This window comes from Microbacterium sp. MYb64 (genome assembly GCF_002979495.1).
Classification (GTDB): Bacteria; Actinomycetota; Actinomycetes; order Actinomycetales; family Microbacteriaceae; genus Microbacterium; species Microbacterium azadirachtae_A.
Genome location: NZ_PCOW01000014.1, coordinates 1 through 107088 on the forward strand (window position 1 = coordinate 1; position 107088 = coordinate 107088).

A 107088-nucleotide genomic window follows, 5' to 3' on the forward strand; every position below is an offset into this window, starting at 1 on the left:
CACCTCGTGCAGTACGCGGTGATCTTCGACCGCATCTTCCGCTTCTCGATCACCGGCAACCGCACCCGCAACTACGATGCGGTCGGCGGGCAACTGCTGTTCGCGTGGCTGCACCAGCGGGGCGTGCTGCACTGGACCGACACCGCCCTCGCGTTCGACTGGGACAACGTGCCCGACGCCGTCGTCGCCCTCGGAGACGCGATCGACGACCTGTACTGGCACTCGATCGACCGCCCCAAGATCGCGCACTGGCTCGCCGCGTACGAACTCGTCCGCGGCACCCTCACCCCGCACCCGGCCTCCCGGTGGGCCCGCGGCCTGTCCGACGACATCCTCGCCGGCGCCCCCAAGGGCTACACCGACGCCGTCCTCGACGACGAATTCCCCCTCTCCATGTTCTTCGAAACCCTCGACAAGAAGATGAAACCCATCATCGAATCGACCGTGGGGATCCGCGGCACCGACGACTGAGCTGTCCGCTGGGGGCGCTTCACACTGTTTTGGGGCGCGTCTCGCCACGGATTCGTGGTGAGACGCGCCCCAAAACGCATACTCACGCCCCAAACGAAGCCGGCGCTGCAACAATGGCGGCCAGATCGACCCGGCCAGATCCGATGACCGGACCCGAACAGGGTCGGAACCCGTGACCCGGCCAGATCCACCGGCCAGATCCACCGGCCCGAACCGATGACCATGGAGGAACCACGATGACCGTCAGCGGACGCACCGTACTTCTCGCGGGGGCCACGAGCCCCTCCGGCCTCACGATCGCGCGGGCCCTGATCGGCGCCGGCGCGCGCGTCGTCGCGGTCGGCAGGGACAAGGGCAAACTCGACGCACTCGCAGCCGCGGCGCACCCCGCCGTGGACGCCTCGGCGGAAACGGCGCACGGCTCGATCCGCGTGGAGAGCTGCTCCCTCACGAACGAGGCCGAGGTCGCGGCGCTCGCGACGCGCCTCGCCGAGGACGGCGAGCACATCGACGGCCTCGTGCCGCTGGTCGGCGGCTGGCGCGGCGGCGGCGGCCTCGCCGGGCAGACCGAGGAGGACTATCGCGCCCTTGAGCAGGCCTTCACCGCGGTGCGCGTGACGAGCCGCGCGTTCGACGCCGACCTGCGCGCATCCGAGGCCGGCCGGTTCGCGATCATCTCCTCGACCGCGGTCGCCCGCCCGCTCGCGGGAGGCGCGAACTACGCCGCCGTCAAGGCCGCGAGCGAATCCTGGACCCGTGCCGTCGCGCAGGGCTTCGCCAAGGCCGCTCGCGACGCGGAGCAGCCGCTGCGCGCGGCCGCCGTCGTGCTTCGCGTGCGCGGGCTCGACGACAGCATCGACAGGGTGGCGGCGCAGGTCGTGGAGCTGTGGGACGTCGACGCCGCCGAGCTCAACGATCGGGTGATCGACCTGGCCTGACGGGACGGATCCCCTCCCCCGCTTCGCGACGCGCCTTCGCCCGGCGACCGCCGCCCCTCCGTGCCAGGATCGCCTGCGCGGGTCCGGAGAGCAGCAGCAGGAACATCGCCGCGTAGCCGATGTCCGGCACCAGCACGGCGATGACGAGGGAGACCGCGAACAGGGTGCTCATGACGATCTCGGCGATGAGGCCGCCGCGCAGCGACGCCGGAGCGATGCGATGCAGCTGCGGATGTCCTCGCAAATACAGCCGGGTCCCGAGCATGAGCAGCGAAGAGGCGAGGAGCGCCCCGATGTAGAGCAGTTTCTGCACCGCGTCGTCGGGCAAGGAGCCGAGCATCGCGGTCGAGACCGGCAGCCAGACGATCGTGAACATCCAGCCCACCTGCAACCAGACGAGGGCGTTGGTCGCCTTCTCGACCCGGTCGAAAACACGATGGTGGTTCATCCAGAAGACCGCGATGATGAGGAAGCTCAGCGCGAAGCTGAACAGCTGCTTGTTCTCGCTCTGCACGTATTCCAGGGCGGTCTTGTGCTCCCGAGCGAACTCGGACACGTTCTCGAGCAGCGGCAGGATCAGCAGCGTCATCGCGATCGCGACGACCGCGTCCTCGAAGGCCTTCAGTCGCTCGGCGGAGAGCAGCGGACGGCTCGTCTCGACCGTCGCGCCCGGCGGATCCTCATCGGCTCGGCTCACTCCCGAATGCTCCCGTACCGGCCGGGATCCGGTCAAGGCGTCACGCTCGGAGTCGTCGGCGAAGCCCCCTCGACGGAGGTGCCCTCGGCGGGGGCGCCCTGCACAGGAGCGTCCTGCGCGTGGGTGCCCTGCACCGGGGCGTCCTGCACGGGAATGTCCTGCTCCGGCGCCTCTGCGTAGAGCAGGGTGAGCCTGCGGTACGAGCGGGTGAAGAACGCGAGGCCCCCGGCCAGGACCATGATGAGCCCCGCCCACAGGCAGATCAGGGCGATCCCCCGCGCCTCACCGTTCCCGAGCAACCATCCCCACTGCCGCTGTCCGGCATCGCCGTTCATGTACGGGATGATCAGGAACTCGGCCAGCGGGGCGATGAGGAACGCGGTGATCGGCGCGGCCGCCGCCTCCATCGCCGCCGCGACACCGAACACGCGCCCCTGCCGGGCGAACGGCACCACCTTCTGGATCACGGTCTGCTCCGCGGCTTCGACGGGTGGCACCAGCATCATGTAGAGCCACATTCCGACGACGTACAGCGGCCACCACTCCCGCAGCATGAAGATCGCACCGAGCAACCCCATCGCCATCACGAGCAGCAGCAGAGTGCGCATCGGCTTCGGCCCGAGGCCGAACTTTGCCACCAGCGCTCCGCCGATCAGGAACCCGGTGGAGGAGAAGGCGAGCGCGAACCCCCACGTCTGCGCGTCGAACAGCGTGAGGCCGTACGGATCCATGAGCGCCATGTAGACGCCCCCGATCAGGTTGTTGAAGGTGGAGAAGACGATCAGCGCGAACAGCCCCGGGGCCTGCCGGATCGCCCTCGCGCTGCCGCGGAAGTCGAGCGCACCGGGAGCATCGGGATCCCGCTGCGGGTGCCCCTCGGGAATACGCACGAACAGCAGGTGGACCAGAGTGAGGAGCATCGCCGCGATCGCGATCGCGAGGGTCCACCCCATGCCGAGGAAGCCGATCGCCAGGCCCGAGAACACGCTCGTGACGAGGAACGCGAGGCCCTGCACGGTGCCCACGAGGCCGTTCGCGTTCGCGTGCTTCTCGACGGGGACCAGCAGGGTCACGGTCGTGGAGAGGGCGATGCTGCGCAGCTGCTCGATCACTCCGCCGAACAGGATCACGCCCGAGAACAGCCAGAACCACGGACCGCTCAGATCCAGCAGCGACGCCTCGGGGCGCGCCAGGTAGAGGCCGCCCGCGACCAGGAAGGCCACGGCGGAGACGACGCTCGACAACACCATCACGGTGTGCTTGCGGTGACGGTCGACGATCGTGCCGAAGATCATCGAGAAGAACGCGATGAAGAGCATGTAGGCGCCGCCGATGACCCCGGTGGCGAGCACCGACCGGGTCTCGAGGTAGACCCAGAAGGTGAGCGCGAACCAGAGGAAGCTCGTCGTCACGTTGGCGATCAGCGTGTTGACGAGCACGCTCGCGAACGCCCGAGACGCGACGGTGCCCTTCATGGGTTCGAGCGTAGAACGGGCCTCGGACATGCGGAACCCCGGCGGCCGCAGGCGCGGCGGGCGGTCGGCGGGCGGGGCGCCGCGGAATAGACTCGTCGGGTGACCGTTCTGCACGACAAGGCCCTGCGCGGCTTCGCATCCGACAACTACTCCGGCATCCACCCCGAGGTGCTCGCGGCGATCGCGGAGGCCAATGACGGCCACCAGATCGCCTACGGAGAGGATCAGTACACCGAGCGGCTGCAGGAGGTCTTCCGGCAGCACTTCGGCGAGGGCGTCGAGGCCTTCCCCGTCTTCAACGGCACGGGCGCGAACGTCACCGGGCTGCAGGCGATGCTCCCCCGCTGGGGTGCGGTGATCGCGGCGACGACCGCGCACATCAACGTCGACGAGGGCGGGGCGCCGGAGCGCATCGGCGGCTTCAAGATCCTCTCCGTCCCCACCGAGGACGGCAAGCTCACGCCAGAGCTCGTCGACCGCGAAGCCTGGGGCTGGGGCGACGAGCACCGCGCCCAGCCGCTGGTCGTCTCGATCACGCAGTCCACCGAGGTCGGCACGCTCTACACCGCGGACGAGATCCGCACCCTGGCCGACCACGTGCACGCGCGCGGCATGAAGCTGCACCTCGACGGCGCCCGGCTCGCGAACGCCGCGGCCGCGCTGGACCTGCCGCTGCGCGCCTTCACCCGCGACGCCGGCGTCGACGTGCTGAGCTTCGGCGGCACCAAGAACGGCGCCATGCTGGGCGAGGCGATCGTCGTGCTCACCCCCGGCGCCGCCGACGGCCTGGTCTACTCCCGCAAGTTCAACATGCAGCTGGCCTCGAAGATGCGCTTCGTGTCCGCGCAGCTCATCGCGCTCCTCGAGGGCGACCTGTGGCTGCGCAACGCCCGCCGTTCCAACGCGATGGCGCAGCGGCTGCGCTCCTCGCTCGAGGCGGGCATCGCCGACGGATCCATCCAGGGCGTGGGCTTCACCCAGCAGACGCAGTCGAACGGGGTCTTCGCCACCCTGCCCGACGGTGTCGCCGACCGCCTGCGCGAGACCGTCCGGTTCTACGACTGGGATGCCGCGCGCAACGAGGTGCGCTGGATGTGCGGCTTCGACACGGCGGAGGCGGACATCGACGCGCTGGTCGCGCTCGTCGCGCAGGAGACCAGCCGCTAGGGGTACTGGCGTCCCCTCGAACCGCGTCCCGGGCTCAGCGCAGCAGGCCGAGGTGCGCGAGCGCCTGTCGGATGAGCGTGCCGCGGCCGCCCTCCATCTCGGCGGCGAGCGCATCGCTCGCGGCGTCCTCTGGGCTGAACCAGGTCACCTCGAGCGCGTCCTGACGCGGCTCGCAGGTGCCGGTCACCGGCACCACGAACGCGAGCGACACCGCGTGCTGCCGGTCGTCGTGATACGCGCTCACCCCGGGGATCGGGAAGTACTCGGCCACCGTGAACGGCGCGGGCGACGGCGGCAGCATCGGGAAGGCCATCGGCCCGAGGTCGTTCTCCAGGTGCCGGAACAGCGCGTCGCGGACGGTCTCGCCGTAGCGCACGCGTCCCGAGACGATCGTCCGCGTCATCTCGCCCAGGGGCGTCGCGCGCAGCAGGATCCCGATGTCGGTGACCACACCGGATCCGTCGGTGCGCACCGGCACGGCTTCGACGTAGAGCATCGGCAGGCGACGTCGCGCCTGGGCGAGTTCGAAGTCCGTCAACCACCCGGGGTTCGCCCCTCCTGAGGCCCCGAGGCCGTCGAGGCCGCCGGGCAGGCCGGACAGCGCGTCGGGGAGACCGTCGTCGGCCGGATCGGGGTCGGGTGTGCGTACCGCCATGGTCTCTTTCTACCAGCGTCTGCGATGTGCGCCGAGTGCGAGCCCCGATCCGGGGACGGGACGTCGCCGGCCTGGGGCAGGATGGAGCCATGGCCGAACCCGTGGAGATCGATCGCGCAGCGGTGCGCTGGGCGCGACAGGACGAGGCGCTGCCGCTGCTCGTCCTCCTGCACGGCTACGGATCCGATGAGCGGGACCTGTTCTCGCTCGTGCCGTTCCTGCCCGAGGGCGTGACCGTGGCGTCGCTGCCGGCGCCGCTGGGCGCCCCGTGGCCGATGCCAGGACGCTCCTGGTACCCGATCGACGAGCTGGAGCGGCGGGACCCCGCCTCGGTGACCGCCGCCGCGGAGGCCGTGCTCCGCTGGCTCGACACGGAGGCGGCTGACGCCCCGTCGATCGCGCTGCTCGGCTTCTCCCAGGGCGCCTCGGTGGCGCTCCAGACGGCCCGCGAGGATCCCGCGCGGATCGCCGCGGTCGTGAGCCTGAGCGGCTACGCGGCCCCCGGCGACCTCCCGGGCGACGCCGCGCTGCGCGAGCGCCGCACCCCGGTGTTCTGGGGCCGCGGTTCGAGGGACGACGTCATCCCTCCCGCCCTCATCGTGCACACCGCGCAGTGGCTCCCGGAGCACTCGGAGCTGACCGGGCGCGTGTATCCGGGCCTCACGCACAGCGTGTCGGAAGAGGAGCTGGGCGACGCCCGGCGCTTCCTCGACGGGTGGCTGGACAGCCTTCAGGCCCCGGCGCCAGAGGATCCGCTCGACGGCTGATCGGGCTGGTCTCCCGGGAGGTCGCGGCCAGAGGCGTCGGCATCGCGTGCGTCCACCGGCCCGGCGTCCGTCCCGCCTTCGGCCTCCGCCCTGCGCCGCTGCTCGTCCCGCTGCATGCGCGTGCCCGCTGCTGTGAACGCCACCATGACCGCGGCGCCGATCACGAGTCCGAGAGCGATCCCGGTGCCCATGTTGTTCAGACCGGCGCCGAGCGCCACACCGACGCCCATGCCGATCGCGAGACCGGCGCCGAGGCCCACGCGGCGCATCGTCTCGCCGGATCCCGGCCGCTGCTCTTCCATGCCTCCAGGCTAGATCGCCTCAGGAGTGCGGGCATCCGCCGCAGGACGGATCCTGATCCGGCCGGGTCCGTTGACACCGCAGATGCGACACGCCCGGGTTGCACGAATCCAGGGCGCCCGGTATCGTCGTCCGGGTCCTGTCCGCCGCGTAAGGAAGTCCCTTGATCTGAGTCGTCGCCTCCGCGTTCCATCCACGCGCTGATCCGACACTCCTTCCTGCCCGCTTGTTCCGGCACAGGCATCTCCGGTCCCTGAGATCCGTCCTCTTCGCGACGACTCCTCTCTCCGCACAAGACCGATCGGCCTCAGCGCACCCCGAACACCTTCTGGGAGCCGCCCATGTCATTCCTCACCCCCTCCTCCGCGGTCGTGCTCGACCGCGTCACCTTCACCTGGCCCGACGGGTCCACCGCGCTCGACAGCGTGTCCGGCGCCTTCGGCGCAGGCCGCACCGGCCTCGTCGGACGCAACGGATCCGGCAAGTCGACGCTGCTCCGCCTCATCGCGGGCGAGCTGACGCCGACGTCCGGGCACATCACCGCGACCGGCGAGGTGGCGTACCTGCCGCAGCGCCTCACGCTCGACACGCACGCCCGCGTGGCCGAGCTCCTCGGCGTGGCCGGCGCGCTCGACGCGGTCCGCGCGATCGCGGCGGGCGATGTCGACCCCGCCCGTTTCGACGAGGTCGGCGACGACTGGGACGTCGAGGCCCGCGCCGAGGCGGCGCTGGCCGAGGCGGGTCTGGATCCGTCGTTCCTCGACCGCACCGTCGGCGAGCTCTCGGGCGGGGAGGCGGTGCTCGTCGCGATCGCCGGGATCCGCGCGCATCGTGCGCCGATCACGCTGCTCGACGAGCCGACCAACAACCTCGACCGCGACGCGCGGGCGCGGCTCGGCGAGATGGTGCGCTCCTGGCGGGGCACCCTCGTTGTGGTCAGCCACGACGTCGCGCTGCTCGAGCTCATGGACGACACCGCCGAGCTGTATGGCCGCGAGCTCAGCGTCTTCGGCGGCCCCTATTCGGAGTGGCGCACGTGGCTGGATACCGAGCAGGAGTCCGCGAAGCAGGCCGAGAGGGATGCCAAGCAGGCCTTCAGGAAGGAGAAGCGACAGCGCATCGAAGCCGAGCTGAAGCTCGCGACCCGCTCGCAGATGGCGAAGAAGGCCTTCGAGGAGAAGCGCGTGCCGAAGATCGTCGCGAACGGCCGCAAGATGGCGGCGCAGGTCTCGGCCGGCCGGCTCCGCACCGAGGTCGCCGAGAAGGAGGGCACGGCGCGCGACGCCCTCGACGCGGCAGGGCATCGGATCCGCAACGACGCCACGATGAAGATCGAGCTGCCCGATCCCGGCGTCTCCCGGAGCCGACGCATCGCGACCCTCGGAGACGCCGAGAGGTTCTGGACGATCCAGGGCCCCGAGCGCGTCGCGCTGATCGGACGCAACGGAGTGGGCAAGACGACGCTGCTCCGGCGACTCGTCGACGGGGCCGGCTCCGCGGATCCGGGTGCGGATCCGGTCGCGGATCCTGCCCCGCCGGATCCTGCCTCCGTGCCCGAGATGTCCGCCCTCAGCGGCGTCCCGCACACGGACCGGATCGGGTACCTGCCGCAGCGGATCGACGGTCTCGACGAGACCGCGACCGTGGTCGAGAACGTCGCGGCGCGTGCTCCGGAGATCCCGGAGAAGGAGCTGCGCAACCGACTCGCCCGGTTCCTGATCCGCGGTTCCGCCATGGACCGGCAGGTGGGAGCGCTGTCCGGCGGGGAGCGCTTCCGGGTCGCGCTGGCGACCCTGCTGCTGGCCGACCCCGCGCCGCACCTCGTGGTGCTCGACGAGCCGACGAACAACCTGGACCTCGACACCGTGGATCAGGTCGTGCAGGCGCTCCGTGCCTACCGCGGGGCGGTGCTGGTCGTGAGCCACGACGACGCGTTCCTGCAGCGCCTGGACCTGGATCTGACGCTGGAGCTCGACTCGGACGGCGCCCTCTCCGAGGTCGCGCTGTCTCCCCACCCGTGAGGGCCTGATCCAGCGGCCGTCCAGGACGCGGGGGCAGGATGTGGGCATGAGCACCCTCGTCCGCCCCCGCAAGGGCCGCATCATCGCCGGCGTCTGTGCCGCGCTCGCCCACAGGTTCGGCTGGCCCGTCCTCCTCATGCGCCTGCTCGCCATCGTCCTGATGGTGTTCGCAGGGCTGCCGCTGTGGGTCTACATCGTGCTCTGGATCCTCATCCCCAAGGAGAAGTGAGCCCGCAGGGGTCTCGGTTTCAGGCGCGCCTCGCCCGCATCGCGCGGGTGTGGCCGAGCGTCGGATCCGCCGCGAGGAGCGCGTACTCCTCGGACTCGCGAGGCACCAGCGTGACCCGTCCTTCGGCGTCGCTGAGGACGCCCCAGCCGTAGCGCTTGCCGAGCGGCGAGGCTCGAAGGCAGGCCTGCCCCTTCGAGAAGAACTCGTCCCGTGCCTCACCATCCGCGGGGTCGATGCCTCGGCGCAGCGCCCAGGTGGAGAAGATGACGTCGTCGGAGGTCCGCTCGAAAGGGTGCTCCGCGATCATCCGGTAGTGCAGCGCCCCGATCGTCGGGACGGTCCCTGAGCTCGCCGAAGAGCCTGCGGGCGGTTCCTGCGCGTGGTCCGTCGGGCAGTCCTCGGCCACCTCGATGAACGTGCTCGTGTAGTTCGTGGTGTGCTCGGCCATGCATCCATGCTCGCACCGTGCCGGGACGGAGGGCTTGGAGATCCGCGACAGGATCCGAGCACGGGCTCACCGCCCGCCGGGTAGCGTCAAGGCATGGAGCCCGCAGACCCGTCCGCCCGTCCGCGGCTCAGCGCACGGGCGGCCTCCGCCCTGTCCACGACCGCATGGATCGTCGCCGCGCTCACGTGGGTCGTCGCCTCGGGCGCGACGCTGCGCTACCTGCACACCGAGGCGAGCATCGTCAGCATCGTCTGGATCCTCATCGCCGTCGTCTGCGCCGTGCTCGCCGTCGTCGTCGATGTCCTGACCCGTCGCGTGCGCGGCACCGGCCCGGGGGCCGTCACGCTGCGCGCACTCGGCAGCGCCGTCACCGGCCTGTCCCTCGGGTTCGCGATCGCAGACGCGGTGATGGTCAGCCGCGGCTATGCGGAGCCGAAGGGGTACCTGCTCGCGATGGCCGCCCTGGTGCCGACGCTGCTCGGCCTACTGATCTTCTTCGCCCCCGGGATGCGGGAGCGCTCCCGCCGAGCACGCCACGAACGCGGAGGTCAGCAGGAGCGCTGAGGGGGATGCGCCTTCGCCTCGAGTGTTCCGGGCCGTTGCGCCCAAGGCGGATCCGATCCCGAATGTCCGCGGCAGCCGCGAAGATGGACGGATGAGCGACGCTCCGACCGGCTCAGCGCATCGCGTGCTCGACCGCTTCACCCCCGCGACCCAGGACTGGTTCCGCGGGGCGTTCACCGCACCCACCCCGGCGCAGGCGGGGGCGTGGGAGGCGATCTCGGGCGGGAGGCATGCGCTCGTCGTCGCGCCGACCGGGTCGGGCAAGACGCTGTCGGCCTTCCTCTGGGCGATCGACCGGGTGTTCCGCGAGCGCACCGCCGAGGGTGCTGCGCCCGAAGCTCCTGCCGCTGACGAAGCCGCCCCCGCTCACCAGGCTCCCGCGCGTCCCGCGAAGAAGCGCCCTTCGGCGAAGAAGGACGCCGAGCGCCCCGGACGCACCCGGATCCTCTACATCTCGCCGCTCAAGGCCCTCGGCGTCGATGTGGAGCGCAACCTCCGCTCGCCGCTCATCGGCATCGGGCAGTCCGCCCGTCGGCTCGGGATCCCTGCACCCTCCGTGACGGTGGGCGTGCGCTCGGGCGACACGACCTCGTCGGACCGCCGCCGCCTGGTCGTGGATCCGCCGGACATCCTCATCACCACGCCCGAATCGCTGTACCTCATGCTCACGAGCCGGGCCGGCGACACCCTGCGCGACGTGCACACGGTCATCATCGACGAGGTGCACGCGGTCGCCGCGACCAAGCGCGGCGCCCATCTCGCGGTCAGCCTCGAACGGCTCGACCAGCTGCGCCGCGCAGCCGGGGCCGAGGCCCCCGTGCAGCGCATCGGCCTCAGCGCGACCGTGCGCCCGATCGACGAGGTGGCGCGGTTCCTCGGGGGCGCACAGCCCGTCGAGATCGTGGCGCCTCCCGCCTCGAAGACCTTCGATCTGCAGGTCGTGGTGCCGATCGAGGACATGCTCAACCCTCCCCCGCCGCCCGGCACCGACGAGACCCCCCGACCGGCCGGCGCCGAGCGCGCGGACGACTTCGGCGCGGACGCGTTCGGCGAGAACACCGAGATGACGGGATCCGTCTGGCCGCACGTCGAAGAGGCGATCGTCGACAAGATCCTGCAGAACCGCTCGACGATCGTGTTCGCCAATTCGCGCCGCCTCGCCGAGCGGCTCACCGGGCGGCTGAACGAGATCTACAGCGAACGGATCGGACTCGACCTGCCGGCGGCCACCCTTCGACAGGCTCAGGGACCACCCGCGGCCATGATGGCGCAGGCCGGTTCGACCGCCGGAGCGGATCCGGTGCTCGCCAAGGCGCACCACGGCTCGGTCTCCAAGGAGCAGCGGGCGATCGTCGAGGAGGAGCTCAAGTCGGGCGTGCTGCGCTGCGTCGTCGCGACGAGCAGCCTCGAGCTCGGCATCGACATGGGCGCTGTCGACCTCGTGATCCAGGTGGAGGCCCCGCCCTCCGCCGCATCCGGACTGCAGCGCGTGGGTCGCGCGGGACACCAGGTCGGCGAGATCAGCCGTGCCTCGCTGTTCCCCAAGCACCGCGGCGACGTGCTGCACACCGCGATCGTCACCGAGCGCATGCTCGCGGGACAGATCGAGGCGATCAGCGTGCCGCGGAATCCCCTCGACATCCTCGCGCAGCAGACCGTCGCCGCCTGCGCGCTGGACCCCCTCGACGTGGAGCAGTGGTTCGACACGGTGCGCCGGAGCGCGCCCTTCGCCGCGCTCCCCCGTTCGGCGTACGAGGCAACCCTGGATCTGCTCGCCGGGCGCTTCCCCTCCGACGAGTTCGCCGAGCTGCGCCCGCGCCTCGTCTGGGATCGCGATGCCGGCACGCTCACCGGACGCCCCGGCGCGCAGCGGATCGCGGTCACGAGCGGCGGCACGATCCCCGACCGCGGGCTCTTCGGCGTCTTCGTCGCCGGGGAGACGACCGGCGCGCGCGTCGGCGAACTCGACGAGGAGATGGTCTACGAGTCGCGGGTCGGCGACGTGTTCACTCTCGGCACCACGAGCTGGCGGATCGCCGAGATCACGCACGACCGGGTCAACGTGATCCCGGCCTACGGGCAACCGGGCAAGGTGCCGTTCTGGCACGGCGACGGCCTCGGTCGCCCGTTCGAGCTCGGCGAGGCCCTCGGCGTCTTCAACCGCGAGGTGCAGGGCGCGACGCCCGAGAAGGCGCGGGAGCGGCTCAGCGCCGCCGGGCTCGACGACCGCGCGCAGGCGAACCTGCTCGCGCACCTGAACGAGCAGAAGGAGTCGACGGGCACGCTGCCCACCGACCGCGCGCTGACCGTCGAGCGCAGCCGCGACGAGATCGGCGACTGGCGCGTGATCCTGCACTCGCCCTTCGGGCAGAAGGTCCATGCGCCGTGGGCCCTGGCCGTGAACGCCCGCATCCGCGAGCGCCTCGGGGTCGAGGGGTCGGCGGTCGCGAGCGACGACGGCATCATCGTCCGTGTGCCGGACGCCGACGCGGAGCCGCCCGGCGCCGAGCTGTTCGTCTTCGAGCCCGACGAGCTCGAGCGGATCGTGACCGACGAGGTGGGCGGATCCGCGCTGTTCGCCTCGCGCTTCCGCGAGTGCGCGGCGCGCGCCCTGCTCATGCCGCGGATGAACCCCAACCGGCGCACTCCGCTGTGGCAGCAGCGGCAGCGCTCGGCGCAGCTGCTCGAAGTCGCCCGCAAGCACCCGACGTTCCCGATCATCCTAGAGACGCTGCGCGAGGTGCTGCAGGACGTCTACGACCTGCCCTCGCTGCGGCGTCTCGCGACCGGCATCGCGGAGCGGCGCATCCGGCTCGTCGAGGTGCAGACCGCCCAGCCCTCGCCCTTCGCCCGCGACCTGCTGTTCGGCTACGTCGGCGCCTTCATGTACGAGGGCGACTCCCCGCTCGCGGAGCGCCGGGCCGCCGCGCTGTCGGTGGATCCGGCCCTGCTGGGCGAGCTGCTCGGCACGGTCGAGCTGCGCGAACTGCTGGACCCGGAAGTCATCGCCCAGTTCGAGCGCGAGGCGCAGAGGCTGGATCCGTCCCGCCGTGCGCGCGGCGTCGAGGGCGTCGCGGATCTGCTGCGCCTGCTCGGACCGCTCGACGCGGGCGAGGTCGCAGCGCGGCTCGAACCGGCCGATACACCCGACGCCCCTCGTCTCGCTTCGCTCGCTCAGGGACCGGAAGCCGACCGGTCCCTGAGCGAGGAGCGCAGCGACGAGACGAAGGGCGTGGCCGAGGCCGCCGCCCACCTCGACGCCCTGGTCGACGCCCGCCGCGCGATCGAGGTCACGATCGGCGGCGTCCGCAGGGTCGCCGCGATCGAGGACGCGGGCCGACTCCGCGACGCGCTGGGCGTGCCGCTTCCCGTCGGGATCCCCGTGGCGTTCCTGGAGCCGGTCGCGGATCCGCTCGGCGATCTCGTGGCCCGGCATGCGCGCACGCACGGCCCCTTCCTCGGATCCGCCGTCGCCGCCCGCTTCGGACTCGGATCGGCGATCGTGCGGCAGACGCTGCAACGGCTCGAGGCCGACGGGCGCGTCACGAGCGGATACTTCCTGCCGGATCCTCCGAGCGCCTCCGAGGCGGGGGCCCGCGCATCCGCGACGTCCGCAGGCCCGGATGAGACGGAGTGGTGCGACACCGAGGTGCTGCGGCGGCTGCGGATGCGCTCGCTGGCAGCCATCCGCGGCAGCGTCGAGCCCGTGTCGCCCGCCGCATTCGCGCGCTTCCTTCCGGAGTGGCAGCACCTCGCGCGGCCGCTCGAGGGCATCGACGGGGTCGCGACCGCGATCGAACAGCTCGCCGGCGTGCCGATCCCGGCGAGCGCCTGGGAGTCGCTGGTCCTGCCGCAGCGCGTGCGCGACTACACGCCCGCGATGCTCGACGAGCTGACCAGCTCCGGGGAGGTCGTCTGGGCCGGCCACGGAGCCCTCCCCGGTCGCGACGGCTGGGTCTCCCTGCACCCCGCGGATCTCGCGCCGTTCACAGTGCCGTTCGCCGAGGAGGCGCCGGAGCCGGGATCCCTCGAAGCCCAGCTGCTCGCCGCGCTCGCCTCGGGCGGCGCATGCTTCGCCGCGCAGCTGCGCGAAGCCATCGCGTCGCCCGATCAGCCGGCTCCGCCTGGAGGCGCCGAGAACGAGGCCTCCGTGGTCGAGGCGCTCTGGAACCTCGCGTGGTCGGGCCACGTCACGAACGACACCTTCGCCCCGATCCGCGCGCTCCTGAGCGGCGGCAACCAGGCGCACAAGGTCGCGCGCCGCGCCCCCCGCGCACGCACCTTCCGGGGCATGTCGCTCGCGCGGCCCACCTCCGCGCCGCGTCCGCTGAACGTCGGAGGGCGCTGGTCGCTGCTGCCGGAGGCGGAGACGGATCCGGCCCGGCGCGCCACGGTCTCGGCGGGCCTGCTGCTGGACCGCTACGGCGTCGTCACGCGCGGATCCGTGCAGTCGGAGGGCCTGCCGGGCGGCTTCGCCCAGGCCTACCGGGTGCTCGCGGGGTTCGAGGAGGCGGGGCACTGCCGGCGCGGCTACGTGATCGAGAGGCTCGGCGCAGCCCAGTTCGCGGCCTCGGCCACGATCGACCGGCTCCGCACCTTCTCCGGGCTCGCCGATCCCCCTCCGCGGATCGCGCGCACGCTCGCCGCGACCGACCCGGCCAACCCGTACGGGGCGGCGCTCGGCTGGCCGCGGCGGGACGGTGCCGGCACGGCCGCAGGCGCGGTCTCGCACCGGCCCGGCCGCAAGGCCGGCGCCCTGGTCGTGCTGGTCGACGGAGCTCTCGCGCTCTACCTCGAGCGCGGCGGCAAGACGGTGCTCGCCTTCACGGACGACGAGGAGGAGCTGCGCGCAGCCACCGCCGAGCTCGCGGCGACCGCGAAGGCGCGGCGGCTGGAGACGCTCACGGTCGAGAAGGTGAACGGAGACGGGATGTACGGCACGGCCGGTGGATCCCTGCTCGGCCGGCTGCTGCAGGGGGCCGGGTTCGTCGCCACTCCGCGCGGCTACACGCTGCGGAAGACCCTATGAGCCGAGCCGGATCCTCGACCACCGGGCAGGACGCATACCCTGGTGGCATGATCCGCGAGTTCGCTGCGGGATTCGGCACCCTGGTGCGCGGATTCGGCCTGTGGCGCACGCACCCGCGCCTGCTCGCGCTCGGACTCATCCCGGCCGCGATCAGCTTCCTCGTGCTCGCGGCGGCGCTGATCCCGCTGGGCTTCTCCCTCGGCGGGATCACGGCCTGGATGACGCCCTTCGCCGACGGCTGGATCGCCGGATGGCGAGACGCGTTGCGCATCGCGCTCGGCATCGTGGTCTTCATCGCGGCGGCGGTCCTGTCCGGACTGGTGTTCACCGCGCTCACGCTCACGATCGGCGACCCGTTCTACCAGCGCATCTGGCGCGAGGTGGAGCGATCGCTGGGAGGCGGGGAACCGACCGGCGAGACCGGCTTCTGGAGCACCGTCGGCGAGGGCCTGCGCCTGATCCTGCTCGGCGCGCTCGTCGCGCTGCTCACCCTGGTCCTGGGCTTCATCCCGCTCGTGGGTGGCGTGCTCGCGTCCGTGGTCGGGGTGCTGCTGTCGGGACGGCTGCTCGCGCGGGAGCTGACGGGACGGGCCTTCGACGCCCGCGGTCTCGACCACGACGCCCGGCTGCGACTGCTCGGCGCAGGGCGCGCGCGCGTTCTCGGCTTCGGCGTCGCCACCCAGCTCTGTTTCATGGTCCCGCTCGGCGCGGTCGTCACGATGCCCGCGGCCGTCGCCGGATCCACGATGCTGGCCCGTGCCCTGACCGATCGCGCCGTCGACGCTGGATCCGCAGACCCCAGAGGGGAGGCGACCGCGCATGCCTGAGGGCGACACCGTCTACCGCGTGGCGCACCGTCTCGACGACGCGCTGCGCGACGGCGTGGTCACCCGCTTCGACCTGCGGGTGCCGGAGCTTGCGACCGCCGACCTCACCGGGTCCGTCGTGCACGCCGTGGTGCCGCGCGGCAAGCACATCCTGATGAGGATCGGCGACTCGACGCTCCGCTCGCACCTGCGCATGGACGGCGCCTGGCACCTGTACCGGCCCGGCGAGCGCTGGCGGGCTCCCGGCTACACCGCCCGCGCGATCGTGAGCACCGCGGACGCGGAGGCGGTCGGCTTCGACGTCTCGATGCTGGCGCTCGTGCCCACCGCGCAGGAGGACGCGCTCGTCGCGCACCTCGGACCGGATCCGCTGGGCGCCGACTGGGACCTCGCCGAAGCGGCGCGCCGCCTCGGCGCCGACCGGCGCCCGATCCACGTCGCACTGCTCGACCAGCGCAACGTCGCGGGATTCGGCAACGAGTACGCCGCGGAGCTGCTGTTCCTGCGCGGAGTGCGCCCCACGACGCCCGCGACAGACGTCGACGTCACCGCCCTGCTGGAGCTCGGGGCGCGCACGATCCGCGCCAACCGCGATCGCCTCGACCGCACGTTCACCGGCGTCGCCCAGCGCGGTCGGACGACCTGGGTCTACGGACGGGCGCACCGCACCTGCCGGCGCTGCGGCGCGCTCATCGAGAGCGGCGAGCTCGGCGCGGATCCGACCGAGGAGCGCCGCACCTTCTGGTGCCCCCGCTGCCAGCGCTGACCCGCGTCACGGCGCGTGCACGACACGCGCGAAGTGTGTGCACGGGAATAGATCCGCCGCCGTCACGGTTGCAGATGTATCCGGGGAAAGTCCCGGGCACGGGAGGTTTTCGTGGGCAAGAACTACGTCGACATCGAGGACGGCCAGGGCGGCACGCTGCGCTATCGCAAGCACGCCAACGGCCGCGGCCTCATCGCGCACGGTGCCAAGGTGCACCCGCAGGCGGTCGTGGAAGCGGGCGCCTACGTCGAACCGCGCGCGAAGGTCGGGGCCGGAGCGCGCGTCGCGCGCGGAGCCTGGATCGAACCCGACGCGGTCGTGGGCGTGAACGCCCGGATCGAGGCCCATGCCCATATCGGGCAGGGGGCCGTGATCGGGGACGGCGCCAGCATCGGCGTCCGCACCGAGGTCGGCGCCGGAGCGCACATCGCGCGCGGCGCCCGCATCGGGGATGACGAGATCATCGCCGCCGGCATGACGCTGGATACCGATCGCAAGGGGCTCTGGCTCGCCGCCTGAGCCGCGCAGGCTCAGCCGCGCAGCTCGCGGAGGACCACGCCTCCGCACTCGCACGCACGGAGAAGGCGCGCGTCCCCTGGGCGCGCGCCTTCTCCGTCTGCCTTCAACGGGTGCGGTCGCTCTTGCGTCCTGCGGCCAGGCTGGACAGGGCGAGCGCGCCCACGAGCAGTCCGAAGTCGCGCAGCGCGATATCGAGGTACCCGCCGACGCTGACGAGGCTCACGATGATGCCGAGCAGCCATAGCGCGACGACGTAGCCGCCGATCCGCGGCAGGAACGCGACCAGGATCCCCGCGACGATCTCGACGGCACCGACGATGTACATGAAGGTGTGCGCGTCCATGCCGATCATGCCGTTCATCCAGGGAGCCAGGTACACCTCCCAGTCAGGCTTGAGAACCCGCACGAACTTGTCGAGTCCGAACAGGATCGGCGCGACGGTGAAGACGGTCCGCAGCAGCAGGAAGGCCTGCCGGTATCCGTCCTGCAACAGCGGAGGACGGGCCACGGTCTTGGTCTGGGTCGAGGTGGTCATGACAGCTCCCTTCTAAATGTGTATTTCCTTAAAATTAGAACTCTCACTCTCTAAAATCAAGAGAATCTTCAGTTAGAGTGTGGGCATGAGCATCTCGGAGCAGGCGGCGGGGATCGGCGCGCTGGCCGATCCCACTCGGCGGGCGCTGTACGAGCACGTGATCGCGCAGCCCGATGCCGTGACGCGGGAGAGCGCCGCCGACGCCGTCGAGGTTCCCGTGCATGTCGCGCGCTTCCAGCTCGACCGCCTCGTCGAACTGGGGCTCCTCGACGTCGAGTTCCGCCGGCTCACCGGTCGTTCCGGTCCGGGCGCGGGGCGTCCCGCCAAGCTCTACCGGCGCGCGGCGCAGACGATCGCGGTATCACTGCCGCCGCGGCACTTCGATCTCGCGGGGCATCTGCTCGCGCGCGCCATCGAGCGCTCCGCCGACGGCACCCCGATCGATGCCGCCCTGCGCGATGTCGCGCGCACCGAGGGCGACGCCTATGGCGCACGGATCCGCGCCGATCCCGCACCGGTTCCGGCGGACGACCGACCCGACGAGCATCTCGAGCTGGACCGGATGCGGCACGCCCTGGCGGGCCAGGGCTACGAACCGCGGTCGGTCGATGACGCCGTCGTGTTGGCGAACTGCCCGTTCCACGACCTCGCCCGCGCCCACACCGACCTCATCTGCGGCATGAACCACGCCTATGTCTCGGGTGTCGCGGAGGGCCTCGGCTGCCGCCACGTCGAAGCACGGCTGGATCCCGCCGCCGCGCGGTGCTGCGTCGTCATCAGCGCAGGGAATCCCGAGCACCCGGCCGGTACGCTGAACCCATGAGCAGGCGAGGCGCATCCGGACGCAAGCCCGCGGTGCGCTCCGCGAAGGGCGGCGCTCGCAGCACCGCCGGCGGTCCGGCCGCCAAGGGCAAGAACGGCGGGAAGCCCGCCGGGAAGTCCGCACCGCGCGGCAAGAAGGCGGAGAAGGTCGTCTTCGACGCCCCGACCACGGTCGATGAACCCCGCGCCCTGCGCCTCGGGGCGGTCCCCGGCGCGACCCCGGGACGCTGGATCGACACCTGGAAGGAGCGGATGCCGCTGGTCGCCCTCGAGCTCGTGCCGATCCCGTTCGCCGCACAGCGCACCGCCCTGACCGAGGGCACCGTCGACCTCGCGCTCGTACGCGGGCCGTTCGACAAGGACGGCATGCACGCCATCCCCCTCTACGAGGAGCTCCCCGTCGTGATCGCCGGGGCCGAGTCGCATCTGCTCGCCGCCGAGGAGCTCTCCCCCGCAGACCTGGAGGGCGAGACGCTGCTCACCACGCGCGAGGACGTGCTGGGCGACCTCGGCCTTCCGACCGTCCCGTCTCGGATCCCTCCGCTCGAGACCGTCGAGGCTGCCGTCGAGACCGTCGCCTCCGGCGTCGGAATACTCATCGCGCCGATGTCCCTCGCACGCCTGCATCACCGCAAGGACGTCGACTACCGGATCCTCCGCGACGCACCGGTCTCCCCGGTGCTGCTGGCCTGGCCGGCCGCGGCGACCACGCCCGACATCGAGGCGTTCGTCGGCGTCGTGCGAGGCCGCCGCGCCACCTCGTCCCGCTGAGTCGGCGGGAGAGACGAAACACGGCGCCCTTCGTCTCGCTGCGCTCGCTCAGGGACCGGAAGGTACCCGGTCCCTGAGCGAGGAGCGCAGCGACGAGACGAAGGGCGCTCGACGACCGGGTGAGGGTCAGGCCGCCTGTGCCATCTCCGCGGTCGCGGTGACGCGCAGCACGTCGCCGGACGCGTCCACGACCACACGACCGCCGTCGCCCAGCTCGCCGGAGACGAACAGGTCCGCGATGCGGTCGTCCACCTCGCGCTGGATCAGGCGGCGCAGTGGGCGCGCACCGAACTCCGGCTCGTAGCCGTGCTCGCCGAGCCAGGCCGCGGCGGCGTCGGTGACGTCGAGCGTCACCTCGCGCCCGGCCAGGCGCCGGGACGTGGCCTGGAGCAGGAGCCGCACGATGCGGCCCAGCTCCTCGCGGCTGAGCTTCTGGAACAGCACGATCTCGTCGATGCGGTTGAGGAACTCGGGCCGCATGGCCTCACGGAGCTTGCCCATCACCCGCGCCCGCAGGTCCTCCTGCGACGCGAATCCGTTGGCGGACCCGTCCTGCGAGGCCACGAAGCCGAGCGCACCCGAGCGCGATGCGAGGAACTCGGATCCGATGTTCGAGGTCATCACGATCACCGTGTTGCGGAAGTCGACCGTGCGGCCCTGACCGTCGGTCAGGCGGCCGTCGTCGAGCACCTGCAGCAGGAGGTTGAACACGTCGGGGTGCGCCTTCTCGATCTCGTCGAACAGCACGATCGCGTAGGGGTTGCGCCGCACGCGCTCGGTGAGCTGTCCCGCCTCGTCGTAGCCCACGTATCCCGGAGGGGCGCCGACGAGCCGCGACACCGTGTGCCGCTCGCCGAACTCGCTCATGTCGAAGCGGATCACACCGCTCCCGCTCGCTTGCCCTGAGCCTGTCGAAGGGAACAGGCGGTCGGCGAGGGCCTTGGCCAGCTCGGTCTTGCCGACCCCGGTGGGGCCGAGGAACAGGAAGGATCCGACCGGCCGGCGGGCATCGCCCATTCCGGTGCGGCTGCGGCGCACGGCCCGCGCCACGGCGGCGACCGCGTCGTCCTGCCCGATCACGCGGGCGTGCAGGTCGGACTCGAGGTCCGCCAGGCGCTCGCGCTCGGTCTCGGAGACACGGCTGACCGGGATCCCGGTCGCGCGCGCGATGACCGCGGCGATCTCCGCCTCCCCGACGATCGCGGACTCGGAGCCTGCGGAACCGGCGAGGGCGCCGGCGTCGTCGATCCTGGTCTGGACCGCGGCGATCTCGTCGCGGATCCGCGAGGCCTCCTCGTAGTGCTCGGCCCCGACCGCGGCGTTCTTGCGCGCCTCCAGGTCGGCGAGCTCGGCGAACAGCGCCGCGACGTCGGTCACGATGCCGAGGCGCAGGCGCAGGCGCGCACCGGCCTGGTCGATCAGGTCGATCGCCTTGTCCGGGAGCACCCGGTCCGGCAGGTACCGTGCGCTCAGTTCGACGGCGGCGCGGATCGCCTCGTCCGTGTACGCGACCGCATGGTGCTGCTCGTACGCGGGCTTGAGTCCCTCAAGGATGCGCACCGCGTCCTCGATCGAGGGTTCGGCGACCTTCACGGGCTGGAAGCGGCGCTCGAGGGCCGGATCCTTCTCGATCCGGCGGTACTCGGAGAGCGTGGTCGCACCGACCAGGTGCAGGTCGCCCCGGGCGAGGCGCGGCTTCAGGATGTTTCCGGCGTCCATGCCGCCGCCCTCCCCGGATCCGCCCGCACCCACGACCGTGTGCACCTCGTCGATGAAGACGATGATCTCGCCCTTGTGCGCGGCGATCTCGTCCATCGTCTTGGTCAGGCGCTCCTCGAAGTCGCCGCGGTAGCGGGTGCCCGCGAGCATCGCGGGCAGGTCGAGCGCCACGACACGGCGGTCCTTGAGCTGCGCGGGCACGGCGCCGTCGACGATCGCGCGGGCGAGGCCCTCGACGATCGCGGTCTTGCCGACGCCGGCCTCGCCGATCAGCACCGGGTTGTTCTTGGTACGGCGGCTGAGGATCTCGATGGTCTGCTCGATCTCGGAGGCGCGGCCGATCACGGGGTCGAGCTCGCCCTCGCGCGCACGCGCCGTGAGATCGAGGCCGAACTGGTCGAGCATCGGCGTCTCGGAGGCTCCCTGCGCGGCCGTCCCCTCCGGATCCGGCGTCGTGCCCGTGGGCATCGGCTCGCGCAGACCCTGGGTCAGGGCCTCGGCGGTGACCCCGGCGCGGGCGAGGATCTGGCCCGCGGGGGCGTCCTGCCCGAGCACGAGCGCGAAGAACACGTGCTCCGGCTCGATATAGGTCGCACCCGACGAGCGCGCCACCTGGTAGGCGTGGAACAGCGCGCGGCTGGCGCTCGGCGTGATGGTCGCGGCCTCGACGTCGGAGGGCTCGCCCGGAGCGGGCAGACGCGTGTCGACGGCGTCGACGATCGCCTGCGGGGTCACCCCGATGTTGCGGATCGCCTGGTCGACGGCGTCGTCCTCGACGATCGTGCGGAGGACGTGGAGCGCGTCGAGCTCGGTCTGGCCGCGCTCGAGGGCGAAGCGCCCTGCGCGCTGCAGGATGCGCTGAGTGCGCACGGTGAGGAACCGGCTGAGGTCGATCGACCGGGTCTGCCGGGCCTGCTCACCGGCGAGGTAGCGGGCGAGGAACTCGTCGAACGAGCCCGAGCCCGCGTCGGTGAAGTCGTTGGGCATTTCGCTTCCTCTCAAACTTGAGCGTTGTGCTATCAACTTCAACACGGTCCTGCCGCGGGTATTCCCGCTCGCTCCCCGCGGGTCCTCTCCCATGTGTTCCGGAGCGTTGCGGCGCGGCTCCGCCGACCACCGCCGCTCGCCTAGAATCCAGGGATGGCCTCGCTTCTGTATGTCGGCGTGCGCCCTGAGCTGGATGCGGCGACGGCGGAGCGCGCGTCCTTCCGTGTCGCCCTCGGCGTGGACGCCGACGCGCTCGACCGCATCGACCTCACCACCACGGCGCTGCCCGACGACGTCTTCGACCGCTATGCCGGATTCGTGATCGGCGGCTCCCCGTTCAACGTCACCGACGTCCGCAAGTCCGAGGCGCAGCGACGGGTCGAGACGGATCTGGAGCGGATCGCCGAACGCGCGATCGACGGCGCCACGACCGCGTTCTTCACGTGCTTCGGGATCGGCGTGGTCACGCGCCTCCTCGGCGGCGAGGTCGGCATGGAGACCCCGGAGGAGGCGACGGCGGCCGAGATCCGCTGCACGACGGACGCCGCGGCGGATCCGCTCTTCGGCCCCGCGGGACCCGTGTTCCACGCCTTCACGGCGCACAAGGAGGGATCGGCCGAGGTGCCGCCGGGCGCCGTGCTGCTCGCCGGCAACGACACGTGCCCGGTGCAGGCGTATCGTGTGGGCGCCGATCTGTACGCGACGCAGTTCCACCCCGAGCCGTCCCCGCGCGACTTCGCCGACCGCATGGTGTTCTACCGCACCACCGGATACTTCGACCCCGACGCGTTCCACACCGTGCAGGAGGCCGTGCTCGGATCCATCGTGACCGAGCCGGCCCGCATCCTGCACCGCTTCGGCGAGCGCGCCCTGGCCCGCTGACAGGCTGGCCCGCTGGGCCGCGCTGCCTCAGCGGGCCGCGCTGCCCCGGCAGAACCTACTGACCGCGAGACTCCAACTGGGCGACGAGACTGCATGAAATAGGCGCAGTCTCGTCGCGGAGATGGAGTCTCGCGGTCAGGGACGGGCGCGGATCAGGACGCGCGCGGATCGGATCCGCGGCGCACGCGGATCAGGGGCGGGCGTCGCGGAGAAGGGCGATCCGGTCTTCGAGGTAGGCGGAGAGGGGCATGAGGGCGCCGGACGCGGACCAGCGCACCGAAGGGACGCCGTCGACGAGGGCGAGCGGACCGGACGAGCCGCCCGCCGACACGGCGGCGACGTCGATCGGGGTCCATCCGACGTGCACGGTCTCGCCGTCGGCGAAGCCGCCGCGCGAGGCCTCGGCCCGGCGCTCGGCCCTCGCGCGCGCCGATTCCGCCGCGTAACCCCGGCGCACGGGTGCGGCGGCGCGCAGCACCTCAGCCGTGGCGAACACGGCGTCGTCCGCGATCAGGAACACGCCGACGTGCCACGCGGATCCGGCACGCACGATGCGCGGCGCCCTCCACCGCGAGGTCTTCTCGCGCCCGAGCGCCTCCTGCGGCAGGCCGGAGAGGGCGGCGCGCGCCCTGTCCAGGAGCACCGCGAGCGAAGCGTCCGGTTCGGAGGAAGTCACGGATCAAGGCTATGCCCGCACGACTCCCGCGACAGCACCTCGCACGCCACCCCGGATGTGATCGATATCATGCACGTGAGCCGGGACGACGCCCGCGCCACCCACGATCGGACCCCATGACGACCGCAGCGACGCCGGATCCCCGCCGCATCCCGGGAATGGCCGACGTCGCGCGCCTGGCCGGGGTCTCGGCGCAGACCGTCTCCCGCACGCTGAGCGGGAACCCGAGCGTCCAGCCCGAAACCAGGGCGAAGGTGCTCGCCGCGGTCGATCAACTCGGCTACCGGCGCAACAACGCCGCCCGCGCCCTGTCCTCCGGGCGGAGCAGGGCGATCGGGGTGGTCTCGCTCCGCACCGGCTTCTACTCGCGCAGCGCGGTCGCGGTCGGCATCGAGACCACCGCGTCCGAGGCCGGGTACATCGTGAACTCCGTCACGACGCCCTCGCTCGATGCGGGCGAGATCGAGCAGGCCATGTCGCGCCTCGCCGACCAGGGCGTCGAGGGCATCGTGCTCGCCGTGCCGCTGATCTCGACGACGCGCGCGATCGACGAACTGACCCGCACGCTGCCGACGATCACGATCGACGGCTCGCGCACGGCGTCGACCCAGGTGGTCGCGGTCGACCAGCGCGAGGTGGGGCGGATCGCGACCCGCCACCTGCTGGATCTCGGTCATGAGACCGTCTGGCACGTCGCGGGCCCGCAGCAGTGGCTCGACGCCTCGAGCCGCACCCAGGGCTGGCGCGAGGCGCTCGCCGACGCCGGCCGGGAGGCCCCGCCCGAGATCGTCGGGGACTGGTCCCCCGCCTCCGGCCACCGTGCAGGGCAGATCCTGGCCCGCATCCCCGAGGTCACCGCGGTGTTCGTCGCGAGCGACGAGATGGCGTTCGGCCTCGCCAGGGCGTTCGCCGAGCTCGGCCGCGCGATCCCCGAGGACGTGTCGATCGTGGGCGTCGACGACATCCCCCTCGCGGAGTTCTGCTCCCCCGCGCTCACCACGGTCGCGCAGCCGTTCATCGACGTGGGCCGCATCGCCGTCGAGCACCTCCTGCACGCGATCTCGCACCCGGGCGCCGTGCCGCCGGCCGAATCGATCGCGCCGCAGCTCGTCGTGCGCCGCTCCACGGCCGCGCCCCGCCACTGACCGCCGCGTCACCGACCGGCGCGTCGCCGACCGCCGCGTCGCCGACCGCCGCGCCGCTGACCAGCCAGCCGCTGCACGGCCGCACTCCGGACATCCCGCTCGTGTTTGCGATATCTCGCCCGCGAATCCAATTGCGGCAATTCGCGGAGACTTCTTGATGTTAGCGATAACTTGGGAGTACCGTGGCCCCTGTTCTCCCCGCCTCGATGACGCAGCAAGGAAGACCGATGCCTCCACAGATCCTGTCCCTCCCCCGTCGATCGCGGGGCGTCCTCGCCGCCGGCGCCGCGCTCGCGATCGCCGCGACGACGCTGACCCTCGGCGCGGTCGCCCCCGCCCACGCCGACCCCGCCCCTCCCGCGGGCGCGGCGATCCCCGACACGGGCTACACGCTCCTCGACGTCGACTCCGAGTCCGCGCCCTACCCCGCACCGCCCTCCCTCGACGGCACCGCGAAGGGGGCGTTCGACGGCGACTACTCGACCCAGTGGGCGTCGAACTACAACGGCGGCTCCCCGGATCCGATGCCGCACTACCTCACGTTCGACATCGGGGCCGAGCACGCCCTCACCGGGATCGGCTACTCCGTCAAGGTGCAGGGCAACGGCCCGGCCAAGGACGTGCAGGTGCTCACCACGAACGACCCGGCCGTCGCCAAGGACGGCAAGAGCAGCGGCTGGACGCCCGCGGGCACGGCGACGTTCTCGCAGCCGACGAGCAGCACGCAGATCCAGTACGTCACGTTCGCCCAGCCCGTCTCGGCGCGCTACGTCGAGTTCAAGATCCTCGATGCCGTGAACGGCTCGAACAACGCCTCGGCCTCGGAGATCGTCGCGTACACGACAGACGCCCTCGGCGGGATCCCCGCCGGGCACGCCATCACGAACGCCCAGTACGCCGTGGTCGGCGCGGATTCGCAGCAGACCGATTCCGGCGACGGATCCGCGTCTGCGGCCTTCGACCAGAACTCCGCCACGCAGTGGGCGAGCGAGTGGTCGCCGGCCTCGGCGCCGTATCCGCATCAGATCACCTTCGACGTCGGCGGATCCTTCACCCTCACCGGCCTCGGCTACTCCGTCAAGGTGCAGGGCAACGGACCGGTCAAGGACGTCTCGGTGTACACGACCGACGACGCGAACGTCGCGAAGGACCCGTCGGCGAGCGGCTGGAGCACGGCCGGCACCGCGAGCTTCTCGCAGCCGACCAGCGGCTCCCAGATCCAGTACGTCACGTTCTCCCCGCCGGTGAAGGCGCGCTACGTGCGCTTCCAGGCCGAGAACGCGGTGAACGGATCCGCCAACGCCTCCGCGTCGGAGATCGTGGTCTACTCCACGGACGCCGACACCACACCTGTGACCCCGCCCAAGCCCGCGGCCGCGACCGTGACCACCGACTCGGTCGACAACAGCACGTGGAACTACCCCGACGACACCCCGGCCAGCCCCTTCATCGACGCCGACGGCACGTTCCACTTCGGCGAGTCGCACGCGAACTACTACAACGAGCCCGACGGCAGCAACGGCGACATCCGCCAGTGGAACTGGTACACCGGCTCGAACTTCGACACCGCGAAGCCGGACGCCGCCCTCAACGCCGCAGGCACGAACCCCGACACCACCGACTTCTGCAACGCGAGCCCGACCGGCGTGGAGTCGACGAAGGCGCCGGCCGGATCCAGCTACACCCAGCCGAACTACTGCGACATCACGCAGATGTGGGTCGACCCGGATACGGGCGACTGGTACGGCCTGGTGCACAACGAGTTCACGCCCAAGCCCTTCGGCGACGGCCTGCACTACGACGCGATCGACTACGCGGTCTCGACCGACAAGGGCAGGACCTGGAGCATCCCCGGACACGCGATCACCTCGCCGTACAGCACGACCCGCGGCGACACCACCGCGTTCCCGCAGCAGACGTACTCCTACGGCGACGGCGACCCGCGCCTCTACGTCGACTACGCCTCCGGCTACTTCTACGCGTTCTACGGCTCCCGCGTCGTGAACAAGACCGGAGGCTGGGTGGCGTTCTACGAGCACGTCGCCCGCGCCCCGATCTCCGGGAAGATGGCGACCGGCACGTGGCAGAAGTGGTACGACGGCGCGTGGACCGAGCCCGGCATCTCCGGCAAGGAGAGCAACATGGTCCCCGTCGCGGATGACAGCGAGACGGGCTACACGCCGGTCGACAAGGAGTACGACCCGAACACCCCCGGCACGGCCCAGCAGCAGATCAAGAACGGGCAGATGCCCGCCACCTCGCCGCTGTTCGTGATGGACGTCACCTACGACGCCTACCTCGGGCTGTACATCGGCCAGCCGCAGAACCCCGACCAGTCGGGCAAGGCGCCGCAGGAGTTCTACGCCACGAAGAACCTCGCGACGCAGAAGTGGTTCCGTCTCGGCGACTCCGGATCCGCGTACACCACGGCGTCCTGGTACCGGTGGTTCGTGGACCCCGCCAACAAGACGAGCTCGGCGATCGTGGGCAAGTCGTTCCGGTCGTACTGCTCCTTCGGCTGCATGGGCGACGCCTACGCGCAGCTCGCCAACATCACGATCGACGCCGGTCCTTCCGTGTCGCCCGCGACCGCGATCGACACGACGAAGGCGTACACGATCGCGAACGGCGATGGGCGCAAGCTCTCGGCCTCCGGCAACGGCAAGAAGCTGACGACGGCGGGATCCGTGAACCGCAAGAACGGCGCCTGGACCTTCACCGCGACCGGAGACGGCGCCTACACGATCGCGACGCAGGCCGGAGCGCTGCTCGGCGTGGATGCCTCTTCGAACGCCGGGCGCGCATGGGGTGCGGGCCTCACGCTCACCGGCAAGGCGTCGGCCGGGGTCGGGCAGCAGTGGTTCATCGTGCCGAACACGGATCCCGCCAGCGGAGCGGCGACCGGATCCGTCCGGCTGGTGAACCGCTACTCGGGGCTGGTGCTGGGCATCGACACGTCCACCGCCGCGACCACGCCGGGCCGCACCTGGGACGCACCGTCGGCGCACGGAGCCTCCACCACCTCCCAGGCCGGCCACTTCACGCGACCGGGCGACCAGACGCTGAGCCTGGCCGAGTTCTCCGGGAACTGATCGCGAAGGGGTCTCCCTCGCGGGATCCTCGCCGGAAGGGATCCGGGCCTTGCGCCCGGATCCCTTCCGGCGTCTGCCGGGCGCGATCCCCGCGCCCGGCGCGCACGTTGCGGGCGCGATTCGCCTCGCGCGCCGGGGCGCGGCAGAATCGACGGACACCCCGCTTGCAAGGAGACCTGTCATGGCGCAGCCCGACACCGCACGACTGCTCATCGCCTGCGACGACCAGCCAGGGATCGTCGCGGCCGTGGCCGGAGTGCTCACCGCGCACGGGGCGAACATCATCTCGCTCGACCAGCACTCCACGGACGCGGCCGGCGGGCGCTTCTTCCAGCGCACGGTGATCCACCGCGACGGTCTCGCCGCCGCGCGTCCGGCGCTCGAAGCGGATCTGGCCGCGGTCGCCGAGCGCTTCGGCATGGAGTGGTCGCTGCACGACGCGTCCAAGCGCAAGCGCGTGGCGATCTTCGTGTCCAAGTACGACCACTGCCTCTTGGAGCTGCTCTGGCGCACGCAGCGGGGGCAGCTCGACATCGACGTCACCATGGTGGTCTCGAACCACCCGGATCTCGCGGAGTCGGTGCGCTCGTTCGGGGTGCCGTTCGTGCACATCCCGTCCGGGGACAAGGCCGAGATGGAGCAGCGCCAGCTCGAGCTGCTGCGGGGCAACGTGGACCTGGTCGTCCTCGCGCGCTACATGCAGATCCTCACCGACGAGTTCATCGAGAATCTCGGCGCTCCGGTGATCAACATCCACCACTCGTTCCTCCCGGCCTTCATCGGCGCGAACCCCTACGCACGGGCCAAGGACCGCGGCGTGAAGCTCATCGGCGCCACCGCGCACTACGCGACGGCGGACCTCGATGAGGGGCCGATCATCGAGCAGGACGTCACGCGCGTGACGCACGCCGAGTCGGCCTCGGAGCTGCAGAGCCGCGGCGCCGACGTGGAGCGCCTGGTGCTCGCGCGCGCCGTGCAGTGGCACGCCGACGACCGCGTCATCGTGCACGGCCGCTCGACCGTCATCCTCTGACGACGCCGCTTCCGCGCTGCGCGCGGGTGTGCGATCAGGCGGGCACTCCCGCGGCCAGCTCCGCGAACGCCGCCGCCGCGGTCTCGTAGCGGGCCAGCGGCGCCGACTGGCCGAGCCACAGCGACTGCAGCTCGCCCTTGTTCTGCTGCCCGGCCGGGGTGCGGAAGCGTCCGGTGATCCAGTTCTGCGCCGGGAACGGGGCGATGGATCCGGCCGCCTCGATCTCGGCGACCACGCGGTTGCGTGCGCCGCGCGCGAGCCGCCCGCTCATGGCCCTCGTGAGCACGGACCCTTCGGCGGGCGTCGCGCGGACCGCCGCCCTGTGGGCCTCGGTGGCCGCAGACTCCGCCGTGCCGAGGAAGGCCGTGCCGACCTGCACGCCCTGCGCGCCGAGCGCGAACGCGGCGGCGACCCCGCGGCGGTCCGAGATCCCTCCCGCCGCGATGACCGGCACATCGACCGCGTCGACGACCTGCGGCAGCAGCGAGAACAGGCCGACGACCGAGTCCTCGGCCGGTCGCAGGAACGACACCCGGTGGCCCGCGGCCTCGGCACCGGTCGCGACGATCGCATCGACCCCTCCCTCAGCGAGGGCGCGCGCCTCGGCGACCGTCGTCGCGGTGCCGATCACGCGGATCCCCCTGCCGTGCGCCTCGTCGACGAGCGACGCCGACGGCACCCCGAAGACGACGCTCAGCACCGCCGGCGCGGCCTCGAGGACCGCGGCGAGCTGCTCGTCGAGCGAGGGCAGATACGCCTCGGGGCGGGCGGGCACCTCTGCGCCCACCTCGGCGAAGAACGGGGCGAGGGCCGCCGCGTAGTCGTCGTGCTCGGTGCCCGGCTCGATCTCATCGCCCCGGGGGAGCCAGATGTTGAGCCCGAACGGCCGGCGCGTCGCGGCCCTGATCCCGGCGACGGTCGTGCGGATGCGCTCCGCGTCGTAGCCGTACAGCCCGTAGGACCCGAGCCCTCCGGCCGCGCTGACCGCGGCGACGAGCGGAATCGAGCTGAGCCCGCCGAAGGGCCCGAGGAGGACGGGGGTGCGGATGTCGAGGAGGTCGGTCAGCGAGCTCATGATCCCGAGGCTACGCCCCGACGGTCAGTCGGGGACGACGGGGATGGATCCGGTCAGCGGCGACGGCGGCTCCTCGTCGGGTCGGGCGCCGCGACGACGCCGCGCGCCCGCCGTGACGCCGATGCTCGCGATCACGACCAGCGCGATCGCGGCGAGTCGCACGGGCGACGCGTGCTGTCCGAGCACGAGCAGCCCCGCGATCGTCGCGAAGACGGGCTCGAGGCTGAGCAGGATCCCGAACACGCGCTGCGGCAGGCGGCGGAGCGCCGCGAGTTCGAGGATGTACGGGATGACGGAGGCGAGCAGGGCGGTGAGCGCGGCGAGTCCCAGCACGCGAGGGTCCGCCACCGCGGTGACCGCGGCGGGCACGCCGAACGGCAGCAGCAGCACGGCGGCCACGGCGAGCGCGACCGCCAGTCCCTCGGTTCCCGTGGTGAGCGCGCCGACGCGGGTGCTCATCCGGATGTACATGATCCAGAACCCGGCGGCGATGAGCGCGAACAGCACGCCCCAGGGATCCAGCGCCTCGGCGCCCGTGAGCCCGTCGACCCCCAGCAGCGCCATACCGAGCAGGGCGATCCCCACCCAGACGGCATCGGCGAGGCGCCGGGTGAGCAGCGCCGCCAGCACGAGCGGGCCGAGGAACTCGATCGCGACCGCGGGCCCGAGCGGGATCCGGTCGATCGCGGCGTAGTAGGTGCCGTTCATCGCGGCGATCGAGACGCCGAAGAGGATCGCGGCGATCCACTGCGCGCGGTTCCAGCGCTTCAGCCGAGGACGCGCGATGACGAGCACCACGATCGCGGCGATGAGCACGCGCAGTCCGGTGACGCCCCACGACCCGAGCTCCGGGAAGATCGTCGTCGCGACGGCCGCGCCGAAGGGCAGGGACAGGCAGGATCCGACGACCAGCAGCACGCCGAGAGCGGGCTGCTGCCGCGGTTCCTGGGAGTTCACCCCTCCAGCCTGGCACGGCCGGGGTTCGCCTGCGGCCACCGACCATGTCCCGATTTCGGCTGAGTCTGGAGCGGTTTCCCCGCCGAAAACGGTACATGGTGGGGCATGAAGCGGGACAGGGTTCTCCCGCACCCTCAGCGCGGAGTGAGTCCCACCCGCAGGGGCGCCCCGGGGGCGGCCGCCTGCACGAGGGCGGCGTCGACCGCGGCGAGCGGATGCACGGCCCCGACGGCGTCGGCGAAGGGGTGCGCGCGACCGCGGCCCGCCATGAACGCCGCCGCCGCATGCAGCTCGGCACCGGTGTAGTTGTGCACCCCTGCCACGGTCACGAGCCCCCGGACGATGCGCTCGGCGTCGAGCGGCACCGGATCCGCGGGGAACACGCTGCCCAGCAGCACCACGGCTCCGCCGACGTCGACCGCGTCCAGCGCCGCGCGCACCGCGTGCCCCGAGGCCTCGATCACCAGATCGAACCCCTCCTCCGCGACGTCGTCCGGGCTGATCGCGGTGAGCGCGAAGCGCTCGGCGAACGCGCGCCGGGCCGGGTCGGGATCCACGATCTGGACGCGCCCGCCCAGCTCCGCGGCGATCACCGCCGCGGTCAGCCCGACGAGTCCCGCGCCGAGCACCAGCACGCGCTCGCAGGCGAGCACCTCCGCGTCCTCCCCCGTGGACGGGGACGGATCCGGCACCCCGCGACCCCGCAGCGCGGCCCCGCGCGCGACGCCGGCCCAGGCGGTCGCCGTGGCGCACGAGACCGGCGCGAGCGCGGCGGCCGGCAGCACCTCCGGCACGCGCACGATCCCGGTGCCGGCGCGCAGGTGCACGTGCCCTGCGAAGCCGCCGGTGAGCTCCCAGCGCGGTTCAATGCGCGCATGCCCGTACTTCGCGAGCTGCCGGCACTTCTGCGTGCGCCCCACGAGGCAGCGGTCGCAGTGCCCGCACGAGACCGTCACCGACCAGACCACCCGGTCGCCGATGTGCAGCGCCGCGCCGTCGACCGCGCGTGCGCCCTCGTCGCCGATCGCGATGATCCGGCCCACGCTCTCGTGCCCGAGCACGAGAGGCGTCGGCGCGTGCCGGCGACCCTGCACGGTGTGGATGTCGGATCCGCAGATCGTAGACATCTCCACCGCGACCAGCACGTCGTGCGGGGCGAGGGCGACGCCGGGCACGGCGAGCACCTCGTGCGGGAGTCCGACGCCGAGCCAGGCCATCGCGACGGCGGCCGGCCGCAGCGGCACGTCGTGCCGGTGCACCTCTTCTGCGGGGCGGACCAGCGCCGCGCGCATGTCAGTCGGCCGCGATCGGCGCGAGAGCCGGGACGAGGCCGCGCTCGACGAGTACGCCGAGGAGGGCGGTGACATCGGGCAGCACCTCATCGGGGTCTGCGGTCTCGAGAGCGACGGCGTCGTGCGCGCCGCTCAGCACGCCCGCCACGAAACCGGCGCCGGCCCGACGGCCGGTCTGCACGTCGCTGACCGTGTCGCCGGCGACCGCGACCGCCTGCACCGACGAAGCGCCCGCGCGCAGCAGCGCGGTGAGCACGAGGTCGGGGGCGGGGCGTCCGCGGCCCGCGTCGACCGGCGAGAGCACGCCGTCGACGAGGTCGTGCCAGCCCAGCGCGTCCAGGAGCGCATCGCGGGTGACCGGGGCGAACCCGGTGGTCAGCCAGACCTTCAGGCCCGCGGCCCGCAGGGCGCGGATGGCGTCGGCCGCACCGGGGATCTCGGTCGCGCCCTGCTCGGCCACGATCTCCGCATAGGCGGCTTCGAACTGGGCGGTGGCGCGCTCTGCGGCCTCGACGTCGCCGTCGGCGAGGTGCGTGAAGACGTCGATCTTGGACTGCCCCATGGTGTCGCGCACGTACTGCAGCGCCTCGTCCCAGCCGATCCGCGCGGCCACGCCGGTGCGCTCCGCCGCCCGCTGGAACGCCTGCTCCACGATGCCGTCGTCGAGCACGGTGGTTCCAGCCATGTCGAGCACGACCAGTTCGATCGGGGTGTGCGGGTTCATGCGTTCTCCTCCTGTGCGATGCCGCCGACGGTGGCGGTCGTTCCTGCGCCGCCGACGATGGCGGTGGTCTGTGTCCCGTCCCCGGCTGAGGCGTCGGCATCCGGGGATCCGGATCCGCCCCAGCCGAAGACGCGGGCGGTCTCGATCTCGGCGAGGCCGAGCCCCGTGGTCATGCCGATGCCGGTGGTCGCGGCGAGCGCGAGCACGCGCGGGGCGACCTCCTCGATGAGGAACTCCTCGCCGGCGGCCGCGTACACGCCCTGCCAGCGCTCGAGCACGCGCATCCCGCCCACGTCGAAGAGCTCGCGCGCCTCGGCGAGGAACGCCTCGAACGCGGCCTCGGGCTGGAACGGATCCGGCTGCACGGCCTTGTGGTGCGAGTCGCCGAGCAGGAGCGTCCCGTCGGGCAGCTGCGTGTACATCTGGTTCAGATCGAGCGCGGCGAGTTCCGGGCGTTCGGCGTGCAGCCGTTCGCGCAGGGCCGTCGCGGTGCCGAGGCCCGCGAAGCGGCGATAGCGCACGAGCGACCAGCCGGTGAGCAGCGGCGCCTGCAGCGGCGAGCGCAGATCGGCCGAGACGCGCATCATGTCCAGCGCGCAGCGGATCACGCCCGCGCGCTCGGCGAGCGCCGGCAGCAGCTGATCGACGTCGTGGTTCACGGCCACGACCACGTCGCTCGCTGCGATGTCGCCGCGGGTCGTGCGCACGAGCCCCGTGCCGGCCTCGGTGACCGCGGTGCGGAAGCGGAACTCCACGCCGAGCGCGGCCAGATGCCGCACGATCGCCCCGGCGGCCTCCCGCGGGTTCACCTGCAGGTCGCCGGGAACGAGCGCGCCGCCGTGCACCACCTCAGGGCGCACCGGGGCGAGCTCGGTCACCTCGGCGGGCGAGAGCAGGCGGATCCCTCCGTCATCGCCGTCGGCCGCGGCGGCCTCCTCCAGGAGCGTCCGCTCGTCCTCCGCTCTGGCGACGACGAGCGTGCCGCTCTCGCGCGCCCAGAACCCGGCCTCCGCCGCGAGGCGGAGCCAGATCCCGCGGGACGCCTCGCCGTAGGCGCGCGCCGGTCCGTCCTGCGCGCCGATGCAGAGATGTCCGAAGTTGCGGATCGTGGCACCCACCGGCCGGTCGGTGCGGTCCACGACCACGACGCGCAGCCCTCGTCGCGCGGCCGCATACGCCGCACCGAGGCCGACGATGCCGGATCCGACGACCGCGACGTCGAACCGGTCGTGGGGGGAGAGCGTCATCGGAAGACCCTCCGCATCCACATCGCGAGCCCCTCGACCACGAGCACCGTGGCGAGGATCATCAGCACGATCGCCGTGACAACCTCGTAGCGCGAGCCCTGCCCGGCGTTCAACAGGTAGTAGCCCACTCCGCCGCCGCCGACGATGCCGAGGATCGTCGCCGCACGGATGTTCGTGTCGAGCATGTAGAAGCTGTGCCCGATGAGCGCGCGCGTGCCCTGCGGCACGGTCGCCGAGGCGTAGGTCTGGATCCGGGTGGCACCGACCGCGCGGAGTGCGCGCTCGGGGCCGCGGTCGACCTCCTCGAACGAGTCTGCGACGAGCTTGCCGAGCAGCCCGATGCCGCCGATCGCGAGGGCCACGATGCCCGCGGTCGGACCGAGGCCGGTGACCACGATGAGCACGATCGCGAGGATGAGCTCCGGGATGCCGCGGATCCCGACGAGCAGGAACCGGGCGATGCCGCGGACCGTGCCGTTCGGGGCGACGTTGCGGGCGGCGAAGGATCCCAGCAGCAGCGAGGGCAGCAGCGTCAGCACGGTCGCGGCGAGCGCGATCGCGATCGTGTCCCGCATGGCGCCGAGCATGACGGAGGTGTCGTAGTTGCCGAAGTCGGGCGGCCAGAACTTCACGGCGGTCTCGGGGATCTTCGCCCACACCGTGATCAGGTCGCTCCACTGGATCTGGCACACCACGAGGCTGCCGATCACGATCGCGACGGCCACCCAGCCGGCGATCGTGTTGCGACGGCGCTCGCGCGTCCACGGGCGGCGCACGGCCGCGGCGGGGGACGTCGCCCAGGCCGGCTTCGCGGCAGCGGCGGCAGTCGCGGCGCCGCTCCCCGCCTCGTCGCGGCGGCGGAGACGCGGATGCAGGATCCGGTCCATCCACGACCGCGTCTGCGCGGTCTCGCCGAGCATCGCGCCGCGCACGGCGCTCGAGACGATCTCCATCACGACGCAGAGCACGAAGATCACCAGGGCGATCCCGAGGCCGCGGCCGTAGTTGAGCGCCTTGAACGCGTAGGACATCTCCAGGCCGAGCCCCGCGACGCCGACATAACCGAGCACGACGCTGCCGCGCAGGTTGATGTCGTTGCGGTGCAGCACGGTCGCGACCCAGCTCGGCAGCACCTGCGGCAGCACGCCCGCGGTGAACTGCTGGAGCTTCGTGCCCCCGGCAGCCCGGATCGCGAGACGCGGGCCCTCGTCGATCTGCTCGATCGCGTCGGCGAACATCTTCGAGATCATGCCGATCGAGTGGATCCCGATCGCGAGGATGCCGGGCAGCGTGCCCAGCGAGAACATGAGCACGAACGCCATCGCCAGCACGACGTCGGGGATCGAGCGGGTGAGCACGCCGATGAACCGCGCGATCCCGCGCCAGACGGGTCCCGGCGTGGTGTTCGCGGCGGCGAGGTAGGCGATCGGCACCGAGAGCGCGGCGGCGACGAGCGTGCCGACCAGCACCAGCCCCACGGTGAGCGCGATCAGCCAGAGCAGGTCGAGCGGCGCGGGGAAGGTCAGCGCCCCCACGCGCGTCATGAAGCGCTGCGCGTTGCCCCAGCTCTGGAAGACGCCGGCGAGCGAGAAGCCGCTCTGCACGAGCGAGGCGATGCCGAGCACGACCAGCACGACCAGCGTGAGCGAGGCCGCGATGCGCTCCGGCGACACCCGGTGCTTCGGCGCGCGCGACAGGAGGCCGCCGACGTAGCCCTCGCGGCGGGGTGCGGCGACGACGGTCACGAGCGCGCCGCCGAGGTTTCGGCGATGTCGGCTCCGGCCGCCGCGCCGGCCCCTGTGCCCGTCGAAGCGGGAGGTTCGGCGGGCGTCGCGATCCCCTGCTCGATGAGCTCCGTGGTCACGGCGGTGAGGTCGGCGGTGGTGGTGGCGACCCGGCCGTAGATCTCCATGACCTCGGCCTTGCTGAGGCCGGTCGTGGAGGTGTTCAGCACGACCTCGCCGTGACGCAGGCCCACGATGCGGTCGGCCCAGCTGATCGCGAGATCGACCTGATGCAGGCTGCACACCACGGTGAGGCCCTGGTCGGCCGCGATCTCGCGGATGAGCGCCATGACCTGATCGCTCGACTCGGGGTCGAGCGAGGCGACGGGCTCGTCGGCGAGCAGGATCTCGGGGCGCTGCATGAGCGCGCGGGCGATGGCCACGCGCTGCTGCTGGCCGCCGGAGAGGGTGTCGCTGCGCTGGTAGGCGCGGTCGAGCAGCCCCACGCGCTCGAGGTGGCCGAGGGCGCGCAGCTTCGCGTCCTTCGAATAGCCCCAGAGGCCGAGGCGCGGGCCGCGCACGGACGAGAGCGATCCGGTCAGCACGTTCTCCAGCACGGTGAGCGACGGCACCAGCTCGAACTGCTGGAAGATGAAGCCGACCCGGCTGCGGAGGCTGCGGAGCGCCTTGCCCTTGAGCACCGGGACCGAGGATCCGAGCACCTCGACGCTGCCCGAGGTCGGCGTCTCCAGCCCATCGAGGTGCCGCAGCAGGGTCGACTTGCCGGATCCGGAGAGCCCGAGGAGCACGACGATCTCGCCGCGCGCGACCTCGAGGTCCGCGCCCCTGAGGGCGGTGGTCGCGCCGAACTGCTTCGTGACGCCGGCGAGGCGGATGACCGGCTCGGCCACGGCGGGGGTGGTGACGGTGCTCATGGTGTTTGCGCTCCTGGCTATGTGGTCGTTGAGCGAGGGCGCCGGAACGGCGATCATCCTTCGTCTCGCTGCGCTCGCTCAGGAACCGACGTGTGTGCCGGTCCCTGAGCGAGGAGCGCAGCGACGAGACGAAGGGCGCTCGCTCAACGACCCCGTTCGGGGACGTGATCGGTCAGATCACTTCTTGCACTGATCGGCCTTGGTCTTGTCGCAGATGTCGCGGATGATGTCGTAGTACTTGTCGTCGACCGGCTTGGTCGCGTAGAAGGTCGCCTTGAACGCGTCGCTGTCCGCGTTCTTGACGCCGGCCTTCACGATGTCGTCGATCGTGATCTCCTTGAGCGCGGTCACGACCTTGTCGGCGGTCTCCTTCGGCAGGGCCGTGTTGTAGACCAGCGGGGCGCCGGGGACCATCGTCTTGTCGACGACGGTGACCTTGTCGCTCTTGGCGACCTCGCTGTCCTCGGCGAAGCCCGCCTCGCACTCCTTGCCCTCGCCGACCTTCTGCACGCTCACGTCGTGCTTGCCCGCGAAGACCGGGGAGACGCCCGTCTTCGGGTCGATGTCGTCCTTGAGCAGGTTGTAGCTCGGGAAGAGGTAGCCCGAGGTCGACGACGGGTCGACGAAGCAGACCTTCTTGCCCTTGAAGTCCTTGATCGAGGTGATCGAGGATCCCTTCGGCACGATCGCCTCGGAGTAGTAGCCCGGCTCCTGGCCCTGCTTGGTGACGATCGAGGAGATCGGGGTCAGCTTGGCGCCCGCGTTGGTCGCGGTGATGTAGGTGAAGCCGGAGAACGAGGCGACGTCGACCTTGCCGGCGACGGCAGCCTCGATGAGCGCGGCGTAGTCGGTCGACTCGTGGTACTCGACCTTCTTGCCGGTCTCCTTGGCGAGGTAGTCCATGAGCGGCTGGTAGTTGGTCTGGGTGTCGACCGAGTCGGGCACGACGCCGAAGACGAGGGTGTTCGCGTCGACGGCGTAGCCGCCGTTCGCGGCAGCGGGCGCGTCGGTGCCGGTGGCGGCACCGGCAGCGCCGGAACACGCGGCCAGGCCGAGGGCGAGCACGGCGGCGCCGGCTGCGACGGAGAGAGCGCGAAGCTTCATGAGGACCTTTCGGGTTTCAGGTGCGGAGGGAATCCTCGAAGACTCTCTCAACCCAGCACCCGAGATGTATACCTAACTCGGCACTGTTCCCCGACTGTTCACCCGCGATTATCCTGAATGAACACCGCAGGAACGAGGGTGCGCCCGACCGACGCGACGAAGTAGTATGCCTATGTGCCCGAGGTTGTCTACACCCAGATCGCCGACGATCTGCGCGCCAGGATCGCCGAGGGCCGGTTGCGTCCGGGAGACGCCGTGCCCACCGAGGCCGAGCTCGCGGAACGCTGGAGCACCTCGCGCGGACCGATCCGCAACGCCCTCGCGGCGCTCCGTGCCGAGGGCCTCATCGAGACCGCCCGCGGGCGGCCCGCGCGCGTCGTCGAGCGCAAGGCGACCCAGGCCGTCGACGTATCCGTGCCGTTCACCCGGTGGGCGCGCGAGCTCGGCGCCCGCCCCGGCGCACGCACCCAGGAGCTGAGCCTGCGCCGCGCCGGAGCCGAGAAGGCACAGGCGCTCGGCGTGGATCCCGGCGACACGATCGTGAGCGTCGTCCGACTGCGCTTCCTCGACGACCGCCCCACGATGCTCGAGCGGCTGTTCTACACCGAGGAGGTGGGCCGCCTGCTGTTCGCGGTCGACACCGATGCGATCTCGATCACCGAGTTCCTGGGCTCACAGGGCCACCCGATCGTGGGCCTGCAGCACGAGATCGACGCGGTCGCCGCCGACGAGCAGGACGCGGCGCTGCTGCAGGTGCCGCAGGGCACCCCGATCCTGCGCCTCAGCCGCACCTCGCGCGGCGCCGACGGCCGCATCTTCGAGGCCAGCGAGGACCGCTACCTCTCCAGCATCGTGCGCTTCACGGTCTCCGGATCCGGCATCTCCCCCGACGGCCAGTACCTCCGCGCCGTGGGCGGCTGAGGGCTGTTACGGGTCAGGTCGTCACACCGCGAGCAGTGCGATCCCTGCGACGACGACCGCCGCTGCGCCGATCCGCCAGACCGGGCGGCCCTCGCACAGCACGAAAGCGCCGAACAGGCTGACCAGCACCACGCTCACCTCGCGCAGCGGCGCGACGAGCGCGACGGGGGCGATCCTGATCGCCTGCAGCACGAGGATGTACGACAGCGGCGAGAGGATCCCGAAGGCCACGATCCGGCGCCATTCGGTGCACCACAGCGCCGCGGCGGCGGGCCACCGGCGCCGCATCGCGGCCGTGTAGTAGACCGCCTGCATGCCTGCGGTGCCGACCATGAACGCGACGGGGGAGATCGAGAACGAGCGCACGACGAACGCGTCCCAGATCGTGTAGAGCGCGATCGCGACGCCGGTGAGCACGCCGAACAGCAGCCCAGGATCGATCCGCCGCCGGCTGCCGGCCCCGACGCCCCGGCGCACGACCCCCACCCGATCCACGAAGCCGATCGCGACGATTCCGAGGATGACCACCGCCACTCCGGCCAGCGCGAGGGGTGAGGGACGCTCGCCGAACAGCAGCATCGCGATGATGACCGACAGGAACGGTCCGGTGCCGCGTGCGGTCGCGTAGACCGTGGACAGGTTGCCGACGCGGTAGCCGTGCTGCAGCACGGCCATGTAAGCCACGTGGAGCACGCTCGAGACGAGCACGCCGAGCACGAAGCCGCCGATGTCGCCGGATCCGAGGCCGCCGGTGAACGGCACCACGCCGATCCACAGGACCGTGCTCGCGACGGCGCCCCACCAGAGGAACGGGAGCCCCGCACGACTGATGCCGTGCGCCAGCACGTTCCAGCCCGCGTGCGCGACAGCGGCGGAGAAGACGAGGACGAATGCGAGAAGCGACATGGGAACCTTCGGTCCGCCGCGGGCGCGACGGACGTGGTTCCTCCAGGCTTTTGTCCGTTCAGATGACGCCAGGCCCACGAGGACCCGACGTGGCGCCGCTCGGACCAGTCGGGCGGACCCCGGAACCCTAGGCGCTGTCGAACCTCAGCCTAGCCGCGCGCCGCGACCGGGTGGATCCGCGCTTCGATCCGTGGGACACATGTGCGAAACTGGTTGTCCACAGATCCCGCATCCGCCTCTCCAGTGTCGCTGCTTCGTTCTAGGCTGTAAGCATGGAACTCGCCCCCGACCACACGCTCCGCCGCAGCGCGGCGCTGGTCGAGGAGTGCGCGGAGATCGACCGGGAGATCGCCCGGCTGCACGCCAGGAAGGCGGAGAGACTCGCCGAACGGGTGCGGCTGCTCCTCGATGAGATCCGCCCGGGACAGGACGGTTTCGAGCAGGCCGAACGATCCATGATCAGCGATTTCTCCGCGGGGCTGCGGATCACCGCCTACGCCGCGGCGAAGCAGCTCGCCAATGCGCACACCCTGCAGGAGCGCCTCCCGGGCACGCGCGCGGCCCTCGGCGCCGGTGCGCTCACGCTCGCCCACGCCGACGTGATCGTCGAGGCCGCGCGCGACCTCCCCGCCGGGGACGACGCGGTGACGGCCGCCTACGAGACGGCGATCGTCCCCTACGCGTCCGCGGAGACCCGCGCGCGCACGAAGGCCTTCGCCGAGAGCGTCGTCGCCGCCCTCGCGCCCGCGACCGTGCAGGAGCAGCACGACCGCGCACAGGACCAGCGGGTCGTCACGGTGACCGACGAGGGACGCGGACAGGCGACCCTGCACGTCACCGGCCCCGCCGTGCTCATCCACTCCGCCTACGACCTGGTCACACAGGAGGGCCACGCGATCCTCCGCGCGGCGAAGCAGGCCGAAGCGGACTCCGAGCCCCTCGGCGACGCCCGCACCCTGGATCAGGTGCGCTGCGACCGGATCCTGCTGCGGCTGCTCACCGGCCGCATCGATCACGACGCCGACATCCTCGACAGCATCCGCCCGACGGTGCAGGTCACGGTCAGCGCCGCCACCCTCGCGGGGATCGACGACCGCCTCGCCGAGCTCGACGGCCACGGTCCGTCGGACGCCGCCCTCGCACGCGGCCTCGCCGCATCCGCCGCCTCCTGGCGACGGCTCCACCTCGATGACGCGGGGATGATCACCCGCACCACCGCCTACCAGCCGACCGAGGCGATGAGACGCCACCTCCGCGCCCGAGACCGCACCTGCCGGTTCCCTGGTTGCCGCAGACCCGCGCGCAGGTGCGAGATCGATCACACCTACGACCACGCCCGCGGCGGACCCACCGCGATCACCAACCTCGCATGCCTCTGCGCCACCCACCATGCTCTCAAGCACCCGGACGTCGACGCGAGATGGCGCTGGACCGCGCGACAGCACCGAGACGGGACCATCGTCTGGACCACCCCCGCCGGCGTCGAATACTCGGATACGCCGCCGCCTCGCGTCATGTTCGTGGAAGAGGCGGGCTTCTCGCCTACACACTCGCCGGGCCGATGACAAGTGCATAGAGGCGAATCGCGGGGCGGAGCGATGGCTGCGATCACAGACGCTTCCGAAGCACCGGTGAAATACTGGACGTGTTCAACGACAAGGGACGTGTTAACGACAAGGAGGTCGCCCTGTGCCGGACAACACGACCGCGAACGAGCGGGCGCTCGAAGAGGGCATCGTCACCGATCTGAAGGATCGGATGACCTACGGGTCGTACCTCGACCTGGATCGGCTCCTCAGCGCGCAGCACCCGGTCAGCGTGCCGGAGCACCACGACGAGATGCTGTTCATCATCCAGCACCAGACCACCGAGCTGTGGCTGAAGCTCGTGCTGCACGAACTGGGCACCGCGCGGGACCGACTCGCCGAAGACGACCTGCGTTCGGCCCTCAAGCACATGGCGCGCGTCAAGCACATCCAGGAGGTGCTCACGCAGCAGTGGTCGGTGCTGGCGACGCTCACCCCCACCGAGTACGCGCAGTTCCGCGGCGACCTCGGCAACTCCTCGGGCTTCCAGTCGGTGCAGTACCGCGCCGTCGAGTTCGCGCTCGGCAACAAGAACGAGCGGATGCTGAGCGTGTTCCGCTCCCACCCCGAGAACCTCGCGATGCTCACGGCGGAGCTCGAGCGGCCGACCCTGTACGACGAGTTCCTGCGTTTCGCCGCACGCCGCGGCCTGCCGATCCCTGCCGAGATCCTCGACCGCGACGTGCGCCAGCCCTACCGGATGCACGATTCGCTCGTGCCCGTGCTCACCGAGATCTACGAGAACCCCCACGACCACTGGGACCTGTACGAGGCGTGCGAGGAGCTCGTCGACGTCGAGGACAACTTCCAGTTCTGGCGCTTCCGCCACCTGCGCACGGTGACCAGGACCATCGGACGCAAGATCGGGACGGGCGGATCCAGCGGCGTGGACTTCCTGCAGCGCGCCCTCGACCTGACCTTCTTCCCCGAGCTGTACGCGGTGCGCACCGAGATCGGACAGTGACGGCGTGAGCGTGGCGGACGGCACGGTGATCGGCGGTTTCACGGATCACCACGTGCATCTCCAGCTCGTAGATCCGGCACATCTGTCGAGCGGGCTGCTGGGGCGCGTGCTGGATCTCGGATCCGCCCCGGCGGCGGTCGCGGCCCTCGCGGCGGAGCCGCCAGGAGGCGTCGCGATCTCCTTCGCGGGCGCGTTCCTGACCCCGGTCGGCGGCTATCCCTCCGACCGGTCCTGGGCGCCGGAGGGATCCTTCCGGAAGATCGCAGACGCCGATGCGGCGGAGGCCGCCGTCGCCGAGATGAAGGCCGCCGGCGCCTCGGTCATCAAGGTCGCCAGCAACAGCACGGCGGGTCCCGTGTTCGGCGACGATCTGCTCCAGGCGATCGTGCGCATCGCCGATCGCCACGGGCTGCCCGTGGTCGCGCACGCGGAGGGCCCCGGCGAGGCGCAGCGCATGCCGCGGCTCGGCGTCAGGGCGCTCGCGCACACCCCGTTCACCGAGCGGCTGAGCGATGCCGAGGTCTCCGCCCAGGCCGGCCGGATCGCGTGGATCTCCACCCTCGCGATCCACGAGGGCGAGACCCGCGCGATCGCCGTGGACAACCTGCGCCGCTTCCATGCGCACGGGGGGACGGTCCGCTACGGAACCGATCTCGGCAACGGCGATCAGCCGGTCGGACTGAACCCCGCCGAGATCGAGGCCCTGCGCGAGGCCGGCGTGCGCGGGGCCGCACTGATCCGCGCGCTCGTCCCGGTCGCGGCGACCGCGGAGCGCCGGTTCCTGCTGCCCGCGCGCGACGCGGATCCGTTCGACCTGGAACCCGTGCCGCACCCGCACGGGGCGACGCGGCTGCACGGTCGCGGCCATGCATCCGGATCGACGCGGCCCGCGCATCTGGTCTCGCCCGAAAGCGTGATCTCGCCCGAAAGCGCCCGGTAGCCGGCGATATCACGACGTTGCCGACGCTCGTCGCCGGCTCCGGCTCCGGCTCCGGCTCCGGCTCCGGCTCCGGCTCCGGCTCCGGCTCCGGCGACGTATCCTCCCTGGTCTCAGATCAGCTCCATCACCGGTCCTTCGTGCACGGCCTGGTATATGGCATTGCGGATCACGTTGGCCTGGTCCGCAGTGAGGGTGCGGTCGATGGGCCGCAGGACGATCCGCAGCAGCAGATTGACCTGCCCCTCCCGCGTTCCGAGCCGGGTGCGCGCGGCGTCGGGAAGCTCCTCGTGCGGCGTGCGGCTCAGCACCTCGACCGATTCGAGGACATCGGCGTCGTCGCCGAGCGCGATGCGGATGCGGTCGCCCAACGTCTCCCCGTCCTCCTCAGCGGCAAGCACCACTGAGATGTCCCGCCGGGACGCCGGCAGGAGTGAGACGTGCTGCCAGGGCTCCACGGTGAGCATCTGGGCGGCGATGCGCGGATCTTCGGCCCGAACGTAGCGGATGTCGGGGATGCCCTTGCGCAGCATCAGCGCGCGTTCCAGGCCCATGCCGAGCGCCAGCCCGGACCACCGCTCGGGATCGAGACCTGACCCGCGCAGGACGTCGGGATGGATGCGCCCGCACTCGGCCAGTTCGAGCCATTCACCGTTGTGCAGGACGTCGATCTGGCGCCCTCCGACCGTGTAGGGGTGGGTGGCATCCGTCACGGTCCATTCCGCGCCGGGAAGCACTGCCTCGACCAACCGGCCGATCATGGTCAGCATGTCGCCGTCATCGGTGTCCGCGGTGCTGCGGAGGCGCCAGAGATCGACCTGGTGGGGTTCGCCCACGTGGCTGCGATCGACCACGTCACGCCGGTAGACGAGGCCGGGTGCCACGATCAGCTCGTCGACATCTGCTCGGTCGGCGTAGTCCTCGAGGGCGGTCGGAAGCGCGGAGCTCATGTGGCTGCGCAACATCACCGTCGAGCTGACGTACCGGGTGTAGCGGCGCGCGCGGGTCACATCACCGGAGTCATAACCGAGGCGGTCGTAGTTCTCGCGCACCGGCACGATCGGCGTCGTTCGCACGTGGCGGACGGTGCTGTCCCATTCCGTCCGCAATGCGGCCACGACGGAATCCAGGAGCACCTGGATCGCATGGCTGCCCTGGGCGGGATCGGTGAGGTCGCGCAGGTTCAGGGCGCGCCAAAGCTGGTCAGAAGTCAGGTAGTCGGCATGCGACATGAGAAGGTCTCCGGAACGGTTGCAGGCTGGCGAAGGATGAGAACTCCCCCCGACCGCGCCTGCGGAGACCTGATGCGCTAACGGCGCGCGTCGATGACCCCGCGGCCATATCCCGGCCGGGGGTTCTGAAATCGCTGCTGCCAGTGCACGAGACCAGGGTACATGCGAAGCGTCGTCAGACGGCGCCCAGGTCGATCCCGGCCGCGGCCGGCTCCGCGTAGGCCACCTCGCGCCACACGTCGCCGACGCGCTCGAACGAGGTGACGCTGGACAGCGCGCACCGGCGGGTCCGCGGGTCGTGCCGCAACGGCAGTCCCGCGACCGACAGATGCGTCATCCAGATCGGCGCCTGGTGCGAGACGAAAACCACGTCGCCGCCGTCGGCGTCGTGCCAGGCCTCGTCCATCGCGGCGCGCATCCGCGCGGCGACCGAGGTGTACGGCTCGCCCCAGCTCGGCAGGGACGGGCGACGCAGGTGCCGCCAGTTCCACGGATTCATCAGGGCGCGACGCATCTGCGTGCCCTCGAACACGTTCCACGGCTCGATGATGCGCTCGTCCAGCACCGGATCCAGACCGAACGCGGCGGTGAACGGCTCGGCCGATTCCTGCGTGCGCTCGAGGGGCGAGCAGCGCAGCGCCGACACCGGACGGCCCGACGCCGCGACATGGTCGGCGGCGGCCTGCGCCATCCGCCGGCCCGCGTCGCTCAGGTGATAGCCGGGCAGGCGTCCGTAGAGGATCCGCCCGGGGTTGAAGACCTCGCCATGGCGGACGAGGTGGAGACGCTCCGCCGTCATCCGATCAGACGCGGCGGTACTCGGCCGAGCCGAACCCGATGATGAAGTACCCGATGAACGAGAACAGCCAGAGCAGGAAGAACGAGAACACGCCGCCCTTGCCGAAGTTCTTGCCGAGCTTCACGGCGACCACGATCGCGAAGATGATGTTGACGAGCGGGATCAGGTACAGCAGCACGAGCCAGCCGCTCATCCCGGCGATCTTGATGAGGAAGATGAGGTTCACGATCGGGATGATCGCGAGGATCCCGGGGTGTCCGGCCTTCGTGAAGACGCGCCACAGCGCGATCGCGATGATGACGTAGAGGATCAGCGAGAAGGTGATGCCGGTGCCGGAGAAGATCGCGGCGTAGACGCCGCTGACGGCGTCGGTCGCATCGGACGCGTGGACGATGTTCATCTGCGGTGCCTTCCGGGTGGGGGATGAGGTTCACCGCAGTCTAGTGAGACGGAGTCGCTCACCACGAGGCATTCCGCGCGTCCCCGTAGAATGGCCGGGATCCCTTTTCCCTAGTTGGAGGCGTATTCCGTGCTTCGCACCCACACGGCAGGCTCGCTGCGAGCCGAGCACATCGGTCAGACCGTCACCCTTGCGGGGTGGGTCGATCGCCGTCGTGACCACGGAGGGGTCGCCTTCATCGATCTGAGGGACGGATCCGGCATCGCCCAGGTCGTCATCCGCGACGAGGAGATCGCGCACCCGCTGCGCAGCGAGTTCGTCCTGCAGGTGACCGGCGAGGTGTCGCGCCGCCCCGCCGGCAACGAGAACCCGAACCTGCCCTCGGGCGAGATCGAGATCGTGGTGCAGGACGTCGTGGTGCTGAACGAGTCGGCGCCGCTGCCGTTCCAGGTCTCCTCCGGCCTCGCCGAGACCGACCCGGTGGGCGAGGACGTGCGCTTCAAGCACCGCTACCTCGACCTCCGCCGCCCCGCCGCGATCACGCCGCTGCAGCTGCGCTCCAAGGTCTACAAGGCCCTGCGCGATGTGCTGCACGAGCGCGAGTTCGTCGAGGTCGAGACCCCGACGCTGACCCGCTCCACCCCGGAGGGCGCCCGCGACTTCGTCGTCCCCGCGCGCCTGCACCCCGGCAGCTGGTACGCCCTGCCGCAGAGCCCGCAGTTGTTCAAGCAGCTGCTCATGGTCGGCGGCGTGGAGAAGTACTTCCAGATCGCGCGCTGCTACCGCGACGAGGACTTCCGCGCCGACCGCCAGCCCGAGTTCACCCAGCTCGACATCGAGATGTCCTTCGTCGAGCAGGAGGACGTCATCGAGATGATGGAGGCCGTCATCCGCGCGATGTGGGCCACCATCGGCGTCGAGGTGCAGACGCCGCTGCCGCGGATGACCTACGCCGACGCGATGGCGAAGTACGGATCCGACAAGCCGGACCTGCGTTTCGGCCTCGAGCTCGTCGAGGCGACCGAGTACTTCTCCGAGACCACGTTCCGCGTCTTCCAGGCCGACTACGTGGGCGCTGTCGTCATGCCCGGCGGCGCGTCACAGCCGCGCAAGGTGCTCGACGCCTGGCAGGACTGGGCCAAGCAGCGCGGCGCCCGCGGCCTCGCCTACGTCCTGTTCAACGAGGACGGCACGCTCGGCGGTCCCGTCGCGAAGAACCTCAGCGAGGCCGAGCAGGCCGGTCTTGCGGAGCTCGTGGGAGCTGCGCCCGGCGACTGCGCGTTCTTCGCCGCCGGATCCGCGAAGGACTCCCGCGCCCTCCTCGGCGCCGCCCGTGTCGAGGTCGGCCGTCGCCTCGGTCTGCTCGACCCCGAGGTGTTCGCCTTCACCTGGGTCGTCGACGCCCCCATGTTCGAGCCCGCCGCGGATGCGGAAGCCGCAGGCGACGTCGCCGTCGGCGCCGGCGCCTGGACCGCTGTACACCACGCCTTCACCGGCCCGAAGCCGGAGTTCGAGGCCACCTTCGACACCGACCCCGGATCCGCCCTCGCCTACGCGTACGACATCGTCTGCAACGGTTCCGAGCTCGGCGGCGGATCCATCCGCATCCACCGCGAGGACATCCAGAAGCGCGTCTTCGAGGTCATGGGCCTCTCCGACGAGATCGCGCAGGAGCAGTTCGGCTTCCTGCTCGACGCGTTCAAGTTCGGCGCCCCGCCGCACGGCGGCATCGCGCTCGGCATGGACCGCGTGCTGCAGCACCTGTCGAAGACCGAGTCGATCCGCGAGGTCATCGCGTTCCCGAAGACCGGCAACGGCTTCGACCCGCTCACCGCCGCGCCCGCCCCGATCACCGCGGAGCAGCGCAAGGAGGCCGGCGTCGACGCCGCGGAAGCCCCCGAGCAGTCCGAGTCCCTCGCGCCCGTCGAGGCCTGACCCGAGCATGCTCACCGAGCTCGCCCTCCCCGTTCCGCTCGACACGCGGATCGGGGAGGTGACGCTGCGCCGCGCGCGCATCGAGGACACCGCGGCGATCGTCGCGCTGCTCGCCGATGACGCGATCAGCGCGGCGCGCGGCGACACCGCCTCGGACGACGACCTGCCGGCGTACGCCGCGGGCCTGGAGTCGGTGCTCGCCGACGGATCCAACGACCTCCTCGTCGCCGAGCACGGCGGCCGGATCGTCGGCACGTTCCAGCTCACCCGCATTCCGGGGATGTCCCGCCGCGGCTCGACCCGACTGCTCGTCGAGGCGGTGCGGGTGAGCTCGGATCTGCGCTCCAGCGGCGTCGGATCCGCGCTCATGCGCTGGATCATGGACGTCGCGACCGCCGACCTGGGCAGCCCGCTGGTGCAGCTGACCTCTGATGCGCAGCGCGTCGAGGCGCACCGCTTCTACGAGCGCCTCGGCTTCGCCGGATCGCACAGGGGCTTCAAGTACAACGCGCCGTCCTCTGGCAGTGAGGCGCCCGCCACCACCGGTCGTTGAGCGAAGACGCCGAAGGCGACTGAGACGAAACGCCCCCGGAGACGACCGCGCTCAGACGTCATCCGGATCCGACAGGTCCTCGACCGCGACGGGGACGCGGCCGGCGAACATGACGCCGACGCCGTACTCGTCGCCGATCTCCAGGCCGCACTCCGCGAAGCGCATCATCCACGTGCCGTCCTGCCAGACCACGGCCTCCGGCGCGCCGAACGGAGGCTCCTCCTCCGCGAGCCGCGCCCGGTCGGCAGCCGACAGGTCGCCCTGCGGGCCGGCCAGCTCCTCCACGAGGTAGCGGATGGCGGCCTCGCTGAGCTCGGCGAACTCGGTCACGATGCCCTGGGCCGCCTCCCGCGCCTGGGCACTGGGCTCCTCCGCGGGTTCGGCGACGATGCTCACGGTCCAGCCGCCGTCCCCGCCCTCGACGCCCGCGGTCCAGCAGGCGATGTCGTCCGGCGCGTCGATCCGGATCAGGGTGGCGCCGTCGAGCTCGATCGTCTCGGGAAGAGTGCTCATGCTCCGATCCAACCAGACGGCGCCTGTCTCCAGCCAGAACTCGCCCGTCTCCCACCAGGCCCCGCCGTGTCGCGTTGCACGCGTTCCCGACGCCGGACCGGAGATCCGACTTCCCTGGACCCGAATCGTTCATCCCGCATTCACCCCGGTCCGCCTGGCCGGTAACTCCGCCGCCGTACATTCCCTCTCGACCCGACCCCGGCGGCAGCGCCGGACACCGAGAGGAAATCATGCTCATCAGCAACCGCCGTGCGCGCATCGGCGCCGGCATCGCGCTCGCGACCAGCGCCGCGCTCCTGCTCTCCGCCTGCTCCGGATCCGCCTCCGCCGACCCGACCGGCTCGGCCGGCTCCGGCGCCAAGGCCTCGACCGCCACCTCCCTCAAGGACTTCGGCTCCCTGGCCGACCTCGAGAAGGCCGCGGAGGCCGAGGGCAAGCTCAACGTGATCGCGCTCCCCCACGACTGGGCCAACTACGGCGAGATCCTCGCCGCGTTCACGAAGAAGTACCCGAAGATCAGCATCAACGAGGCCTCCCCCGACGCGTCGAGCGCCGAGGAGATCCAGGCCGCCAAGACGAACGAGGGCCTGGACACGGCTCCCGATGTCTTCGATCTCGGCCTCACCGTGACCCTGCAGAACACCGACAAGTTCGCCGCCTACCAGGTGGAGAAGTGGGACGAGATCCCGGCCCAGCTCAAGGACAAGGACGGCCTGTTCACGGGCGACTACGGCGGGTACATGTCGATCGGCTACGACTCCTCGAAGTTCCCGGAGCCGAAGAGCCTCGACGACCTGAAGAAGTCCGAGTACAAGGGCGCGGTCGCGCTCAACGGCGACCCGACGCAGGCCGGGGCGGCGTTCGCCGCGGTGGGCCTCGCGACGGTGCAGTCCGGTGGGAAGCTCGACGACTACCAGAAGGGCATCGACTTCTTCGCCGACATGCAGAAGGCCGGCAACCTGCTCAAGGTCGACGTCACCACGGCGACGGTCGCGAGCGGGGAGACCCCCGTCGTCTTCGACTGGGACTACCTGAACGCCGCGCACACCAAGGACAACAAGAACTGGAAGACCGTCGTCCTTCCCGGCACGGGCTACGCCGGCTACTACAACCAGGCGATCAACAAGGCGGCGCCGCACCCCGCCGCCGCGCGCCTGTGGCAGGAGTTCCTCTACAGCGACGAGGGCCAGAACCTCTGGCTCAAGGGCGGCGCGCGCCCCGTCCGCATGGACGCCATGACCAAGGCGGGGACGATCGACAAGACGCTCGCCGCCGCGCTCCCCGCCGCGCCGAAGGAGACCGTCGTGCCGACCGAGGCGCAGAGCACCGCCGCCGGCAAGCTGCTCGGCGAGAAGTGGGCCTCGGCCGTCCAGTGACCTCCGACACCACCGCGGCTCCCGCCGCATCCCGTGCCGGGTCGGAGCTGCGCGCTCCGGCCCGGCGCGGGCCGTCGGGCCGGGCCCCGCTCCCCGCCCGCCTGTCCCGCGGGCTCGCCGCGATCGGGCTCGTCCCGTTCGCGGCGTACCTGCTGCTGTTCCTCGTGCTGCCCACGATCCTCGCGGTCGCCACCGGCTTCTTCACCCGGGACGGCGCCTTCACCACGAGCAATCTCTCGGCCCTCTGGGATCCGACCGTGCTGCTCACGTTCGCCAACTCCGCGGGGCTCTCCCTGCTCACCGCGGCGATCGGCGCCATCGTCGGCGCCCTCGTCTGCTACGCCCTGCTCGGCATGAGCCCGTCCGGCGGTGTGCGCACCGTGATCGACGCCGCCTCCGGAGTGCTCGCGCAGACCGGCGGCGTGATGCTCGCGTTCATGTTCATCGCGACGCTGGGCCTTCGCGGCGTCCTGACCGAGCTGCTCAAGAACGCCTTCGGCATCGACCTTTTCGCCCAGGGCCCGTGGATCTACGAGCTCCCTGGGCTGATCCTGCCCTACCTCTACTTCCAGATCCCGCTCATGGTCATCACGTTCATGCCCGCCCTCTCGGCGCTGAAGCCGCAGTGGGCCGAGGCCAACCTCACGCTCGGCGGCACCCGCGCGAGCTTCTGGCTGCGGATCGGGATCCCCGTGCTCGCCCCGGCCTTCCTCGCCAGCTTCCTGCTGCTCTTCGCGAACGCGTTCTCCTCGTACGCGACCGCGGCCGCCCTCGCGAGCCAGGGATCGCAGATCGTGCCGCTGCAGATCCGCGCCGCGCTCACGAGCGAGACCGTGCTGGGGCGGGAGAATCTCGCCGGCGCGCTCGCGCTCGGCATGATCGTCGTCGTCGGGATCGTCATGTGGCTCTACTCGCTGGTCCAGCGCCGGGCAGCGAGGTGGCAGTCATGAACCGGCTCGCCTCGTCGTCCGTCACCCGCTGGATCATCGGGATCCTCGTCGGGCTCTTCTTCCTGGTGCCTCTGGTCGCGACGCTCGTGTACACGTTCACCAAGGACGGCGAGTTCACCGTCGCGCACTGGGCAGCCCTGGGCGATCCCGCCAAGGCCGCGGTCTACCAGCCCATCTGGACGGGGCTCGGCAACTCGCTGATCCTCGCGGTCGTCACCGTGCTCATCGTGCTGCTCGTGCTGGCGCCGACGATGATCCTGGTGAACCTGCGCTATCCGCGACTGCGCCCGGTCTTCGAGTTCGTCGTGCTGCTGCCGATCTCGATCCCCGCGATCGTGCTCGTGGTCGGCCTCACCCCGATCTACCTGCAGATCGGGCGTTCGTTCGGCACCGGCGCCTGGACCCTCGCGTTCGCGTACGGCATCACCGTTCTCCCCTTCGCGTACCGGTCCATCCAGGCGTCGATCGACGCGGTCGACATGACCACGCTCGCCGAGGCGGCCCGCTCTCTGGGCGCCGGATGGGGCACGGTCCTGCTGCGCGTGCTCGCCCCGAACCTGCGCCAGGGCCTGCTCGCCGCGTCCCTCCTGTCCATCGCGGTCGTGCTCGGCGAGTTCACGATCGCCTCGCTGCTGAACCGCGACGTGCTGCAGACCGCGCTCGTGGTCGTGCAGAAGCAGGACGGCTGGGCCCCGGCGATGTTCGCCCTGATGGCGCTGACGTTCAGCTTCCTCCTGCTCCTCATCATCGGACGGGCCGCGCGCGGCCGGTCCGGAAAGGCCGACTCATGAGCGACATCGCGCTCCCCCGCACCGCGGACAACTCCCTGCTCGCGGACCGCTCAGACGGCACCCGCGTGCAGTTCGACGGCATCGTCAAGAGCTACGGCCGCACGCAGGTCCTGCACGGGATCGACCTCGACATCGCGCCCGGCGAGTTCGTCTCGCTGCTCGGGCCCTCCGGCTGCGGCAAGACCACCCTGCTGCGCGTGCTCGCGGGGCTCGAGGACGCCGACGGCGGCGCCGTGCTGCTGGGCGGCAGGGACGTGTCGGGAGTGCCGACCAACAAGCGCGACCTGGGCATGGTGTTCCAGTCGTACTCGCTGTTCCCGCACCTGCGCGTGGTGGACAACACGGCGTTCGGGCTCCGCCGCCGCAGGGTCGCCACGGCCGAGGCCCGCAAGCGGGCGCTGGACGCGCTGGCCCTGGTCGGTCTCGAGGCGCACGCGGACAAGTACCCCCACCAGCTCTCCGGGGGCCAGCAGCAGCGCGTGGCGCTCGCGCGGGCGCTCGTCACCGAGCCCAGGGTGCTGCTGCTGGACGAGCCGCTCTCCGCCCTCGACGCCAAGGTCAGGGTGCAGCTGCGCGACGAGATCCGCCGGCTGCAGCTGCGACTCGGCATCACGACCGTGTTCGTCACGCACGACCAGGAGGAGGCGCTCAGCGTCTCCGACCGGATCGCGGTGATGAACGCGGGACGGATCGATCAGATCGGCACGCCGGAGGAGCTCTACCTGCGCCCGGCGACCGCGCACGTCGCCGCGTTCGTCGGCCTGTCCAGCGTCGTGCGCGGACTCGCCGACGGTGCGACCGTGCGGGTGTGGGGCGCCGAGATCCCGCTCCAGCTCCCTGCGACCGGCGAGGTCGACGTACTCCTGCGGCCCGAGAACGTGCGGCTGGTCGAGCCCGCAGGAGCAGCCGTGACGGGAAGCGTCGAGGAGAGCATGTTCCTCGGGAGCATGCGGCGCACGCTCGTGCGCACCGAGGACGGCCTGCTCGTGCGCGTGCAGCACTCGGCGCGGATCCACCCGCAGTACGGCGACCTCGTCGGGCTCGCGGTCGATCCGGAGCCCGTGGCCGTGCGGCAGTCGCAGTGAGGCGGGAGCGCTCACCCGTCTGACAGGATCGGATCATGCGTCCCCCCGAGGCTCTGAGCGCACTCCCCCTGGTCCAGGGCTCCTCCGCCGCGCCCGTGGCGCCGCAGGTCGCCGGTCGCCTGTCGGCGCTTCCGGGGATCACGACGGAGCATTTGAGGGCGGTCGGCGACCGCCTGTCCGCCGCCCAGCGCGCGGGCCTGGCGGTCCTGCCGGACGTGTGGCCGCTGTCGACGGCTGCGGCGCCGGAGGCCGAACCCGGCGTGCGGCGTCTCCTGCTCGCCGCCGCGCTCTCCGTGACCGACCGCGCGGACGTGCTCCTCGCCGCGACGGCGACCGACACCCGCGTCGTGATCTCCGAGGCGGTGCAGCGCACCGTGCGGTTCTCCGCTGGCCGGTTCCGGTTCCTGTCCGAAGCCGACCGGAGCGCAATACTCGCGGGCGCTGACGCGGCGGAGTGCGAGACGATCCATCGCGCGCTCTGGCTCGCCCACCGTCAGCACGGCCTCGCCGACGTCGGCCTCTGGCACGCCGTGCACGGCAGGGCGGAGACGGATCCGCGAGCGCTGCGCGCCCTCATCGCGGTCGGCCAGCGGCTGCTGACCCGCGGCAACCCGGAGGCCGCGTTCCGGATCGCCTCTGCGCGCGCGCTCGCCGGCGCCGCGGCGATCCGCAGCAACGCGGCGATGCTCGGCGCGCGCAGCGCCCTCGTGCTCGGCTGCTTCGACGACGCGGTGCGCCTGTTCCAGGCCGCCGAGCTCGGCGAGGGGGACCTCAGGGCCCAGGCGCAGACCGGACGCCGCGTCGCGCAGAGCTTCCTCGACGGACCGGACGAGGGCGCGGATGCCCTCGCCCGCGTCGCGAGCCAGCTCCCTCTCCTGCGGTCCGCCGCGGCGACGGCGACGGACCACGCCGCACTGACCGGCATCGACTCGATCGCGGAGATCTGGTGGACCTCGCCGGAGGAGGCGGACGAGCGTCACGCCCGGCTCTACCTGAGCGTCATCCCCGCGGCCGAGGTGTGGCCGTGGAACTCCGCCGCCGGCCCGCTGAGCCCCTTGATCGAGGCGCACGTGCGAGGTCAGCAGGCGGGGTTCCTGCTGCACGCGGGACGCGCGGCGGAGGCTGCCGACGTCCTCGGCGACGCGCTCGCCCGCCTTCCCATGACGCACATCGGCGGCGGCGTGACCTCGAGCGCTCTCGTCGCCCTCCGGGACGATGCTCCGGAACTCGTCCAGGGCTTCGGCCCTGCGCTGATCGCGCTGCGTCCAGGGCGGACGGTCGGCTATGCCGTCGTCCCGGACGTCGACGGCCCGAGCACGGTCGCGGTCAGCCGCACGGCCGTGGACGAGCGCACGACACGGCAAGGACTCCCCGCGCTGGCCCTGCTCACGGGGCGCGAGCGCGGCGTGATCGACCTGCTCGCGCGGGGTCTGCGCAACCGCGAGATCGGGCTCGAGCTGGGGATCTCCGAGCGCACGGTGGAGGTGCACCTCACGAATGCCTTCCGCAAGCTCGGTGTGCGCAACCGCGCCGAGGTGCTCGCCCGCCTGCTGGAGGACCGCGAAGAAGGCGGCGCGCCGGCTTCTCGCCGCCGCGAGCGCGCGTAACGGGGTCGGCGCACGCGCCTCCCTCAACCGCCCCCGGACGGAGCGAGGCCGAGGTGCGGGAACAGGGCGCCGAACGTCGCCGTCAGCCCCTCGGGGAGCGATTCGACGTGATCCTCGCCCGGGATCGTGAACACCTGCGTCCGGAAGCCCGCGTGCTCCGTGATCTGCGCGGACAGCTGCACCTGGGCCATGAAGAACGCGTCCTCGTCCCCGGCGGCGAACAGGGCCACGTGCCCGTCGAAGCGGCCGGCGTTCTGCGCGGCCCTGGCCTCGGGCTTGGCGGCCTCGTAGGCGCTCTGATCGCCTTCGAAGACCTGCTGCAGCACCTCGTCCGGGAACTCGGTGCCCTGATACGACTCCCCCGCGATGCTCACGATGCCGCCCCACAGGCCGGGATCCGCGAGGCCCCAGTCCAGCGCGCATCCGCCGCCGTTGGAGAATCCCGCGATCGTCCACGCCGCCGGACTCGGCTGCACCCGCAGGTGGCTGCGCGCCCAGGCGGGGATGTCCTTCGTGAAGTACGTCTCCACACCGCCGTAGGCCGCCGAGTCCACGCACGCCGGGTTGTCGTCCTCGGATCCGAGCTGATCCGCCACGATCACGATCGGGGCCAGTCCGCGGTGCGCGGCCGCGAGCCGGTCCATCGCGTCGGCGACGAACGACGGGTCCGGATCCCCCGGCTCGCCCATCATGAAGACCACGAGCGGCAAGGCGGGCGGATCCGGCACGAGCGCGGCGGGAGGCCGATAGAGCGAGGCGTCCCGCGGGACGAAGCCCGCGGACGAGGGGATGCGCTCCTCCCCCGTGAGCCTCGTCACCGTGCCTTTCGCCGGCAGGCCTGCGGGCGGGATCCAGGTCTCGAAGAGCGGCATCGCGGAGCCCGCGGCCGTGGCGTGCGGCGGCGCCGGAGCCGGCGACCAGGGCCGACCGATCATTCCGACCAGCACGGCCAGCGCTCCCGCCGCGAGCAGCACGGCGAGCAGGACGGCTCGGCTCCTGCCGCGCGTCATCGAAGAGGACATCCGCACTCGCCTCCTGACCCTGCGTGGCCCCATCGTAACGACGACCGGATCCGAGCTCGCCGACGCACAGGAAACACATGATCGCGAATCACGACGCCCGATCGGGGGCCCCGCTAGTTTGAGCGTGGGGCGAGGGCCGCCCCGCGGTTCCGGGAGGAGCACCATGGCAGGCAAGTTCGAACTCTACGAGGACAAGAGCGGCAAGTGGCGTTTCCGCCTCAAGGCCGGCAACGGCGAGATCATCGCCAGCGGCCAGAGCTATTCGTCGAAGTCGGGTGCGCTGAGCGGCATCGACTCGATCCGCCGCAACGCCGCGGACGCCGAGGTCGTCGAGACCGAGGACTGAGCCGGCATCGATCGCCGGCTGAGCAGATCGCGGAGGCGCCGTCCCGAGGGACGGCGCCTCCGTCGCGTCCAGCGGGTCAGCCCGCGAGCGATCGCGCCAAGGCCACGTACTCGGCCGGCGAGGCGTTCGGCAGGTATGCGCGCCCGATCGCGAGCCCGATCGCAGGAAGCTGCCCGTTGTCCGCGTAGAACAGGTGCATCGGACGGTACTCGGGGTTGAACTTTCCCTTGTACCGCAGCAGCGAGGCGAAGCCGTACGCGGGCTCGAGCACCCGGCTCAGCCAGCCCAGCAGCCGGGTGATGCCGGGGTCCGCATCGGCGTCGCCGTCCACGGTCTGTGCGAGCGGCGCACCGGAGAGGCTCATGACCTCGAGTCCCTGCTCCTTCATGTGCAGCGCTGCCGAGGCGATCGCGAACTCCATCACACCGGGCATCGCACCGTCGGCACGGCGCATGAAGTCGAGCGTGCGACCGACCAGCTCCCCCTCGCGCCACACCGGCATCCAGCTCGTCACCGCCTGCAGCTCGCCCTCGGGACCGATCGCGAGCAGGATCTCGACGTCCGGATCCCTGAGCTCCTCCATCCCGCCCAGGGTGAAGCGCATCTCCGGCAGCGCCTTCTCCGCGATCCACTGCTCGCTGAGGGCGTCCAGCTGTGCGACCAGGCCCGCCGGCAGCTGCTCCCACGTGGTCCAGAGCGTCGTGAGCCCGTCGCGCTGTCCGCGGTTGTACGGCTGGCGCACCTTGGTCCACACCTTGCCTGTCAGCTCGAACCGCTCGAGCGGCACGACGGTCTCCTCCGCCACCGAGATGCTCTTCCAGCCGAGGTCCCTGAAAGCCGGGGCGAACTCCTCGTGCGTGCTGTAGAACACCGCGGTCCAGGCGTTCGCGTCGCAGAAGTCCAGGAACCCGCGGATGGTCTTCGCCGTGTCGCCCGGAGTGCAGACCGGGTCCCCCACGGCGATCGCGATGTCGTTCACGACGCGGTAGGCGACCGCACCGCGGCCGTCCGCCGTGAACCAGTGCTCGTTGCCCTCCCAGGTGCCCATGAACCCGAGCGTGCCGCCGTCGGTCGTCCGCAGCTGGGTGCGGAACCGCTCCGCATCGTCCGCGGCCTTGCGCGAGCGTCCCAGCAGCAGCGCCACCATGGCGATCGCGAAGACCAGCCAGAACAGGGCGCCCACGTCGCGGTGCAGCGCGAGCGCGATTCCGGTGAGGGGCGTGTGCCCGCTCGGGCGGCCGATGATCGTCGGGAGGAACCGGCGCAGCGTCGTCGCCAGGGACGACCAGAACGACGGCGAGTGCGAGACGGCCGAGACCAGGATCATGTTCGTGGCCACCAGCACGACGAACGCGATCCCGATCGTGAGCGAGAATCGCCGCACCGCGCGGCGCGACGCCCGCACCGCGAACCGGCGGTGCGTGATCGCGAGCAGGATGCACATCCCGACCGGGACGAGGATCGCCAGCACGGAGAATCCGGGGAACTGCCGGTCGATCTCGATCACGTCGGTCGGCTCGCGGAGCGAGCGGGTGGCCACGCTGAGACCGGTGAGCAGGGCCATCATCGCGTTCACGCCGATCGCGAGGAACCAGGCGGCGCGGCGCCCCGAGCGCAGCCCCCACGCCGCGACCAGGCTGAGCAGCAGAGGGACGAGGCTCATCAGCACCACGCCGGTCCCTGCGGCGACCGCGGTGGTCACCCCGGCGACGCAGTGCGCGGACGCATTGTTCTGCGCGCACGCGTCCGTGATCCCGGAGATGTCGACCCCGCGCAGTCCCGCGACCACGGGAGCCAGCGGGCCGATGCCGACGCCGGTGAGGAGCACGATCAACGGGCCGAGGCCGGTCACCGCGACCATGGCCGCGGTGAGGGTCCTCGTCTCGTGGTAGGAGCTGCGGTACCAGGCGGGCCGCGGCCGGCCGCTCGTGAGAATCACGCCGAGGATGAGACCGGCGAGCGCGGCCAGCAGGCGGTAGACGCTGTCCGCATCGCCGCCGTACAGCGTGTAGGTGACGAGGAGCGAGAGGCCGAGCAGGCGGATCCGGCGACGGTACAGGGCCGGTGCGAACGCGCTGCCCGCCAGGATCGCACCGAAGATCCCGATCGAGGGATCCAGCACAGCGCCGCGGGCGTCGATCCGCGCCCACACCTGCCCCCACGACCAGGCCAGCGACTGTATTCCGAGGCCGAGCAGGCCGCCGAGCACGCCCGTCACGAGGAAGGCGCTCACGACGCGCCAGGTTCCCATCAGCCGTTCCGCATAGGCCAGCAGCGTGAGCGCGAGCACGGCGGACAGCAGGAGGCCGCCCCAGGAGTCCGGCACGAGCAGCGCCGTCAGCGGCGTCCACCACTCCCGCTCGCGTCCGAACGCGAGCGGGCTGAGCCCGATCCCGGCGGGGCGAGAGCCCCGGAGGGGTCCCAGCGCCAGACCGCTGACCAGGAGCAGGACGGTCAGCCCCACGGCGAACGGATGGCGGCGCGCGTAGCGCCCGGCCCTGCGCGCCACGGCGAGCACCGCCGTCGTCGCCCGCGAGGAGGTCATCGGGAGAGCCCCAGGCGCGGGTAGAGCACCTCGAACGCCTTCACCAGGCCGCCGCGCAGGCCGGGTCCGGTATGGGTGGCGTTCGGCACGAGGTAGTAGGTGGTGGTGAAGCCCGCCGCCTCCGCGAGGCCCGCGGAGACGCGGTTCGCGGGTCCGTACTTCTTGTCGAGCGCCCCGGCCGCGAAGATCGCGTAGTGCCCCGCGTACGCTCCGGGGTGCTCGGCGAGGATCGCCTCCGGCTTGTTGGCGTCGAACGCGGCCTGGTCGCCCTTGAACGCCTTCTCGACCGACTTGGGGTCGCCGAAGCCCGACCACGGCTCACCGGACGCGGTGGCGATGTTCCCCCAGATGTCGGGATGCCTGGCGCCGTAGATGAATGCGCACGCCCCGCCGTTCGAATACCCGGCGATGGTCCAGTACTTCGGATCCTGCTGCACCCGCAGATGCCCCCGGATCCAGTCCGGGATGTCCTTGTTGAAGTAGGTCTCGACGCCGCCGTAGGCGGCCGAGTCGATGCAACCGGGGTTCTGATCCTGCGCACCGAGCTGGTCGGCGATGATGACGATGGGCGCGAGGCCGTCGTGCTTCGCAGCGAACTCGTTCATGACGTCCACCATCGGATGCGGATTCGGATAGCCCGGCAGTCCCATCATGAAGACCACGACGGGGAGGGCGGGCGGATCCTTCACGAGCGCGGCCGGGGGCAGGTAGATGGTCGCCTCGCGGGGCTTGAACCCAGCGGAGGATTTCAGGGCGTTCGCGCCGGAGAGCGCGCCGAATCGTCCGCGAGTCGGCATGTCCGCAGGGGGCGTCCAGGTCTCGGCCAGCGGCTTCGCGGACGGATCCTGCGTGGTCAGGGGCGGAGCGAAGTGGTCCAGCGGGCCGAGCGTGTTGATGCCGAGGATGTCGCCGAGGGTGCGATCCAGCGCGAACGCCTGATTGATCCCGATGCCCATCGAGAGCACGGAGGCGATCACGGTCAGGATCGCGACGACCTTGCGCCACCAGCGCGAATCCCACAGGCTCACGATCGCCAGCCCGATGAGGGCGAAGCCGCCCGAAGTCCACCACTTCACCGCGTCGGGCATCGGCACGCCGAACAGGTCGGCGACGTCGACGAGCACCACGAGGAACCAGCCCACGAGCGCACCGGCGATCACGGCGATCGCCGCGCGCACGATCCAGCGCCGGCGGAGCGGTCTGATCAGCAGCGCGACGAGGCCCGCCGCGGCGAGCCCCCAGACGATCCAGGGCACGGGTCCGTCGGCGAGGTCCAGCTCCAGCAGCCATCGCGGCATGAAGGGCGTGCTCCGTTCCCGCCTCCGGACGGGGCGACGACCCATCGTAATCCGTGCCGCCTCGGCGGAACCGGTGGGAGCGCCCCGATCAGGCTCGGAGAACGCTATGAGACGCGCCGGGGACCGGTAAGTCCCCGGCGCGTCTCATGCTCGTTCCTCGGCGCTTCCGGTCGGCGGCTCAGGGGTACCCCTCAGCTGCCGGCTTCACAGCACGCGCGCGAGGAAGTCCTTCGTGCGCTGATGCTGCGGGTTCGCGAGCACTTCGCGCGGGTCGCCCTCCTCGAGGATGTGCCCGCCGTCCATGAAGATCAGTCGCGAGCCGACCTCCCTGGCGAAGCCCATCTCGTGCGTGACCACCATCATGGTCATGCCCTCGTCGGCGAGTGTCCGCATCACCTGCAGCACCTCGCCCACGAGCTCGGGGTCGAGCGCCGAGGTGGGCTCGTCGAAGAGCATCATGTCGGGGTTCATGCACAGCGCCCGCGCGATCGCGACGCGCTGCTGCTGACCGCCGGAGAGCTGCCCGGGATAGGCGTCAGCCTTGTGCGCCATGCCCACGCGCTCCAGCATCGCCTTCGCGACCTTCTCCGCCTCCGCCTTTCCGCGCTTCTTCACCTGGCGCTGCGCGATGGTGAGGTTTCCCAGCACCGACATGTGCGGGAAGAGGTTGAAGCTCTGGAACACCATGCCGATGCGGGTGCGCACCCGGTCGATGTCGACGTCCGGGTCGGTCACGTCGATCCCCTCGATGAGGATCTCCCCGCCGGTCGGCTGCTCCAGCAGGTTCACCGAGCGCAGGAGCGTCGACTTCCCGGACCCCGAGGGGCCGATCACGCAGACGACCTCACCGGGGTGCACGGACAGGTCGATACCCTTGAGCACCTCGTTATCGCCGTAGCTCTTCACGAGCCCGCGGATGTCGATCGCAGGCGCGTTCAGGTTGATCAGGTCGGTACTCATCGCTCCCTCGCCATCCGCCGCTCCAGCCACGCGGTGAAGCGGGTGAGCGGAATCGTCACGATCAGGTAGAGAATCGCCGCCATGATCAGAGGCGTTCCGTTGCTGTTCTGAGTGCTCGCGTCACGGGCGAACGTGGTGAGTTCCTTCGACCAGATGAACGTGCCCACCACGAAGAGCAGCGACGTGTCCTTGAGCAGCAGCACGAACTCGTTCGTGAGCGGCGGGATGATGATCCGGAAGCCCTGCGGCACGACGATCCAGAAGGTCGTCTTCATCGGCGACATGCCGAGCGACCGCGCTGCCTCGGTCTGCCCCTTCGGCACGGCCTGGAGTCCTGCGCGGATCGTCTCGGCCATGTAGGCCGATGCGACCAGGATCAGGCCGACGAGTCCCAGCACGACGGGGCCGCCGAGCTTGGTCCCCGGCACTCCCGCCGCGATCGGCACGATGAACCCGATCGCGAAGATCGTCAGGATCGCGGGGAGCCCGCGGAACAACTCGATCCAGGCCGTGGCGATCCAGCGGAACGGCCCGATGCTGCTCATCTTCAGCAGCGCCAGGCACACGCCGAGCAGCAGACCGCCCGCGAACGCCACCGCCGTGAACCACAGCGTGTTCACGAGTGCGACGGTGACGATGCTCGGGAGCATCTTGGCCGCGACCTCGGGGTTGAAGAACAGTGGACCGAGCTTCGCCCAGTTCGCGGTGAACGCCACCCACACGACGATCGCGATCAGAACGACGTAGACCGTGTAGCGGTAAAGCTTCTGTTTCTGAGTGCGTCTCAACGCCATCGTCAAGATCCTCTCTCGCCTACCCTGCGCCGATCACTTGGCCGTGAAGTAGGTGTCGTAGATCTTCTTGTACTCGCCGCTGTCCTTGAGGTCCTTCAGAGCGCCGTTGACGGCCTTCAGCAGTGCCGTCTTCTGACCCTTCTGGAACGCGAAGCCGTAGGACTCGTTCGTGTTGTAAGTCTCGACGATCTTGTACGACTTGTCGGCCTTCTCGTGCTCGAGGTTCACCGGCTGGTCCTGCAGGATCGCGTCGATCTGCCCGGCCTGGATCGCCGGCCACAGCTCGCCGTCAGAGGGGTACTGCACGAGGTTCGCGCCCTTGGCGTGCTCCTTGGCGTAGCTCTCGCCCGTGGTGCCCTGCTGCACGCCGACGTTCTTGCCGGACAGGCCGTTGATGTCCTTGATGCCGGAGTCGGTCTTCACCAGCAGCGACTGCAGCGAGTCGTAGTAGGGGTCGGAGAAGTCGATGTTCTTCTTGCGGTCATCGGTGATGGTCATCGCAGAGGCGCCCACATCGCAGGTGCCTGAGGCCAGGGTCGTACCGGACTGCAGCGCGTCGAAGCCCACATCCTGCACGGCGAGCTTGAGGTCGAGCTTCTTGGCGATCGCGCCGAGCATGTCGATGTCGAAGCCCGTGTAGCCGGTGCCGTTGTCGCCGCCCTCGAACTCGAAGGGCGGGTAGGGGATGTCCGAGCACACCGTGAGCGTGCCGGCCGAGACGAGTCCGTAGTCGTTTCCGGCCGCCGTCGTGGATCCGGCGTCGGGGGTACCGCCGCCGGAGCAGCCGGCGAGGGTGAGGGTGGCGGCCGCCGCGAGGGCGAGTCCGTAAGCGATCTTCGAGCGACGTTCCATGTTCGACTCCTGTGTCGAGGACGCTGACGTCCAGGTGCGGGTTGCCCACAATCTTGACACGGAGCGGTTACCGCCACGTAACGGGAAGGCCTCCGGGGGTGTCTCGGTTCGGTATCGGCGCACGTGTCCCGGCGGACTCCCGCGGAATCCCGCGGTTCTCGCGCGCTTTGAGAGCCGCAGAATGTCTGAGATCCGAGACGATGACTCGCACAACCGGTTCGGAGGACCCCTTGAGCACGTGCCGCCGGCTGCTCAGACCTCGAAGTCGACGGCCGAGCGCCCGCCCGAGACCGAGCGCACGTAGCCCACGACCTCCTGATGCGCGGGATGCACCTGGTACGCATCCAGACCCGCGGCGTCGTCGAAGTCGGCGATCAGCGTCACATCCCAGTTGCCCTCGACCGCGAGTGTGTTGACGCCCGCGGTGAGCGCGCGGATCGACGGCACGACGCCGACGAGCCCCTGCAGCCGCGAAGCGACCCCCGTGGCGTGCTCCGCGCGCTCGGCCGGATCGGTCGCCGCCATCTTCCAGGTCACCACATGCCGCAGCGTCATCGCGATTCTCCTTCTGGTCAGTCTTGTGCTGGTCAGTCTTGCGCTGGTGAGTCTTGTGCCTCTGCCGGCTCCTGCGCCAGGGCGGCGGCTGTGGGCCCTGCTCCCGCGGTGGTGCTCGATCCGGCGGCCTTCTCGGCGAGCGCGTCGCGCAGCCGGTCGGGCGAGATCCGCCAGTGTCCGTGCAGTTCGCCGTCGATCAGGAGCACGGGGATCTTCTCCCAGTACTTCTCGTAGAGGGCGGGGTCATCGAGGATCGACAGCTCGGTGATCTCCATGTCCTCGGCGAGCGCATCCGGCAGCTCTGCGACGACGGCGTCGACCACATCGGAGGCGACATCGCACAGATGGCAGTCGGGCTTGCCGATCAGGGTCAGCGTGATCACGGCGCGGGCGTCTCGATCGCGCGTCCCTCCGCGATCCACTCCGCCGTGCCGCCCTCGACGTTCGTGGCGTCGTAGCCGCGCGCCTCGAGCGCCTCGACGACGCGCGCCGAGCGCCCGCCGAGCTGGCAGATCACGTCGAACGCCCCGTCCGGCAGCTCGTGCAGCAGGTCCCCGAGCTCGGACATCGGCAGGTTCACCGCTCCGGGCACGTGCCCCGAGGCGAACTCGCTCCTCTCGCGCACGTCGATGAGAGCCGTCTCGGTGCGCTCGGCCAGCTGGGCGACGGTGATCGTCTTCATGGATCCGATTCTTCCAGACGCGGGACGCCCGGGCGCGCCGAGCCGGATCCGTCCTGCGGAGCACGAAGCGCCGGGAATGCACGCAGCGCCGGGAAAGCACGCAGCGCCGGGAACGCACGCAGCGCCTGGATCACACGCAGCGCCGGGAAAGCACGAAGCGCCCCGACGATCCGGAGATCGGGGGCGCTCAGTGACTTGCGCGCTCGGCGCGGCCGCTTACTTCTTGTTGCGGCGCTGGTGGCGAGTCTTGCGAAGCAGCTTGCGGTGCTTCTTCTTCGCCATGCGCTTGCGGCGCTTCTTGATGACAGAACCCACGGAAACCTCACTAAGTCAGGGGCTGGGCGTCGCACACGGACGACGCCCGGGATCGGGCACGGAAAAATGCCTCAGAACAGTCTAGCGCACGGCGCCGCCGGCGCTGACGCGCGTGCGAATCCGGCGCCCCAGCGCCTCTCGCACCGCGCTCAACCCACGTCGGCGATCGGCTTCTGCAGCGCGGCCGTGACCGCGGATTCCGGCACGCGATAGCTGCGGCCGAAACGGATCGCGGGCAGTTCCCCCGCGTGCACCAGCCGGTACACGGTCATCTTGGACACGCGCATGATCGCCGCCACTTCGGCGACGGTCAGGAACTTCACGTCCGGCAGCTGTTCGGGCATCCCCATCTACCCCCCTCTCCGTCGCGCGACCTGCGCGGCGGGTTGCGACAACTGTAGGGGCTGCTGGCGACGCGTGTAAACCCATGTGAACGCTGTGACAGGGGATGCTCAGACCGCGGCCGATCGCGCGATGCGCTCCGCCGCATCCTTGCGCACCTGGCGCTCGTTCTTCTGCGCCGCCCGCAGCGCCTTCTCGGCCTCGCGCACGCCCTTCGCCGCCGCGCGCACCCGCTTGTCGGCGGCGAGCGCCGGATCCTCGGGGACGAACACGGGAGGAGTCCGCGGCTCGCCCGGCCGTGCGGCGGCGAGACGCTCGATGTGAGTGGCGATCCCGTCCAGCACGCGTTCGATGCCGAACACCATCGGATCCTTGTCGCCGTCGATCGCGCCCTCGTCGAGCGCGGCGCGCGTATGGGGATAGGCGTCCGCGTCGATCAGCGCGCGGAACAGGGCCGCCTCCTGCGCCCCGACCTCCTCGAGCGTCAGCCCGCTCGACCGCGCGGCCTCCGCGTAGCCGGCCGCGACCGTGCCGAACCACCGGGACTGGCCCATGATCGCGAGCATCGCACCCATCCGCTCGTCCTGGTCGAGCGGCGTCTCGGCGAAGGCGGCGAGGTACGCGTCCATCCAGGCCGCGGTCCCCGGCGTGACCGGGGTGCCGCTGATCGGCAGGCTGAGCAGCCAGGGATGGCGGAGGTAGACGTCGAGGTGCGCGCGGTAGAGCCGCTCCGCCTCCTCCCGCCATCCGCGCACCGCCGCCCCGGACTCCGGAAGCGGTGGCAGCCCTGACGCCTCCTCCTGCATGAGCAGCAGGAGGTCGTCCTTCGCCGTGACGTAGCGATAGAGCGACATCGGCGTGAAGCCGAGCGTCTTCGCCACGGCCGCCATCGAGACGGCTCCGAGCCCCTCGCCGTCGGCGAGCGCGACGGCCGCCTCGACGATGCGCTCCACGCTCATCTCGCGCTTCGGACCGCGCTGGGGGCTTGCGGCCATGCCCCATGCCAGGGCGATGCCGCGCGGCAGGTCGGGCAGGTCGGCGGGATCGGGCTCTTCGGTCATGACTCCAGGATAGGACTGTTTATTGCGTAAACAGTGTGTTACCGTCATAAACAGTTTCATCTATACACAGATTCATCTCTGACAGAGCCTCATCCCTGACAGAGCTCCATCCACGACAGAGCTTCATCCATGACAGAAGGGAACGGCGATGACCACGGCCATCGAAGTCTCAGGACTCACCAAGCAGTACAGCGGCACCCCCGTCCTGCGTGGCGTCGACCTCACGGCAGAGCAGGGCGAGATCGTCGCGCTGCTCGGATCCAACGGCGCCGGCAAGACCACGACGATCTCGATCCTCACCACCTTGACCCACGCCGACGCCGGCACCGCGATGGTCGCCGGATGCGACGTGCGCCGCGATCCCGAGGGGGTGCGGCAGCGGATCTCGCTCACCGGCCAGTCGGCCGCGGTCGACGACGCGCTCACCGGCGTCGAGAACCTGGTGATGCTCAGCCGGCTCTCCGGTCTCGCCCCGCGCGCCGCCCGCCGCCGCGCGGACGAGCTGCTGACGCAGTTCGCTCTCGCCGATGCGGCGGGACGCAAGGTCAAGACCTACTCCGGCGGCATGCGCCGCCGGCTCGACCTCGCCCTGAGCTTCGTCGTCACACCGCAGGTGCTCTTCCTCGACGAGCCCACGACGGGCGTGGATCCTCGCAGCCGACTGGACCTCTGGGAGGTCATCCGGGGCCTCGCGGATGCGGGCACCACGGTCTTCCTCACCACCCAATATCTGGAGGAGGCCGATCGGCTCGCGGACCGCATCGCCGTCCTGCACGAGGGCCGCATCGTCCGCACCGGAACCGCGGCCGCGCTCAAGGCGCAGTTCGGCAGCGACGTGCTCGTCGCCGAGGGTGCGGACGGATCCTCCCTCGCGGAGATCGCGACGGACGGATCGATCGACGGCATCCGCCGCGCGCTGGACGAGCTCGAGACCGCGCATCCGTCGGCACGCGTCCAGCTGCGTCAGCCCACGCTCGACGACGTCTTCCTCACCCTCACCGCGACCGGCGACGCCGAGTCCACCACCGCGACCGGCGACGCCGATCGCACGACCCTCCGGGAGTTCGCATGAGCGCTCTGTCCCCCGCCGCCCCGGCCCTCGCGCCGGTCGCGCCGCCCCTGTCGGGGATCCGCCCGCGCCTGCGCGGATTCGCCGCCGAGCGCGTGTTCGTCCGGCGCAGCCTCATCCTGTCCCTGCGCGACGGCGAGACCCTGTCGATGTCGATCATGCTGCCCGTCACGCTCATGCTGCTGTTCACCTTCGTGTTCGGCGGCGCGATCGAGAACGACGGCAGCTACGTCGACTACGTCGTGCCGGGGATCATCCTGCTCTGCGCCGGGTTCGGCGCCGCGTCGACGGCGACCTACGTCTCCCGCGACATGTCCACCGGGATCATCGACCGCATCCGCACGATGCCGCTGCGACCCGGATCCGTGCTCACAGGGCACGTCGTCGCGAGCCTCGCCCGCAACCTGGTCTCCACCGCGGTCGTCTTCGGTGTCGCACTGCTGCTCGGCTTCCGTCCGAGCGCGGGACCTCTGCAATGGCTCGCCGCATTCGGCATGATCGCCGTCTACATCCTCGTGATCACGTACCTCTACGCCGCGATCGGCCTCGCAGCCGGCAGCCCGGAGGCGGCCGCGGGGTACGGGTTCATCCTCATGTTCGTGCCCTACCTGTCCAGCGCGTTCGTCCCCGTGCACACGATGCCGACCTGGCTGCAGTGGGTGGCGGAGAACCAGCCGATCACGCCGATCATCGAGACGATCCGCGGCCTGCTGATGGGTACGCCCCTGCACGCGCAGCCCTTCTGGGCGCTGGGCTGGTGCGCGGTCATCCTCGCGATCTCGGTGCTGTGGGGCCGCTGGCTCTTCGGCAGGGCGCGGCGCTGAGCCTGATCCGGATCAGGATCCGGATCCGGCTCAGGCCCCGAGGCGCTTGAGCGCCGTCTGGACCACGTGCTTCGCGCTCGCGGCGGCGCGTCCCACGACCTCGGCGGCGTGCGCGGCGCCGTCGGGAAGCGGCGGAACCCCGACGAGCCCCGAGATGTCGGGGGCGGAGTCCCCGTAGGCATCGGCCAGGAACGGGACGAGCCAGTCGTCGACCTGTTCCAGGGGCGCCGCCTCGATGCTGTAGAAGCGGCGCTGGCCGTCCTCGCGGACCGTGACGAGCTCGGCCTCGCGCAGCACCTTGAGGTGCTTCGAGACGGTGGGCTGGCTGATCCCGAGTTCGCTGACGATCTGCGTCACGCTCGTGCCGGCATCCCCTTCCTCGGACCGCTGGCGCAGGAGCTGAAGGATGTCCCGTCTCGTGCCGTCGGCGATCACGTCGAAGATGTCGGTCATGCCTTCACAGTAGCCGCGCCGCGGGCGGAGTACCATGACGAAGGCTTGGCGGACGGAGGATCGGAGGGGCTCGACCATGGCGCGCACCGCTGACCCGCGATCCTTCTCGGAGGTGGTCCGAAGGACCGTCCGTCTCGGCAAGACCCTGACGACCTCCTCCCCCTCGCGATTCGCGATCGTGGTGTTCTCCGCGCTCATCCTGATCACGACGGCGCTGCTGTCGCTGCCGATCGCGAGCGCCGACCGCACGGTGACGCCGCTCGCCGATGCGCTGTTCACGGCCGTCTCCACGATCTGCGTCACGGGCCTGTCGACCGTCGACATGGCGACGCACTGGTCGGGCTTCGGGCTCGGCGTGGTCTTCGTCGGCGTCAACATCGGCGGCCTCGGCGTGCTGACCCTCGCGAGCGTGATGGGCCTCGCGATCTCGAAGCGCCTTGGTCTTCGCGCCAAGCTCATCGCCGCGGGCGACACCAACCCGATGCGCGCGCACGGCGGTCCCGTGAACGAGAGCCAGACCGTGCGCCTCGGCGAGGTCGGATCCCTGCTGCGCACGGTGGCGATCTCCGCCTTCGCGATCGAGGCCGGCCTCATCGTCCTGCTCTACCCCGCGCTGCTGACGGCGGGGGTGGATCCGGTCACCGCCCTGTGGGAGGCGCCCTTCTACGCGGCGATGGCGTTCACGAACACCGGGTTCACCCCGAACCCGGGAGGGCTCGCGCCGTTCGCGCAGAACTACTACGTGCTCAGCGTGCTCATGCTCGGCGTGTTCCTGGGAAGCCTCGGCTTCCCCGTCATCTACACGCTCGCGAGGCAGCGCTGGCACGTGCGGCGCTGGTCGCTGCACGCCAAGCTCACGGTGCTCACCACGATCGTTCTGTTCGTGGTCGGCGCGGCCGTCTTCCTCCTGCTCGAGTTCGACAACCCGAAGACCTTCGGATCGATGGACGCCGGCGACACGACGTTCCAGGCGTTCTTCCTGTCGGCCATGACGCGCTCCGGCGGCTTCAGCGTGGTGAACATGGGCGATCTCAACGGATCCTCGATGCTCGCCGCCTCGATGCTCATGTTCGTGGGCGGCGGCTCCGCGTCCACGGCGGGCGGCATCAAGGTGACCACGCTCGCGGTGCTCGCCCTGGCCGTGATCAGCGAGGCCAAGGGGCGCCCGTCCGTGCAGGCGTTCGGCCGCCGCATCCCCTCGGACGTGCAGCGCGTCGCGCTCAGCGTCGTCGCCTGGGGCGCGACCACCGTCGCGCTCTCCACGATCGCGATCAGCCAGCTCACGAAGTTCTCCGTCGACGAGGTGCTCTTCGACGTGGTCTCGGCCTTCGGCACCGTGGGGCTGTCGACCGGCGTCACCGAGAGGCTTCCCGACTCGGCGACCTACATCCTCGCCGCGACGATCTTCATGGGGCGCGTCGGCACGGTCACGCTCGCCGCGGCCGTGGCCGCGACCTCCCGCACCCAGCTGTACTCGCTTCCGGTCGAGCGGCCGATCGTCGGCTGACCGGGGTGCCGCGGTGGCGGACCGAGGCACCTCGGCGGCGGACAGTAAAGTGGGCGGCATGGTTGAAGTGCTGCGCAACGACGCCCCGGTGCTCGTGATCGGGCTGGGCCGCTTCGGCGCCGCCTGCGCCGGCGAGCTGGACCGCCTCGACCGCGAGGTGCTCGCGATCGACACCAACCTCGAGCTGGTGCAGAAGTGGTCGGAGCGGGTCACGCACGCCGCGCAGGCCGACACCCGCAACATCGACGCGCTGCGTCAGATCGGCGCCCAGGACTTCCAGGTCGCCGTCGTCGCCGTGGGCTCGTCGATCGAGGCGTCGGTGCTCATCACCGCGAACCTGGTCGACCTCAAGGTGCCGCAGATCTGGGCGAAGGCGGTGTCCCAGTCGCACGGCAAGATCCTCGCCAGGGTGGGCGCGAACCATGTGGTCTACCCCGAGCGCGAGGCCGGGGAACGGGTCGCGCACCTCGTGAGCGGCCGCATGCTCGACTTCATCCGCTTCGACGACGACTTCGTGCTGGCCAAGATGTACCCGCCGAAGTTCATCCGCGGTGTCGGCCTGAACCAGTCCGGCGTGCGCAGCAAGTACAACGTGACGGTGGTGGGCGTGAAGAGCCCCGGCAAGCCGTTCCGCTACGCCGAGGCGGACACCGTCGTCACCAACCACGACCTCATCATCGTGTCGGGCACCAACAGCGACATCGAGCGGTTCTCCTCGCTGGATCGCTGACCCGCGCGCCCCCTCCACTCCGCGAGACTCCATCTGGGCGACGAGACTGCACGTTTGAGCCGCAGTCTCGTCGCGGAGTTGGAGTCTCGCGGTCAGAGATCGGGATGTCCGTCGCGCGGGGGATGCCGGCCGGGCGCGGCCCGTGATCGGATGGAGGCATGACCGACTCCACAGCGCCCTTCGCGGCCGCGCCGCCGGTGCTCTCCCTCCAGGGCCTTCGCAAGCAGTTCGGACAGAAGGTCGCCGTCGACGACCTCTGGCTCGACGTCCCCGCCGGATCCATGCTCGGCCTGCTCGGCCCCAACGGTGCAGGCAAGACCACGACCCTCGCGATGACCACGGGCCTGCTGCGCCCCGACGCCGGCACCGCCCGCGTGCTCGGCGCGGACGTGTGGCAGGATCCGGCCGCGGCGAAGGGCCGCATGGGCGTGCTGCCGGACGGCGTGCGCATGCTCGACCGCCTCACCGGCGCCGAGCTGCTGCGGTACACCGGGCTGCTGCGCGGCATGACGGAGGCCGAGGTGGTCGGCCGCTCCGGCGAGCTGCTCGAGGCGCTGGGGCTCGCCGACGCCGGCAGCACGCTGGTCGTGGACTACTCCGCGGGCATGCGCAAGAAGATCGGCCTCGCGTGCGCGCTCATCCACGCGCCACGCCTGCTCATCCTGGACGAGCCGCTCGAGGCCGTCGACCCCGTCTCGGGCGAGACGATCCGGCAGATCCTGCGGGGCTTCGTCGCCGGCGGCGGCACGGTCGTGCTGTCCAGCCATGTGATGGAGCTCGTCGAGTCCCTGTGCGATCGCGTCGCGATCGTCGCCGAGGGGCGCCTTCTCGCGAACGGCACCCTCGACGAGGTGCGCGCGGGCGAGACCCTGCAGCAGCGCTTCCTGTCCCTGGTCGGCGCGCACGAGCTCGGATCGGAGACGCTCGCATGGTTGCGCTCCTCGTAAGCCTGCGCTGGCGTCAGCTCGGGCACCAGCTCGGACGCAACCCGTGGATGATCGTGTCGCTGATCATCTCGGGGATGATCGCCCTCGGACTGCTGACCGCCCTGGCCGCAGGCCTCGTGGCACTGCGGATCGCTGCGCCCGACGCGGCCGTGCGCACGCTGGTGCTGGTCGGCGCCGGCATGGTGCTGGTGTGGTGGATCGGCTCGATCGTGGTGAGCGTCGACGACTCGCTCGCCCCTGAGCGCTTCGCCCTGCTGCCGGTCACGGCGCGAGCGATGCTGCCGGGGCTCGTGGTCGCCGGCGCCACCACGATCGGCGGCATCGGCACGACCGTGGCGCTGCTGCTCATGCTCGTGGGGTGGTCGGTCAGCCCGCTCGCGCTCGTGGCCGCCCTGATCCTGATCCCGCTCGCGCTCGCGACGTGCGTGCTCGGCGCCAGGGTGGTCAGCGGCCTGCTCGCCGGATGGCTGGCCGGTCGGCGCACCCGCGACCTGGTGATCACGCTCGGCGTGCTGCTCGTCGCCTGCTCTGGCCTGCTGATCAACGTGCTCGTGCGCGCATTCGCGCGGCTCTCGGATCCCACGGCGGTCCTGCCTGCGATCGCCGATGCCGCCGGATGGACGCCGCTCGGCGCCGTGTTCGGGGTCCCCGCCGCGCTCGCCCAGGGCGATCTGCTCGCGGCGGGCCTCCGGCTGCTCATCGCTCTCGCGACCGCCGCGGCCCTGTGGTTCGCCGCGCGCGGACTGCTCGCCGCACGCCTGGTCGCACCGATCCAGAGCCGCGGCGGCGGACGCGTTCGCTCCGGCGGGCTGCTCGATCGGATCCTCCCCGCCACCGCAGTCGGGGCGATCGCTGCTCGCACCCTGCGCTACGCCACGCGCGACCCGCGCCAGGTGATCAACACCGTGATGATGCTGCTGCTGCCTGCCCTGCTGATCGGTGTCGCTCTGATGAACGGGCGCGGCGAGGGCTCGCTGGCGCTCGGCCCCGGCACGATCCTCATCCCGTCGATCAACGCGCTGCTGATCGGCACCATCCTGCAGCTCGGCATCGCCTACGACAACGACGCGATCGCGCTGCACATCCACACCGGCGTACCAGGTCGGGCGGATCGCGCCGGCCGTCTGCTGGGGTTCGGGATCATCGCCGTGCCCGTGACGATCGTGCTGTGCGTCGCGGCGAGCGCTATCGCAGGACGGATCGACCTCCTCCCTGCCAGCCTCGGCGCGGCCCTGGGGCTGGGGGCGGCGGCAGCCGGGATCGGCGTATGGGTCGGCGCGTTCCTGCCCGGCCGCGCGCCCGCTCCCGAGGCGAATCCGTTCGGACGCGGATCCTCCGGCGGGGTGCAGTCGATGGTCGCGATGATGATCATCACGCCGCTGAGCCTCGTGATCGGAGGGCCCGCGTTCGGCCTCGCGATCGCCGCGATCTGGACGCCGTGGCTCGGCTGGCTGAGCCTCGCGCTCGGCGTGGTCTGCGGCGGACTCGCCGCGTGGGGCGGCGCGGTGCTCGGCGGTCGGATCCTGGAGCGGCGCTGGCCCGAGGTGCTCACCGAGGTCGCCAGCGAGGCATGAGGCGGCGGGCCGGCGCTCCCCGACTCGAGGAGCGCCGGCCCGCGACTCAGGCTCCGGCGGCTCAGGCTCCCGCGGCGAGTTCGCGCGCCCGGGCGAGCGCGGCGTCGGTCGCGCGGGAGAAGAGGCCGTCGAGGTCCGCATCCTGCAGCACCGCGATCGCACGCTCGGTGGTGCCCTTGGGGCTCGTCACGCGGCGGCGCAACTCGGCGGGGTCCTCGCCCGATGCCTCCAGCAGCGCGGTCGCGCCGATGAAGGTCTGCTCGGCCATGAGACGAGCCTCGGGCTCGGCGAAGCCCTTGCCGATCGCGGCCTTGGTGAACTCCTCGATGAGCAGGAAGACGTAGGCGGGACCGGATCCGGAGATCGTGGAGAGCGGGTCGATCTGCTCCTCCGCGACCTCGATCACGGATCCGACCGTCTCGAAGAGCCGGCGCACGAGCGCGCGCTCCTCGTCGGTGACGTCCGCGGCCGCAGCGAGCCCGGTCACCGCGCGGCCCACGGTCGCGGGGGTGTTCGGCATGGACCGGAGCACGCTCGTGCCCGCGGGCAGGTGCGCGGCGAAGGTGGCCAGGGTGACGCCGGCCGCGATGCTCACGACGATCGCGTCCTCACGCAGATGCGGGGCGATCTCGTCGAGCAGATCCGGCACCATGGCGGGCTTCACGCCGACGACGACGATGCGCGCGCCGGCCGCCACGTCGTTGCCGTCGGGCTGCTGCTCGAGCGCGATCGATCGCACGCCGGGCAGTCCCTCGAGCTCGGCGGCGCGCGCGGACGTGCGGTTGGTGGCGGTGATGCCGCCATCGACCGGGATCGCGCTGGCGACGAGGCCGCGCAGGATCGCGCCTCCCATCGAACCGGCACCGAGGAACGCGACAGAGGGGAGTGCATCGACCATGCGGCCATCCTACGAGCCGAGGCTCGCGGCACGCCCGGATCCCGTGTTCGGACTCCGCAGGCGGTCGGCGCCGCCGTGCGCGGATCGGCGCCGTCACGGGCGGCATCGCCCGACATAGACTCGTGGCATGAGTGCATCCGGTGGCGGCAAGGCGATCCTGGCGGCGTTCCTCGCGAACCTGGGCATCGCGCTCGCGAAGCTCGTGGCCTGGCTGCTCTCCGGATCCGCCTCGATGCTCGCCGAGGCGATCCACTCGGTGGCCGACTCCGGCAACCAGCTGCTGCTCATGCTCGGCGGACGCAAGGCGCAGCGCAGGGCCGATCGCGAGCACCCCTTCGGCTACGGCCGTGAACGCTTCGTGTACGCGTTCGTCGTGTCGATCATCCTGTTCTCGGTCGGCGGCCTGTTCGCGATCTACGAGGGCGTGCAGAAGATCATCGAGCCGCACGAGATCGACCGGACCTGGTGGTGGCTGCCGCTCGCGGTCCTCGTCATCTCGATCGTGCTCGAGTCGTTCTCGCTGCGGACCGCGATCAAGGAGAGCAACCACGTGCGCCCGAAGGGGCAGTCGTGGGTGTCGTTCATCCGTCGCGCCAAGGCGCCGGAGCTCCCCGTCGTGCTGCTGGAGGACACCGGGGCTCTCGCGGGCCTCGTCTTCGCGTTGTTCGGCGTCGGCCTCACCCTGATCACCCACAACCCGCTGTTCGACGCGCTCGGCACGCTCATGATCGGCCTGCTGCTCGTGCTCATCGCGGTGGTGCTGGGCATCGAGACCAAGAGCCTGCTGGTCGGCGAGGGCGCGAACGAGGCGGACTACGACCGGATCGTCGACGCGATCCTGGCGGGCGACGAGGTCGAGAAGCTCATCCACATCAAGACCCTGTATCTCGGCCCCGACGAGCTGCTCGTCGCCGCGAAGATCGCGCTCACCTCGGACAAGACCGTGCGCGCGGCGGCGGACGACATCGACGCGATCGAGATCCGCATCCGCGAGGCCGTGCCGGCGGCGCGGGTGATCTATCTCGAACCCGACATCTACCGTCCGGCTCTGGATCCCACCCCGCCCACCGACACGTTCGTGCTGCGTTCGGCCGACTGACCGGCGCGGAACCGTCGTGGTCGATCCGCTCGCCGAGGCGCTCGCCGACCCCACCCTGTCCGCGGACGCGCGGCAGAAGCTGCAGAACGTCCAGGACGTGCTGCACGCCGACTCGCAGGCGCGCCTGATCTCGCTGTTCTTCGAGGGCGAAGAGCCTCGCGCCGCGGTGGCGTTCGGCGACTTCGATGCGGCAGAGCTGATCGTGGTCGTGCTGCACGGGATCGACACGGATCTCGCCGCCTTCCGAGGCTGGGCGGGCATCGCCCAGCGGCTGTGCGCCGACACGATCCGCGCCAGCGCGCTGCGCGGCGGATCCGTCCGCATCGCGACCGTGGCCTGGTTCGGTTACGACTCCGGAACCCACCTGTCTGCGCTCGCCACCAAGCACGCGACCGTGGGGGCGGCACGGCTCGCGGGAGATCTGGTGCGCATGCGGCACCGGCATCCCGGTGCGCGCATCGCCGTGCTCGCCTACTCGTACTCGTCGACGTTGTTCGGTGAGCTCGTGCTCATGGACGGCGCGGGCCCGGTCTCGATGGCGTTCTCGATCGCCTCGGCGGGGATGACGCACATGGCCGCCGACGCGGTGGCGGAGGCGATCTCGAAGCGCGAGTTCTCGTTCTACGCCACGGAGGCCGCGAGCGACGCGACCGCTCCCCTGGGACGGCTGGGCGCGCATCCGGTCGACCCCCGCGACATCGAGGGCGCGATCGTGTACGGGTCCGATGGCGGCCCCATCCCGGGATCCGGCGGTCAGCAGGGCGAGGCCACCGACGGCCACGCGTCGCAGACCGAGGTCGACGAGCGCGGCGGACGGCACCCCGGGTACTTCGATCCGCGGGCGCAGGCGTACCTGTTCGCGCTGCAGCGCCTGGCCCGGCTCGCGTCGCGGCGCCCGAAGGCTTGACGGGCGGGACGGGTCGGGCGCGGTCGGGGCTCTCGGGGCGAGCGTTCGCCGTTTTGGGGCGCGATCCGCCGGTTCGGGGCGCACCAGGACACCCGATCGAGGCAGGACGCGCCCCAAAACGTGGAGCTGCGCCCCAAACTCAGCCATCCCCGACCGAGACCGGATCCCGGATCCTGTCTCGGGTCAGCGTCGCTCGGCGAAGAACGCGCGCAGCTGCTCCACGGCCTCGTCCTCGCGAACGCCGCCGACGACCTCGGCGCGGTAGGGCAGCCGACGGTCGCGCAGCACATCGTAGAGGGATCCGGCGGCACCGGCCTTGTCGTCCCAGGCGCCGAACACGACGCGCGCCACACGGGACTGCAGGATCGCCCCCGCGCACATCACGCACGGCTCCATCGAGACCACGAGGGTGCAGCCGGTGAGGTTCCAGGATCCCTGCGCCGCCGCGGCCGCGCGGAGCGCGACGATCTCGGCGTGGCCGGTGGGATCCGCCGTCTCCTCGCGGTTGTTGCGTCCCTCGGCGAGGATCCGACCCTCCGCATCGAGCACGACGGCGCCGACCGGGATCTCGTTCGCCGCAGCGGCCTCGGCGGCCAGCGCGAGCGCGCGATCCATCGCCGTGTCGTCCGTGACGATTCGTGGTGCGTTCACCGGCCCTCCCGACCGTCGAGCCTAGCCGGAGGGCCGCTGCAGGTCTCCCCCGGCCCCGGCCGGATCCCGCCGCTCCCCCGCGTCACGTGAGTAGCATGCGGATCAGGGGTGTCATGGGTGCTCGGACGGATGCGGATGCGAGGGCGGGTGCGGCGGGCCGCCCGTCGCGCGCGCTGCCCTGGCCCGTCCTGTGCTGGGTCGCGGTGCTGGTGCTGATCGGGATCGTCCAGGTCGTGCGCGCGCAGTGGCTCGACACGGTCGTGTTCTTCGGCGCGGCCCTGCTCGTCGTCGCAGCGCGGTGGACGCCTCCCCTTACCACGCGCCCCGTGCCGCTGCGGGTGATGGTGGTGGGCGCGGCGCTCGCAGGACTCGTCGTGTGCGTGCTCCCCCGCCATGGCGGCGGCATGGTCTCGACCGTGACCGCGATCGGGATCGCCGCCCTCGCCCTGGCGTGGCCGGGCGCCTCCGAAGGACCACGACCGTGGACGCCCGGCCTGCGGCGGCTGGCCTTGGTGTGGAGCGGGATCCTGGTCGCCGGTTGCCTCTGGGAGCTCGCGCAGTTCATCCTCAGCCGGATTCACCCCGATGCACCGTCCTATGCGCTCAGCGACCTGCTCGACCCGCTGCTCGACGGCGTGCCCGGCAGGATCCTGTTCACCGCGGCCTGGCTGGCCGGCGGCCTCTTCCTGCTGCGGAGAGGACCCCGGCGATGACTCTCCTCAGCATCGCCTACTTCGCCCTGTGCGCCGCTCTGCTCGCGCTGGGGACGTGGCGGATCCGGCGCGCGGATCCGGACGCGACCGTGACCGCGCTGTTCGACCGGCTGCTCGATGATCGCGCCGTGCGCATCGCGGTGGTCGTCGTCTGGTGGTGGCTGGGCTGGCACTTCCTCGCCGGCACGACGCTGTGACCGGCACGGCCACGGTCACGGACACGGGCACGGGCACGACGCCGTCGCGGGAATCGGCGCATCGCACGGCGGCCAGGGCGAAGTACCCTGTAACTATGCGTGTGCACGTCGCCGACCACCCCCTCATCACCCACAAGCTGTCGGTGCTGCGCGATGCGCGCACCCCGTCGCCTGTGTTCCGCCAGCTCACCGAGGAGCTCGTGACGCTGCTCGCGTACGAGGCGACGCGCAATGTGCGGGTGAGCCCGGTCGAGATCACCACCCCGGTCACCACGACCATGGGCGTCAAGATCTCCGAGCCGCGGCCGATCGTCGTCCCGATCCTGCGTGCCGGCCTCGGCATGCTCGAGGGGCTCGTCAAGCTGCTGCCGACGGCCGAGGTCGGCTTCCTCGGCATGGTCCGCGACGAGGAGACCTTCGAGCCGACGACCTACGCCGAACGCCTTCCGGACGATCTCAGCGGACGTCAGTGCTTCGCGATCGACCCGATGCTCGCGACCGGCGGATCCCTCGCGGCCGCGATCCAGTTCCTCTTCGACCGCGGTGCGGACGATGTCACCGCGATCTGCCTGCTCGGCACGCCCGAGGGCGTCGCGGCGATCGAGAGGCTCGTGGGCGACCGCAACGTCACCCTCGTCCTCGGTGCACTCGACGAGCGCCTGAACGAGAAGGGCTACATCGTGCCCGGCCTCGGCGACGCAGGGGACCGCCTGTACGGCACGGTCTGAAGCGAGCCCGGGTCCAGACCTCGAGCACGTCAGACCTCGAGCACGTCAAACCTCGAGCACGTAGGAGCGGTCCTCGCCGTATGCGGCGAAGCCGCAGCGCGCGAGGATCGGGGCCGAGGTCTCGACCCTGCCCTTGACGAGGGCCGTCGTCGCACCGTGCTCTCCCCCGATGCGCAACCGCTCGGCGAGCACGGCGCGATAGGCGCCCCTGCCCCGGAACGCGGGGAGAGTCGCCGCGCCCCACAGCCTCAGGAAACCGTCCGCGAGCGTGCACCCGGCCGTGCTGACCGCATGTCCATCGACACGGGCGAGCGCGCGGAACCCGGTCCCGGACTCGGCATCCGCGGTGACCTCGTCGAGCTGCGCCGCCAGGCCGTCCTCGTCGAGCGGCTGCTGCGCCCACACCGGAACGCTGATCGCATCCACGTCCCGCACCTGATCCAGCGTGCGCACGGTCTCGGCCATGATGCCCTCCGCCACAGGGATCGGATCCCCGGGGATCGCCCGCGCGAAAACGGTCACGGTGTCGTCATGCACCGCGCCGCGGCGGCGCAGCTCGTCCTCGACGTGCGGGGAATCGGCCGCGCCGACCCAGAACACCAGCTTCCGCTCGCCCCAGCCCCTGGTACGGCCGATCGCATGGTCGACGACTCCGGCAGCGTCGAGGGACGAGTCGATCACCGAGGCGCGCACGCCTCCGCCGAAGCGCGCGGGATAGCGCACCAGCTGCAGGTGCTCCCGTTCGCTCTCGCTGTCGCGCGGGAGCCAGACCCACGTCGCGGACGCCCGCAGGATCTCGGACTCAGAGTGCATCGGCGCGCTCCCGTCCGGCGTTCGCACCAGCCGGCTTCTCGGAAGACGACTCCTCGGAAGCCGGCCCCGCGGAGCACGGCCCCGCATCGTCGCGGTCGGCGCCGACGAGGTGCGCGAACGCGCTGAGCCGGGCGACGCCCTCGGGCGTCCACGGAAGGTCGTCGAGCAGGGCCGGCGAGTGCACCAGGTAGGCGGCGACCTTGGCGCGCGAGATCGCCACGTTGAGCCGGTTCTGCAGCAGCAGGAACTCGGGTCCGCGCGGGGCGTCCCGCCCGCTCGAGGCGGCGAGCGACGTGATCGAGACCACGGCCTCCCTGCCCTGGAAGTTGTCGACCGTGCCCACGGCGACCTCGCCGAGCCCGGCCTCGGCGAGCGCATCGAGGATCAGCTGCTTCTGCGCGTTGTAGGGCGCGACGACGATGACGTCCGCCTGCTCGAGAGCCCGCGGGGGCGCATCCTCCATGCCGTCGGTGTACTCCCGGCCGATCAGCCCGCGGACGATCCGGACGACCTCCGCGGCCTCCTCTGGCGACTGCGTGGCGTTGCCGCGATGCCGGATCGGCCGCACGTGCAGCCCGGGCTCGACGCCGTCGATCACGCGCCGCTCCGTGCCGGGCGCGGAGGCGAGAGCACCGGCGTACGCGAGCTGCGAGACCGGCGCCGCGACCTCAGGATGCATCCGCCAGGAGCGGGCGAGGAAGGCTCCGTGCGCGGGATCGATCACGGCCTTCTCGTGCATGACCCAGCCGAGCGCCGAGGTGTCGACGGGTTCGGGGTGCGTGCCCTGGCTGACCTGGGGCAGCTGCTGCGGGTCGCCGAGGAGCAGCAGGCGCTGCGCGGAGACGGCGACCGCGATCGTGGAGGCGAGCGAGAACTGCCCCGCCTCGTCGATCACCAGCAGGTCGAGCTCGCCGCGCTGCACGCGCCGGGTGCTGGAGAAGTCCCACGCGGTGCCGCCGACCACGCAGCCGCGTCCCGCGGAGGCCTGCTCCGCGAGGTATCCGGCCATCCCGTCCTTGCGGATCACGGTGAAGACGGGGTCCGGCCCGTGCGGATCCTTCGGCGCCTTCGCCACCTGCTCTGCAGGGACTCCGGCGGCGACCACCCGGTCGAGCAGGTTCTCCACGATCGCGTGCGACTGCGCGACCACGCCGATGCGGTATCCGTGGTCGTTCACGAGCCGGGCGATCACGTGCGAGGCGGTGTAGGTCTTGCCGGTGCCGGGAGGGCCCTGCACGGCGAGGTAGCTGCGGTCGAGGTCGAGCACGCCCCGCACAATCGCATCGGCGGCGTCTGCGCTGCCGCCGGGGTGCCCGTCGGGTCCCGTCTCCACCACCGGCAGCGGCCCGCCCGAGAGCGTGTGCGGCACGATCCGGCGCAGCACATCGGTCGCCGGATCCTGCGGGAACTCCGGTGACGCCGACAGCACGGATCCGGCCCATTCCTCGATCGCGCCCTGCAGGGAGTTCACCCGGGGCGGTGAGGCCGGGGTGAGGGCGAGCGGCAGCTCGTCCCAGGTCTGCCCGCTGATCGAGCGCTCGCGGATCCGGTACCCGTCATCGAGCACCTCGACGATCTCGACCTCGTGCGGCACGTGGATCACGCGCGCCGGGAACTCCCCGAAGAACGGCGCGGGGGCCTCGTACAGCGCGAAGGGACTGCCGCCGACGTTCAGGGTGCTGCCCGGCGCGACCTCGCCGTGCAGGTCGACGAGGCGCGTGACCGCGCGGGCGCCCTCCTCCTGCCCCCAGTCCTGCGCGACCGCAGAGCGGTCGGGGTCGACCCGCAGCACGTCGCGCGTGGACTCCCAGAGCGTCACGGGTTCGCGCAGGCGCTGGAAGTGCGAGATCCAGAAGCTCTTCGCCTCGCGCGGGAAGTAGTCGATCGCGGCGGCAGCGACCCGGTAGGTCTGGCCGTCTCCGCCCTCCGCCTGCACGCGCTGCCCCTCGGCCTGGAGCGCGAGCGAGAGCGGCGCCGGTTCGTAGGCGCGGGTCTCCGGCTCGTCCGGCGGCGCGGGCAGCACACCGGCCTCGCGCGCGAGGCCCACGAGCCAGTTGCGCAGGCGGCGCGTCGAGACGCAGTCGTAGCGGTTGTAGTCGGCGAGATCGGCGAGGATCCCGTCCGCCTCGGCCGTGCGTCCCGAGGCGGCGAGTCCTCGCGCCTGCACGTACTGGACGATCGAGTCGTCACCCTTCTGCACATCGCTCGTGCGCACTTCCGCGCCCATGTAGAGCGGCTCGAGCTTCTTGATCGAGTACGACCGGGATCCGATCCGCACCGTCCGCAGCACCAGCGGGTACAGGTCGACGAACACGCCCTCCCGGAGCAGCCGGTCGACCTCGGCCTCACCCACGCCGTAGCGCTCCGCCATGTTCTGCAGGTGCGAGGTCTCGTACGGCGCGTAGTGGTAGATGTGCATGTCGGGGTGCGCCGCCCGCCGCGCGGCGACGAAGTCGAGGAAGTCGAGCAGCGCCTGCTTCTCGGCCGCGAAGTCGTGCGCCCACAGCGCGGAGTACTGCTCCGCATCGTCGACCCAGCCGAACAGGTAGTCGAGGCCCCACAGCTTGTTCTCCTGGGGCGTGCCCTCGCCCTGCTCGGTGTAGAGCGGATCCCCCTCGAAGTCGAAGAACAGATCGCCGCGGCTCGGGCGCGGCATCATGCCGATCGCCGCGGCGGAGACGACCTCGAACGGCGGCGCAGGATGAGCGTCGGCGGCCCCCTCGGCCGCGCCCTCCGCGGCCATCGCGGTGAGCTGCAGCCGCGCCTGCGCGCGCAGCGCCTCGAAGGTCTCGGTGCTCATGCCCTCCGGGGCATCCGCCGCGGCCGCGAGGTCGTCGATCGTCCGGATGCCCGCGACGCGGAGGCGCGCCCGCTGCACCGGTCGCATGCGCGCGACGAGCAGCAGGTCTCGGTGCGCCACGACCTCGAGCTCGCATGTGGCACAGCGCCCGCACGCGACGATCTGCAGGTCGCCGCGGTCATCGCCCCAGGCGAGCGGGGCACCGGCCGCGCCCTCGTCGATGCGTCGGTCGGCGATGAGGGCGCGCAGGCGGGCCCTCCGCACGTGGAACAGCGGCAGCAGATCGCTCACCGCATGCGTCGAGATGCTGCGGTCGCCGAGGATCAGATCCACCTCGTCGGAGCGCGGAATGCCCAGCCCGTCGAGCTGGTCGACATATGCCGCCAGCTGCATGAGCGCCGTGACCCTGGCCGTGCGGGCGAGCTTGGAGTCCTGCACGCGCCACCGGCCGTCCGGGTCGCGGCTCAGGAAGTCGGCGAACCCGACGAACTCGGGCGTCGAGAACGCGGCCTGGTAGACCACCGTCGCCTCGGACCGCAGCGCGCGCAGCGTGTCGGCGACGACGCCCTCAAGCGCCTCGGCGTCGGTCGACGACACCTTGGGCAGTTCGATCACGCCCGGCCCTACGTCGACGGATCGCCCGTGCTCGGCGATGTAGTCGTCGAGCACCACGAGCTCGTGCGCATCACCCATCGCCGCGGCGCGGGCGAGCGTGGCGTCCTCCGGATCCTCGACCGGTTCGACCCGCCCGAGCTTCGCATCGACCGCGCGCGCCCAGGCGAATTCGCACTCCGCCGCGAGCTTCAGATCCGTGGCGCTCCAGATCACGCGCTTCCGGTCGGATCCGGAGGGGGTGATCACGCGCACGGCGGCTCCTGTCTTCGGGTGGCGACCGATCAGGCCGTCGCTTCGACCCTAGACGGGACCGCCGACATCACCGGGCCGGGAACCCCCGCCTCAGCGCCACCAGGTGTCGTCGGGGGTGACCGGCTGGCGGCGCTTGTGCGAGGTGGCGAGGTAGCGCGCTTCGATGCGCTCCGCCGCACTCGCCTCGACCTGCCGCCCCTCCAGGAAGTCGTCGATCTGCTCGTAGGTGAGCCCGAGCTCGTCCTCGTCGGCGCGCCCCGGCGTGCCATCGAGGAGGTCGGCCGTCGGCACCTTGTAGGCGAGGCGGTCCGGCGCCCCGAGCGCGAGCAGCAGCGCACGGCCCTGCCGCTTGGTGAGCCCGGCGAGCGGCGTGAGGTCGGCCGCCCCGTCGCCGAACTTCGTGAAGAACCCGGTCACCGCCTCGGCGGCGTGATCGGTGCCGATCACGAGCATGCCGCGCTGACCGGCGATCGCGTACTGCGTGACCATCCGCAGACGCGCCTTGATGTTGCCGCGGTGGAAGTCGGCGACGTCCTCCAGGCCCGCGGCCTCGAGGTCGTTCTCGAGGCCGTCGACCCCGTGCTCGATGTTGACCTCGACGCCCTCGTCCGCGGCGATGAACGCCATCGCCGCGGTCGCGTCGTCGGCGTCGTGCTGCACCCGGTAGGGCAGGCGCACGGCGATGAAGGTCGCCTCGCCGCCCTCGGCCCGCACCTTCTCGACGGCGAGCTGCGCGAGGCGCCCGGCGAGCGTCGAGTCCTGCCCGCCCGAGATCCCCAGCACGTAGCCCTTGGCGCCCGTGCGCCGGAGGTAGTCGACGAGGAAGCCGACCCGGCGGTCGATCTCGGCGGCGGGATCGATGTCGGGACGCACTCCGAGATCGGCGGCGATGTCCTGCTGCAGGGTCATGCTTCTCCTTCGGTCGTGGAACCAGTATGCGTCGATTCCGGTTGCTGAGCCTGTCGAAGCACCGGCGCATGAACGCAGGCGGCGCCCCGGCCGCGCCTGCGAGGATGGAGGCATGAGACTCCTCGTCGCCGCCCTCGCGTCCGAACTGCAGGCCTTCCCCGAGTCGCTGGAGGGTTTCGACCGGCTCGTGACCGGCCCCGGCAAGCTCAAGGCCGCCTACGGCCTCACCCGCGCGCTCGACGCGGCCGCGTACGAGGAGATCGTCGTCGTCGGCACGGCAGGCGGAGTGGATCCGGAGCTCCCGGGCGGCGTCTACGAGATCACGGCCGCGATCCAGCACGACGTGCAGGATCTGGACGGCGTGATCGGCCAGCACGTCTCACTGCCGCCGCGCGTCGCGACCGGCCGCGACGGCCTCGTGATCGCGACGGGCGACAGCTTCGTCGACGACGTCGCGGTGGTCGAGCGGATCCGCGGCCTCGGCGGGGTCCTCGTCGACATGGAGACCTACGCCTACGTGTGGGTCGCCGACCAGTTCGACGTGCCGATCCGCGTGCTGCGCGCGATCTCCGACACGGCCCAGGACGGCGCCACCACGGTATGGGACGAGACCGTCGCCGCCTGCAGCATCCAGCTCCGCGACCGCATCGGCGACGAGTACGGGGTCTGAGCCCAATCAGCGCGGTTCGACCGTTCGAAGCTCAGTCGATCGCGCATAGATCCGGCGCCTCGGAAGGCACAGACGCCGGATCGACTGAGTTCGGGACACACGGCCCAGGTCGAGGCACACCCGTGGACATTTCAGTTAACGCTCGCTAATCTGAATCACGAGTCCCATCCTCGCCCGATGGCCCTACCCGATGGAGGGTTCCGTGCCGCAGTCATCCGCGCCGAGCGCGCCAGCGCCGACCTACCGGGAGCTCGTCGACGAGCTGCGCGTGCGCCGCGCAGAGGCTGCCCTGGGGGGACCGGAGAAGTCCCGCATCCGCCACACCGAGCGCGGCAAGCTCCTCGCCAGGGACAGAGTCGACCACCTGCTCGACGTCGGCAGCCCCTTCCTCGAGGTCGCGCCCCTCGCCGGCTACGGCCTGTACGGCGGCGACGCCCCTTCGGGCGGCGTGGTCGCGGGGATCGGGCTCGTCCACGGCCGGCACGTCATGGTCGTCGCGAACGACGCCACGGTCAAGGGCGGCACCTACTACCCGATCACGGTCAAGAAGCACCTGCGCGCACAGGAGATCGCGGCCGAGAACCGGCTGCCCTGCATCTACCTCGTGGACTCCGGCGGCGCGTTCCTGCCGATGCAGGACGAGGTGTTCCCCGATCGGGACCACTTCGGCCGCATCTTCTACAACCAGGCCAGGATGTCCCGCGACGGCATCCCGCAGATCGCGGCGGTCATGGGCTCGAGCACCGCCGGCGGCGCCTACGTCCCCGCGATGAGCGACGAGACGGTGATCGTGCGCAACCAGGGCACGATCTTCCTCGGCGGCCCTCCGCTCGTGAAGGCGGCGACCGGCGAGGTCGTCACGGCGGAGGACCTCGGCGGCGGAGAGGTGCACACCCGGGTCTCCGGCGTCGCCGACCACCTCGCCGAGAACGACGAGCACGCGCTGCAGATCGTCCGGGACATCGTGGCGACGCTGCCGCCCTCCCCCGGCCTCGCGGATCCGCTCGCCGCGGTCGCCGAACCACCCGCCGTCGACCTGCTCGACCTGGTCCCGGTCGAGCTGACCGTGCCGTACGACGCGCGCGGCATCATCCGCGGCATCGTCGACGACGGCGCGTTCACGGAGTTCAAGCCCGAGTACGGCACCACCCTGGTGACCGCGTTCGCGCACATCCACGGACACCGCGTCGGGATCATCGCGAACAACGGCGTGCTGTTCGGGGAGTCGGCGCTCAAGGGGGCGCACTTCATCCAGCTCTGCGAGCAGCGCCGCACGCCGCTGCTGTTCCTGCAGAACATCACCGGCTTCATGGTCGGCCGCGAGTACGAGGCGAGCGGAATCGCGAAGCACGGCGCGAAGATGGTGAACGCCGTCGCGACCGCGACGGTGCCCAAGCTCACGGTCGTCGTGGGCGGATCCTTCGGCGCCGGCACCTACTCGATGTGCGGGCGGGCGTACTCGCCGCGGTTCCTCTGGCTCTGGCCGGGCGCCCGCGTGTCGGTCATGGGCGGGCCGCAGGCCGCGTCGGTGCTGTCGACCGTGCGCCGCGATCAGATCGAGGCGACTGGCGGATCCTGGTCGGCCGAGGAGGAGGCCGAGTTCCAGGCCCCGATCCGCGCCTCCTACGACGAGCAGGGCAGCCCCTATTACTCCACCGCCCGGCTGTGGGACGACGGGATCATCGAGCCGGGCCAGACCCGCGACGTGCTGGGCCTCGCGCTCGATGTCGTCATGCGGGCCCCTTCGACCGACCAGCCGGGCTACGGCGTCTTCCGGATGTGAGTGAGATGCGTCATACAGAGTCTGTCGACATGCGCCGCACCGGCCCCGTCGAAGTGCGCCGCACTGAGCCTGTCGAAGTGTTCGACACCGTCCTCATCGCCAATCGCGGCGAGATCGCCTGCCGCGTCATCGCGACCCTGCGCCGACTCGGGATCCGCTCGGTCGCCGTGTACAGCGACGCCGACGCCGGATCCCGCCACGTCGCCCTCGCCGACGTCGCCGTGCGGATCGGCCCCGCCCCCGCAGCGCAGAGCTACCTGAACATCGACGCCGTGCTGGATGCCGCCCGGGCGACCGGCGCGCAGGCGATCCACCCCGGCTACGGCTTCCTCGCCGAGAACGCCGCGTTCGCGCAGGCATGCGCCGACGCCGGGATCGTGTTCATCGGGCCGACCGCGGACGCCATCCGCACGATGGGCGACAAGATCACGGCCAAGCTCGCCGTCGCCGAGCGCGACGTGCCCACGGTGCCGGGAATCGCCCGCCCCGGTCTCAGCGATGCGGACCTCATCGCCGCGGCGCCGGGCATCGGCTATCCGCTGCTCATCAAGCCCTCGGCGGGCGGCGGCGGCAAGGGCATGCACGTGGTCGAGGACGAGGCGCACCTCGCCGACGCGATCGCCGCGGCGCGGCGCGAGGCCGCAGCGAGCTTCGGCGACGACGCGCTGTTCCTGGAGCGCTACCTCACGACTCCGAGGCACATCGAGGTGCAGATCCTCGCGGACGCGCACGGGCACGTCGTGCACCTCGGCGAGCGCGAGTGCTCGCTGCAGCGCCGGCACCAGAAGGTGATCGAGGAGGCGCCGTCCCCGCTGCTCGATGCGGCCACGCGTGCGGCGATCGGCGCGGCCGCCTGCGAGACCGCCCGCAGCGTCGACTACCGCGGCGCCGGCACCGTCGAGTTCATCGTCGAGGCGGCGAGGCCGGACGAGTTCTTCTTCATGGAGATGAACACCCGCCTGCAGGTGGAGCATCCCGTGACGGAGCAGGTCACGGGGCTCGACCTCGTGGAGCAGCAGCTGCTCATCGCCGCCGGAGCGCCGCTCGCCTTCGCGCAGGACGACGTCGTGCTGCGCGGCCACAGCATCGAGGCGCGCATCTACGCCGAGGATCCCGCGTCCGGCTTCCTGCCCACGGGTGGTCGGGTGCAGCGCGTGATCCACCCCGGGGGCGAAGGGATCAGGGTCGACACGGCGATCGCCGACGGCCTGGACGTGTCGATCGACTACGACCCCATGCTCGCGAAGATCATCGCGCACGGCGCGGATCGCGACGAGGCCCGCCGCAGACTGGTGCGGGCGCTCGACGAGACCGCGGTGTTCGGCTTCCCGACCAACGTGGAGTTCGTGCGGGCGCTGCTCGAGCTTCCCGAGGTCGTCGCGGGCGACCTCGACACCGACCTCATCGCCCGCCGCTTCGACGACCTCTCGTTCGCCGAGGCCGACGCGCGTGTGTTCGCGGAGGCGGCGCTGCTGCTCGACGCCGCGCGTGATGCCGACACCGAGCCCGACGCCGAGACCGTGTCGAGCCCGTGGAGTCGCCGCGACGGCTGGCGCCTCGGCGCCCTCGCCCCGCGCCGCTATGCGCTGGTCTGCGGCGAGCGCCGCGCCGAGGTGCTCGTGTCCGGAACCGGATCCGCCCTGTCGGTCGCGATCGACGGGTCCTCCCCCGTCGCGGCGGCGCGGCGCGGCGAGGAGCCCTCGGGGCGCACGCTCACGATCGACGGCGTCACCCGCACGATCGCGGCATACGCGACCGGATCCGATCGGATCGCGGTCGCGCACGCGGGTGCGGTCTTCGAGGTCGCCGTGGACCGGGTCTCGCACGGCGGTGCCACCGCTGCGGAGACGCACCCCCATCTGGACTCCCCCATGCCGGGGACGGTCGTGCTCGTGCACGCGTCCGACGGCTCCAGGGTCGAGGAGGGCGCCCCCGTCCTCGTCGTCGAGGCGATGAAGATGGAGCACGTGCTGCGCGCGGGCGTCGCCGGAACCGTCTCGCTCCACACGGCGCAGGGCGACACCGTCGCGCGCGGACAGACCCTGGCGACGATCACCCCCGATGCCGGCGACGCGACATCCGATGACGCGGCCTCCGACGCACCGGGCGAACCACAGGAGACGACGTGAGCGAGAACCGCATCGAGCAGCGCGGACTCTATTTCGAGGAGTTCGAGGAGGGCGCGGTCTACCTGCACCGCCCAGGACGCACGGTCACCGAGGCCGACAACGTGCTGTTCACGACCCTGACCATGAACACCCAGGCCCTGCATCTGGATGCGGCGTGGAGCGCCGGCACCGAATTCGGCGAGCGCCTGGTGAACAGCATGTTCACCCTGTCCACGCTCGTCGGGCTCTCCGTCGCCCAGCTCACGATGGGCACGATCGTGGCGAACCTCGGCTTCTCCGACGTGTCCTTCCCCGCCCCCGTGCGGATCGGCGACACCCTGTACGCCGAGACGCTGATCGTGTCGAAGCGGTTGTCGTCGTCGCGACCTGGACAGGGCATCGTGCAGTTTGCGCACACCGGGCGCAACCAGGACGGCGCCGTGGTCGCCCTCGCCACGCGGTCGACGCTCATGCAGTGCCTTCCCCTCGAGGAGAGCCGATGAGCGCCGCGATCCACGGCCCCGCCCTGCTGTTCTGCCCCGCAGATCGTGACGACCGCTACGCCAAGGCCCTCGACGCCGCCGACACGGTGATCGTGGACCTCGAGGATGCGGTCGCGCCGGACGACAAGCCCGCCGCGCGCGCGAAGGTCGCCGCCTCGGCACTGGATCCGGAGCGCACGATCGTGCGGGTGAACCCGGCGAGCACCCCCGACCATGCGCTCGACCTTGCCGCCCTCGGCGGCACGGAGTATCGCATGGTGATGCTCGCCAAGGCCGAGTCCGCCGCCGACCTCGACGCCCTTCACGCCGCCGGCCTGCAGGTGATCGCGCTGTGCGAGACCGCGCGCGGAGTCGTCCACGCCGAGGAGATCGCCGCGCACCCCGCGGTCATCGGGCTCATGTGGGGCGCAGAGGATCTCGTCGCGAGCATGGCAGGGCGGTCGAGCCGGTTCACCACGGGCGCCCATGCCGGCCGCTACCGCGACGTCGCGCGCCACGCGCGCTCCCGCGTGCTGCTGGCGGCGAAGGCCTACGGGAAGGCGGCGATCGACTCCGTGCACCTCGACATCGCCGATGTCGAGGGCCTCCGCGCCGAGGTGCTCGATGCGGCGGCCAGCGGCTTCGACGCCACCGCCTGCATCCACCCGAGCCAAGTCGCGGTGATCCGCGAGGGCTATGCCGCGACGCCCGACGAGCGGGACTGGGCCGAACGGGTGCTCGCCGAGGCCGAGCACCGGCCAGGGGTGTTCCGCTTCGAGGGACGAATGGTCGACGAGCCGGTGCTGCGCCAGGCGAGGGCGATCCTCGCGGGCTGACCCGGACTCAGGCCGCCGGGCCGGGCGCAAACGTCACCCCCGGCCTCCGTCCGCAGCTTTCCCCGCGGCCAGATGCCGCTCCGCCTCGGCGGCGAGCTCGCCGAGCACGAGCTCTCCCGTGTCGGCGTCGTAGTCGTACAGCTCCCCATAGCGTCCCCAGTCGATCGCGATGTCGAGCTGCTTGCGGGCGTCCTCCGCCGTGTAGCCGCGCCGCAGCAGATCGAGGAAGAAGTCGTCGCGCAGCGCGCCGTCGTCGCTGTTCTCCAGCGCCTTCACGATCGTCCTGATGAGCGGCACGTTCTGCACCGCCCGCGCCGCGAACAGCTCCTTGCTGGTCTGGATGTCGGCGGTCAGCCACTCCCGCCCTCCCCCGTTGAGGAACGCCTGCGCACCCTCGACCTCGAGCAGCCCCAGCAGCTGCGCGGCGTCCACGAGCGGCAGCAGGTCGTCCACCTCGAACGACAGCTCATCCGCGAGATCGGGCAGATCGGTCTGCCCGTTGTGCGCGTGCACGATCTCGATGAGGCCGGCCAGCCCGCCGACCGTGATGTCCGGCAACGGGTGGCTGAGGGGGCTCGGCGCCGAGGCCGGGACCGCGGTGCGCTCGGTGTCGGTGAGCATTGCGTAGAGCGCATCGATCGTGGCCTCGAACGACGGGCTGCGGCGGTCGCGCGGGCGGGGCAGCAGGATCGGCACCTCCCCCTTGATGTGCCCTGGATTGGATCCCAGCACGATCACCCGGTCGGCGAGCAGCACCGCCTCCTCGATGTTGTGCGTCACGATGCAGATCGCGGAGGTCGGGAAGTCCGGCTGCGCCCAGAGCGACATGATCTCGCCCCGGAGATTCTCCGCGGTCAGCACGTCGAGCGCCGAGAACGGCTCGTCCATGAGGAGCGCGTCCGGGCGCAGCACCAGGGCGCGCGCGAAGCCCACCCGCTGGCGCATGCCACCGGAGAGCTCGCGCGGATACGCGGACTCGAATCCGTCCAGGCCGATCACGTCGATCGCGGCGAGCGCCCGCTCCCGGCGCTCCGCCGCGGGCACGCCGCGGGCCTCGAGCCCCAGCTCGACGTTGGCCTGCACCGTGAGCCACGGCATGAGGGCGAATGACTGGAACACCATCCCCACGCCGGGGTTCGCGCCGTCGAGCCGCTCCCCGCGGTAGCGCACCTCCCCGGTCGTCGGCGCGATGAGCCCCGCCATCGTGCGCAGCAGCGTCGATTTCCCGGATCCGGATTTGCCGAGCAGGGCGACGATCTCGCCCTTGCGCAGCGTGAGCGAGATCTCCGACAGCACGTCGAGCGTGGTGCCGTCGGCGGAGGGGAACGACTTCGTCACGCGGTCGATGTCGATGAGCGGCGCGCCGGTCTCCAGCGTCACGGGCGTGCGTGCGGTCTTCAGTGCCATGGGGCACCTCCTACAAGGATCGGGGATCAGAAATCAGGAATCGGGAATCAGGGATCAGGTCAGGGAGAAGCGCTTCTCGGCGATCCGGTACAGGCGGCGCCAGAACAGCCGGTTGATGCCGACGACGAACAGCGTCATCACGATCACCCCGACGAACGTGCGGGCGAAATCCCCCGCCGCGGTGGCGTTCGCGATGTAGGCGCCCAGGCCCGTCGCGGTGAGGGTGGTGTGGCCGTAGCCGACCACCTCCGAGACGATCGACGCGTTCCAGGCGCCGCCGGCCGCGGTGATCCCTCCGGTCACCCACGAGGCGAACACCGCGGGCAGGATCAGCCGCTTCCAGCGGAGCCACCGCGAGACGCCCAGGTTCAGCGACGCCTCGCGCAGATCCGCCGGGATCGCCGAGGCTCCGGCGATGACGTTGAACAGGATGTACCACTGCGCGCCCAGCGCCATCAGGAAGATGCCGCCGATGTCGAGGCTCACGCCCGTCGCGATGAGCAGCAGCGTGAAGAACGGGAACAAGAAGTTGGCGGGGAAGCTCGCGAGCACCTGCACCACGGGCTGCGCGAATCGGGTGACCCTGGGATTCATCCCGATCCACACCCCGATCGGAACCCAGATCAGCGTCGCCACGAGCACGAGGACGACGACGCGGGCGAACGTGACGAGGCCCAGCAGGATCGCTGTCCCGAACTCCGCCAGCCCGACGGATCCCTGGATGTAGATCAGCAGTTCGATCGCGCCCCAGGCGATGAGCAGGCCCACGACCACGCCGAAGACGATGTCGCCGGCGCGACGCCGGCCGGCGTTCACACGGAGCGGGCGATCGGCGAGTCCGAACGGCCGGGTCACGGCGTCGAGTCCGCGACCGACCGGACGCAGGACCATGCCCAGGTAGCGCGGCACACCGGAGTGCCGGAGCACGGCGAGCGTCATGCTGCGCTGCGGGACGGCGGCCGAGGTGTCGCCGGTGCGGAACTTCTCCGCCCATGCGGTCAGCGGGCGCCAGAACAGCGTGTTCACGCCGATCACCATGAGCACCATCACGCCGATCGCGAGGAGGATCGCCGGGACGTCCTGCTGCTCGGTCGCGGCGGCGACATACGATCCGATGCCGGGCAGGGCATAGGTGTGGTTGTTGACCGAGATCACCTCGGACGCGACGAGGAAGAACCAGCCGCCGCCGAAGCTCATCATCCCGTTCCAGACCAGGGGGATCATGCCGCTCGGGACGTCCAGCTTCCAGAAGCGCTGCCATTTCGTGAGCCGCAGCAGTCGCGCCGCCTCGTCGAGCTCACGGGGCTGCGTGGTCAGGGAGCTGTAGAACGCGAAGGTCATGTTCCAGGCCTGGCTCGTGAAGATCGCGAACACCGAGGCGCATTCCAGACCGAGCATAGATCCGGGGAAGAGCACCAGCCAGATCGTGAGCGTGACCGACAGGAACGCGAGCACCGGCACCGACTGCAGGATATCCAGCAGGGGGATGAGGATCTTCTCGGCGCGACGCGACCGCGCCGCCGCCGTCGCGTACGCGAAGGTGAACAGCAGGGATGCGAGCAGCGCGGCGAACATGCGCAGGAGCGAGCGCAGCGCGTAATACGGCAGGTGCGCCGGGTCGGTGGAGACGCTCGCCGCCGCGTTCGCGGGGGTGAACGGTGCGCCGACGCCCTCGGCGAGGCGGATCAGCAGGAACAGCAGCACCGCGAAGCCGACCAGCACGACGGCGTCGGCGATGAGGCGGGTGCGCGAGCGGGCGCCGACGGACGTGTGGCCGGCGAAGGGACGGAGGATCGTCATGGCGGGCTCCATGAGACGAGCGCCGCCCGAGCGGACCGCTGATCAGGAGGTCAGCGGCGCATCCGGCGAGCGCGAAGGAAGAGGGGACGGGATTGATCAGCAGGATGACTCACCGTCATCACCTCCTCGGCTCGCGGTCGGACGGCCCGTGCACCGGGCCACGAGGTACGATATCCTCATTCAATCGGTTGCGCAAATGAATGCAGAAAGGACCCCGTGAGCACGCTCCACGAAGGCCGCATCCCCGCCACCCCCGAGCGCCTCGCCGCCGCGGCGGGGACCTTCGACCTGCTCTCGGTGCCCGGTCGGCTGCATCTCGTCTGGCTGCTCGCCGGCGGGGAGAGCGACGTGACGACGCTCTCCGAACGCACAGGGGCGAGCATCCCCGCGACCAGCCAGCAGCTCGCCAAGCTGCGCGCCGCCGGAGTCGTGTCCTCTCGCCGCGAGGGCCGGCGGCAGCTGTACCGCGTGGACGACCCGCACATCGTGACGCTCGTGCAGGCCATGTTCGAGCACATCGCCGCCGACGGCACGATCGCCCTCGATCCGGATGAGCGCCGCCCGCCCCGAAGGCCGCGGTTCCAGCCCGCGGGCTGACCCGCGCGGGGCCTGTCAGCCGATCAGCACGCGCCGCGCGGCGCCGGAGAGTATTCCGCGCTCATCGGCCGAGACGAGCTTCTCGGTGCTGTGCGCCGTGGAGTTCAGCAGCCCGAACACCGCGTGCATCGCCACCTGGAGATCGGCCGGCGCGATCTCGGGGCGCAGCCGGCCGACGACCTCGGCCCAGAGATCCAGATACTGCCGCTGGAGCTTGCGCACCTGGCGATTCGCGACCTTCGGGAGCGTGCCCAGCTCGCGGTCCTGCACGCGGATGATGTCGCGATGAGCGAGCGCGAACGTGAGGTGGAAGTCGATGAGGTCGTCCAGCACGTCCAGATCCGAGGCGTGCGGCGCAGCGACGATCTCGGATCCGCCCTGCAGCAGGAACTCGCTGGTGCCGATCAGGATCTCCTCGAGCATCGCGTCCTTGCTCGGGAAGTGCCGGTACAGGGCCGGTCCGCTGACCCCGACCGCGGTGCCGAGCTCGCCGATCGAGACGGCGTGGAACCCGCGATCCGCGAAGAGCCGGGCGGCGGCGTCGAGGAAGAGCTGCCTCGTCCGCGCCTTCCCCTGCGCCCTCGCGGTGGTCATCCCGTAAGGATAGCGATCCTGGACAGTCGAGTGAACGCGCGCTAACATCTATTTCAGTTACCGATCGTTCACTGAGGAGCTGGTCTGCGTGTCCGAGACGATCCCGTCCGAACTCCCCGAGGAGTACCGCGAACTGTCCGCGACCGTCCGCGATTTCGCGGAGCAGGTGGTGGCCCCCGTGTCCGCGCAGCACGACCGCGAGCACAGCTTCCCGTACGAGGTCGTCGCGGGCATGGCGGAGCTGGGCCTGTTCGGCCTGCCCTTCCCCGAGGAGTACGGCGGCATGGGCGGCGATTACTTCGCACTCTGCCTCGCCCTCGAAGAACTCGCGAAGGTCGACCAGAGCGTCGCCATCACGCTCGAGGCCGGCGTCTCCCTCGGCGCCATGCCGATCTTCCGGTTCGGCACCGAGGAGCAGAAGCAGCGCTGGCTGCCCTCCCTCGCCGCGGGCACGCAGCTCGGAGGATTCGGCCTCACCGAACCCGACGCGGGCAGCGACGCCGGCCGCACCCGAACCACCGCACGACAGGACGGGGACGAGTGGGTCATCAACGGGTCGAAGCAGTTCATCACGAACTCCGGCACCGACATCACCGCCTTCGTGACGGTCACCGCGGTCACGGGCGAGACCGAGCGGGGCAAGGAGATCTCGACGATCATCGTGCCGTCCGGGACGCCGGGCTTCGTCGTCGCCCCGCCCTATGACAAGGTCGGCTGGAACGCCTCGGACACCCACGGGCTGTCGTTCGACGACGTGCGCGTGCCGGAGGGGAACCTCCTCGGCGAGCGGGGGCGCGGCTACGCGAACTTCCTGCGGATCCTGGACGAGGGGCGCATCGCGATCGCGGCCCTCGCGGTCGGCGCGGCACAGGGCTGCGTCGATGACGCGGTCCGCTACGCGAAGGAGCGCCAGGCGTTCGGCACGCACATCGGCGGGCATCAGGCCATCGCGTTCAAGATCGCCCGGATGGAGGCGCGCGCACTGGTCGCCCGCCGCGCCTACTACCACGCGGCCGCGCTCATGCTCGCGGGCAAGCCCTTCAAGCAGGAGGCGGCGATCGCGAAGCTCACCGCGAGCGACGCCGCGATGGACAACGCGCGCGACGCCACCCAGGTGTTCGGCGGCAACGGGTTCATGAACGAGTACCGCGTCGCCCGGCACTACCGCGACTCCAAGATCCTCGAGGTCGGCGAGGGCACGACCGAGGTGCAGCTCATGCTGATCGCCCGCAGCCTCGGACTCTGACCTCCAGCTCCGCGCCCTGAGCACCTTTTGACGAGATCTGCCCGAATTCGGGCAGATCTTTGTCATTCGCGACCTCGGATCCGCATACTCGACTCATGACCGACGACGACCTGATCCAGCGGATCGTGGCGTCCACCGGTCTGCCGGCGAGCGTCGCCGCGCGGGTCATCGACGACGTCCTCGCCTGGTACGACGAGCCCGTCGAAGCCTTCGTGCGGCGCCGCCACGCCGAGCTCCAGCTCTACGGCACGCGCAACGCGGAGGCCTTCGCGCTCATCGCCGCCGAGCTGCGCGATCATCGCGTCGCCGCCCCTGAGCTCTCCGAGCGGCAGCTGCGCCGCATCGTGTACGGCTGAGCCCGGCTCCGTCCGCCCGCGCCCGTCCACCCCTGGCCTGTCCCTACCCCCTACTCCTGAGGAGCCCCACCATGTGCGGAATCGTCGGTTACATCGGCCACCAGGCCGCCGCCCCCGTTCTCGTCGAAGGCCTCACGCGCCTCGAGTACCGCGGCTACGACTCGGCCGGCATCGCCGTGCTCGGATCCAAGGGCACGACCTCGATCCGGCGGGTCGGCCGGGTGCGCGAGCTCGAGGCCGCGCTGCCGAAGCGGCTCACCGGCGCGGTCGGGATCGGCCACACGCGCTGGGCGACGCACGGTCCCGCCCTCGAGCAGAACGCGCACCCCCAGCGCAGCCAGGACGGCCGGATCAGCGTCGTCCACAACGGCATCATCGACAACGCTGCGGCCCTGCGCGCCCAGCTCACGCAGTCCGGCGTCGAACTCCAGAGCGACACCGACACCGAGGTCATCGCCCACCTCATCGCCCAGTCGGACGCGGAGACCCTCGAAGAGGCGGTGCTCGCCGCCCTCGCCCGGATCACCGGCACCTACGCCCTCGCGGTGCTGGACGAGCGGCACCCGGAGCGGATCGTCCTGGCCCGCAGCGGATCCCCGCTGATCATCGGCATCGGCGACAAGGAGATGCTCGTGGCCAGCGATGTGGCGGCCCTCGTGCGGCACACCGATCGGGTCGTGCACCTGAACGACGGCGAGCTCGCGACCGTGACCGCGACCGGGTTCAGGACGTTCGACCGCGGCAACAGCCCGACCAGTTCGGAGCCGGTCGAGATCAGTGTCGCGGCGGAGGATCTCGAACTCAGCGGCTACGAGCACTACATGCTCAAGGAGATCCACGAGCAGCCCGACGCCGCGGCGATGGTTCTGCGCGGCCGGCTGGACGAGAGGTTCGCCACCGCCCGCCTGGACGGGCTCGGACTGGATCCGCGGGAGCTCCGCAGCTTCCGCCGGATCAAGATCCTCGGCTGCGGATCCGCCTACTACGTCGGTCAGCTGGGCGCGCAGCTCATCGAGGACCTGGCCCGGATCCCTGCCGACGCGGAGGCCGCGTCCGAGTTCCGGTACCGCCAGCCCATCATCGAGTCGGACACGCTCTACGTCGCGGTGAGCCAGAGCGGCGAGACCGCCGACACGGCCTTCGCGGTCGAGGAGATCAAGCGCAAGGGCGGCCGCGTGATCGGCGTCGTCAACGTCGTGGGCTCGACCATCGCCCGCACGGTCGACGGTGGGATCTACCTGCACGCAGGACCCGAGATCTCCGTCGCCTCGACCAAGGCGCTCACGAACATGGCGCTCTCCTTCGCCCTGCTCGCGCTGCACCTCGGGCGCCTGCACGACCTGTCCCACGCGGACGGCCAGCGGATCCTCCGCGGACTGCAGCGCATCCCCGAGCAGATCCGGGAGATCCTCGAGGACGCGGATCCGATCGCGGCGGTCGCCGAGGACATCGCGAAGGCGCAGAGCGCGTTCTACATCGGGCGGGTGCGCGGGTTCCCCGTCGCCCGCGAGGGCGCGCAGAAGCTCAAGGAGATCAGCTACATCCACGCGGAGGCGTACCAGACGAGCGAGCTCAAGCACGGTCCCCTGGCCCTGATCGACCCGCACATGCCGACGGTCGCGGTCATCCCGGAAGACGAGCTGACCGACCGCAACCTCGCCGCGGCCGAGCAGATCCTGGCGCGCAAGGGCCCGCTGTTCGCGATCACGCACGCCGGGGTCGACCTCGCGCACCTCGACGCGCGGACGATCGTCGTCCCGAAGAACGAGCCGGAGCTGGATCCGATCCTGCTGACCATCCCCACCCAGCTGCTCGCCTACCAGGCGGCGGTCCGGCTCGGTCACGATGTGGACAAGCCCCGCAACCTCGCGAAGTCGGTGACGGTGGAGTGATGTCCCTCTCCGTTTCGAAGCGCGCGAATGGCGGCCATCGCGCCGCGGATCGGACCATTTGCGCGCTTCGAAACCGCGGCCGGAGGACAATGGAAGGATGAGCACCTCTGGATCCGCCGGCCGGGACGCCGTCATCGTCGCCGCCCGCCGCACCGCCGTCGGCATCGGCAAACCGGAGCGCGGGGTCTTCAGCGGTGTGCACCCCGTCGACCTCTCCACGCATCCGATCCGGGCCGTGCTGGCCGACACGGGCGTCGATCCGGCCCTCGTCGACGATGTGCTGTGGGGCTGCGTGTCGCAGGTCGGCGAGCAGTCCTTCAACGTGGGTCGCAACGCCGCCCTCGCCGCGGGGCTGCCCCAGCATGTGCCGGGGATGACGATCGACCGCCAGTGCGGGTCGTCGCAGCAGGCGATCCAGAGCGCGGCCGCCGCGATCATCGCCGGTCACGCCGACATCGTCGTGGCGGGCGGGGTCGAGGTCATGTCGCGGGTGCCGATGTTCTCCAGCGTCGGTTCTGTCAACGGCATCGACCAGGATCCCTACGGCCCGCTCATGCACGAGCGCTTCCCGGATCTGGGCAACCAGGGCGTGGGCGCAGAGCTCATCGCGCGGAAGTGGGGCCTCACCCGCACGCAGCTGGACGAGTTCTCGGTGCGCTCGCACCAGAAGGCCGCCACGGCGACCGCGGCCGGGCTGTTCGCGGACGAGATCGTCCCGGTGGAGACGGCCACGGGAGTGGTCACGACCGATCAGGGCATCCGCGCGGACTCCACGGTCGAGCGCCTGGCGACCCTTCCGACGCCGTTCCTCGAGGGCGGCGTGGTCACGGCCGGCAGCGCCTCGCAGATCTCCGACGGCGCGGCCGCCGTGCTCATGATGACGAGCGCGCGGGCCGCCGAACTCGGGCTCGCCCCGATCGCGCGCGTGCACAGCGTCGCGGTCGTGGGGTCGGATCCGATCCTCATGCTCACCGGACCCATCACTGCCACGGCGAAGGTGCTCGCCCGCGCCGGCCTCGGCATCGCCGACATCGGTGCCTTCGAGGTCAACGAGGCGTTCGCCCCGGTCGTGCTCGCGTGGCTCGCCGCGACCGGTGCAGATCCGGATCTCGTCAACCCGCGCGGAGGGGCGATTGCCCTCGGGCACCCCCTGGGCGGGTCCGGCGCGCGCCTGGCTACGACCCTGCTACACCACATGCGGCAGAACGGGATCCGCTACGGCCTGCAGACGATGTGCGAGGGCGGCGGCATGGCCAACGCGACGGTGTACGAGCTGCTCTGACGACCGGTTCGGGCGTTCAGGTGCTCAGGCGTCGATCACGCTCGGGCCCTCGGGCGTCGCGCGCACGGTGATCTGGGCGGGAATCTGCTCCTGCATGGCCTCGACGTGGCTGATCACGCCGACGGTGCGGCCGCCCGCGCGCAGCTCGTCGAGCGTGCGCATGGCGACATCGAGCGTCTCGCAGTCGAGGGATCCGAAGCCCTCATCGATGAACAGGGTGTCGAGTTGGATGCCGCCGGCGCGCGCCGTGACGACCTCGGCGAGCCCGAGCGCGAGAGCGAGCGAACCGAGGAACGTCTCGCCGCCGGAGAGCGACTGGGCGGGCCGGGTCTGCCCCGTGAACGCGTCGAAGACGACGATGCCGAGGCCGGAGGCGGCTCCGCGCGCCGCCCTGGCGTCGCTGTGCTGCAGCTGATAGCGCCCTGACGACATGTCGGAGAGGCGCAGGTTCGCGGCGGCGACGATCTCCTCGAGCTCCGCGGCGAGAACGAAGGTCTCGAGGTTCATCCGGTAGGTGTTCGCCCCGCGCCCGGCGACCGTATCGGCGAGCCGCTGCAGAGTCTCGTGCTCCTCGGCCGCCGCAGCGCCGCGCGCGTGCTCGGTCACCGCGGACTCGAGGAGGGATCCGAGCTGGGCGGTGGTCACCCCCGCGCGGCTGGCCTCGTCGACGGCCGTCGTCCACGCCGTACGCGCATCGGATTCGGCGGCCTCGTGCGGGGCGAGGTCGATGAGCTCGTCGGGGAGGGTGCGCAGCTCGAGATCGAACAGGATCGCGCGCTCCTTCGTGCGCTCGGCGGCGTGCGCGGCGATCCGTTCGTCGAGCGCGGCCTGGTCTGCGGGGCTGCGCAGGGCGGCTCCGGCGGCGGCCGCGTCATCGAAGGGGGACGCGGCCAGAGCCTCCTGCTGCTCGGCGAGCGCGGCGGAGGCGGCCTCGGCGCGGGCGTGACGCTCCTCGAGCGCAGTGGCGAGGGCCTGTGCCGCGGCGATCCGCGCGCTCGCATCGGCCACGCGCGCGGCCACGGTGGCGAAGGCGCCCCGCGCCTGCGCGACGGACTCCTGGGCGGACGCGAGCGTCTGCCGGGCAAGGGCCAGATGCTCGCTCGCCTCGGCGTGACGCACGGACAGGTTCGCGATCTCGGTCTCGAGCCTCTCGGCCGTCGCCCGCCGGCCGGCGAGACGCTGTTCGGCGTCCGCGGCGGCCGTCGCCGCCGCCACCGCAGCGTCCCGTTCCGCACCGGCGGCGGAGAACTCGGCCTCCGCGGCCTCCACCGTCCGCCCATCGGCATGCGCCGTGGCTGCGGCCAGGGCGGCGTCCACCGCGGCCAGCGCACTCGTGGCGAGGCGCACCTGCTCCGCGGAGCGCTCGCGCGCCTCGGTGGCCTCTGCCACGTCCTCCGCCGAGACCGGATCCGCGTGCGCGGCCGGTGCCGGATGCTCCGTCGCCCCGCAGACGCTGCAGGCTTCGCCCGGGATCAGCGCCTCGGCGAGCTCGCCGGCCATCCCGGCCTCACGGCGGCGGCGCAGGTCCGCGGCGTGCGCGAACGCGGCCGCGGCCTCCTGCTCGCGGTCGGCGACCGTTCGCTCGGCCGCTCCCCGTTCCTCGGTCCGTGCCACCGCGTCACTCGCCCCCGCGAGTCGCGAGGCGGCCTGCGCGACCGCGGTCTCGAGGTCGGCCGCGCGGTCGGCCCGCCGGCGCAGGTCGTCGCGCTCGGCGGTCAGCGCGTCGATCGCAGCGGGCAGGGCCGCACGCTCGTGCTCGCGATCGGCGCACGCCGTGGCTGCGGCCTCCGCCTCGCTGTGCGCGGTGGTCACCGCGGTCTCGTAGGCCGCGAGCTGTGCCTCGGCCGTCGCCGCCTGCTGCCAGGCGCCGCTGGACCGGGTGAGGGCGGACGCCCACTCCCGCAGCGCCTCCGCCGAGGTTCCCTCGGGAACGTCGTCCCCGTCCGCCGTGCGACCACGCCACGCCTTCTCGGCGGCGGCGACCGCCGCGGTGGCGGCCGTGGAGGCGGCGGCCGCGCGCTCCGCGGTGCTCAGCACATGTCTGAGAGCCTCGGCGGCCCTGGCGTCGTCGAGCGTCCGGCGGTCTGCGGCGATCCGGACGGCGGCGGCGTCGAGGGCGGCGAGCGCGGAACGGGCCCGATCCCGCTCGGCCTGCGCCTGCCGCTCCTCGCGCGCGGCCGCCAGCGCCGCGCTCGCGGCGCGGTGCGCGGATTCCGCCTGATCCCGCTCCTGACCGCGCTGCTCGTGACGGTAGTCGGCGCGCGCCTTGGCCCGGCGCAGAGCGTCCAGGCGTTCGTCGAGAGAGGGGGCCGACTCGTCGGACGACGGCGACTCGGCCTCCGACCTGCCCGGATCCGCGCCGTGCAGGGCGTTCTCGGCGACGAGCTTCTCGGCCTGCTCGACGCGGGCGACCACCGTCGCGCGGCCCGCGCCCAGCGCCTGCTCGGATGCCCGACGGCGCTCGTCGAAGCGCGCCTGGTAGTCCTCGAACCGGCCGGTGCCGAAGAGCCGGCGCAGCAGCGACTGCCGCTCCCGGCTGTCGGCGAGCAGGAATCGCGCGAAGCGCCCCTGCGCGAGCAGGATCACCTGCAGGAACTGCTGCAGGTTGAGCTGCAGGATCTCGTCCAGCGCGTGCGCGACATCGACCTCGCGCGCGGCCCGGCCGATCCACTGCCCGCCGACGGACTCCTCCAGCGCCACCGAGGACGCCTGTTTCGTCAGGCCGCCGCCGCGCTTCGCGGGGCGCTGGTACTCGGGCGATCGCGTCACCCGGTATCGCCCGGAGACGGTGCTGAACTCGACCACGACCTCGGTGGCATCCGCGGGTTCGCAGTGGTCGCTGCGCAGACGCTTCTCCCCGCCCTCGTAGCGCGGAACATTCCCGTAGAGCCCGAAGCACACGGCGTCGAGGATGCTGGATTTGCCCGCACCCGTACGCCCGCCGATCAGGAAGACGCCGTCGTCGGCGAACGCGTCGAAGTCGATCGCCTGCCGTTTCAGGAACGGGCCGAAGCCCTCGATCTCGAGCCGATGCAGGCGCACTAAACCAGCGCCTCCGCCAGAGTGCGGTCGTCGAGCACCTCGCGGATCAGCTCCTGCTCGCGCGGCGTCGCACCGGCGCCGTTCCGCACATGCGCGAGGAAGGCGTCGATACGCTCCTCATCCGTGGCGGCCGTGCGCAGGCGCTCGCTGTACGAGCGCTCCTCGACGGACTCCACCCGCAGGGGTTCGTGCTGCACGAGCGCACAGAACGGGTACTTCTCGCGCAGACGACGCATGGGTTCGGTCTGCGGGAGGTCATCGGTGTAGACCGCGCACACCCAGTCGTCGACGTGCGCGGCCACGTTCTCGTCCGAGAGGATCTCGTCGAAGGATCCGGTCAGCGTCACGAGCCTGCGCGGCACGGGAAGCTCCAGCCACTGCGCATCGACCGTGCCGTCCGCGGCCAGGTCGACGAGCCAGGACCCCCGGGGCTTGTGCTGCTCCCCGAAGCTGTAGTGCAGCGGCGCACCGGCGTACCGCACCCGCTCCGTGAGCGCCTGGCGCCCGTGGATGTGCCCGAGCGCGACGTAGTCCGCGCCGTCGAACACCGACACCGGCACCATGTCGATGCCGCCCTGGCGGATCTCGCGCTCGAGACCGACCGTCGCGTCGACGCCGGCCGCGAAGCAGTGCGCGATCACGACGGAGCGGCCGGGGTGCTCCGCCATCCCTGCGCGCACGAGCCCCATCGCATGCGCGAGGGTCTGCGCCTGCGTGCGCAGCGGGCGTCCGTCGGCGTCGTCGGCGGCGCTGTCACCAGCCCAGTACTGCCGCACGATCGCCGGTTCGAGGTAGGGGATCCCGAAGAACCGGACCGGTCCGTCGGCGTCGTCGATCGTGATCGGCTCTCCGACCGTGCGCGGATCCGTCACGACATGGATCCCGTCGCGCAGGAGACGCGCCTGGAAGCCCAGCCGGGCCGCGGAGTCGTGGTTGCCGCTGGTCGCGATCACCCTGGCGCCCGTGGCGTGCAGGGCGACGAGCGTGTCGGTGAGCAGCGTGTAGGCGGGAGCCGCCGGGGTCGCCGAGTCGAACACGTCGCCCGCGACGACGACGACGTCGACGTCGTTCTCCCGCACCTGCAGGACCAGCGCGGCGAGCACCTCGGCGAGAGCTTCCAGGGTGGAGTGCCCATGGAAGGTCCGGCCGATGTGCCAGTCCGAGGTGTGCAGGATCTTCATGCCCACCACGCTACGGACGGGGTCGGACATTCCTCCGAGGCGTGCCGGAGAGGCGGCCGGAGCGGAAGTTCCCCTGACCCTCCCTCGTCGCGCGGACCGGCACGTGGTGGTGCGATGTGCATCGTGCCCATTCACCTGTGCGGTGTGCGGGGCTGCGCCGTGCATGCGGTGGGCTGCCCATCACCCGTCAGGAGCCGGACTTGCCCCGCCGGCTGAGGGTTCGTGCCCGCTTCCTCGCGACTACCTGCTTCCGCTCCGGCTACTCCTTCAGATCGTTCGTCCAGTTGGCCTGCTGGATCCGCCCATCGAGTTCGCGCAGTTCTCGCGCGATGTCGTCCGCCTGCCCGCGCAGCTCGGCGACGGGAAGCGCCGCGAACTGGCGCAGCTCCGAGCGCATCTGCCGAAGGTGGCCGAAGGCTCCCCCGGATCCCGATGCCGCCGCGGCGGCGTCCGTGAGCAGCGCGTGGCGCAGCTTCAGCACATCGCGCGCGGCGAGCGCGTCGGTCATCGTGCGGCCGTCGCCGAGGTCGAGGAGTGCGTTGGTGGCGTTGATCCGGGCGATCAGGTCGCCGAGCCGGTCCAGGTCCGCATGCGCTTCGACGAGCAGCGCTGCCGCATCCTCTGCAGGTTCCTCGCCCTCCTGGAAGCGCGCGTTGGCGCTGATCCGCGATCTGAGCTGTTCGATGCGGCGCTGCAGATCGGCGCGCGCCGCGAGTGCCTCCGCGAGCTTCATCCCGCCATCCTCACACGTAACACAACGTCACACACGCCGCGCGGGACGATAGGGCTCAGCGCACGCGGAGCAGATCGGCCCGCTCGGGGTGCGCGTCGAACCAGTCCGCGACGTACCAGCAGACGGCGTCGACGCGCCTGTCCCCTCGTGCGGCGATGTCGTCGACGGCGCCCGCCACGACGACGGCGGCATAACCGGATCCGCGGAATGACGGGACCGTGAAGGCTCTCGTCAGCGCCATCGTGCGCCCGTCGTCGTGATAGTCGAGCACGCTCACCAGGACGCCGTCGCGCGTCAGCGTGTAGCGCGAGGCGTCGGCCTCGCGAGTGAGCACGAACCGGTCAGAGCTTGAAGAGATCCCCACCGTTTCACGCTACGCCCGCATTGTTCGACCGGGTCCGTTTTGACATAGGGGGTCACCGTCGGTAATAATCGGCCCCATGACCACCAACGCACGCCCCTTGTCCGCCCAGGAGGCGAACGGGACGACCGGGATGATGATGCCCGGTTGCGTTGGCATGTGTTGCCGAATGTGTCGCTGAAGCCACAGAACTCTGTCTGACTCGCTCGTCGTGATCTTCGCGGGCTGAGTCTCCGAGCACCCATCCGCGTGCTCGTCTTCCGGCTCGCCGGTCACTTCGCAACACTCTCCGAGTCGTCGACCGACTCCTTCCTTCCAAGGACCCATCATCATGTCGAACACCGCCCTCCTCGAGCGTCCCGTCACCGTCTCCCCCGTCGCCGCGCCCCGTCTGCACGCCGTGCCGCGCACTCAGATCGACGCTCCGGCGCCCGCCGCCGACGCCCCGCCGGCCCGCTCGCCCCGCGGCTTCGCCCTCTACGTCGGCCTCGACGAGCTGAAGGCCGCCACGAACGGCGTGAGCCTGCCCCTGCTCGTGGATGCCCTCCGCCGTACGCTCGCCGAGCTCGCGCCCGATGCGGAGACCCACGCCACGGTCGCGCTCGCGCCGCAGGGCACCGGCGGCCGCGACCTCGACGTCGTGCGCCTCGCGCTGCACGAGCCCGGCGCGATCGCCCGTTCCAAGGCGGAGGCCGAGGAGCGCGAGCCCGAGGACGGCGGCGGAGTTGTCGTCGACATCTCCCGCAAGCGCGTGCTGATCGACGGCGACTCCGCCGCGTTCACCTACAAGGAGTTCGAGCTGCTGCAGTACCTCGTCCTGCGCGAGGGCTCCACGATCGAGCGCAGCGAGCTCGTCGGCGCGCTGTGGCAGACCTCCGACGAGGAGGCCCCGGGCGAGCGCACGATCGACGTGCACGTGCGTCGCCTGCGCGCGAAGCTCGGCCGCTACGAGGACATCGTCCGCACCGTCCGCGGCGTCGGCTACCGCTTCGACCGCCACGCGGACGTCGCGATCCGCTACGGCGTGGGCACCCCCTCCCCCGACCGGTTCTGAGGCCCTGCGGGCTCACGCTTCCCCACGGCACCGGATCCTGGGCTCACTGCACCGGATCCTCCCGAATGCACCGGATCCTGCCGAAAGCACCGGATCCTGCCGAAAACACCGGATCCTGCCGAAAACACGGCTCGTCCACGCGAAGATCCGGCGCAGTCGACGACTTCCCGTGCACTCGACGACAGCGAACGGATCCCGCAGAGAAGCGGATCCCGATCCTGAGGTCCTCCTGTCGGCGCACGGATCTAGGGTGTTCCCATGACCCTCGCCGCGGATCCCGCCCCGCGCACCTGGCCGGTGCGCGAGAGCGCGTACCGCCCGCGCGGGCCGCTCGACCTGCAGGCCACGCTCGGCGTCCTGAGCCGAGGGCCGCGCGACCCCGCGTTCGTGCGCGATGGAACCGTGCTCTGGCTCGCGCTGCGCACCGAGGCCGGCATCGCGACGCTCGCGCTGCGCGCCGGATCCGGCGAGGTGCCGGCGAGCGCCTGGGGGCCCGGCGCCGACGCCGCCCTCGATCTCGTCCCTGCGCTGTGCGGCGCGCACGACGACCCCGACGGGTTCGACCCGTCCTTCCATCCGCTGCTCGCGACGACCGCGCAGCGGCATCCCGGCGTCCGCCTGACGCGCACGGGCGCGGTCTTCGACGCGCTGGCCGGCGTCGTCCTCGAGCAGAAGGTCACCGGCCTGCAGGCCTACGGCGCCTGGCGCTCCCTCGTCACCCGCTTCGGCGATCGCGCGCCGGGCCCGGTCCCTCGTCCGATGGCCGTCGCCCCCGATGCCGAGGGCTGGCGCCGGATCCCCTCCTGGGCCTGGCATCGCGCGGGTGTCGAGCCGCCGCAGTCGCGCACGATCGTGCGCGCCGCCGAGCGCGCCGCCGGCATCGAGCGCGCTGTGCACGCCGTCGCGGACGGCCCGGCGCGGGACAGGGTGCTCACGAGCCTGCCCGGGATCGGGCTGTGGACCTCCGCGGAGACCCGGATCCGCGCCCTCGGCGACCCCGATGCGGTGAGCGTCGGCGACTACCACCTCCCGCACGAGGTCGGCTTCGCGCTGACCGGGCATCGCACGGACGACGCGGGCATGCTCGCGCTGCTCGAGCCCTGGGCGGGTCATCGCCAGCGGGTCGTGCGCCTGATCCGGATGAGCGGCGCTCTGGAACCGCGACGCGGACCGCGCCTGGCCCCGGAGGACCACCGGAAACGGTGAGCGTCCCGCACCGCGGTACAGGACGAAGACGTCCCGCACTCTCGTCGCTCCTCCCGTCTATGCTGTTGAGCATGTGTTCCTCCTCCGGCGTCCTCTCCGGCGCCGACTACGCGATCCGCGACCGCCGCGCCTGACGGCGCGTCGACGATCACGCCCGCGCGCCGTCACTCCGGACCATCGCACCCGGAGGACAGCGGCCCTCTGCGACGACCCGCTCTCGCATGCCCTCTTCCGGGTGCGCCTCCCTCTCTCTGGAGCATCCATGCGCAACCGATCCGCCCACGGCGGCCGACACGAGCTCGGCCAGAACTTCCTCGTCCACCGCCCCACCGTTCGCACGATCGTCGACCTCCTCGCCACGACCGAGGGCCCGATCCTCGAGATCGGCCCTGGCGATGGCGCGCTGACGAGACCACTCGCACACCTCGGGCGTTCACTGCGTGCCGTCGAGATCGACGAGCACAGAGCCGATGCCCTGCGCTCCCGCCTTCCCGGTGTCGAGGTCCGCACCGCCGACGCGCTGCGGATTCCGCTCGATCGCCCGGTGATCGTGGGCAACATCCCGTTCCATCTGACCACGCCGCTGCTGCGCCGGCTGCTCTCGTCCGGATCCTGGCGGCACGCGGTTCTGCTCACCCAGTGGGAGGTGGCGCGCAAACGCGCCGGGGTGGGCGGGCTCACGATGATGACCGCGCAGAGCACCCCGTGGTTCACGTTCGCGCTGCGCGGCAGAGTCCCTCGCAGCGCTTTTCGCCCCATGCCCTCCGTCGACGGCGGGATCCTCGACATCCGCCGGCGTTCGACGCCCCTGTTGCCACCCACCGTTCGGCGCCGATACGAGGCGTTCGTGCACCACTCGTTCACAGATCCCGGCCGCGACCTCCGCCGAGCGCTCGCCCACGGCGGAGCGCATCGGGGACACCCGGATCGCGCGCTCGCCTCGGCGGGCATCCCCCGCGACGCTCGAGCCCGTGACCTCACCCCCGAGCAGTGGGCGTCGCTCTGGCGATCGCTCGAGGAGGGCCGGTGAGCCTCTCGATACTAGGACCGCGACCGGCGAGCGCCTAGTGCCAGACGGCGAGCGGGCCGTCCGGGCCGTCGATCACGGTGACGGGAGTCTCGAACACGTCGGTCAGCACGTCGCTCCGCATGATGTCGGCGACCGGGCCGAACGCGATGACCTCGCCGTCCTTCATCGCGCAGATCCGGTCGGCGTAGCGCGCGGCGAAGTTGATGTCGTGCAGCACGACGACCACGCTCTTGCCGAGCTCGTCCGAGATCCGCTGCAGGTGCCGCATCATGCGCACCGCGTGCTTCATGTCGAGGTTGTTGAGAGGCTCGTCCAGCAGCACGGTGCCGGTGTCCTGCGCGAGCACCATTGCGACGTAGGCGCGCTGGCGCTGCCCGCCGGAGAGCTCGTCGAGGTAGCGCTTCTCCAGCTCCCCCAGTTCGAGGAAGTCGATCGCGCGACTCACGGCCTCCTCGTCCGCACGGGTGAGCCGGCCGCGCGAATGCGGGAACCGGCCGAATCCGACCAGCTGGCGCACGGTCAGACGCGTCACGAAGTGGTTCTCCTGGCGCAGGATCGACACCACCGTGGCCAGATCCTTCGACTTCGTCGTGCCGACATCGAATCCGGAGATCCGGATGGATCCCTGATCCATCCCGAGCAGCCGCCCGATCATCGTGAGCAGCGTCGACTTCCCGGCGCCGTTCGGACCGATCAGGGCGGTCACGCCCCCGGCCGGGATCTCCAGGTCGACCGGTCCGATCGCGACGCCCGCGGTCTTCCCCGTCCGGTCCCCGTACCGCTTGCGCACCCCCGCGATCGCGATCCCCGCCTCGCCTGCGC

At 71.2% G+C, this 107088-nt stretch carries 100 protein-coding genes; 53 read left to right on the plus strand and 47 right to left on the minus strand.

Annotation, left to right across the window (positions count from 1 at the left end; genetic code table 11):
• The coding region (locus CQ044_RS12870; protein ID WP_258133301.1) for a DUF6421 family protein at positions 1 to 471 on the plus strand (471 nt) is incomplete at its 5' end.
• Between the two features lie 236 nt (positions 472 to 707).
• Positions 708 to 1409: an SDR family oxidoreductase gene (locus tag CQ044_RS12875; RefSeq protein ID WP_105688838.1), complete on the plus strand. Its 702-nt coding sequence runs from the start codon at positions 708 to 710 to the stop codon at positions 1407 to 1409.
• On the opposite strand, the gene CQ044_RS12880 is transcribed toward CQ044_RS12875, so the two are convergent.
• The gene (locus CQ044_RS12880; RefSeq protein ID WP_105688839.1) at positions 1381 to 2106 is read right to left on the minus strand and encodes a TMEM175 family protein; all 726 of its coding nucleotides are present in this window, start codon (positions 2104 to 2106) and stop codon (positions 1381 to 1383) included. The genes CQ044_RS12875 and CQ044_RS12880 overlap by 29 nt on opposite strands.
• A gap of 32 nt (positions 2107 to 2138) precedes the next feature.
• On the minus strand, positions 2139 to 3581 hold the full coding sequence (locus CQ044_RS12885; RefSeq protein ID WP_105688840.1) for an MFS transporter: 1443 nt from the start codon (positions 3579 to 3581) through the stop codon (positions 2139 to 2141).
• Between the two features lie 99 nt (positions 3582 to 3680).
• Here CQ044_RS12885 and CQ044_RS12890 point away from each other — a divergent pair, with 99 nt between their 5' ends.
• On the plus strand, positions 3681 to 4748 hold the full coding sequence (locus CQ044_RS12890; RefSeq protein ID WP_105688841.1) for a low specificity L-threonine aldolase: 1068 nt from the start codon (positions 3681 to 3683) through the stop codon (positions 4746 to 4748).
• Positions 4749 to 4782: 34 nt separating this feature from the next.
• Here CQ044_RS12890 and CQ044_RS12895 read toward each other — a convergent pair whose 3' ends face one another.
• Positions 4783 to 5403, minus strand: coding sequence for an NUDIX hydrolase family protein (locus tag CQ044_RS12895; RefSeq protein ID WP_105688842.1), 621 nt, complete (start codon positions 5401 to 5403; stop codon positions 4783 to 4785).
• 89 nt (positions 5404 to 5492) lie between these two features.
• On the opposite strand from CQ044_RS12895, the gene CQ044_RS12900 reads away from it, so the two are divergent.
• Positions 5493 to 6170, plus strand: coding sequence for an alpha/beta hydrolase (locus CQ044_RS12900; RefSeq protein ID WP_105688843.1), 678 nt, complete (start codon positions 5493 to 5495; stop codon positions 6168 to 6170).
• On the opposite strand, the gene CQ044_RS12905 is transcribed toward CQ044_RS12900, so the two are convergent.
• Positions 6134 to 6472 (minus strand): hypothetical protein, encoded by a 339-nt coding sequence (locus CQ044_RS12905; protein ID WP_105688844.1) that lies wholly within the window; start codon positions 6470 to 6472, stop codon positions 6134 to 6136. The two genes, CQ044_RS12900 and CQ044_RS12905, sit on opposite strands and share 37 nt — an antisense overlap.
• Positions 6473 to 6811: 339 nt before the next feature.
• Between CQ044_RS12905 and CQ044_RS12910 the strand changes: the two genes are divergently transcribed.
• Entirely contained in the window at positions 6812 to 8491 is a 1680-nt protein-coding gene (locus CQ044_RS12910) for an ABC-F family ATP-binding cassette domain-containing protein (RefSeq protein WP_105688845.1), read from the plus strand.
• Positions 8492 to 8537: 46 nt separating this feature from the next.
• The gene (locus CQ044_RS12915; protein ID WP_045272893.1) at positions 8538 to 8720 is read left to right on the plus strand and encodes a PspC domain-containing protein; all 183 of its coding nucleotides are present in this window, start codon (positions 8538 to 8540) and stop codon (positions 8718 to 8720) included.
• A 19-nt stretch (positions 8721 to 8739) separates the two neighbouring features.
• Here CQ044_RS12915 and CQ044_RS12920 read toward each other — a convergent pair whose 3' ends face one another.
• Positions 8740 to 9168 carry a DUF6157 family protein gene (locus CQ044_RS12920; RefSeq protein WP_105688846.1) on the minus strand — a complete coding sequence of 143 codons (429 nt, stop codon included), beginning with the start codon at positions 9166 to 9168 and terminating at the stop codon, positions 8740 to 8742.
• Positions 9169 to 9261: 93 nt separating this feature from the next.
• Between CQ044_RS12920 and CQ044_RS12925 the strand changes: the two genes are divergently transcribed.
• From CQ044_RS12925 to CQ044_RS12945, 5 genes are all read left to right on the plus strand, one after another.
• Positions 9262 to 9732, plus strand: coding sequence for a hypothetical protein (locus tag CQ044_RS12925; RefSeq protein WP_105688847.1), 471 nt, complete (start codon positions 9262 to 9264; stop codon positions 9730 to 9732).
• 91 nt (positions 9733 to 9823) lie between these two features.
• Complete coding sequence (locus CQ044_RS12930; protein WP_105688913.1) at positions 9824 to 14761, plus strand: DEAD/DEAH box helicase; 4938 nt, start codon at positions 9824 to 9826, stop codon at positions 14759 to 14761.
• A gap of 47 nt (positions 14762 to 14808) precedes the next feature.
• Positions 14809 to 15588: an EI24 domain-containing protein gene (locus CQ044_RS12935; protein ID WP_105688914.1), complete on the plus strand. Its 780-nt coding sequence runs from the start codon at positions 14809 to 14811 to the stop codon at positions 15586 to 15588.
• Positions 15581 to 16354, plus strand: a complete 774-nt coding sequence (locus CQ044_RS12940) for a DNA-formamidopyrimidine glycosylase family protein (protein ID WP_105688848.1) — start codon at positions 15581 to 15583, stop codon at positions 16352 to 16354. Before CQ044_RS12935 ends, CQ044_RS12940 begins: the two co-directional genes overlap by 8 nt.
• 111 nt (positions 16355 to 16465) lie before the next feature.
• Complete coding sequence (locus CQ044_RS12945) at positions 16466 to 16873, plus strand: transferase (protein ID WP_045272888.1); 408 nt, start codon at positions 16466 to 16468, stop codon at positions 16871 to 16873.
• Positions 16874 to 16976: 103 nt separating this feature from the next.
• Here the strand turns inward: CQ044_RS12945 and CQ044_RS12950 are convergent, their stop codons facing one another.
• On the minus strand, positions 16977 to 17408 hold the full coding sequence (locus tag CQ044_RS12950) for a hypothetical protein (protein WP_045272887.1): 432 nt from the start codon (positions 17406 to 17408) through the stop codon (positions 16977 to 16979).
• 85 nt (positions 17409 to 17493) lie between these two features.
• Here CQ044_RS12950 and CQ044_RS12955 point away from each other — a divergent pair, with 85 nt between their 5' ends.
• Complete coding sequence (locus tag CQ044_RS12955) at positions 17494 to 18231, plus strand: metalloregulator ArsR/SmtB family transcription factor (protein ID WP_105688849.1); 738 nt, start codon at positions 17494 to 17496, stop codon at positions 18229 to 18231.
• Positions 18228 to 19001, plus strand: a complete 774-nt coding sequence (locus CQ044_RS12960) for a LysR family substrate-binding domain-containing protein (RefSeq protein ID WP_105688850.1) — start codon at positions 18228 to 18230, stop codon at positions 18999 to 19001. The genes CQ044_RS12955 and CQ044_RS12960 overlap by 4 nt, the downstream gene beginning before the upstream one ends.
• A 126-nt stretch (positions 19002 to 19127) precedes the next feature.
• Here CQ044_RS12960 and CQ044_RS12965 read toward each other — a convergent pair whose 3' ends face one another.
• Entirely contained in the window at positions 19128 to 21707 is a 2580-nt protein-coding gene (locus CQ044_RS12965) for an ATP-dependent Clp protease ATP-binding subunit (protein WP_105688851.1), read from the minus strand.
• Between the two features lie 153 nt (positions 21708 to 21860).
• Here CQ044_RS12965 and CQ044_RS12970 point away from each other — a divergent pair, with 153 nt between their 5' ends.
• Positions 21861 to 22589 (plus strand): GMP synthase, encoded by a 729-nt coding sequence (locus CQ044_RS12970; protein ID WP_105688852.1) that lies wholly within the window; start codon positions 21861 to 21863, stop codon positions 22587 to 22589.
• Positions 22590 to 22779: 190 nt separating this feature from the next.
• On the opposite strand, the gene CQ044_RS12975 is transcribed toward CQ044_RS12970, so the two are convergent.
• Positions 22780 to 23265, minus strand: coding sequence for a glutaminase (locus tag CQ044_RS12975; RefSeq protein WP_258133302.1), 486 nt, complete (start codon positions 23263 to 23265; stop codon positions 22780 to 22782).
• Positions 23266 to 23381: 116 nt separating this feature from the next.
• Here CQ044_RS12975 and CQ044_RS12980 point away from each other — a divergent pair, with 116 nt between their 5' ends.
• The 3 genes from CQ044_RS12980 to purU all read left to right on the plus strand — a co-directional run bounded on the left by CQ044_RS12980 (position 23382) and on the right by purU (position 28535).
• Positions 23382 to 24410 carry a LacI family DNA-binding transcriptional regulator gene (locus CQ044_RS12980; protein ID WP_258133303.1) on the plus strand — a complete coding sequence of 343 codons (1029 nt, stop codon included), beginning with the start codon at positions 23382 to 23384 and terminating at the stop codon, positions 24408 to 24410.
• A gap of 227 nt (positions 24411 to 24637) precedes the next feature.
• On the plus strand, positions 24638 to 27502 hold the full coding sequence (locus CQ044_RS12985; RefSeq protein WP_181158311.1) for a discoidin domain-containing protein: 2865 nt from the start codon (positions 24638 to 24640) through the stop codon (positions 27500 to 27502).
• A 181-nt stretch (positions 27503 to 27683) separates the two neighbouring features.
• Positions 27684 to 28535: a formyltetrahydrofolate deformylase gene (gene purU / locus CQ044_RS12990; protein ID WP_105688854.1), complete on the plus strand. Its 852-nt coding sequence runs from the start codon at positions 27684 to 27686 to the stop codon at positions 28533 to 28535.
• Between the two features lie 34 nt (positions 28536 to 28569).
• On the opposite strand, the gene CQ044_RS12995 is transcribed toward purU, so the two are convergent.
• The 8 genes from CQ044_RS12995 to CQ044_RS13030 all read right to left on the minus strand — a co-directional run bounded on the left by CQ044_RS12995 (position 28570) and on the right by CQ044_RS13030 (position 37593).
• Positions 28570 to 29610, minus strand: a complete 1041-nt coding sequence (locus CQ044_RS12995) for a nitronate monooxygenase family protein (RefSeq protein WP_105688855.1) — start codon at positions 29608 to 29610, stop codon at positions 28570 to 28572.
• A gap of 24 nt (positions 29611 to 29634) precedes the next feature.
• Positions 29635 to 30567 (minus strand): DMT family transporter, encoded by a 933-nt coding sequence (locus tag CQ044_RS13000; protein WP_045272880.1) that lies wholly within the window; start codon positions 30565 to 30567, stop codon positions 29635 to 29637.
• 134 nt (positions 30568 to 30701) lie between these two features.
• Positions 30702 to 31859, minus strand: coding sequence for an alcohol dehydrogenase catalytic domain-containing protein (locus CQ044_RS13005; protein WP_105688856.1), 1158 nt, complete (start codon positions 31857 to 31859; stop codon positions 30702 to 30704).
• A 1-nt stretch (position 31860) separates the two neighbouring features.
• Complete coding sequence (locus CQ044_RS13010; protein ID WP_105688857.1) at positions 31861 to 32583, minus strand: phosphonatase-like hydrolase; 723 nt, start codon at positions 32581 to 32583, stop codon at positions 31861 to 31863.
• A complete protein-coding gene (locus CQ044_RS13015; protein ID WP_105688858.1) occupies positions 32580 to 33830 on the minus strand; it encodes a TIGR03364 family FAD-dependent oxidoreductase in 1251 nt (416 codons plus the stop codon). Before CQ044_RS13015 ends, CQ044_RS13010 begins: the two co-directional genes overlap by 4 nt.
• Positions 33827 to 35575: a phosphonate ABC transporter, permease protein PhnE gene (gene phnE / locus CQ044_RS13020; RefSeq protein WP_258133304.1), complete on the minus strand. Its 1749-nt coding sequence runs from the start codon at positions 35573 to 35575 to the stop codon at positions 33827 to 33829. The genes CQ044_RS13015 and phnE overlap by 4 nt, the downstream gene beginning before the upstream one ends.
• Complete coding sequence (gene phnC / locus CQ044_RS13025; protein WP_105688859.1) at positions 35572 to 36489, minus strand: phosphonate ABC transporter ATP-binding protein; 918 nt, start codon at positions 36487 to 36489, stop codon at positions 35572 to 35574. The genes phnE and phnC overlap by 4 nt, the downstream gene beginning before the upstream one ends.
• A 177-nt stretch (positions 36490 to 36666) precedes the next feature.
• Positions 36667 to 37593 (minus strand): phosphate/phosphite/phosphonate ABC transporter substrate-binding protein, encoded by a 927-nt coding sequence (locus CQ044_RS13030; RefSeq protein WP_105688860.1) that lies wholly within the window; start codon positions 37591 to 37593, stop codon positions 36667 to 36669.
• Between the two features lie 174 nt (positions 37594 to 37767).
• Between CQ044_RS13030 and CQ044_RS13035 the strand changes: the two genes are divergently transcribed.
• Positions 37768 to 38514, plus strand: coding sequence for a GntR family transcriptional regulator (locus tag CQ044_RS13035; protein WP_105688861.1), 747 nt, complete (start codon positions 37768 to 37770; stop codon positions 38512 to 38514).
• A gap of 21 nt (positions 38515 to 38535) precedes the next feature.
• Here the strand turns inward: CQ044_RS13035 and CQ044_RS13040 are convergent, their stop codons facing one another.
• Positions 38536 to 39420: a hypothetical protein gene (locus tag CQ044_RS13040; protein ID WP_105688862.1), complete on the minus strand. Its 885-nt coding sequence runs from the start codon at positions 39418 to 39420 to the stop codon at positions 38536 to 38538.
• Between the two features lie 272 nt (positions 39421 to 39692).
• On the opposite strand from CQ044_RS13040, the gene CQ044_RS13045 reads away from it, so the two are divergent.
• From CQ044_RS13045 to CQ044_RS13055, 3 genes are all read left to right on the plus strand, one after another.
• Complete coding sequence (locus CQ044_RS13045; protein WP_105688863.1) at positions 39693 to 40985, plus strand: HNH endonuclease signature motif containing protein; 1293 nt, start codon at positions 39693 to 39695, stop codon at positions 40983 to 40985.
• Positions 40986 to 41109: 124 nt separating this feature from the next.
• Positions 41110 to 41970, plus strand: a complete 861-nt coding sequence (kynA, locus tag CQ044_RS13050) for a tryptophan 2,3-dioxygenase (RefSeq protein WP_258133305.1) — start codon at positions 41110 to 41112, stop codon at positions 41968 to 41970.
• A gap of 4 nt (positions 41971 to 41974) precedes the next feature.
• Positions 41975 to 42910 (plus strand): hydrolase, encoded by a 936-nt coding sequence (locus tag CQ044_RS13055; RefSeq protein WP_105688864.1) that lies wholly within the window; start codon positions 41975 to 41977, stop codon positions 42908 to 42910.
• A gap of 110 nt (positions 42911 to 43020) precedes the next feature.
• Here the strand turns inward: CQ044_RS13055 and CQ044_RS13060 are convergent, their stop codons facing one another.
• The 3 genes from CQ044_RS13060 to CQ044_RS13070 all read right to left on the minus strand — a co-directional run bounded on the left by CQ044_RS13060 (position 43021) and on the right by CQ044_RS13070 (position 45338).
• On the minus strand, positions 43021 to 44139 hold the full coding sequence (locus CQ044_RS13060) for a hypothetical protein (protein ID WP_105688865.1): 1119 nt from the start codon (positions 44137 to 44139) through the stop codon (positions 43021 to 43023).
• Positions 44140 to 44314: 175 nt separating this feature from the next.
• Positions 44315 to 44938, minus strand: coding sequence for a histidine phosphatase family protein (locus CQ044_RS13065; protein ID WP_105688866.1), 624 nt, complete (start codon positions 44936 to 44938; stop codon positions 44315 to 44317).
• A 4-nt stretch (positions 44939 to 44942) separates the two neighbouring features.
• Positions 44943 to 45338 carry a DUF5684 domain-containing protein gene (locus CQ044_RS13070; protein ID WP_219844965.1) on the minus strand — a complete coding sequence of 132 codons (396 nt, stop codon included), beginning with the start codon at positions 45336 to 45338 and terminating at the stop codon, positions 44943 to 44945.
• Between the two features lie 129 nt (positions 45339 to 45467).
• Between CQ044_RS13070 and aspS the strand changes: the two genes are divergently transcribed.
• Complete coding sequence (aspS, locus tag CQ044_RS13075) at positions 45468 to 47273, plus strand: aspartate--tRNA ligase (protein WP_105688919.1); 1806 nt, start codon at positions 45468 to 45470, stop codon at positions 47271 to 47273.
• 7 nt (positions 47274 to 47280) lie between these two features.
• On the plus strand, positions 47281 to 47826 hold the full coding sequence (locus tag CQ044_RS13080; protein WP_105688867.1) for a GNAT family N-acetyltransferase: 546 nt from the start codon (positions 47281 to 47283) through the stop codon (positions 47824 to 47826).
• Positions 47827 to 47877: 51 nt separating this feature from the next.
• On the opposite strand, the gene CQ044_RS13085 is transcribed toward CQ044_RS13080, so the two are convergent.
• Positions 47878 to 48339, minus strand: a complete 462-nt coding sequence (locus tag CQ044_RS13085) for a hypothetical protein (protein ID WP_105688868.1) — start codon at positions 48337 to 48339, stop codon at positions 47878 to 47880.
• A gap of 230 nt (positions 48340 to 48569) precedes the next feature.
• Here CQ044_RS13085 and CQ044_RS13090 point away from each other — a divergent pair, with 230 nt between their 5' ends.
• Genes CQ044_RS13090 through CQ044_RS19865 form a run of 5 tightly spaced genes read left to right on the plus strand, consistent with a single transcriptional unit; the run spans position 48570 to position 54148 of the window.
• Positions 48570 to 49715 carry an ABC transporter substrate-binding protein gene (locus CQ044_RS13090; protein WP_105688869.1) on the plus strand — a complete coding sequence of 382 codons (1146 nt, stop codon included), beginning with the start codon at positions 48570 to 48572 and terminating at the stop codon, positions 49713 to 49715.
• Positions 49712 to 50665: an ABC transporter permease gene (locus tag CQ044_RS13095; protein ID WP_374954859.1), complete on the plus strand. Its 954-nt coding sequence runs from the start codon at positions 49712 to 49714 to the stop codon at positions 50663 to 50665. The genes CQ044_RS13090 and CQ044_RS13095 overlap by 4 nt, the downstream gene beginning before the upstream one ends.
• The gene (locus CQ044_RS13100) at positions 50662 to 51456 is read left to right on the plus strand and encodes an ABC transporter permease (protein ID WP_105688871.1); all 795 of its coding nucleotides are present in this window, start codon (positions 50662 to 50664) and stop codon (positions 51454 to 51456) included. Before CQ044_RS13095 ends, CQ044_RS13100 begins: the two co-directional genes overlap by 4 nt.
• A complete protein-coding gene (locus CQ044_RS13105; protein ID WP_105688872.1) occupies positions 51453 to 52541 on the plus strand; it encodes an ABC transporter ATP-binding protein in 1089 nt (362 codons plus the stop codon). The genes CQ044_RS13100 and CQ044_RS13105 overlap by 4 nt, the downstream gene beginning before the upstream one ends.
• A 35-nt stretch (positions 52542 to 52576) precedes the next feature.
• Positions 52577 to 54148, plus strand: coding sequence for a helix-turn-helix transcriptional regulator (locus CQ044_RS19865; RefSeq protein ID WP_105688873.1), 1572 nt, complete (start codon positions 52577 to 52579; stop codon positions 54146 to 54148).
• 23 nt (positions 54149 to 54171) lie between these two features.
• On the opposite strand, the gene CQ044_RS13115 is transcribed toward CQ044_RS19865, so the two are convergent.
• Entirely contained in the window at positions 54172 to 55170 is a 999-nt protein-coding gene (locus CQ044_RS13115) for an esterase family protein (protein WP_146116791.1), read from the minus strand.
• Positions 55171 to 55333: 163 nt separating this feature from the next.
• Between CQ044_RS13115 and CQ044_RS13120 the strand changes: the two genes are divergently transcribed.
• Positions 55334 to 55516, plus strand: a complete 183-nt coding sequence (locus CQ044_RS13120) for a YegP family protein (RefSeq protein ID WP_045272868.1) — start codon at positions 55334 to 55336, stop codon at positions 55514 to 55516.
• 76 nt (positions 55517 to 55592) lie between these two features.
• Here the strand turns inward: CQ044_RS13120 and CQ044_RS13125 are convergent, their stop codons facing one another.
• The 11 genes from CQ044_RS13125 to CQ044_RS13175 form a co-directional block, all read right to left on the minus strand.
• Entirely contained in the window at positions 55593 to 58061 is a 2469-nt protein-coding gene (locus CQ044_RS13125) for a bifunctional lysylphosphatidylglycerol flippase/synthetase MprF (protein ID WP_105688875.1), read from the minus strand.
• Positions 58058 to 59359: an esterase family protein gene (locus CQ044_RS13130; RefSeq protein WP_181158312.1), complete on the minus strand. Its 1302-nt coding sequence runs from the start codon at positions 59357 to 59359 to the stop codon at positions 58058 to 58060. The genes CQ044_RS13125 and CQ044_RS13130 overlap by 4 nt, the downstream gene beginning before the upstream one ends.
• A gap of 204 nt (positions 59360 to 59563) precedes the next feature.
• On the minus strand, positions 59564 to 60319 hold the full coding sequence (locus tag CQ044_RS13135) for an amino acid ABC transporter ATP-binding protein (protein WP_105688877.1): 756 nt from the start codon (positions 60317 to 60319) through the stop codon (positions 59564 to 59566).
• Complete coding sequence (locus CQ044_RS13140) at positions 60316 to 61113, minus strand: amino acid ABC transporter permease (RefSeq protein WP_105688878.1); 798 nt, start codon at positions 61111 to 61113, stop codon at positions 60316 to 60318. Before CQ044_RS13140 ends, CQ044_RS13135 begins: the two co-directional genes overlap by 4 nt.
• 33 nt (positions 61114 to 61146) lie before the next feature.
• Positions 61147 to 61965: a basic amino acid ABC transporter substrate-binding protein gene (locus CQ044_RS13145; protein ID WP_105688879.1), complete on the minus strand. Its 819-nt coding sequence runs from the start codon at positions 61963 to 61965 to the stop codon at positions 61147 to 61149.
• Between the two features lie 252 nt (positions 61966 to 62217).
• A complete protein-coding gene (locus CQ044_RS13150; RefSeq protein ID WP_105688880.1) occupies positions 62218 to 62520 on the minus strand; it encodes a Dabb family protein in 303 nt (100 codons plus the stop codon).
• Positions 62521 to 62552: 32 nt separating this feature from the next.
• A complete protein-coding gene (locus tag CQ044_RS13155; protein WP_105688881.1) occupies positions 62553 to 62903 on the minus strand; it encodes a glutaredoxin family protein in 351 nt (116 codons plus the stop codon).
• Positions 62900 to 63202, minus strand: a complete 303-nt coding sequence (locus CQ044_RS13160; RefSeq protein WP_045272862.1) for a rhodanese-like domain-containing protein — start codon at positions 63200 to 63202, stop codon at positions 62900 to 62902. The genes CQ044_RS13155 and CQ044_RS13160 overlap by 4 nt, the downstream gene beginning before the upstream one ends.
• A 216-nt stretch (positions 63203 to 63418) precedes the next feature.
• Positions 63419 to 63517, minus strand: a complete 99-nt coding sequence (locus CQ044_RS13165) for a 30S ribosomal protein bS22 (RefSeq protein WP_003792170.1) — start codon at positions 63515 to 63517, stop codon at positions 63419 to 63421.
• A gap of 149 nt (positions 63518 to 63666) precedes the next feature.
• On the minus strand, positions 63667 to 63861 hold the full coding sequence (locus CQ044_RS13170; protein ID WP_045272966.1) for a helix-turn-helix domain-containing protein: 195 nt from the start codon (positions 63859 to 63861) through the stop codon (positions 63667 to 63669).
• 108 nt (positions 63862 to 63969) lie between these two features.
• Positions 63970 to 64920 carry a TetR/AcrR family transcriptional regulator gene (locus CQ044_RS13175; protein ID WP_105688882.1) on the minus strand — a complete coding sequence of 317 codons (951 nt, stop codon included), beginning with the start codon at positions 64918 to 64920 and terminating at the stop codon, positions 63970 to 63972.
• A gap of 148 nt (positions 64921 to 65068) precedes the next feature.
• On the opposite strand from CQ044_RS13175, the gene CQ044_RS13180 reads away from it, so the two are divergent.
• Positions 65069 to 65992: an ATP-binding cassette domain-containing protein gene (locus CQ044_RS13180; protein WP_105688883.1), complete on the plus strand. Its 924-nt coding sequence runs from the start codon at positions 65069 to 65071 to the stop codon at positions 65990 to 65992.
• Entirely contained in the window at positions 65989 to 66813 is an 825-nt protein-coding gene (locus CQ044_RS13185; protein WP_105688884.1) for an ABC transporter permease, read from the plus strand. Before CQ044_RS13180 ends, CQ044_RS13185 begins: the two co-directional genes overlap by 4 nt.
• A gap of 30 nt (positions 66814 to 66843) precedes the next feature.
• On the opposite strand, the gene CQ044_RS13190 is transcribed toward CQ044_RS13185, so the two are convergent.
• Positions 66844 to 67266, minus strand: a complete 423-nt coding sequence (locus tag CQ044_RS13190) for a helix-turn-helix transcriptional regulator (protein WP_045272964.1) — start codon at positions 67264 to 67266, stop codon at positions 66844 to 66846.
• A 76-nt stretch (positions 67267 to 67342) separates the two neighbouring features.
• Here CQ044_RS13190 and CQ044_RS13195 point away from each other — a divergent pair, with 76 nt between their 5' ends.
• The 4 genes from CQ044_RS13195 to CQ044_RS13210 all read left to right on the plus strand — a co-directional run bounded on the left by CQ044_RS13195 (position 67343) and on the right by CQ044_RS13210 (position 72024).
• On the plus strand, positions 67343 to 68773 hold the full coding sequence (locus CQ044_RS13195) for a TrkH family potassium uptake protein (RefSeq protein ID WP_105688885.1): 1431 nt from the start codon (positions 67343 to 67345) through the stop codon (positions 68771 to 68773).
• Between the two features lie 58 nt (positions 68774 to 68831).
• Complete coding sequence (locus CQ044_RS13200) at positions 68832 to 69503, plus strand: TrkA family potassium uptake protein (RefSeq protein WP_045272962.1); 672 nt, start codon at positions 68832 to 68834, stop codon at positions 69501 to 69503.
• A gap of 158 nt (positions 69504 to 69661) precedes the next feature.
• Entirely contained in the window at positions 69662 to 70450 is a 789-nt protein-coding gene (locus CQ044_RS13205; protein ID WP_105688886.1) for an ABC transporter ATP-binding protein, read from the plus strand.
• Entirely contained in the window at positions 70432 to 72024 is a 1593-nt protein-coding gene (locus tag CQ044_RS13210; protein ID WP_105688887.1) for a hypothetical protein, read from the plus strand. Before CQ044_RS13205 ends, CQ044_RS13210 begins: the two co-directional genes overlap by 19 nt.
• Before the next feature lie 61 nt (positions 72025 to 72085).
• Here CQ044_RS13210 and proC read toward each other — a convergent pair whose 3' ends face one another.
• The gene (proC, locus tag CQ044_RS13215) at positions 72086 to 72922 is read right to left on the minus strand and encodes a pyrroline-5-carboxylate reductase (protein ID WP_105688888.1); all 837 of its coding nucleotides are present in this window, start codon (positions 72920 to 72922) and stop codon (positions 72086 to 72088) included.
• 127 nt (positions 72923 to 73049) lie between these two features.
• On the opposite strand from proC, the gene CQ044_RS13220 reads away from it, so the two are divergent.
• Positions 73050 to 74021 carry a cation diffusion facilitator family transporter gene (locus CQ044_RS13220; RefSeq protein WP_105688889.1) on the plus strand — a complete coding sequence of 324 codons (972 nt, stop codon included), beginning with the start codon at positions 73050 to 73052 and terminating at the stop codon, positions 74019 to 74021.
• 16 nt (positions 74022 to 74037) lie between these two features.
• Complete coding sequence (locus CQ044_RS13225; protein ID WP_105688890.1) at positions 74038 to 74928, plus strand: alpha/beta hydrolase; 891 nt, start codon at positions 74038 to 74040, stop codon at positions 74926 to 74928.
• Positions 74929 to 75111: 183 nt separating this feature from the next.
• Here CQ044_RS13225 and CQ044_RS13230 read toward each other — a convergent pair whose 3' ends face one another.
• Positions 75112 to 75579, minus strand: coding sequence for a nucleoside deaminase (locus CQ044_RS13230; RefSeq protein ID WP_374954860.1), 468 nt, complete (start codon positions 75577 to 75579; stop codon positions 75112 to 75114).
• Between the two features lie 113 nt (positions 75580 to 75692).
• On the opposite strand from CQ044_RS13230, the gene CQ044_RS13235 reads away from it, so the two are divergent.
• The 3 genes from CQ044_RS13235 (at position 75693) to upp (ending at position 77217) form a co-directional block, all read left to right on the plus strand.
• The gene (locus tag CQ044_RS13235; protein ID WP_105688891.1) at positions 75693 to 76292 is read left to right on the plus strand and encodes a hypothetical protein; all 600 of its coding nucleotides are present in this window, start codon (positions 75693 to 75695) and stop codon (positions 76290 to 76292) included.
• Complete coding sequence (locus CQ044_RS13240; protein WP_045272854.1) at positions 76289 to 76489, plus strand: DUF6186 family protein; 201 nt, start codon at positions 76289 to 76291, stop codon at positions 76487 to 76489. The genes CQ044_RS13235 and CQ044_RS13240 overlap by 4 nt, the downstream gene beginning before the upstream one ends.
• A gap of 95 nt (positions 76490 to 76584) precedes the next feature.
• Positions 76585 to 77217: a uracil phosphoribosyltransferase gene (upp, locus tag CQ044_RS13245; protein ID WP_105688892.1), complete on the plus strand. Its 633-nt coding sequence runs from the start codon at positions 76585 to 76587 to the stop codon at positions 77215 to 77217.
• A gap of 45 nt (positions 77218 to 77262) precedes the next feature.
• Here the strand turns inward: upp and CQ044_RS13250 are convergent, their stop codons facing one another.
• From CQ044_RS13250 to nadE, 3 genes are all read right to left on the minus strand, one after another.
• Positions 77263 to 78030 (minus strand): GNAT family N-acetyltransferase, encoded by a 768-nt coding sequence (locus CQ044_RS13250; protein ID WP_105688921.1) that lies wholly within the window; start codon positions 78028 to 78030, stop codon positions 77263 to 77265.
• A complete protein-coding gene (locus CQ044_RS13255) occupies positions 78020 to 81697 on the minus strand; it encodes a bifunctional RecB family nuclease/DEAD/DEAH box helicase (RefSeq protein WP_105688893.1) in 3678 nt (1225 codons plus the stop codon). Before CQ044_RS13255 ends, CQ044_RS13250 begins: the two co-directional genes overlap by 11 nt.
• Before the next feature lie 90 nt (positions 81698 to 81787).
• On the minus strand, positions 81788 to 82606 hold the full coding sequence (nadE, locus tag CQ044_RS13260) for an ammonia-dependent NAD(+) synthetase (protein ID WP_105688894.1): 819 nt from the start codon (positions 82604 to 82606) through the stop codon (positions 81788 to 81790).
• Between the two features lie 112 nt (positions 82607 to 82718).
• Here nadE and CQ044_RS13265 point away from each other — a divergent pair, with 112 nt between their 5' ends.
• The 5 genes from CQ044_RS13265 (at position 82719) to CQ044_RS13285 (ending at position 88485) form a co-directional block, all read left to right on the plus strand.
• Complete coding sequence (locus CQ044_RS13265) at positions 82719 to 83276, plus strand: nucleoside phosphorylase (protein WP_045272851.1); 558 nt, start codon at positions 82719 to 82721, stop codon at positions 83274 to 83276.
• Positions 83277 to 83478: 202 nt separating this feature from the next.
• On the plus strand, positions 83479 to 85059 hold the full coding sequence (locus CQ044_RS13270) for a carboxyl transferase domain-containing protein (protein ID WP_308736931.1): 1581 nt from the start codon (positions 83479 to 83481) through the stop codon (positions 85057 to 85059).
• 29 nt (positions 85060 to 85088) lie between these two features.
• Positions 85089 to 87188 carry an acetyl-CoA carboxylase biotin carboxylase subunit gene (locus CQ044_RS13275; protein WP_105688896.1) on the plus strand — a complete coding sequence of 700 codons (2100 nt, stop codon included), beginning with the start codon at positions 85089 to 85091 and terminating at the stop codon, positions 87186 to 87188.
• Positions 87185 to 87670, plus strand: a complete 486-nt coding sequence (locus CQ044_RS13280; RefSeq protein WP_105688897.1) for a MaoC family dehydratase — start codon at positions 87185 to 87187, stop codon at positions 87668 to 87670. The genes CQ044_RS13275 and CQ044_RS13280 overlap by 4 nt, the downstream gene beginning before the upstream one ends.
• The gene (locus CQ044_RS13285) at positions 87667 to 88485 is read left to right on the plus strand and encodes a CoA ester lyase (protein ID WP_105688898.1); all 819 of its coding nucleotides are present in this window, start codon (positions 87667 to 87669) and stop codon (positions 88483 to 88485) included. The genes CQ044_RS13280 and CQ044_RS13285 overlap by 4 nt, the downstream gene beginning before the upstream one ends.
• Before the next feature lie 33 nt (positions 88486 to 88518).
• Here CQ044_RS13285 and CQ044_RS13290 read toward each other — a convergent pair whose 3' ends face one another.
• Complete coding sequence (locus CQ044_RS13290) at positions 88519 to 89892, minus strand: nitrate/sulfonate/bicarbonate ABC transporter ATP-binding protein (protein WP_105688899.1); 1374 nt, start codon at positions 89890 to 89892, stop codon at positions 88519 to 88521.
• Positions 89893 to 89946: 54 nt separating this feature from the next.
• The gene (locus CQ044_RS13295; RefSeq protein ID WP_105688900.1) at positions 89947 to 91692 is read right to left on the minus strand and encodes an ABC transporter permease subunit; all 1746 of its coding nucleotides are present in this window, start codon (positions 91690 to 91692) and stop codon (positions 89947 to 89949) included.
• Positions 91693 to 91908: 216 nt separating this feature from the next.
• Between CQ044_RS13295 and CQ044_RS13300 the strand changes: the two genes are divergently transcribed.
• Positions 91909 to 92289 (plus strand): helix-turn-helix transcriptional regulator, encoded by a 381-nt coding sequence (locus CQ044_RS13300; RefSeq protein ID WP_105688901.1) that lies wholly within the window; start codon positions 91909 to 91911, stop codon positions 92287 to 92289.
• A gap of 15 nt (positions 92290 to 92304) precedes the next feature.
• Here the strand turns inward: CQ044_RS13300 and CQ044_RS13305 are convergent, their stop codons facing one another.
• Positions 92305 to 92883: a TetR/AcrR family transcriptional regulator gene (locus CQ044_RS13305; protein ID WP_181158313.1), complete on the minus strand. Its 579-nt coding sequence runs from the start codon at positions 92881 to 92883 to the stop codon at positions 92305 to 92307.
• An 88-nt stretch (positions 92884 to 92971) separates the two neighbouring features.
• Here CQ044_RS13305 and CQ044_RS13310 point away from each other — a divergent pair, with 88 nt between their 5' ends.
• The 4 genes from CQ044_RS13310 to CQ044_RS13325 all read left to right on the plus strand — a co-directional run bounded on the left by CQ044_RS13310 (position 92972) and on the right by CQ044_RS13325 (position 97659).
• Entirely contained in the window at positions 92972 to 94129 is a 1158-nt protein-coding gene (locus tag CQ044_RS13310; RefSeq protein WP_105688903.1) for an acyl-CoA dehydrogenase family protein, read from the plus strand.
• Positions 94130 to 94224: 95 nt separating this feature from the next.
• Positions 94225 to 94485, plus strand: a complete 261-nt coding sequence (locus CQ044_RS13315; protein WP_105688904.1) for a hypothetical protein — start codon at positions 94225 to 94227, stop codon at positions 94483 to 94485.
• A 71-nt stretch (positions 94486 to 94556) separates the two neighbouring features.
• Complete coding sequence (gene glmS, locus CQ044_RS13320; RefSeq protein WP_105688905.1) at positions 94557 to 96377, plus strand: glutamine--fructose-6-phosphate transaminase (isomerizing); 1821 nt, start codon at positions 94557 to 94559, stop codon at positions 96375 to 96377.
• Positions 96378 to 96474: 97 nt separating this feature from the next.
• A complete protein-coding gene (locus CQ044_RS13325; protein ID WP_105688906.1) occupies positions 96475 to 97659 on the plus strand; it encodes a thiolase family protein in 1185 nt (394 codons plus the stop codon).
• A 24-nt stretch (positions 97660 to 97683) separates the two neighbouring features.
• Here CQ044_RS13325 and CQ044_RS13330 read toward each other — a convergent pair whose 3' ends face one another.
• The 4 genes from CQ044_RS13330 to CQ044_RS13345 form a co-directional block, all read right to left on the minus strand.
• A complete protein-coding gene (locus CQ044_RS13330) occupies positions 97684 to 100701 on the minus strand; it encodes an AAA family ATPase (RefSeq protein WP_105688907.1) in 3018 nt (1005 codons plus the stop codon).
• A complete protein-coding gene (locus CQ044_RS13335; RefSeq protein ID WP_105688908.1) occupies positions 100701 to 101882 on the minus strand; it encodes an exonuclease SbcCD subunit D C-terminal domain-containing protein in 1182 nt (393 codons plus the stop codon). Before CQ044_RS13335 ends, CQ044_RS13330 begins: the two co-directional genes overlap by 1 nt.
• Before the next feature lie 259 nt (positions 101883 to 102141).
• Positions 102142 to 102615: a DIP1984 family protein gene (locus tag CQ044_RS13340; RefSeq protein ID WP_105688909.1), complete on the minus strand. Its 474-nt coding sequence runs from the start codon at positions 102613 to 102615 to the stop codon at positions 102142 to 102144.
• Between the two features lie 55 nt (positions 102616 to 102670).
• Complete coding sequence (locus tag CQ044_RS13345; protein ID WP_105688910.1) at positions 102671 to 102979, minus strand: GNAT family N-acetyltransferase; 309 nt, start codon at positions 102977 to 102979, stop codon at positions 102671 to 102673.
• A 328-nt stretch (positions 102980 to 103307) separates the two neighbouring features.
• Here CQ044_RS13345 and CQ044_RS13350 point away from each other — a divergent pair, with 328 nt between their 5' ends.
• From CQ044_RS13350 to erm, 3 genes are all read left to right on the plus strand, one after another.
• Positions 103308 to 104030, plus strand: coding sequence for a winged helix-turn-helix domain-containing protein (locus tag CQ044_RS13350; RefSeq protein WP_045272836.1), 723 nt, complete (start codon positions 103308 to 103310; stop codon positions 104028 to 104030).
• 258 nt (positions 104031 to 104288) lie between these two features.
• Positions 104289 to 105236, plus strand: a complete 948-nt coding sequence (locus tag CQ044_RS13355; RefSeq protein WP_105688911.1) for a DNA-3-methyladenine glycosylase — start codon at positions 104289 to 104291, stop codon at positions 105234 to 105236.
• A 262-nt stretch (positions 105237 to 105498) separates the two neighbouring features.
• Positions 105499 to 106266, plus strand: coding sequence for a 23S ribosomal RNA methyltransferase Erm (gene erm / locus CQ044_RS13360; protein WP_105688912.1), 768 nt, complete (start codon positions 105499 to 105501; stop codon positions 106264 to 106266).
• 34 nt (positions 106267 to 106300) lie between these two features.
• Here the strand turns inward: erm and CQ044_RS13365 are convergent, their stop codons facing one another.
• Positions 106301 to 107071: an ABC transporter ATP-binding protein gene (locus CQ044_RS13365; protein ID WP_374954861.1), complete on the minus strand. Its 771-nt coding sequence runs from the start codon at positions 107069 to 107071 to the stop codon at positions 106301 to 106303.
• Positions 107072 to 107088 lie beyond the last annotated feature (17 nt).

Coding starts and splice junctions, on each gene's coding strand:
- CQ044_RS12875 (WP_105688838.1), top strand. CDS start 708: ATGACCGTCAGCGGACGCACCGTACTTCTCGCGGGGGCCACGAGCCCC.
- CQ044_RS12885 (WP_105688840.1), bottom strand. CDS start 3,581: ATGAAGGGCACCGTCGCGTCTCGGGCGTTCGCGAGCGTGCTCGTCAAC.
- CQ044_RS12895 (WP_105688842.1), bottom strand. CDS start 5,403: ATGGCGGTACGCACACCCGACCCCGATCCGGCCGACGACGGTCTCCCC.
- CQ044_RS12900 (WP_105688843.1), top strand. CDS start 5,493: ATGGCCGAACCCGTGGAGATCGATCGCGCAGCGGTGCGCTGGGCGCGA.
- CQ044_RS12905 (WP_105688844.1), bottom strand. CDS start 6,472: ATGGAAGAGCAGCGGCCGGGATCCGGCGAGACGATGCGCCGCGTGGGC.
- CQ044_RS12910 (WP_105688845.1), top strand. CDS start 6,812: ATGTCATTCCTCACCCCCTCCTCCGCGGTCGTGCTCGACCGCGTCACC.
- CQ044_RS12915 (WP_045272893.1), top strand. CDS start 8,538: ATGAGCACCCTCGTCCGCCCCCGCAAGGGCCGCATCATCGCCGGCGTC.
- CQ044_RS12920 (WP_105688846.1), bottom strand. CDS start 9,168: ATGGCCGAGCACACCACGAACTACACGAGCACGTTCATCGAGGTGGCC.
- CQ044_RS12925 (WP_105688847.1), top strand. CDS start 9,262: ATGGAGCCCGCAGACCCGTCCGCCCGTCCGCGGCTCAGCGCACGGGCG.
- CQ044_RS12930 (WP_105688913.1), top strand. CDS start 9,824: ATGAGCGACGCTCCGACCGGCTCAGCGCATCGCGTGCTCGACCGCTTC.
- CQ044_RS12935 (WP_105688914.1), top strand. CDS start 14,809: ATGATCCGCGAGTTCGCTGCGGGATTCGGCACCCTGGTGCGCGGATTC.
- CQ044_RS12940 (WP_105688848.1), top strand. CDS start 15,581: ATGCCTGAGGGCGACACCGTCTACCGCGTGGCGCACCGTCTCGACGAC.
- CQ044_RS12950 (WP_045272887.1), bottom strand. CDS start 17,408: ATGACCACCTCGACCCAGACCAAGACCGTGGCCCGTCCTCCGCTGTTG.
- CQ044_RS12955 (WP_105688849.1), top strand. CDS start 17,494: ATGAGCATCTCGGAGCAGGCGGCGGGGATCGGCGCGCTGGCCGATCCC.
- CQ044_RS12960 (WP_105688850.1), top strand. CDS start 18,228: ATGAGCAGGCGAGGCGCATCCGGACGCAAGCCCGCGGTGCGCTCCGCG.
- CQ044_RS12965 (WP_105688851.1), bottom strand. CDS start 21,707: ATGCCCAACGACTTCACCGACGCGGGCTCGGGCTCGTTCGACGAGTTC.
- CQ044_RS12970 (WP_105688852.1), top strand. CDS start 21,861: ATGGCCTCGCTTCTGTATGTCGGCGTGCGCCCTGAGCTGGATGCGGCG.
- CQ044_RS12980 (WP_258133303.1), top strand. CDS start 23,382: ATGACGACCGCAGCGACGCCGGATCCCCGCCGCATCCCGGGAATGGCC.
- CQ044_RS12985 (WP_181158311.1), top strand. CDS start 24,638: ATGCCTCCACAGATCCTGTCCCTCCCCCGTCGATCGCGGGGCGTCCTC.
- purU (WP_105688854.1), top strand. CDS start 27,684: ATGGCGCAGCCCGACACCGCACGACTGCTCATCGCCTGCGACGACCAG.
- CQ044_RS12995 (WP_105688855.1), bottom strand. CDS start 29,610: ATGAGCTCGCTGACCGACCTCCTCGACATCCGCACCCCCGTCCTCCTC.
- CQ044_RS13005 (WP_105688856.1), bottom strand. CDS start 31,859: ATGCGCGCGGCGCTGGTCCGCCCCGCAGAAGAGGTGCACCGGCACGAC.
- CQ044_RS13010 (WP_105688857.1), bottom strand. CDS start 32,583: ATGAACCCGCACACCCCGATCGAACTGGTCGTGCTCGACATGGCTGGA.
- CQ044_RS13015 (WP_105688858.1), bottom strand. CDS start 33,830: ATGACGCTCTCCCCCCACGACCGGTTCGACGTCGCGGTCGTCGGATCC.
- phnC (WP_105688859.1), bottom strand. CDS start 36,489: ATGAGCACCGTCACCACCCCCGCCGTGGCCGAGCCGGTCATCCGCCTC.
- CQ044_RS13030 (WP_105688860.1), bottom strand. CDS start 37,593: ATGAAGCTTCGCGCTCTCTCCGTCGCAGCCGGCGCCGCCGTGCTCGCC.
- CQ044_RS13040 (WP_105688862.1), bottom strand. CDS start 39,420: ATGTCGCTTCTCGCATTCGTCCTCGTCTTCTCCGCCGCTGTCGCGCAC.
- CQ044_RS13045 (WP_105688863.1), top strand. CDS start 39,693: ATGGAACTCGCCCCCGACCACACGCTCCGCCGCAGCGCGGCGCTGGTC.
- CQ044_RS13060 (WP_105688865.1), bottom strand. CDS start 44,139: ATGTCGCATGCCGACTACCTGACTTCTGACCAGCTTTGGCGCGCCCTG.
- CQ044_RS13065 (WP_105688866.1), bottom strand. CDS start 44,938: ATGACGGCGGAGCGTCTCCACCTCGTCCGCCATGGCGAGGTCTTCAAC.
- CQ044_RS13070 (WP_219844965.1), bottom strand. CDS start 45,338: ATGAACATCGTCCACGCGTCCGATGCGACCGACGCCGTCAGCGGCGTC.
- CQ044_RS13080 (WP_105688867.1), top strand. CDS start 47,281: ATGCTCACCGAGCTCGCCCTCCCCGTTCCGCTCGACACGCGGATCGGG.
- CQ044_RS13085 (WP_105688868.1), bottom strand. CDS start 48,339: ATGAGCACTCTTCCCGAGACGATCGAGCTCGACGGCGCCACCCTGATC.
- CQ044_RS13090 (WP_105688869.1), top strand. CDS start 48,570: ATGCTCATCAGCAACCGCCGTGCGCGCATCGGCGCCGGCATCGCGCTC.
- CQ044_RS13100 (WP_105688871.1), top strand. CDS start 50,662: ATGAACCGGCTCGCCTCGTCGTCCGTCACCCGCTGGATCATCGGGATC.
- CQ044_RS13105 (WP_105688872.1), top strand. CDS start 51,453: ATGAGCGACATCGCGCTCCCCCGCACCGCGGACAACTCCCTGCTCGCG.
- CQ044_RS19865 (WP_105688873.1), top strand. CDS start 52,577: ATGCGTCCCCCCGAGGCTCTGAGCGCACTCCCCCTGGTCCAGGGCTCC.
- CQ044_RS13115 (WP_146116791.1), bottom strand. CDS start 55,170: ATGTCCTCTTCGATGACGCGCGGCAGGAGCCGAGCCGTCCTGCTCGCC.
- CQ044_RS13120 (WP_045272868.1), top strand. CDS start 55,334: ATGGCAGGCAAGTTCGAACTCTACGAGGACAAGAGCGGCAAGTGGCGT.
- CQ044_RS13125 (WP_105688875.1), bottom strand. CDS start 58,061: ATGACCTCCTCGCGGGCGACGACGGCGGTGCTCGCCGTGGCGCGCAGG.
- CQ044_RS13130 (WP_181158312.1), bottom strand. CDS start 59,359: ATGCCGCGATGGCTGCTGGAGCTGGACCTCGCCGACGGACCCGTGCCC.
- CQ044_RS13135 (WP_105688877.1), bottom strand. CDS start 60,319: ATGAGTACCGACCTGATCAACCTGAACGCGCCTGCGATCGACATCCGC.
- CQ044_RS13140 (WP_105688878.1), bottom strand. CDS start 61,113: ATGGCGTTGAGACGCACTCAGAAACAGAAGCTTTACCGCTACACGGTC.
- CQ044_RS13145 (WP_105688879.1), bottom strand. CDS start 61,965: ATGGAACGTCGCTCGAAGATCGCTTACGGACTCGCCCTCGCGGCGGCC.
- CQ044_RS13150 (WP_105688880.1), bottom strand. CDS start 62,520: ATGACGCTGCGGCATGTGGTGACCTGGAAGATGGCGGCGACCGATCCG.
- CQ044_RS13160 (WP_045272862.1), bottom strand. CDS start 63,202: ATGAAGACGATCACCGTCGCCCAGCTGGCCGAGCGCACCGAGACGGCT.
- CQ044_RS13170 (WP_045272966.1), bottom strand. CDS start 63,861: ATGCCCGAACAGCTGCCGGACGTGAAGTTCCTGACCGTCGCCGAAGTG.
- CQ044_RS13175 (WP_105688882.1), bottom strand. CDS start 64,920: ATGACCGAAGAGCCCGATCCCGCCGACCTGCCCGACCTGCCGCGCGGC.
- CQ044_RS13180 (WP_105688883.1), top strand. CDS start 65,069: ATGACCACGGCCATCGAAGTCTCAGGACTCACCAAGCAGTACAGCGGC.
- CQ044_RS13185 (WP_105688884.1), top strand. CDS start 65,989: ATGAGCGCTCTGTCCCCCGCCGCCCCGGCCCTCGCGCCGGTCGCGCCG.
- CQ044_RS13190 (WP_045272964.1), bottom strand. CDS start 67,266: ATGACCGACATCTTCGACGTGATCGCCGACGGCACGAGACGGGACATC.
- CQ044_RS13195 (WP_105688885.1), top strand. CDS start 67,343: ATGGCGCGCACCGCTGACCCGCGATCCTTCTCGGAGGTGGTCCGAAGG.
- CQ044_RS13200 (WP_045272962.1), top strand. CDS start 68,832: ATGGTTGAAGTGCTGCGCAACGACGCCCCGGTGCTCGTGATCGGGCTG.
- CQ044_RS13205 (WP_105688886.1), top strand. CDS start 69,662: ATGACCGACTCCACAGCGCCCTTCGCGGCCGCGCCGCCGGTGCTCTCC.
- CQ044_RS13210 (WP_105688887.1), top strand. CDS start 70,432: ATGGTTGCGCTCCTCGTAAGCCTGCGCTGGCGTCAGCTCGGGCACCAG.
- proC (WP_105688888.1), bottom strand. CDS start 72,922: ATGGTCGATGCACTCCCCTCTGTCGCGTTCCTCGGTGCCGGTTCGATG.
- CQ044_RS13220 (WP_105688889.1), top strand. CDS start 73,050: ATGAGTGCATCCGGTGGCGGCAAGGCGATCCTGGCGGCGTTCCTCGCG.
- CQ044_RS13235 (WP_105688891.1), top strand. CDS start 75,693: ATGGGTGCTCGGACGGATGCGGATGCGAGGGCGGGTGCGGCGGGCCGC.
- CQ044_RS13240 (WP_045272854.1), top strand. CDS start 76,289: ATGACTCTCCTCAGCATCGCCTACTTCGCCCTGTGCGCCGCTCTGCTC.
- upp (WP_105688892.1), top strand. CDS start 76,585: ATGCGTGTGCACGTCGCCGACCACCCCCTCATCACCCACAAGCTGTCG.
- CQ044_RS13250 (WP_105688921.1), bottom strand. CDS start 78,030: ATGCACTCTGAGTCCGAGATCCTGCGGGCGTCCGCGACGTGGGTCTGG.
- nadE (WP_105688894.1), bottom strand. CDS start 82,606: ATGACCCTGCAGCAGGACATCGCCGCCGATCTCGGAGTGCGTCCCGAC.
- CQ044_RS13265 (WP_045272851.1), top strand. CDS start 82,719: ATGAGACTCCTCGTCGCCGCCCTCGCGTCCGAACTGCAGGCCTTCCCC.
- CQ044_RS13275 (WP_105688896.1), top strand. CDS start 85,089: ATGCGCCGCACCGGCCCCGTCGAAGTGCGCCGCACTGAGCCTGTCGAA.
- CQ044_RS13285 (WP_105688898.1), top strand. CDS start 87,667: ATGAGCGCCGCGATCCACGGCCCCGCCCTGCTGTTCTGCCCCGCAGAT.
- CQ044_RS13290 (WP_105688899.1), bottom strand. CDS start 89,892: ATGGCACTGAAGACCGCACGCACGCCCGTGACGCTGGAGACCGGCGCG.
- CQ044_RS13295 (WP_105688900.1), bottom strand. CDS start 91,692: ATGACGATCCTCCGTCCCTTCGCCGGCCACACGTCCGTCGGCGCCCGC.
- CQ044_RS13305 (WP_181158313.1), bottom strand. CDS start 92,883: ATGACCACCGCGAGGGCGCAGGGGAAGGCGCGGACGAGGCAGCTCTTC.
- CQ044_RS13315 (WP_105688904.1), top strand. CDS start 94,225: ATGACCGACGACGACCTGATCCAGCGGATCGTGGCGTCCACCGGTCTG.
- glmS (WP_105688905.1), top strand. CDS start 94,557: ATGTGCGGAATCGTCGGTTACATCGGCCACCAGGCCGCCGCCCCCGTT.
- CQ044_RS13325 (WP_105688906.1), top strand. CDS start 96,475: ATGAGCACCTCTGGATCCGCCGGCCGGGACGCCGTCATCGTCGCCGCC.
- CQ044_RS13335 (WP_105688908.1), bottom strand. CDS start 101,882: ATGAAGATCCTGCACACCTCGGACTGGCACATCGGCCGGACCTTCCAT.
- CQ044_RS13340 (WP_105688909.1), bottom strand. CDS start 102,615: ATGAAGCTCGCGGAGGCACTCGCGGCGCGCGCCGATCTGCAGCGCCGC.
- CQ044_RS13350 (WP_045272836.1), top strand. CDS start 103,308: ATGTCGAACACCGCCCTCCTCGAGCGTCCCGTCACCGTCTCCCCCGTC.
- CQ044_RS13355 (WP_105688911.1), top strand. CDS start 104,289: ATGACCCTCGCCGCGGATCCCGCCCCGCGCACCTGGCCGGTGCGCGAG.
- erm (WP_105688912.1), top strand. CDS start 105,499: ATGCGCAACCGATCCGCCCACGGCGGCCGACACGAGCTCGGCCAGAAC.